The organism is Hymenobacter koreensis, assembly GCF_039541855.1.
GTDB classification, from domain to species: domain Bacteria; phylum Bacteroidota; class Bacteroidia; order Cytophagales; family Hymenobacteraceae; genus Solirubrum; species Solirubrum koreensis.
The window spans coordinates 113,561-228,070 of the sequence record NZ_BAABHA010000015.1 but is presented as its reverse complement, the minus strand read 5'-3'; the positions used below and the strand labels follow the sequence as shown (position 1 = coordinate 228,070).

The following is a 114,510-nucleotide window of genomic DNA, read 5'->3' as shown; positions in this document are numbered from 1 at the left end:
AACAACGTAAGCGTGCTGCGCAACACCAGCACCAGCGTTGGCGCCATTGCCTTTGCCTCACCGGTAAACTTTGCTACCGCCCTTACCTGCTACGGCGTGGTTTTAGGCGACATGAACAAGGACGGCAAACTGGACATTATAACGGCTAACGCAGGTAGCGCCAGCGTGAGCGTGCTGCGCAACGCCACGTCCGGTCCCGGCCCCATTTCCACGTCCAGCTTCGCAGCCAAGCAGGATTTCACAGTGGGCTCGTCCCCAGTGGTGGTAAACATCGGCGACCTTGACGGCGACGGTAAGCTGGACATCGTGACGTCTAACAACGGCACCAACAACGTGAGCGTGTTGCGCAATACCACCACCGGCACCGCTGCCGTGAGCTTCGCAACCAAGCTGGACTTTGGTGTAGGCGTGGGCCCGGCCGGGGTATCCATCGGCGACCTGGACAGCGACGGGAAACTAGATATCGTTGCGGCCGACTACGGTGACTCCGGTACGTCGGGCGGAGGCACTACGGTGAGCATCCTGCGCAGCACTTCCACCGGCGTGGAAAACATTGGCTTCGCTACGCGTACGACCGTTACTGTAGGTATTGGCCCGAACAACGTGCTGCTCGGCGACCTGGACGGCGATGGTGACTTGGACATCGTTACCGCTAACCAAGGCGGTGCGGGCAACACCACCAGCGTACGCATTAACGCAACCAGCGCCGCACCGCAGCCGCTGCCGGTTGAGCTGATTTTCTTCAGCGCGCAAGTCAACGGTGCTTCCGTGCGGCTGGACTGGGCTACGGCTTCTGAAAAAGCCAATGCCGGGTTTGTTGTGGAGCGCAGCGTAAACGGCTTCACCTTCGCGCAAATGAGCACTTTGGCCGGCCAGGGCACCAGCAGCACCCGCCATAACTACAGCTGGCTGGATGAGCAGTTGCCCACCACTGCCACCACCCTCTACTACCGCTTGCGTCAGGTAGACACCGATGGCACTGTTAGCTACTCGCCGGTGCGCACCGTAACCAAGGCCGAAACCACCGCCCGCTTCGATGTGGCCCCCACCGTGGTTGCTGATGGTCTGTTGCGCTATTCGTTTGCCGGAACAACGTCGGAAGCCTCCTACCTGGAAGTGTACGCACTTACCGGCCGCCACATGGGCCGCCACGCCGTAGGCGCCCAAGCCAGCGGTGCGGTACAGGTAAAAGGCCTGGCTGCCGGTTGGTACATTGTGCGCTACGTTACACCCGAGCGCAGCTATACCACCCGGATGTTCGTGCGCTAAACCCAGTGGCCGCGCAGTAATAAGGCGCGTTCCGGACACAAAAAGGCCGCCGGCTCAACTGAGCCGGCGGCCTTTTTGTGTCCGGAATAGCAGAATGGGCTACTACCGCAACACCACGCGGTGGCTGCTTACAGCCTGGCCGTTGCTGAGGCGCAGCAGGTACACGCCGGCTGCCTGTCCGCTTAAATCAAGCGAATAAGACGTTCGGCCAGCGGGCAAGAGGGCCTGTTGTACAGGCCGGCCCATAACGTCGAGCACGGTGAGGCGAAGTGGCTTGGTGGCACCGCTAACGTTGAGGGTAAGGATACCGGCCGTGGGGTTGGGGAACACCTGGGTCTGCCAGCTGGCTTTGGCGGCTTCTGCTGCCAAAATAATTTGAAACGAGCCTTCGTCGGCGCCGATATCGGGCGTGCTCACATTGCGGGCTTCGTTGTCGATGTCGGTGGGCACGCCGGTACCGCCAACCAAGCTCAGCCCGCGTCGTTCCACTACAGTGGGCACCGCGGCACTAATGTGCAGGTCGCCGGTGGCAGGGGCCACGAAAGGCGGGTTTTCCGTTACTGAGTTTTGCTCAGCTGGTGCGGCCAATTGCTTGTAGTCGGCCAGGGTAATGAGCGCAACGGGCGTAGCAGCTACCCCGTAAAAAATGGGGTGCTCAGCCGAGGGCGAGGCGCTGTAGTACAAGTTGTTGTTCGAGCCCGTGAGAGTAGCTACCGACGCCGTCGCCTTAAAAAAGGCGGCTCCTACACCGCCTGTGCCCAGACCAGTGACCCGATTCACAAAGATGTTGTTGACCACGTAGCCCGGCGTGTTAGCGCCCGACATGTAGAAAGCGCCGCTTTTGTTGGTGGCCACGGTAGCAGCGTATTCCACCAGTACCGTGTTGTGGAACACATTGTTGCTCGTGCCGCCGCGCAAACTCAACGCCCGCACCGCCGTACCGGCCGTGCTGGCCGGGGCCTGCACCCCACTCACAAAGTTGTTGACGACGTTGTTGGTGGTGCCGCCCGTTATGTCGATACCTACCGCGAAGGCTGCCGTGCCGGTGGCGTTGATGTTGTGGATGCGGTTGCGCAGGATGTTGTGCGTTACGCCGTTGTTCACGTACAGCACTTCCACGATACCGCTGCCGGTGGCGCGCGTGAGGAAGTTGCTGAGGCGGTTATCGGTCATGTCCACGCTGTTGGTAGTGCCGGTGGAGTAGATACCGTACACCGAGCCTGTGCCCTGTACATCGGTAATATCCTGCCCGAAAACCTTGGCCCGCTGCTGCACGCCCAAGTACACAGCATACACGATGGTAGTAGCGGGCGGGCCGCCCGTGGTGGGCATTCCAATTTGCGTTACGGCGCTACGCCCGCCCGGCAGTGTGCCTATTTCGTTGTCGGCATCGGGGTTGGTGGAGGTAGCGGCAAACTGGTAAGCGCCGGTGCAGTTGCGGACGCTGTTGTTGTAGAAGCGGTTGGCGTTGTTGCCGCCGTCGAGCAAGTGCACGCCGAAGGTTCGGTTGGCGTTGGTGCGGTTCAGCTCCACGGTACAGCCCTGCACCAGGTTGTTGGTGGCGCCGCCCTTCAGCCACACGCCGTATTCGGTTTGCTCAGCGGGGGTGGTGTTGGCGGGGTTGTCGCGCAGCATCAGACTGTCGAGGCGCACGTAATCGGCACCGTCCAGGGTCAGCACGGCGTCGGTTGCACCGGTGCCTACCTGCTGTAGAATGGGCATGGGGCCGGCTCCGCTCTTCACAAACTGAATGCCGGTGGTAGCCGTGCCCGATGCCGTAATGGCGGGAATGGTTTCGGTGAAAGTAACGCCGGCCCGCACCCGGAACGTGACGCCGCCGGCGCCCACGCCGGCGGCATTAAGTGCCGTAACGGCCGCGGTTACGGTGGGGTAGTTATTGGGCCCGGTGCCGGCGGGGTCAATGGTTTTGATGCCCGAAAGTTGGGCGGCCGCGGCGTGGCTTAGGGCCAGTGCCGCCAGTAGCAAGTAGGTGTGTCGCATGCGCGCAAATGGGTGGGTTCAAGCTCAAGTACCACAAATTCCGGCAGAGCTTCAACTCTTAAATAGCACAAGAAACTCAGGCACAGCGCTGGTTTGGGGCTGCAATCGGCTTCGCTGGGCGACCTTTTACCTACCTCGGCCGTAACCCCAGCGCGGGTTTTGAGGTTTGAAACCGCATTCCACATCTGCCCGCACGCCATGCCCGCTTCTGCCCGTCGTCCTTTTAAGCGCCCCCGCCACATTCCCCCCACCGATTATGAAGTGGTGGTAATAGGTGCCGGCTGCGCCGGCATGAGCGCCACGCTGGTGCTGGGCCGCTGCCGCCGCCGGGTACTGCTCTGCGACGGCGGCAAGACCCGAAACGCCCCTTCGCCGGCCGTGCACGGTTTCCTCTCGCGCGACGGCATTACCCCACAGGAATTATTACGCATCGGCCGGGAGCAGCTTCAGCCCTACCCCACCGTGGAGTACCGCGAAACGTGCGTGACTACCGCCGAACAGGACCCTGAAACCGGCTCCTTTCGCGTCACGCTTGATTCGGGCCGCTGCGTTACTACCCGCAAAATTCTGCTGGCCACCGGCATTGCCGATGTGCTACCCACCATTGAAGGCATGCGTGAGTTTTGGGGCACCGGCGTGTTGCACTGCCCCTACTGCCACGGCTACGAGGTAAGCGACGAAGCCCTGGCCGTATACGGCCGCGACAAATCGGCCGCGGGCTTTGCCCTGCTCGTTAGCCGCTGGTCCAAGGACGTGGTGGTATGCACCGACGGCTGGACCGGCCTTAGCGAACATGCCCGGCACCGCCTCAAGCGCCGCGGCATTTCGGTGTATGAACAACCCATTGAACGCCTTGCCGGCCGCCGCGACGGTACCCTGCGCCAGATAGAATTTGCCGACGGCTCCTCCTTGCCGCGCCGCGCCCTGTTTGTGCACCCCGAGCAGCAGCAACGGAGCGACCTGGCCGATCAATTGGGCTGCCGCCGTTTGAAGCGCAGCGGTGGCGTGTGGGTCGACAAAAAAATCATGACCAGCGTAACGGGCGTGTACGCCGCCGGCGACACTACACCGGCGGCACAACAGGCCTTGGTAGCCGCGGCCGAGGGTGCGCAGGCCGCCATTAGCATGAACGAGCAGCTTACCCGCGAGGAATGCGCTTAAATCCATAACGGCCTCACATCATCATGCGAGGCGGCCAATGCAGCCGCCGCAGCCGCTCCATGTCCATGAACCGGTTTCCCACTGGTTCTTCTCATGCGCACTTCTGTTGCTTCTCGTTTGCTGGCCCTGTTTTGGGTTTCGGTTACCTCTAGCTTGCTGGTGTTGCCCAGCTGCACCCGGCTACCGGCCTCAACATCAGCTGGTTTACCTCCCGATTTTGCCTCCCTCACGGCGGATGAAGCGGAATTGATAGGCGCGGGGACCCTATCCACCACGGCCAACGAATACAACCCCAGCCTCACGCCCGATGGCCGTACGCTGGTTTTTGCCCGCAGCCAACCCGACTTTAAGGATGCTCATATTTTGGTGGCGCAGCGCCAGCGAAACGGGGAATGGTCGGCGCCGCAGGCGCTGCCATTTACCAGCCCCCGCTACTCCGATTCCGACCCGACCTTTGCACCCGACGGCCGTACGCTGTATTTCACCTCCGACCGCCCCGCGCCTGGCCGCGACTCCACCCGCCACGACCTGGACTTGTGGCAGGTAAGCTGGAACGGTCGGCAGTGGGGCCAACCTGCCCACCTGGGCACTACTCTAAACGGCAAAGGCCCGGAGCTTGGCCCCTGTTTTCACGAAGGCTACCTGTACTTCAGTGCCGCCCGCCGCAGCGGCCACGGCGGGCTCGATGTGTACCGCGCCCGGCAGGAAGACGCGGGCTTCGGCGCGCCCGAAAACCTGGGCCCAAGTGTTAATACCGCCGCTTCCGAAAGCGACGCCGAGCTAACGCCCGACGGCCGCTGGCTGCTGCTGTGGAGCGACCGGGCCGGCGGCACCGGCTCCGCCGATTTATATGCGGCTCCCCGCACTGCTTCCGGCTGGGGCCCGGCCGTGCACTTGCCGGCCGGCCTAAACTCGCCGGAGTTCGATTTTACGCCTTCCCTATCGGCCGATGGGCAGTGGCTCTATTTTGCCAGCACCCGCGCCGTGGCTCCAAGTAGCGGACGCGCTGTAGTGGGTCAGTCCAATTTATACCGGGTGCGGTTGCGGCCAATTACCAGCAGCAGATAATTGAATTCGCTTGTATTTGATTTTTATCAAACTGTAACAGAGCGGATTATTCATAAATAAACAACGAACGATTAACCTTTTGTAAGGTATTTGGCTCCCTACCACGTCGTACCTTTGAGTCGATTAGGACGTGATGCATATGAAGGCTTTTTACGCGTGGCTGGGGCTAATGCTCTGGCTAACGATTGGAAATACTGCGCTGGCCCAGCGGATTGTTTTTTCGGGCCGCATTACCGAAGCCGCCACCGGCCAACCCGTGCCTTTCGCCTCGGTGTTCGTGAAGGGAACCACCTTCGGCACCACTGCCGACGACGACGGCCGCTACCAGCTAGCCGTAACGCGCGCCGTGGACTCGCTGTCGGCGTCGGCTATGGGCTTCCGTACCAAGAGCCGCGCCGTTACCACGCAGCCGGCCCAAACGCTAAACCTGGCCCTGGCCTCTGCGGCTGTGGCTTTGGGTGAGGTAACCATCCGGCCCACCGAAAACCCGGCCTACGCCATTTTGCGGCGGGTGCAGCAGCACAAAAAGCAGAACGACAAAGGCCGGCTCGAGGCTTTCGAGTTCGACAGCTACAACCGCATCGAAGTGTCGCTGTCGGATATTTCCGACCGGTTGGCGCGGCGCAAGGTTATTCGCGACATGACGGCTCTGGCCGATGGCGTGGGCCAGATGGAGCGCAACGCCAGCGGCAAACCCACCGTGCCGCTCTTTGCCTCCGAGGTGATGTCGCGCTACTACGTGCGGCACCGGCCCAACCGCGAGCGGGAGGAAATCAAGCACTCGAAGCTGCACGGCGTGGCCCCGCGCGACGGTACGTTGCTTTCGCAGGTGCTGGGCTCGTCGTTTCAGGACTACGATTTCTACCCCAACTGGCAGGTGGTGATGGGCAAGGACTTTATTTCCCCCATTGCCGACGGCTGGCGCATTACTTACGATTATGACCTGGAAGACTCGGTGATGATTGGGCAGGACCGCTGCTACCAGCTGAAGGTAATGCCGCGTCGCGCCCAGGACCTGGCCTTTACCGGCCGCATCTGGATTACCACCGAAGGCTACGCCCTGCGCCGCGTGGATCTGGAAGTAGACCCGCAAGCCAACATCAACTTCGTCGACCAAATTCGGGTGTACCAGGACCTAGCGCCTTCGGGAGCCGGGGCGTGGCTGCCGCAGCGCACCCGCGTGGTGGTGGGCATGAAACCCGCGCAAAAGCAAACCGGCCTGCTGGTGCGCTTTACCACCGTTAACTCGAAATTCGATGCGGGTCACCCGCGCGAGCTGCCGTTCTACGACCAGCCCTTTGCCGCCGCGCCTGATGCCCTGAAAACGCCCGCCAACTTCTGGAACGAGCAACGCCCCGATACCCTAACCGCACAGGAGCAGCGCACCCTCATGGTCCTCGATTCGGTGGGCAAGCTGCCTTCGGTGCGCACGTTCTTGGAAGTGGCCGATTTGGTGGTGAACGGCTACAAAGAGCTGGGCCCGCGCGGCCGGTTTGAGCTGGGTCCGATTTTCAGCAGCTACAACTACAACAACGTGGAGGGTCACCGCCTGCGCCTTGGCTTCCGCAGCACGCCCGAGCTCAGCCCCAACTGGCTGCTGCAAGGCTACACGGCCTACGGCACCCGCGACGGTGAATTCAAGTACAGCCTCTCGGCCGACCGCATTCTGAACCGCCCGAACTGGACGGTTTTCAGCGTGAAGCACAGCCACGAGCTGGACCTGGTAGCCCTGCTCGATAACGACCTGGCCCTGGAAAGTCCGCTGTTTGAGGCGGCGGCGCGCTTTGGTAACATCCGGCCGCTGCTGCCGCTGTGGCGCGACGTTACCAGCGTGTCGGCGCAGTCGGACCTGTTCCACAACTTCACCCAGAAGCTCACGCTGCGTCGCCAGCACTTTGACCCTATTTACAACTTTGCCTACTACACCACGCCCGACCACCAGGCCGGCGCCCCCACCGCCGACCAGCTCACGCTGACCGAAGTGGTGGTGGAGTCGCGCTACGCGCCGGGCGAGGTGCTGATTCAGAACCAAAACCGACGCTACGCCGTGGGCACGGCCAAGTGGCCCGTGTTTACCGGCCGCTACACTTTGGGCGTAGATGGGTTATTGGGCAGCGACCTGCGCTACCAGAAGTTCAACCTGATGATGACCCACAGCGTGCAGCTGGGCCAGCTGGGCCGCACCGAGTACGTGCTGGACGCGGGCTACATCCCGAGCACGGTGCCGTATTTGGTACTGAAAGCGCACCTCGGCAATGAGTCGTTTATCTACACCTCGAACGCCTACAACCTCATGAACTACTCCGAGTTCGTGAGCGACCGGTACGCCTCGTTGCACGCCGAGCACTATTTTGAAGGTTTGCTGATTAACGCCGTGCCGCTGCTCAAAAAGCTTGACTGGCGCCTGGTGGCCAGCGGCAACCTGCTGTACGGCGGCATTAGCACCGCCAACCGCGAAACCGCCCCCACCCAAGACGCCACGGGCGCGCCCATGCCCACCTTCCGCACTCTGGGCAGCACGCCTTACGCCGAAGCGGGCTACGGTGTGGAGAACATCTTCAAGTTTCTGCGCGTTGATTTCGTGCACCGCCTTACCTACCGCAGCCTGCCCGACGTGAAAACGTTTGGGGTGAAGGTGTGCGCGCAGTTTAAGCTGTAAACGACCGGAGGCAACTGGCAGCAGCTTTGCGCTACGCCAGCTTCAGCCACGAATCGGGCTGCTCCGCGAGGTGACGTGAGCGGCGCATTTGCGACGGGGCCACCCCAAACTTGCGCTTGAAGGCCGTGGCAAAGTGGGCCGGATTGGTGAAGCCCACCGATTCGGCTACTTCCTGCAGTGGCTGCTCGGTTAGGGCAATCAGTTGCTGGGCCACTGTTAAGCGTCGCTCAGCCACGTACCCAAACACGGTGGTGCCGAAGAGCTGCTTGAAGCCTTTCTTGAGCTTGAAGTCGTTGGTGCCGAACTGCCGGGCCAGTTGCAGCAAGCTGGGCGGCTCGGCGTAGTGGCAGTCGAGGAAGTCGCGGATGGCATAAAACAGGTCGCGCTCGGGAGTCGAAAGCCGCGTAATGGTCTTTGCCATTTGCTCGTGCTGCTCCACGAACAGGTCAAGAAAGCGGGCCTCCAGAAACATTTTCTTGAGCGCGCCCGAGTACGGGCATTCGGCAATTTGCTGAATAATGGCACGGGTAGCGGCCGAGGCGGGTGCACCGTCGGGCACCAGCACAAAGGGTTCGTTGCGGCTCAGCCGCCGCTCGTGCATGCGCAGCCACTCGGCGTTGCTCACCACCAGGTCGCGAAAGAACTCGGGCTTAAGGTGCACCGTGAACATGTGAAATTGCTGCCCGGTGCTTTGCTGGGGCCGGAAGGTGTAGTGGTTACGCGTGGTTTGGTCGCCCACAATGTTCTGCCGGCCTTCGCCCAGGTGCAAGGGCCGGTTAGCGCAGCTGCGCGAGTCGACGCCACCGGTAAACTGAAACAACATGCCCACCCAAGGCCCCAGCACTTCCAGCTCGGCTTGCAAGGGCTGGTGCAATTGCCCGGTCATGCTGGATAGCTGGTACCCGTCGAGGAAGTAATCGGTAATTATGGCGGAACTGCCCTGCTGGCCGCGCCAGGTGGTTTCGGCCTGCAGCACGCTGGCATGTTGTTGCAGCTCGGTTTGGCAGTTGTCGTTTATCTCGGCCGACAAAAATTCGAAAAAGGGGTCCATAGCGCGGTTTGGTGCGACAAAAGTAAGGATAAACAGGACTTTGCGGCAGCCGACCTGCGGTAGCAGTAAGTTGGAAAATCCGTTTGAGAAAAGGAAGACTCCGCCGCGCGAAAGCGTGGACGGGGGTTTGGGTCCGACTTTTGGGTCACAATTGCAACGCAGCCCGGGGCCAGCCGAAAAAGCAGTTTCGCCGTCACCCAGGTTTCCGAATTCTTGATCTGCATCAAGGTTCCCGGAGCTGAAAAGCAGCTGTTTTGCTCCCGTTACCAACCTTAGCCCCCGCCGTTATGACCACGCTTTTTTTCCTGCCAGTCCCACAAGCCACGTTATCGGTTGCCCGCCGGGCCAAACCGCTTCTGGACCACCTGAAAGCAAGCTGGAATGCCGAAGTGCCGGTGGAGCCCGGCACCTCGCCCCGCTGCCAGCTGCTTATTCGGCAGCAGCACCGCGCCACGCGGCTGTTCTGGCTGGGCACGGCCGGGGTGGGTGGCGCCGCGCTGTTCGCCGCCATTTGCTCCTAATTATCCAACGGCTTAGTCGAAACAGGACTCACCGCGACCCAGGGGCACCGCGCTCCATCCCCGATTCGGCCCGCAAGATTTCAGCGACCCTACTAATCGGTATTAATCAAAGTTTCCATTAAGTTTTTCTACCCAGGCAACCCTTACCTTGCTTTTTGCTTCTACTCGTTTGCGCACCTTCACCCTACCTTACTATGGAACAGAGTTTCGGCCCCCGCTACGTGTTGTTGGAGAAAAAATTGCAGCTGACCACCGTTCTGCTGCGGGTGTGGCTGGCCCTAGGAGCCGCCGCAACGGCCTCGGCCGCCGCGCTGCTTTAGTGCCGGGCCTGGCTGACCTACCGTAACCCCACGGCGCTGCTTGGGGTACACGGTAGCTTACCAGCGGCCCCGCATGGCCGCTTCAGCCCGGCCCCATGAGCACCCGACACACCTACGATATGGGCCTGGTAGGCAACTGCGCCTACCTCGCCCTCATCCGCCAGGACACCTCTTTGCAGTGGCTTTGCTGGCCGCGTTTCGATAGCGGCTTCGTTTTCGGCGGCCTGCTCGATCAGGCCAAAGGCGGTGCCTTCAGCCTGCAGCCTGCCGCTGGCGAGTTCAGCACCCACCAATATTACCTCGACAACACCAACGTGCTTTGCACCGAGGTAGAGTGCGCGGGCGGCCGCTACCGCGTTACCGATTTCGCGCCGCGCTTTCAGCAATACGAGCGGTACTACAAGCCGCTGATGTTCATTCGGAAGCTGGAGCCGCTGGCCGGTACGCCGCGGGTGCGGGCCGTGTGCCGCCCGGTGGGCAACTACGGCCAAACTCAGCTCACAGCGCGCCGCTCCTCTAACCACATTGCGTTTCTGGGCCTGGCCGAGGAAATTCGGCTGACCACGAACGTGCCGTTGAGTTACGTACTCGACGAAGAGGATTTCGCCCTCACCGAAACCAAGTACCTCGTACTGACTTACGGCGCGCCCCTGGAAGCCGCTCTGGAAACCACTTGCGAGCAGTTTCTGCAGCGCACCATTCAGTACTGGCGCACCTGGGTGAAGAGCACCAGCATCAGCAACTTCTACCAAACCGAAGTTATCCGCTCGGCCCTGGCCCTGAAACTGCACCAGTACGAAGACACCGGCGCCATCATTGCGGCCACTACCACGTCGTTACCGGAGGCACCTGGCTCGGGCCGCAACTGGGACTACCGCTACTGCTGGATGCGCGACACGTTCTACATTCTGAACGCATTCAACAACATCGGCCACTTCGAGGAAATGGAGCAGTATTTCCATTTCATTGCCAACATTTCCACCAAAATCGGCGACAAGTACCAGCCGCTGTATTCCATCAGCGGGGCATCGGAACTGATTGAGCAGGAACTGGACCTGGAGGGTTACCACGGCAACCAACCGGTGCGCATAGGCAACGATGCTTACACGCACATTCAGAACGACGTGTACGGGCAGGTGCTGGTGGCCCTGCTGCCGCTGTACGTGGACCGCCGCTTTGTAACGTCCGAACGTGCCCACTCCGAAAAGCTCATGCGCGAGGCGCTGTCGTTTATCGGGCGCACCATGAACCAGCCCGATGCCGGCCTGTGGGAGTTCCGCAACCTGGCCCAATACCACTGCTACACTTACCTATTCCACTGGGCGGGGGCGCATGCGGCGCACAAAGTGGCCAAGTATTTCGGCCTGCACGACATGGCCGCCGAAGCCGCCGACCTGATGCAGCAGGCCCAGGAGAAGATTGAGGCCTGCTACGACCCCGCCCGCGGGGTATATACCAACGCTATTGGCTCGCCCCACCTCGATGCCAGCGGCCTGCAGCTCATTCTGATGGGCTACCTCCCGCCTGACTCCGAGCGGGCCCGCACCCACTTAGCGGCCTTGGAGCAGGAGCTGAAAACGCCCGAAGGCTTGTTTTATCGCTACCGCCACGCCGACGATTTTGGCACGCCCGAAACGACCTTCCTCATCTGCTCTTTCTGGTACATTGAAGCCCTGGCCTGCGTGGGCCGGCTGGACGATGCCACCCGCGAGTTCGAGAAGCTGTTGCGCTACACCAACCACTTGGGGCTGCTGAGCGAAGACGTGGACGCGCGTACCGGCTCGCAGTGGGGCAACTTTCCGCAGGCGTACAGCCATGTGGGCTTGGTAAACGCTGCCTACCGCATTGCCAAGAAGCTCGACCGCCCCAACTTCCTCTGATTTGCCTGCTCTCCGTTTACGACGTCTGCATTACCCGTTGGTGGAGTTGCGGCTTGGCCTGGGTACGCACCCGTTTCCGGCGCCACCACAGCATAAAACCGGTTAAGCTGAGCAGTGCCGGTGAGAGGCCCAACACAGCCCAAAGCACCTTCACCAGCACTCCGCCAAACTGCCCGAAGTGCAGGGTAAAGGCCGTTAGCTCCAGCTTTTCGCCAACACTTGCGCGGCGTATATCATCGGCTTTCAACACGTGGCCGGTGCGGGCATGCAGTTCTATGGTTTGGCTAAAGTTACCGAGCAGCGTGGCATTGGGCAGCTTTCCATAAGCACTGACCACGGTATCGGCCGCGGTTTTGGGCAGCGCCAGGCCTTGCAACTGAAAACCGGGCAGCGCGCGGGCAGCCGTAGCGGCTAGCGAGTCTAGGGAAACGGGCACGATTGGCTGCGCCAGTAGCGCTTTTACTGTTTCGGGCTGGTATGTTTCGGGCCAGAACACGGCGCGCAGCATCCATACGCCGCTGCCGGCCATGAGCAGGTTAAATACCAAGCTCCAGACGCCTATCACGCGGTGCAGCCCCGAGGCCGCGGTGCGCCAGTTCTTCCAGTTCAGCTTCGGCCGAAACAACAGAACGGGCAACAGATGCTTCCGGTATACCACCACTCCTGTTAGTACGCTCAAAACCAGCAGCACGCCCAGCACGCCCGCTACCAACTCACCGGATTTGCCGCCCCACAGGCTGTAGTGTACCCCCAGCAGCCAGCCGAACACGTGCGCCCGGGCATCACGCTGGCCCAGGTAGCGGGCGGTGTAGGGGTCGAAATAGGCCAGCGTCCAGCGGTGGTCGGGTTGGTCTACGCTGACTTCCACGGCTTGCGTGGGCTCCTCGGGCAGTCGGCGCAAGCGCAGGTAAGCGGGCTGCGGAAACCGCTGCCGGGCGGCGGCCATTACATTATCCAGCGAAGCTTTGCCGCCGACGGGCGGCGCCGGCACGCGCAACAAGGTGGGGTTTAAAGCGTGGTCCAGTTCGGGCTCGAATACCAACGCCACGCCGCTTAAGCTAATCACCAGCAGCAGCAGGCCCGTGCCCAGGCCTAACCAACTGTGCAGCGCAAACAGACGACGGGTGAACGTGGAACGGGCCATTTGTTGGTTTTCAGTCTTGCGTTATTGGTTGTTCGTGAACGGCTTCAGCTTAAAAGAAATAACTCAAAACCAGTGCGCTATTAGAAGGAGTAACCGGCTGTGAGGCGGAAAGAACGGCCGTTACCCACCCACACAATATCGCGGAAGAACACGCCGGAGTAGTAGCGGGCATCCGTCAGGTTATAGGCATTCAGAGCCACCGACACGTTCTTGTATTGGTAGTTCACTACCGCATCGAAGGTTTGATAAGCCGGGATGGAGAAGCCCGAATCGAAGCTGTAGCGTTTGCCCACGTGATAGGCGCCGCCCCCAAAACCGAGACCCGACAAAGCGCCGCGCTGCACGGTGTACACCGCCCAAAGATTGGCTAGGTGGTTGGGCGCGTTTTCAAACCACGGCGAACCGTAGGGCAGGTCGGGGTTGCCGTTTTTGGTGATGCGCGTTTCGTTGTATGCGTAGTTACCTATCACGTTCAGGCCAGGCAGCACACGGCCCGTGAGGGACACTTCCACGCCCTTGCTGGTGGCTTCGTTGCCGGCAATCTGGCGCTGTCCGTCGGCGTCGGTGGGGTCGGTGGTCAGGATATTCACCTTTCGGATGCGGTACAAGGCCACCGAGCCGATGAGCCGGCGGTTCAGCAGCTCGGTTTTGGCGCCCACTTCCCACTGCTTGCCGGTTTCGGGGTCGAAGGGGCCGCCGGAACGGGGCAGGTTGGAGTATTGCGGTTCGAAGCTCTGGCTGTAAGAGCCGTACAAGCTTAGCTGCGGCAGCGGCTGGTACACCAGGCCAGCGCGCGGCACCAACGCCGAGGCCGTGGAAGTGTCGCGGGTTACCACAATGGCCTGGGCGGGGTCGGAAACGAATTCCGTGCGGTCTTCGTCGAGGCTGCTGGTGCGATAGTAATCGTAGCGCAAACCCAACACGGCTTTCAGTTGGGGCGTGAGGGTCAGTTGGTCCTGCACATACCCGCCCACAAAAGCGGTGGGGTTCTGGTAGCGGGCGTTGTAGCCTTCGCCGCGGTATGTGCCGCGGTCGAGGCCGCCGTATTGCGGGTTGAAAATGTTCAGGCCGGCTACGCCCTCGTAGCTCTGGGCATAAGTGTAGCGGCGCTGAGTGTTGCCGTAATCGAGGCCCGCCAGGATAGTGTGTTCCACGGGGCCGGTGGCGGGCTTCCAGGTCAGGTAGCCGTTCACGAACACGTCGTTGCTGTAGTCGTCGAAGTCGCGGAAGTGACGCCCGATGGTGCCCGTGGCCGGGTTGTAGCTGCGGCGGTTAACGTGGTGGTACTGCTGCAGCGAGTTATAGTAGCTGTAGCGGGCCAGCACGTTTACGCTAAGTTTTTCGCTGAAGCGGTGCTGACTCAGCAGCTGCACGTTGGCAATTCGGTCGTGGCCGCGGTCGTCGGCGTCGTGGTGGCTCCAATTACGGGGCAGCACGTTTAGGTCGCCTTCCACGGCCATAATGCCGCGGTTGTACCACGTGCCGCCATTTTCGTTCTGGTGAAAGTACGAGGCCGTGAGCGTTAGGTCGGTGCGCTCGGAGGGGCGGAACGTAAGCGAGGGGTTCACGAACACGTTGCGGGTTTTCCAGTCGCGCATCTGGTGGTCGGTGCGCTCGGCGCCCGCTACCACGCGGTAAAGCAGCTTGCCATCGGCAGAAAGCGGACCAGTAGCGTCCAGCACGCCGCGCAGCTGATTAAAGCTACCGTAGGTCAGGCGCACTTCGCGCCGGGCTTCGGCCTGGGGCAGCTTGGTGGTTTGGTTGATGATGCCGCCCGGCGCCGCAAACCCATACAGCACCGATGCCGGCCCCTTAATAGCCTCTACGCTTTCCAGATTGTAAGTAGGCTGCGGCGTGTACGAAGAACTGCCCAAACGCTGCCCGTTGAAGGCAAAGTTGCCGGTAGTCGACCGGAAGCCGCGCATGTTGAAGTCGTTGTAGCCGCCAAACTGGCTGATACCGGCCAGGTTGCGGATGCTTTCCTGCAGAAGCTGCACCTGCTGGTCGCGCAGCAAGGCCTCGGGCAGTACCTGCACACTCTGCGGAATGTCGCGTAGGGGCGTTTCCGAGCGAGTAGCAATGTTGGTGGCGTCGCGGCGGTAGGTGGTGTAGCTGCGGCCGGTCACGGTTACCTCGCTCAGGCTGTTGGCCGCAGGTATCAGTTCTAGTTGTACCTGCACCGTTTGGTTGGCCACCACGTTTACGGGTTGCTGCTGCGGCTCAAAACCCACTCCCTGCACTACCAGCACCTGCGCGCCGGCTGGTACGCGCTCCAACCGGTAGCGGCCTTGCTCGTCGGCAGTGGTGCCCAGCGTGGTGCCTTGCACGGCTATGCTCACAAATGCAGCGGGCTGGCCAGCCGCAGTGCGCACCGTACCGGCCACGCTGCCTCGGTCGGGGCCGTCGGCGTAGTTAGTAGCAGAAGAAAGAAGGGGAAGTGAGAGACTCCATAGCAGAGCCAAGAGGTGTAGTAAACGCGGCATTGTTTAGAACGATTTTAAACAGCGGCAAAATTTGCAAGTGAAACCTACTTTTGCAAGCGTTGTTTAAAATCGTTCTAAACAATTAACATTAACGAAAATCCTCGCTGTTTAGCCGGCGCATGTTTACGGCGCTGCCGGCACTGCCATCAGCCCAGCCAATAACTCCCGCACCTCCCGGCTCGACTCTACGTGGAAGCGCGCCAGCGAGCGGGGCCGCGTGCCCACCTTCACGGTATATGCATCGTTGGGCAAGGCGCGGAAGGTGTCCTCGTCGGTGCGGTCGTCGCCGAGGGCCAGGATGAAGTCGGGTTCGAACTCCTGCACCCAACGGGCCGCGGCCACGCCCTTATCAATACCGGCATTCTTGATTTCGATAACCTTGTTGCCTTCCAATACCTGTAAGCCGGTGCTGCCGGCCACAAAGCTCAGGTGGGTTACCAGCTCGCGGGCCCGCAACTCGCCCAACTCGTCGTCGGTCTTGCGGTAATGCCACACTAGCGAGTATTCTTTCTCCTCCACAAACGAGCCGGCCGTGCGCGACACGTGCAGCTCCAGCAGCGGCCGTATTTCGCGCTTCCAGTCGTTGCGCAGGGCCTGAATCATGCCCCAGTCCTCGCCGGCGCGCTTCAGCCACACGCCGTGCTCGGTAATGAAATCGAGCGGCAAGTCGCCCAGCCATTTCCAAAGCGTGTCCCGGTCGCGGCCGCTGATAATGACCACGCGGTTACGCGCATCGGCGCAGAGGTCCTGGAGTAGCTGCCGCAGCGCCGCGTCGGGCCGCACGTGCTGCGGGTTGTTGTCAAATTCCACTAGCGTGCCATCGTAATCGAGAAACAGCAGGCGGCGTTGGGCGGCGTGGTAGTCGGTTTGCAATTGCGCCAGCTCAGCGGCATCCAGGGTATCGGTGGCCATTACTTGTTGTTTGATTTTGATGTAGGCGAGGCGGTTCATGAACACCTCCACCCAGTTGTGCACGTCGTAGCGGCGCACCACGGCCTGCATGCTGGCCAAGTACTGCTGCTGCTCGCTTGGGGGCATGTGCAGCGCCCGGTGCAGGGTGCGGGCCACCTCTTCGGTATCGGTGGGGTTGATAACGAGGGCATCAGACAATTCGCGGGCGGCGCCGGCCCGCTCGCTCAGGATGAGCACGCCGCGGCCTTCGGTCTTGCTGGCTACAAACTCCTTGGCCACCAGATTCATGCCGTCGCGCATGGGCGTTATCAAAGCCACATCGGCCAGGCGGTAGAGTGCGGCCAACTCCTCGGGCGGAAACGAGCGGTAGAAATACTGAATAGGCGTCCAGTTAATGGTGCGGTAGTCGCCGTTAATTCGCCCTACCAGCTCGTCGATTTCCTCTTTCAGCTGCTTGTACTGCTCCACTTGGTCGCGCGAGGGTACTACCAGCATGAGCAAGGTAACCTTGCCCAGCAGCTCGGGCGAGGTTTGCAGCAGCAGTTCAAAGGCCCGCAGGCGCTCGGCAATGCCTTTAGTATAGTCGAGCCGGTCGATGCTGAGCACCACGTGTACGTCTTCGCCAATGGCTTGCCGGTATTCCTGCTCAAGGCGCCGGGCTTCGCCGGAGGCGGCCGTGGTAGCGTACTTGTCGTAATCGATGCCCATGGGGAAGGAATCGACCAGTACCGTGCGCTGGCCCACTTCCACCATACCGTTCTGGTTGGAGTGGCCGAGCAGGCGGTTAACGGAGCTGAGGAAGTGCCGCATGTACCCGTAGGTATGAAAGCCCAGCAAGTCGGCGCCCAGCATGCCGTGCAGCAGCTGGCGGTTCCAGGGCAGCACGCGCATTAGCTCGTAGGAGGGGAATGGAATGTGCAAAAAGAAGCCGATGGTGCTCTGCGGCAGGGCTTCGCGCAGGAGTTGGGGCAATAGCAGCAACTGGTAATCGTGTACCCAAATGGTGTCGTCGGGGCCGGCCACGTCCAGCACCGCTTGGCAAAACTTGCGGTTCACGGCCTGGTACGCGGCCCACAGCTGGGGCTGGTACACCGCGTATTGCGGGAAGTAGTGAAAAGTAGGCCACAAGGTTTCGTTGCTGAAGCCTTCGTAGTAGTCGCGGATTTCGTCTTCGGTCAGGAACACCGGCCGCATGTGGTCGTTCGCCAGCTGCTCTATTACCTGGTTTTGCTCGGCTTCATCGGCCAGAAACGTACCCGGCCAGCCCACCCACAGGTTGTCGCCCTGCTGGTACACGGCTCCTAGGCCCGTGGCCAGTCCCCCTTCGCTCGGCGCAAACGCCAGGCCCTCGTCGGTGCGGCGCACCTTGGTGGGCAAGCGGTTCGATACTATAATGGTTCGTGCCATACTGTGCGTTGGTTTCCTTTTCTTACGGAGGCAGGGCCGCTCGGGCCGAAAACGGGGTTCTTTTCCAGGGTGCACGTCCGGCATTTTGACCGCGGCGGACCGGATGCGTATCACATGATTATGTGGTAGCGCCACCGCATGCCAGCACCTATTTTTGTCGAGGTACCGCTTTGATTTATCGGGCGCTACCTCATAGAGTAATGGTGAAAACTCCGATTCTTTGGGTCGGAGCTTTTTGTTAAGTGAGTTGTAACTTTTTCCTTTTCCGCCAAGCCTTGCTGAACACCCGTTGGTTGTTTCGCCATCCGGCTTCTGGCTACTGAGCAGGCCGGCCCACTAGAGCCGGCCTGCTGCCTTTTTACCTCGCTCCAACCGGCCAACACACTTGCTTTTGGGGCCCGAAAAAATATTACGAAATAATTCGTACAAGTAAGCAACGCCGCCGATTTCCTTTTGTCCGTTGGCAACCGGCATTAATCGGCAGACTTGCTATGCGTCTATTCTACCCCCTCCTCTTACTGCGCCTGCGGGCCACCGTGCTGCTTTTCTTTGTGCTTAGCACGGCCGTAGCGCAAACCCTGCCCATCAGCAAAGGTACGGGTCGGCTTACGGGCACGGTGGTACACGCCACCACCGGCAAGGCGGTGGAATACGCCAACGTGGGCCTGCTGGAAACGGCTTCGGGCAAACTGATAAACGGCGGTTCCTGCGACGAGAAAGGGCAATTCGTGCTGGGCAATATTGGGGCCGGCAGTTACAAGCTGAACGTGAGTTTTGTGGGCTATCAGCCCAAAACCGTGGAAGGTGTCGTGTTTGCCACCGCCGATGCCAGCGTGACCCTAGGCAATATTGCCCTGACGCCCATTGCGCAGCAGCTAGGCGAGGTGAAGGTGGTAGGTGAGCGGGAGCTAATCGAGAACAAGGTCGACCGCATCGTATACAACGCCGACAAGGACATCAGCAACGCCGGCGGCACGGCCTCCGATGTGCTGCAGAAGGTGCCGTTGCTGAGCGTGGACCTGAACGGCAACCTGCAGCTGCGCGGCTCGGGCAACATTCGGGTACTGGTTAACAACAAGCCGTCAACGATTCTGGCTAATAATCTGGCCGATGCGCTGCGCCAGATCCCGGCCGATCAGATCAAGTCGGTGGAAGTCATTACCTCGCCCTCGGCCAAGTACGACGCCGAAGGCACGGCCGGCATTGTGAACATCAACTTGAAAAAGAACTCGTTAGAGGGCATGAACGGCTCAGTAAACGCGGCAGGGGGTAACCGGGGTGGCTTTTTGAACGGCAGTCTGAACAGCAAGCGCGGCAAAGTGGGCCTGAACACGAACGTGGGTACCAACGTGTTTTACAACGTAGCCCGCAGCCAGTCCGACCGTACCGAGTTCTTGTCGGACACCACGCAAAGCCAGCTGGGGCAGAGCGGCGACTTCACCAACCTGGGCGGTGGCGCCTTTGCCCAAGTGGGCCTCGATTACGACCTCACGCCCAAGGACGTATTCAACCTCAGCGCCCGCGGCAACCTCTTCGGCTATACCAACGACCGGTTTCAGGGCACCTCATACCAAATATTCCGGCCGCAGAACACCGGTGAGCGGCTGCTGTTTCAGGATGTGTTCGGCCGCGACATTATCACCAAGCAGCGCGACAACAACTTGGATCTGAACTTCGGCTATACCCGCACGCTGCCCAAGCCGCGGCAGGAGTTGAGCGTGCTGGCCCTCTACAGCATCAATCAAGGCAATACCGATTACACCCTTACCCAACGCCGCGCCGAAGTTCGCGACTACCTCGAGAACAGCTTCAACGACAGCCGCAACCAGGAACTCACCTTTCAGACCGACTACGTACACCCGCTAGATAGCACTACCACGCTGGAAACGGGCCTGAAAAGCATTCTACGCCGCGTAGATAGCAACTACCTCATTGAAGCCGACAGCCTCGACGGCCGCGGATTTGTGCCGGTGCCGGCGCGCTCCAACGCGTTTCGCTACGACCAGTTTGTGTACGCCGGCTACGCGTCGTACGGCTTTAGCGTGGGCAAAAGCCTCACGTTTAAAGCCGGCAGCCGCCTCGAGCACACCCGCATTAACGGCGACTTCCGGACCGAAGGCGTGAGCCTGCAAACCGACTTCACCAACCTGGCGCCCAACCTGCAGGCGGCCTGGGACGTGAACAAGGACCACAAGCTCAAGCTCAGCTACACCCGCCGCGTGCAGCGACCTAGCATTTTCTACCTGAACCCGTACATCAACCTCAGCGACCGGCGCAACATTTCATCCGGCAATCCGCGCATCGACCCCGAGCTGACCGACGCCTACGAACTGGGTTACAACACGTTCATCAAGAAAAGCTCCGTTACGTTTTCGGCTTACTGGCGGCAAACCAACAACGCCATCGAAAGCATTTCGCGCCTGGTGCCCAGCAACGAACTGCTGCCTACTACCGACACCACCCGGGTGCTGTACACCACCTACCAAAACCTAGCCCGCAACTCCACCTACGGGCTGAGCGCCTTTGGCTCGACGAAGCTTACGCCGAAGTGGAACCTGAGCGGCAACGTGAACTTCTACTACCGGCAAGTGAGCAGCGCCGCGCTGGGTCTCACCAACGGAGGCGGCATGTTTAACATGAACCTGAACTCGCAGTGGACCTTCGACAAGGGCTGGAGCGCGCAGTTCAACGGCTTTTTTAACTCGCGCCGCATCGAGCTGCAGGGCCGTTCCTCGGGCTACCGCACCTATAACCTGGCCGTGAAGAAGGAGTTGTTCGACAAGAAAGCCAGCATCACGGCATCAGTTATCAACCCCTTCAACCGTACCCTGGTGTTCCGCAACAACCTTGCGTCGGAACGCTTTGATTATCAAAACAACAGCTACTTCTATAACCGGCAGTTCCGCGTAAGCTTTAACTACCGCTTCGGCAAGCTGGATGCCGGCCCGGCCCGGCCCAAGAAAAGCATCCGCAACGACGACCAAAAATCCGGCGACGGCGGCAACGGCTAGCTGCCACCCCATCGCCTCCTAGGGGTCCTATTTCAACGGGGTTTTATTACACCAGCTTAGTTCTCTACATTCGTGCATGACCCACCGCTTGGTAGTCCTGCTCGTTGCGCTGCTTTTAACTGCTCCGGTGGGCGGGTTACGTGCGCAAAGCCCCCAAACCCCCGCTCTGCACCGTGCCCTAGCAGCGGCCCGGCACGACACCACCCGGGTGCTGCTCATGGCCGATTTAAGCGCCTCCTACCGCTATTCCCGCTTCGATTCGGTGCAGTGGTACGCCCGCAAAGGTTTGGAGCTGGCGCGGCGCATCGGCTACGTTAAGGGCGAAGGCCGCTGCATTTCGCGCCTCGGTATTCTCATGAGCGAGCGGGGCAACCTGCCCCAGGCCCTGCGCACCGATTTGCAGGCCCTGCAGCTAAACGAACAGTGCAACGACTACGAAGGCATGGCCCGCACGCTCAACCAGATTGGGCTGCTGTATTTCGCACTGGAAGATTACCGGCCGGCACTGTCGTATTTTTTCCGGGCCAAAGCGCTTTACGACGACCTCCACACCACCGACCACTCGCAGGTAGTGAGCGTACTGACCAACCTCGGCGCCAGCTACGAAGGCCGGGGCCAGCTTGATTCGGCAGCGCTGTACCTCAACCAGGCCTACCACCTAACCGACCCCGCCCGCGAAACCCGCTGGAGTTGCTGGGGTAACCCCACTCCTTACGTCTTGCGCGAGTTGGGCCTCCTCCAGGCCTCGCACGGGCACTCCGAAAAAGCCTTGGGCTTTTACCGCCGCAGCGTGAAGGCCGCGGCCCCTGAAAACGACCGCCGCAGCACCTGCCGGGCTTATCAGTACATGTCGGAGCTCTACCACGCCCAGCAGCAGCCTGATTCCAGCATTTACTACGCCCGCAAGGCTTTGGCGGTGGCGCGCTCGTTGCCGTTCGTCGTGGGCGTGGTGCGCACCAGCAGCCTGCTGGCCGAAACATTTGCCGCCCGCCAGCAAAACGACAGCACCCTGAAATACCTGCGCATTCGGCTCATGGCCGAAGACAGCCTCTACAACCCCAAGCGCATCAAGCAGCTTGATGCCATCGGTTTCGCCGAGCAGCAGCGCCTGCGCCGATTGGAGTACGAACAGAGCCGGTTTACGGCGCGCCTGCGGATGTATGGGCTGTTGGCCGGCGTTGCCGTTTTGTTGCTGATTGCGGGCCTGCTGTGGCGCAACAACCGCCAGCAGCACCGCGCCAATGCCCGCCTGCGCGTTTTGCACCAGGAAGTAACGGAGCAGAAGCAGGAAATAACCACCCAGCGCGACAGCCTGGCCCGCATGCTGCACGAGTTGAAGGTGGCGCAAAGTCAACTGGTGCTACACGAAAAAATGGCTTCCCTGGGCGAGCTGATGGCCGGTGTGGCCTACGAGATTCAACACCCGGTGAACCAGATTAAAACCTTTGCCGGCATCAATGCAAGCTTGGCGGAAGAGCTGCGCAAGGAGCTGGCCAAAGTGCCCATGAGCTTCGACGACCAGGAATACCTGGCCGAAATACTGTTGAATTTAAGTCAGAACTACGCCAAAATTGTGCAGTTCGGGCAACGGGCCGACTCGGTGGTACGCGGCATGGCCGAGTACTCCAATAGCGCCCCCGGTCCGCGGCAGGCCACCGAGCTGAACGCGTTTGTGGAGGATTACCTGCGCCTGACTTACCACGACGTGCGGGCCAAAAACCGCAACTTTCACGCGGCACTGCTGCCCCGCTTCGATCCGGAAGTAGGCAGCCTGCCCGTGGTGCGCCACGATTTGGGCCGCGTGCTCGTCAGCCTGTTTTCCAATGCCTTCTACGCGGTACAGCAGCGCCAGGCGCAAGCCGAAGAGGACTACGTGCCTCAGGTTATGGTTAGCACGCGCGCTATTGATGGGCACGTAGAAATTCGGGTGCGCGACAACGGCCCCGGCATTTCGGCCGAAGCCCTGCCCAACCTATTCAACCGGTTTTTTTCCACCAAGCCCCCCGAAGATGGCCCTGGTTTGGGCTTGGCCCTCAGCCACGACCTGATTACCAAAGGACAGGGCGGCACGCTTACCGTAGAAACTCAGGCAGGCGAATACACGGAATTCGTTATTTCCTTGCCCATCCACCAGCCGCAACCGGCCGGTTAACTATCTGCACCGCTCTGACCGCCTAGCTTACCGCGCACCCTTGGCATAAAACACAACGGACCGGCCGCCTGATTGGCAACCGGTCCGTTTTTAGGTAGCGGGGACAGGACTCGAACCTGTGACCTTTGGGTTATGAGCCCAACGAGCTACCAACTGCTCCACCCCGCACTGTTTGGTGATGCAAAAGTACTACGCTTTTTCGGATTTGCTAGTCATTGGTTACTATTCGAAGCCAATTACTCGTTTCCTAGCTGACTATCAGAGCAAAATACTTTCTCGTACGCCGCAGCCATTGGTGGAGCAAGCTCGTAAAGACAGGCAAACCTGTATTTGCTTCTATGCTCCGCTTTACCAACCGCCACCTCGGTCTCATCATCGTATTGTTTGCCCTAACGCTGGGTTCTTGCTCCACCGACCACGATACCGACCAGATATCGACCGAGTCGCCCACTACGCGCAACAGCACCGCCGAGCAACCCAACAGCAGCGGGTATGCCCCCGACACTACGGCGGTATCACAATAGAGTGTTCCTACGCTAGAAACGGCTGGTAATACCGAAATGTATTTTGGACGCACCGAATGCGAACGGCTGGCTGTTGGTACGCCCCAAGGAATACACAAACTGGAAAACGCCGGCACCGGTGCGGAAGCTCAGGCCCGCCCCGGCGCCCGTAGGCGCGTCTTCACCCGGCTGGTTGGGCAGTCCGCGCCGGAGGTAAGCCTGGTCGACGAACAGAAAAAAATAGGCCTCAGGCCCGGTGAACTGGCGCAGCTCCACGGTGCCCACGCCGTATTGGGCGGCGTAAAAATCCAGTTCGTTAAAGCCGCGCAGCGTGGCCAGTCCGCCCAGGCGAAACAAATCGTTCAGAAAAAGCCGGCGGTTAAGCAGTGCCTCGCCGCGCACCCGTGTGAGCAGTACGGTTTGCGGCCCGAAGCGGAAGTACCTCTCTATGCGGCTGCTCAGGCTGATTTGGGTGGAGCGCAGCGGCAGGCCCTCGTACAGCGCCTCGTTCAGGTCGGAGTTCTTGCGAATGATTTTGTTGCCCACGGCGCCCTGAGCGGTAAACAGCCAGCCGCTACGCGGGAAGTACGGGTCGTCGAGCAGGGTTAGCACGTAATCCAGGCCGTAGGCGGCGTAGCGCGAATCGATATTTTCGGGCAGTACAGTGAGCCTCCTGAGCGTAGTGTCGATTAAGCGGGAGTTGCGCTGCTCCACAAACAAGCTCAGCCGCCCGGCCCGGGCTGTGGCGTAGCCCACCTGCAGGCGGGGCCGCAAGGTCAGGAAGTCGTTGGCTTGCTTGAGCAGGTTGAAGGTGGCGCCCAGGTCGAGCGGGGAGCCGAGGAAGTTGGGGTGCTGGTAGCCCGCATCGAGCAGCTGCGAGGCGGCGTCTACCTTGCGCCACTGCACGCCCATCTGCTTGCCGCTGCCGCCCAGGTTACGCAGATTCAGGGTTACGTCGCCGGTTACCTGCACCCGTTTTTGGCCCACGCCGGCCACGGGATTTGGCAATACGCCCACAATGGCATCGAACTGATTGGAGTTCCGGTCGTTGAGGGCAATGTAAACCCGGGCTTTGCCTTTGGCGAAGCGCACTTCGGGTTCAGCCTGTAAAACCACGTAAGGCAGCTGGCGCAGCAGCCGCGCCACGGCATCCACGCGCTGCTGGCTGTAGGGCTGGTTGGGCTCGATTTGCAGGTAGCGCCCCAGGAAACGCTTCCGCGTTTTGGTTTTGCCCACAATCTGAATGGAGTCGAATACCACCATGGGTCCGCGGTCGACGAAGAGGGTGCCGGAAACTTCGTTACCGGTCAAACGGACCGAATCGAGGCGCACCTGCGCGAACGGGTAGCCTTCGTTTTCGGCGGCCGTTAGTATGCGCTGTTGCAGGCGGGCCAGGTCGGCGGGGCTGAACGGCTGCTGGGCATACAGCCGTTCGCGGAAGCCAGTGCGGCCCAGCAGGTCGTCGCCGAGGTTGCCGCGTTGCAGGCGGGCCCAGCGGAACGGTTCGCCCACGTACAGTTGCGCCACCAGGGTGTCGCCGCGCCAGCGCAATTCGTCGGCTGAGGCCGTGAGGTAGGCATCGGCTTGCAGGGCCAGCACCAGCTCGCGCACGGTACGCAGGGCCGCCAGCGTATCGGCGGCTACGGACCGCAGGCGGTAGCGGCGCAGCACGGGCTGGTCGGCGGCTTCGGTTTCGAGGCGAACGTACTTGGGCGGAGCGGCCGGCAAGCGGCGCTGGGCCGCCCGCAGCGAATCGGGGGCCGGGGTCCGCGGCGGCAGCGGTGGGGCCTGCGTGGGGGGCAGGTTGGGGGTGGCCACCGGCGAAGTGGTTTGCGCCCGCGCTGCGCCCGGCTGAAACCCGCTCAGCCAGCCTATCAATCCCCAGAAGAGCAGGATGCGGGTGTACATTTGCAGGCAGCTAACGCAAGGGCAGCGGTTTTCATTTCAGACGGTGGCCCCGCGCGTGCATTTTGCGGCCGGCAAGGCTTGGTGAAAGCAACTACGGACCATACGAACTCCCGCCGCCGCCCGGCTGTTGCGCAATTTTACGACTTCTCCCCGCGTGGCCGGACTCTACCTTCATATTCCCTTCTGCAAGCAAGCCTGCCACTACTGCGACTTCCACTTCAGCACCGCGCTGGGGCGCAAGCAGCAGGTGGTGCAGGCGCTGGTGCGCGAAATGGAGCTCCGCCGCGACTACCTCGGCGGTGAGGAGCTGCAGACGATTTATTTCGGGGGTGGCACTCCGTCTCTGCTCACGGCCGCGGAGCTGACCACGTTATTCGAGGCTATTTACCGGAATTTCTCGGTAGCGCCCGAAGCCGAAGTAACCCTGGAAGCCAACCCCGACGACCTTACCCCGGCCAAGCTGCACGAGTTAGCCGCTTCGCCGGTTAATCGTCTGAGCATTGGCCTGCAGAGTTTTCACGAGCCGCATTTGCGCCGCATGAACCGCGCCCACTCGGCCGAGGAGTCGCGCCGTTCGGTGCTAACGGCGCAGGACGCGGGCTTCGAAAACATCAGCATCGACTTGATTTACGGCGTGCCCGCCGACGGGGACCACACCATTTGGCAGCAGGATTTGCGCGCGGCCGTAGCGCTGCAGGTGCCGCACCTTTCGTGTTACGCTCTTACCATTGAGCCGCAAACGGTGTTTGGCCGTCAGCAGCGCAAGGGCTTGTTCCGATCTGCGCCCGACGAGTTTGTGGCCCGGCAGTTTGAGCTGCTGCTGGAAACTGCGGTCGAGCACGGTTACGAGCAGTACGAAATCAGCAATTTTGCGCAGCCGGGCCGCCATTCACGCCACAATTCCAGCTACTGGCAGGGCGTGCCCTACCTCGGCCTCGGTCCCAGCGCCCACTCCTTCGATGGGCAGAGCCGGCAGTATACCGTGGCCAGCAACACCCAGTACGTGCAAGCCGTTTTGGAGCGCAACGAGCTGCCCGCCACCCACGAAGCCCTAAGCCCCATCGACCGCGCCAACGAATACCTGATGACCAGCCTGCGCACCTCGGCCGGCTGCAACTTGGCTTACTTGCGTCAGCACTTAGGCGTGGATCTGGTGGCTCAGCATCCGGCTTACCTACAACAATTGCAGCACGACGGCTGGGCCACGCTCACCGACGACACACTGCGCCTCACCGACCGCGGCAAGCTGCTGGCCGACCAGATTACGCTGGAGCTGTTTCTGGCGCCGCAAGTCGCTAAATAGCGCCGAGCTCGTCCCATAAGCTGGCAGCACGGCGCAAAATTCACGGGGCATTGCTGCTTGTGACGCTCAGTTCAACAAGCAGTTAACTAGCAGGAGTAGGCTGAAGACGCTTTTACGACCGCCCAAGGGTTTACTCCTTGGCGGCAACCGCGTACATTCCTTCCACAAACTCCCTCACCGCGTACCCCTTCCCGCATGCAACGCCTGATTGACGCCGTCGAATACGGAGCCGACTTTTTCGTGGAGGAAATCACCATTCGAGCCATTGTGTTCGATAACTCCGACGACGTGACCGTGTGGGCTACCACCATTTTCGACCAGCAGCTTTACTTTTTCCACCTGGGCCTGCCCTTCGCCAGCCTCGATGTAATGTTGCGCCAGGCCGGCGAGCGGGCCGGCGAACTGCAGGAAGAAGTTGCCGAAGCCCTGGCCGAAGCGCCGCGGCCTTGCCTGATTGAGTACACCAGCGAAGAGCGCGTGCCCGTAGAGTTGCCCGGCCTGGCCCTGAAGTTGTCGTTTACCTACCCCGCCGACGAAGACGAATTCCTGGAAGAGGACGACGAGGATAGCCCCGAAGACAGCGAAGAGCGCGCCGCCGCCGATAACGTGTTTTACCTCGAAGGCATTTACCGCCGCCTTGATGCCTAGCGAAGCCGCGGAACCCGTTTTCTACCTCATTCCTGGCCTTGGGGCCGACGAGCGGATTTTCACCCGGCTCACCCTGCGCGGTACCGTACACGTGCTGCACTGGCTGCAACCCACCGACCCCGACGAGCCCCTGCCGGCCTACGCGGCCCGCATGGCCGAGGCCATTCCCCTCGACCAACGGTGCTGGCTGGTGGGCGTGTCGTTTGGTGGTACGGTGGCGCTGGAAATGGCGCGGCTGCGGCCGCTGGCCCTGGTGGCGCTGGTATCCAGTATTCCCGAAGCCGGCGCGCTGCCGCCCTTGCTGCGCCTGATTCGGGCCACGGGCGTGCAGAATTGGGTGCCGCCGCAGGTGCTGCGCTGGTTTCCGCGCGTGGGCAAGTGGTACTTCGGTGTGAACGACGGCGAGGAGTACGAGCTGTTCAAACACATCCTCAACGAACAAGAACCGCGCTATACCCGCTGGGCCATTCGCAGCCTGTTTCGTTGGGACAGCCGCGACGTAGGCTCCGCCGTGCAAATTCTGGGAACCAAAGACCGGATTTTTCCGCCTGGCCCGCGCAAAGTGGAGTACCTTATTGAAGGCGGCACCCACTTCATGGTGTACAGCCACGCCGCCGAAGTCAGCCGCATTCTAAACCTGCTGGCTTCCGACTTCGCCACCGAGCCGCCCATCGTATAATTCCGAAGCGCGGCCGCCGGGACTAGCCTCGCAACTGCTTTTCCCATTTGCCCCTCTGCTTCGTCCGATTCCTTTCGCCATGCTCACCGCCATTATCACCTTCCACGGCCGCGACTACCGTTTTAACCCTGCTACCCCGCTCGACATTGCCTTGCCCCTAGCCCCTGGTCCCGATCAGGTTAACTGCTTCTGGGCCGAGCCGGTGGAAATTGATATTATCCGGGTCGGCGACTTCGTGGGCTCGGTGGCCGAGGGCGGCAGTACCAACTACAAGCGCGTGCACCTTACGCCCCACGGCAACGGCACGCACACCGAGTGCTACGGCCATATTAGTCCCGACCCCGCGGCTACGCTGCCGCGCTGCCTCACGCGCTTCCTTTTCGTGGCCCAGCTGATTTCGGTGGCCCCGCGCCAGCGCCCCAATGGCGACTACGTGGTGGAGCTGGCCGATGTGCACCCACTACTGGAAGCCCTACCCGCCTCGCCCGAAGCCTTGGTGCTACGCACGCTGCCCAACAACGAGGCCAAGCGGAGCCGGCAGTATTCTGGCACCAACCCTCCTTACATTGCCGCCGAGCTGGCGGAATACTTAGTAGCGCAAGGCATCGAGCACCTGTTACTCGACCTGCCCAGCGTGGACCGGGAACTGGACAACGGCGAACTGGCCGCTCACCACGCGTTCTGGCAATACCCCGCGCCGCTACGCCCGCAAGCCACTATTACGGAACTCATCTTTGTGCCAGATGCCATTCCCGACGGCCTGTACCTGTTGAACCTGCAGGTGACCATGCTGGAATTAGATGCCAGCCCCAGCCGCCCGGTGCTCTATGCCTTGGAGCCGGCTACCGACGATACCTGGGCCGGACATTAGACTTACCAGCACCTGAGTCTGGCCGAACGCAAAAAAGCCCGCCAAGGCGGGCTTTTGTATTGCTAGCGAAAAGCAGCTACTTAAGCAGCAGCGGCTTCTACAGCTTCCGTAGCTGGAACTACCACTACGAACGAGCGGTCTTTGCGGCCCTTGCGGAACTGCACCGTGCCGTCGATCAGAGCGAACAGGGTGTGGTCTTTGCCGATGCCTACGTTCTGGCCGGGGTGGTGCTTAGTGCCACGCTGACGCACGATGATGTTGCCGGAAATAACCGACTGACCACCGTAAATTTTAACGCCCAAGCGCTTGGAATGCGACTCGCGGCCGTTGTTGGAAGAGCCTACGCCTTTCTTGTGTGCCATGGTATTTGGAGAGTTGCCGGTTGATAGTTGTCGGTTGTCGGTTGTCAGTTTATTTTATCATCACCTAGCGGCCCTGACAACTGACAACTCAATACAGACAACTAATTAGCCGATGCTGTTGATCATTACTTTGGTGAAGTCCTGACGATGCGTGTTGAGCTTCTTGTAGCCCTTACGACGCTTCTTCTTGAACACGATAACCTTGTCGCCACGCACGTGGCCAAGGATGGTGCCCGTTACTTTAACGCCGGACAAGAATGGGGCGCCTACGCTCAGGGTGCCATTGTTGTCGGTCAGCAGTACATTGCCCAACTCTACTGAGTCGCCGACGTTGCCGGCCAGCTTGTGGGCGTACACAAATTTATTGGCTTCGACTTTCGTCTGCTTGCCGGCTATGTCTACGATTGCGTACATCGGTTCTCCGCGGGGTTTCTGAAAATGGAAGGCAAAAGTACGAGTACATTTTTACATACGCAAGCCTAACGCGCTAATCATCATATACTCCCCTCGGAAAAGCCCCCCAAACCTACCAGCAGGAACGCGCAGTGCGTGTACACGCATAGCAAATTTGTGGACAACTTCCATTTTCCACACACCGAATGTGGACAACTTTTCTCGTAAATAATATTTTCCCGTGTTTTGTAGACTTATTAAGGGAAACAAGAACCTACTCGGCCTTAAAGGGCATAGCAAAAACTTAACTCATAAAAAAGCCTTTTTGGTCGGGTTTCGTTCGGGCAGTGGGGCTATCTTTGGTCTTCGGGCCACCGCATTTGCTGCTGGGCGCCGGCCAAACAATTGCTGCTTCGCCAGAGTTGACAGCCGAATCCTACGGTTTTTGACCCCGGCCTTTTTTACCTACGTTTTCTCTTTTGTTGCTCGCCTATGGAACCGCTTCTTGTAGAAAATCCCAACCGCTTCGTGCTGTTCCCCATCCAGAACAACGACGTGTGGCAGATGTACAAAAAGGCCGAAGCCTCGTTCTGGACCGCGGAGGAAATTGACCTCTCCCAGGACCAGAAAGACTGGGAAAGCCTCAACGACAACGAGCGGCACTTCATTTCGCACGTACTGGCCTTCTTCGCAGCCTCGGACGGCATTGTGAACGAGAACCTGGCGGTGAACTTCATGCAGGAAGTGCAGATGCCCGAAGCCCGTTGCTTCTACGGTTTCCAGATCATGATGGAAAACATCCACTCGGAAACCTACTCCCTGCTGATTGACACTTACATCAAGAACCCGCAGGAGAAAGACCGTCTCTTTAACGCGCTGGAGACTGTTCCCTGCGTGAAGAAGAAAGGCGAGTGGGCCCTGAAGTGGATCAACTCCGAAAATTTCGCCGAGCGCATCATTGCCTTCGCCGCCGTAGAAGGCATTTTCTTCTCGGGCTCGTTCTGCAGCATTTTCTGGCTGAAAAAGCGCGGCCTGATGCCCGGCCTCACGTTCTCGAACGAGCTCATTAGCCGCGACGAGGGCCTGCACTGCGACTTCGCCTGCCTGCTCTACAGCTACCTGCAAAGCAAGCTGAGCGAGGAGCGCGTACACGCCATTATCCGCGACGCGGTAACCATTGAGCAGGAGTTCGTGACCGACGCCCTGCCCGTGAACCTGATTGGCATGAACGCCAAATCGATGAGCCAGTACATCGAGTTTGTGGCCGACCGCCTGCTGCAAAGCCTGGGCTACAGCAAGATCTACAACGCCTCGAACCCCTTCGACTTCATGGAAATGATTTCGCTGCAGGGCAAAACCAACTTCTTCGAGAAGCGCGTGGCCGAGTACCAGAAAGCCGGCGTAATGAGCGAGCGGACCGAAAACGCCTTCTCCCTGGACGAGGATTTTTAAGCCTCACCCCCGGCCCCTCTCCCGTAGAGAGGGGTGCGTTCAACTACATTGGGAAAAGCCCGCGGCTCCGGCTGCGGGCTTTTTTGCGTTACAATCGTCCGTCATCCTGAGGCGCAGCCGAAGGATGACGGGTAGGTATGGCGAGTTTAGCTCTTGCTCAGATGATGCAGCTTACCAAATCCTGCCCACTCTGCCAACCTAAAAAACGCGCGGCTTGCCGAACTATATAGCGGGTCCCAGATTGCGAAAAAGCGGCTGAATTGCACTGCTTTAAGCATATGTGGAAAACTTCTAGACAGAAGGTTTGTCCCACACATCGGATCCAAATATCTTCCGGAATCAATGGACGCGTGAAGGCTCGGTGCTGGCGTCTGGCTTACCCAATTCTGAATGCTTACCTGCCTCCTTGCCCGGAGCGGGTGTACCCATACACTAACACACCACTACACGCCCATGCTGGTAATTAAACGCGATGGTCGGCGCGAGTCCGTGAAATTCGACAAGGTCACGGCCCGTATCGAGAAGCTGTGCTACGGCCTGAACACGTTGTTCGTCTCGCCTATTGAGGTGGCCAAGAAGGTCATCGACGGCATTTACGACGGCGTGACGACGGTGGAGCTGGACAACCTGGCGGCCGAAACCGCCGCCTCGCTCACCACCAAGCACCCCGACTACGCCATTCTGGCCGCTCGCATTGCGGTGAGCAACCTGCACAAGGTTACCTCCAAGTCGTTCAGCAGCACGGTGAAGCGGCTGTACACCTACGAGGACCCCAAGACCGGCGAAAATGCTTCGCTGATTGCCCGCGACGTGTGGGAAATTGTGCACAAGCACGCCGCCCAACTCGACTCGGCCATCATTTACGACCGCGACTACAACTACGACTACTTCGGCTTCAAGACGCTGGAGCGCTCTTACCTGCTGCGCCTCGACGGCAAGGTGGTGGAACGCCCCCAGCACATGCTGATGCGCGTGGCCGTGGGCATTCACAAGGACGACATCGAGCAGGCCATCGAGACCTACAACCTGATGTCGGAGCGTTGGTTTACCCACGCCACACCTACCCTCTTCAACGCCGGAACGCCCAAGCCCCAGCTGAGCTCGTGCTTCCTGCTGACGATGAAGGACGACTCCATCGAGGGCATTTACGACACGCTCAAGAACTGCGCGCTCATCTCGCAGAGCGCCGGCGGTATTGGGTTGGCCGTGCACAACGTGCGCGCCACCGGTAGCTACATCAAGGGCACCAACGGCACCTCGAACGGCCTCGTGCCCATGCTGAAGGTGTTCAACGACACGGCCCGCTACGTGGACCAGGGCGGCGGCAAGCGCAAAGGCGCCTTCGCCATCTACATCGAGCCCTGGCATGCCGACATGTTTGAGTGGCTGGAGCTGAAGAAAAACCACGGCAAGGAGGAGATGCGCGCCCGCGACCTGTTCTACGCCCTGTGGGTGAACGACCTGTTCATGAAGCGCGTGGAGGCCAACGGCGACTGGACGCTGATGTGCCCCAACGAGTGCCCGGGCCTGGACGAGTGCTGGGGCGAGGAGTTCGAGAAGCTCTACCAGAAGTACGAGCGGGAAGGCCGCGGCCGCAAAACCATTAAAGCCCAAGAGCTGTGGTTTGCCATTCTGGAAAGCCAGACCGAGACCGGCACGCCCTACATGCTGTTCAAGGACGCCGCCAACCGCAAGAGCAACCAGCAGAACCTGGGCACCATCAAGAGCTCCAACCTCTGCACCGAAATCATTGAGTACACCGACGCCAACGAGGTAGCGGTGTGCAACCTGGCTTCGCTGGCCCTGCCGCGCTACATCCGCGAGGAAAACGGCAAGGTGTTCTTCGACCACCAGAAGCTGTACGAGGTAACCTACCACGCCACCAAGAACCTGAACAAGGTTATCGACATCAACTACTACCCCGTGGTGGAAGCGGAGCGCAGCAACCTGCGTCACCGCCCCATTGGCCTGGGGGTACAGGGCCTGGCCGATACCTTTATTGCGCTGCGCATGCCCTTCGAGAGCGACGAGGCAGCGGGCCTGAACAAAGACATCTTCGAGACCATTTACTTCGCGGCCGTAACGGCCTCCAAGGACCTGGCCAAGAAGCACGGCCCGTACGAAACGTACGCCGGCTCACCCATCAGCCAGGGCAAGTTCCAATTCGATTTGTGGGGCGTAACGCCCAACTCGGGCCGCTGGGATTGGGATGCGCTGCGTGCCGAGGTAATGGAGCACGGCGTGCGCAACTCGCTGCTGGTAGCGCCCATGCCTACCGCCAGCACCGCCCAGATTCTGGGCAACAACGAGTCGTTTGAGCCTTACACCTCCAACATCTACGTGCGCCGCGTGCTGAGCGGCGAGTTTATGGTGGTGAACAAGCACCTGCTGAAGGACCTGGTGAAGCTGGGCCTGTGGAACGAGCAGATGAAGAACGACATCATTGCCCAGAACGGGTCGGTGCAGAACATTCCGAGCATTCCGCAGCACATTAAGGACCTCTACAAAACGGTGTGGGAAATTTCCCAACGCCGCATCATTGACATGTCGGCCGACCGCGGCGCGTACATCTGCCAGAGCCAGAGCCTGAACCTGCACGTGCTGAACGTGAACTTCGGCAAGCTCACCAGCATGCACTTCCACAGCTGGAAGAGCGGCCTGAAAACCGGCATGTACTACCTGCGCACCAAAGCCGCCGTCGACGCCATCAAGTTCACGGTGCAGAAGCAAGCCGCCGAGACGCTGGAGCCGCTCAACGTATCGGCCCAGAACGCCGCCGACATGGCTTGCTCGCTGGATAATCCGGACGCCTGCGAGGCTTGCGGCTCGTAAGTATCAGAACATTTCAGAAAGGGCTAGCTAGTATTTCTATACTGGCTAGCCCTTTCTATATGAATTAATTACTATTTTTTCAGCGAACGGAATGAAACCTGTTGTTCAAGCAGAAGCAGTAACTAGCGAAATAGACACTCACGTGGACGCAACAAGGGTTACAACATACAGCCTCTTAGCTCATATAAATGAAAATTCAGGTTCTGGAATCCAGGACCTAAGTGACATTTTCATTCCTCTGGTTAAAAGCGCCTTAGCTAAGATGAACAAAGACTTTGTCACCAAAGGCGAGTCTTTGGTTGAAATAAAAGATTTTGTCGACAAGGAATATAGACTAGATATACCTATACCATTTTTAAATAAACTATTAAAAAAGGTATCTGATGAAATTAATTCAGATGGGAAAGAGCATATTAAAATATATAATGATGGCGCATTCGTTATAAAAAACTTTGTGTTTTCAGATATAGAAGAAACTGTTTCTAGACAAGAGACAGAAGTAGAAGTATTAAACCAAGCTTTTTCTAATTTTTTGCTAGTCAGAGGTGAGGAATCCGACAAATGCATTTCAATCTTTGATTTTTTAGATTCCAACAGAGCCTCACTTTCTTGCTATTTTGCATACAATGGCGAGAAAAATCCTGAAATAACAAGTTCTGTACATGCTGATTTTATTGAAAGCATTAAAAATGAACATGCTTTATTCAGCACTCTAAAAAAAATCTACCTTGGATCTATTATTTCAGGATATTTGGAAATAAGTGTTGGAAAAATAAAATCAGATGTAGAATTTGTATTAGACACAAATTTTATCATTAGCCTTCTTGATCTTACATCACCCGAGTCGCATCATACATGCCACAAAATAATACAGATATGCAAAAGACTGGGTTACAGAATTACAGTATTAGATGACACAATAAATGAAACTACAAATTTATTGAAAATAGTAGCAAGTAAAATCGAGGACGCTATTCTTGTAAGAAAAATTGACAAAGAAACTATTGAGTCAGCGTGCGACAGAAGAAAACTTACGAAAACAGATTTACAAAGATTTGCCGCAAATTTAATACAAGAAATATCGGACCTTGGAATAATAATTATTGCACATACCAAACCGTATAGAAATGAGGCGAAGTTTTCGCCTATATATGAAACATTCAAAAAAATTCGCAATAATCCGCAAGCAGCGCTCCACGATGCTACGGCAGTAACATATGTAAGAAAAAAACGCGAAAGATTCGTAACTGATTTCTATGAGGCGAAATGCTGGTTTGTAACTCATACACAAAGGTCTCTTGAGTATACAAGTCATAAGGGCAACGTACCCGAAATTATTAAAGCCGAGGACCTAATCAATATTCTCTGGTTGACCAGTCCTAATGTTTCTAATACGGAAATGTTAGAAGTGGGATTAACACGATTGATTTCTTCTGCTTATAGCAACAATCTTCCTAGCAATAGACTTCTAAGACATCTAGACGAAAAAATAAGCCGTTACGCCAAGGGCAAAGTTGACCCTAGGGACATTGTACTCCTGGCAAATTCTGTTGCTGATCAAACAGTTAAAAATCTTGACTTGTTAGAAAAAGCTACAGGAGACGACTTCATAACAGAAATTCAACTTGAAGCTAGACGAGAAGAAGCCAAGCAGAGAAGAAGGGATGAGCTAACTCAAGCTTTGATATCCGATAAAAGTCACGAGGCAGAGAAAAGAATTGAACAAATCAAGAGTGATTTGTTCCAACGCAATCAAAACGACCTAGAAGAAGCTACAACTCGCCTCACTTCCGAACATACACGAGAACTGCTTAACCAAAAGCTGTCAACGGATCAAGAGAGAATCAAGGACTTGAACAGAGAGAAACAGCTACTTATTACTTTTAGAGACAGGTACGAAAAAGAAAGCCACGAATTTGCCACAAAAATAGTTGGAGCCACAACAATATTATTGCCTTTAATATTCATTGGGCTTATATACAAATTTGGCTGGGATATTATGGAGCCAATCACGTATATATTCGGCTTGGTTTTGATTCCGATTTCTTATTTAATATTTGCAATCAAAAACAAGGACTTTTCTTACAATGCTCTACATGAATATATTACAGAACGCAGAAGAAAAAAATTATATTTTCTATATCGGTTTGACGAAAACAGAGTAAGCGCATTGGAAAAACTATTAAACCGAGCAGAAGCAGAGGTCAAAGAAACCAAGCGTTTACTAGACATTGAAGATGAAGCTATTACGCTACTGTAATTTGGGTTAACTACCGCTCAAGCGGGATGCGAGCTAAAATTCGTAACCCGCTTGAGCGGTAGTTATATCTACACTTTGCCTTCATACCCTTTCCCAATACCTCACACTTCTCCTGCTCCTGAGCATCAGCACCTTCGGCCAAGCCAAGAAATCGGCGAAGCAGGCGCCGCCCACGCCGCAGCAGCTGATTCAGGGCATATGGGCCGCCAGCGAAGCGGAAAACGCCGCGTATTGGGTGTGGGGCACCAAGCTCTACTACACCGACTTTTTGGAAACGCCGGTGCGCTACACCCTTACGCCTACCACCTTCACGATGTACGACGAGGGCCTGCCACGGGCCCACCGGCTCCTGAAGCTCACCAAGGACAGCCTGGTGTATGTGAACCAAGAGGGCTACGTGGCGCGGCTGTACAAACGCCGCAAGTAAGCCGCTGCCCCACCGCCCCGGCGCATCCGCGCCACGGCCCGGTAGACATCGACCCGGCCCGCAAACCATCGTTTGGGTGCTGGGTCGATATCTACCGGGCCCTCCCACGATGGTTGCTGGGCCCGGTAGATTCTTCCGGGCCTTCCCCCGATTGTTTTTGCCCAGGGTGAACGTTGACCCGGCCTTCGTGCGATGGTTTCTGCCCTCGGAAGATTCTTCCCGGCTCGAAAACCATCGGGGGAAGGCCGGGTGAGGTTGTATTGCCTAGCGGTATTCCTATATTCCAGCAACAGTACAACCTCTTACTATCTTATTCATGTCAACTTCTATTACCGGCACGGCCGCCGCAGCGGCGCCGGCCTCCCCCAAAGCGGTGCAGCGCGCCGCTCAGCTTCCGAACAAAGCCGTGGCCCTGGGCACGCTGGCCACCACGGTAGCCACCAAATGGCAGACCTCGGCCCTGCCCGCGCTGCTCTGGCTCAGCAAAGCCGACTTTGCCCAGCAAGTCGCCGATTTTGTGGCCAGCCACGCCGCCGCCGACGATGCCGGCGACCAGCGCAGCCCGCAGGTCAAGCGCCTCAAAGCCCTCGACCAGCTGCTCGACAAGGGCTTGTCGTTTGTAAAAGGCTACCTGCACGAAGCCTATGACGACGACGAGGCCTACTACGGCGAGTTCGGCATTGAGAAGCGCAACGGCACTTACCTGCTGCCCAAGGCTCGTCCCGAGCGGGTGAAGGCCCTCGAAAAGCTGCAGGCGGCCTTGCTGAAGCACAAATTCGACAAGAAGAAGTACGGCACGGCCCACTGGGCGCCGCTGGCCACCGAGTACACCGCGCTGGTGCAGGACACCCTGGAGGCCAGCGGCGAGCGGAGCCAGAAAGTAAACACCAAGGACCGGGGCGAGGCGCAGGTGCGCAAGGCGCTGCGGGCCCTTATTCACCACGTAAAGGCCAACTACCCCGATGCCTGGGAGGCCGAGCTGCGCGGCTTCGGCTTCCAGAAGGAGTCGTTTGGCGGCTGATGGGTGGCGGAGGCTTCCGTTTACAGCTCCGGCCCGGTTGCCCCAGCGGCAGCCGGGCCGTTTTGTGTTTGGCGCAGCACCCCAGCGCACACCGGCCCGGCGCGGGTGTGTTTGCTGAAAAGGCACACCAATTATATTTGGCCCGATGACGGCCTGCGTGCCGGCCAGCCCGGCTTCCCATTGATGTTGGCCCGCTGCCTACGCCCCTTCTTCCTGCCCTGCCCGTTCCTAAAGCACCCTAACCTTCTTTCTATGAAGCAACTCTTTACCCTGCTAACCCTGTGGTTGCTAACGCCGCTGGCCCTGTACGCCCAAACGGGCGGCAGCGTGGGCATCGGCACCACGTCGCCCAACCCCTCGGCCGCCCTCGACGTGCAGGCCACCAACAAGGGCCTGCTTCCTCCGCGCCTGACCACGGCCCAGCGCGACGCCATTCCGAGCCCGGCGCCGGGCCTTACCATTTTCAACAGCACCACCACCACCCTTAACGTGTGGAACGGCACCAGCTGGGTGGTGTACCTGCCCGACGTGGCGGCGTCGGGGGCGGCGGGCATTACGTTTGGCTTCACCGGCAGCGTGCAAACCTACGTGGTGCCCGCCGGCGTCACCTCGCTGCAGATTGACATGGCCGGCGCGGCCGGCACCGACTACGCATCGCGCACCATAGGCGGGCGCGGTGGCCGGGTGCAGGCCACCATTGGCGTAACGCCCGGCGAAACCCTGCACCTGTACGTGGGCGGCCGCAACCGCTACAACGGCGGCGGCACGGGCTCGTTCGTGGGCGTGGGCGGCGGCGCTACCGATATCCGGCGCGGCGGCACCGCCCTTGCCAACCGGGTACTGGTGGCCGGCGGCGGGGGCGGCGGCGGCTTTAACCTGAGCGGCGCCTGCGGCGGCGGTCTGGTGGCCTGCGGAGTAGACGGGGGCGGCCAGGGCGGCAGCCAGACGGCCGGTGGCGTGGGCGGCTCGCGCGGCGGCCCGGCGGGGGGCACCGGCAGCCTCGGCCAGGGCGGCGACGGCAACACCGGCGGCGGCGGGGGCGGCGGCGGCTACTACGGCGGCGGCGGGGGCGGCGGCGGCTCGGGCGGCGGCGGCGGCTCGTCGTACGCCGACCCCGGCGCCACCAACGTGGTGCATACCCAGGGCTACCAGGCCAGCAACGGCTACGTCACCATTACCCCGCCCCCGCCCGCGCCTGTTCTCGACGGCTCGAACTTTGTGAACGTGCCCGGCGACAACCTGGGCAACCACACCGCCACCCGAAACCTGAACCTGACCGACAAGCTGCTGGTGGGCAACGGGGGCAGCACCGGCCTGGCCATTGGCAGTACCGGCACCGTAACGGTGGGCGGTTTTACCAGGCTGGGCAGCAACGCGCCGGCCATTAGAACCCTGGAGCTGAGCGGCACGCTGCCCGCCAACCAGGGCCAGGCCTTTGTAGCCCACGGCCTCACCGATGCCAAAATCCTAAGCGTAACGGCCCTGGTGCCCGTGAACAACGACCAGGTGCCGCCCGGCTTCACTCTGAACGCGGGCGTACTCTACGGCGTGTACATCTTTAACGGCAACGTGGTGCTGCAAACCGGCAACACCAGCAATTCCAGCACTATTTACGGCCGGCCGGCCCGCATTCTGATTGTGTACAAGGAGTAGGCCGGCAGCCGGGCCCCACAGCCCGGCTGCGGGTAAAGCCAGCCCCTGTGTGGATTTCGCTGAAACCCTCCTTAGAACATTCTGCTGCGTTCAGACGAAGCCTCTCTACTGCTTCGTCTGAACGCAGCAGGACCTCAGGCCAACATGCCTGATACGGTATTGCAGTGCTCTTTTATAGGTGTATGCGAAGCATAAAAGCCGCGTTATTGCTATTGATCCTGGTGTGCCTGGGAAGCCTCTTGCCGGCCTGGGCCCAGGCGCCGCTCCCCGCGGCCTCCGGTTTCCAGCCCCTGCCTACCTCCGTCGATACGGTGCGGGCCCTGCGCGAGCTGTTCGACGAAAAGCGCAGCCGCGCCGCCATTGCCTTGGTGGGCTTACCCGTTGGCCTGGCCGCGACCATGACTTTTTCGGCGGTGGCGGCGCTCGAAGGCTTGTCGGGCAGCACCCCCAACACCACGCTGCCGGTTACGGGCATCGTGGCGGGGTTGGTGGGCACCACCGCGTCCATTAGTCGCCTCATGCGGTACTCCAGGCGGGGTGAGCAGGAAGTGATGCTGCGCTACGAACGCACCCGTAAACTCCCCCGGTGGGTACAGCGCAATCTTCGCCGGCACGTAAAGCGCGGGACGTAGGTTTTTGCCCCGAGCTACGCGGCTCGGGCCTCTGTAGTGGCGTGGGCGGCAGCTCGTGGCCCCAGGCTACGCAGAGCTGTTGCTGGGTTGCTGTGCTAGGTGCACCGCCGGGGCTTGTTTACGGAATGGTAATGGTGGGTTCAAGTAGGCTACACAGTGGGGGCCGACCTTTGCCCCGGTAAATGTTCGACGGGCCAATGGGCTCGTTTCCACATCCTAACCCCCACCCTACTATGACAACATTCTGGCAAGAATCCGCTCGGTTTGGCCTGCTGATGGGCCTGTTGGTTTTGGGCAAGGGCCAGCTGGCCACGGCGCAGCAAGCACCCGCCCAGCCGGTAACGGTGGCCCAAACCGCCGACTTCGTGTACACCGTGCGCGTGAGCAACCCCGCCCGGCAGCTGGGCCGCCTGCAGCTCGTGCGCACCACCGACGGCGCCGTGCTCTACCAAAAAAGCAGTTCCGATGGGTCGTTCGGGGAGAAGCTCAACGTGCGCAACCTCGCCGACGGCCGCTACGCCCTGGTGGTGAAGCTGGGCACCGACACCCACCGCTTCGGCCTGGATTTGCAAACCACTCAAACGCGTAGCGCCAGCCTGCTTAGCCTGGCTACGGCTCAGCGGTAAAGCAGTTTTGCTCTGATTCCCTCAGCCGGCTCTGCGTCTGCCGGCAGCGCCTCCCAGTCGGGAGGCGTTTGTGTAAGGGGCCGTGGTGGCCGGGCCGGGAGCGGGCAATGCCTGTAGGCACGATGCATACCGGCGCCCAGCGCTTCGGGCTTTCCGAGGTAGCCCTTGTATTCGTTGTTTTTCTCGCCGCCCGCGAAGGCGGAAGGTGCTTTCTTTGGCCTACGAACCCCGCCTCGGTTTTCTATGCGCAATTGGGAAGACATCGGCTACTTGCAAATCGGCACGTCGCGCCAGCGGCAGGCGCATGCCGCTTTCGAACGCCTGGGCATCCTGGCCACCCTGAATGCTTTCGGACCCGTGCTGGCCGGTACCATCCCGCTGAACATTGACCTGCCCAGCAGCGACCTGGACCTGATTTGCGAAGTGCCGCAACTAGCTTTGGCTGATTTCCAATTGCTACTGCGCCAGCACTACGGGCACTTGCCCCGTTTTTCGTTGCAGGAAACCATGGTGCGCGGCTGCCCCAGCGTGGTGGGCGGTTTTGAGGCCGAAGGCTTCGCCTGGGAGGTGTTTGGTCAGCCGCAACCCACGCGGGCGCAACATGCCGTGCGCCACCTGCTGGTGGAGTACGCCGTGCTGGAGGCCGGCGGCGAAGCCTGGCGCCAGGCAGTGCTAACCTTAAAACGGCAGGGCCTGAAAACGGAACCCGCCTTTGCCCAGCTGCTGCAGCTTCCCGGCGACCCATACGCGGCGCTGCTCACGCTGGAAAACCTAACGTCCGCCGAGCTTCGGCAGCGCCTACCTCCTTTGCGCCCCTAGCCAGTTACTGTGCAAGAGCACGCCACTATTCACGGGCACACTCCCGGGCTATGGAGTATAGGGAAGAAAGCTGACAACAGTATTAACGACTGGTCAGCTCGTCGAGCCAAGCGGCTTACCGAACGTGCCATAAAGCGGTAACGCAATAGGTGGATACGGACCACTACAACCTGGGCTCGGCGGTTATTGCACCAGACGTTGGACGTCGGCAAAAGTCAATATAGCGTAGCCGGCATGCGTGGTTACTCCCGGCCAGCCCTTCGCCTCGCGTGCGGCAAGCCGGACAGTTGGCAATCAGTATTCGTGGACGCGTGGTTCGGTCCCAGACGAGGTTTGGCCGGTGGCAAGAACAAGGGCCTTAACCACTGCATCGGAGCGACTTAATAGCACGCTACGCAGAACGGTTTTTTCACCGAATGGAAGAAATCCATGGGTGCCTTTTGAGGCGCCACGGCCGTGTTGTGGCGCTTTGCTTACAGACCCGATTCAACTATCTATATCATATTACTAATATTTATTAAACTTTCTAACAATCAGGAAATTAACTACTAAAACGCATGCAACTTTTCGCAAAAAAAGGCTACCTATACATACATTTTTCAGTACCTGCCCCGCCGCAAAGCTGGCAGATTTTCAACCCCAACCCGTTTACCTACTACGCAATGAAAACGCTTATCAAACCCGCCCCCAGCCTCCTGCTCCTGGCCACCTGTCTTGGCCTGGGCTTTACCACTCCGGCCCTGGCCCAATCGGCTGGTCGGCCGCAGCCGGTTAACGTCGATCAGGTATCCGATTTTACCTACCTGCTGCGCGTGAGCAACCCCGCACTGGAGCGCAGCGAGGTTAAAGTGGTACGCCTGAGCAACAACGCCGTACTCTTCCACAACGCTAGCTACGCCCACACCCTGGGCCATAAGCTTAACGTGCGGGAGCTGCCCGATGGTGAGTATGCCTTTGTGGTGAAAGTGGGCAAGAAAACCCACCGCTACACCCTCGATATTCACACCCAGATGCAGCGCTCGGCCCGCCTTGGCTCGGTTTCCATGCCCTCCATGGCTGTTCGGTAGCAAAATGCGTGGCGGCCCTGCCTGGCCGGTATTTGGGCGCCCCTGCCACTGGCGGGGGCGCTTTTTTGTGCGCAGGGCATCAGCTGCGGCTACCGATGTGGGCGCACCACCACTGCGTTGGGTGCCGGGTGCCGGGTGCTCATGCTTAAAAGCGCGGGTTGCCTAATGGGCAATTAAACATCAGAAAATTGAGCCTTCGCACTCGTAACCACATGATTATGTGAGTATATCAAAGCAACGCCCAGCCCCTCGAAAGCACCTATAGGCTAACCGCTTGCACCCCGCATACCGGCTTTCCTTCGGACACTTTCACTTTCCAACCTCTTTTTCTGTACCGCTATGAAAACGCTCGCCCAACAAGCTTCCCGCTTCCTGTTTCTGGCCGCCTTTGCCGCGCTTGGCTTGGCTCCGGCTGCCCAGGCCACCACGCCCGACCAGCCCCGCCCCCAACCCATTAGCGTGCAGCAAGTAGCCGATTACACATACGTGGTGCGCGTAAGCAACCCTACGCTGGAACGCAGCCAGGTGCAGCTGGTGCGCCTGAGCAACAACACCGTGCTGTTCCGCAAGTCGCACAACGGCCCCGCGTTCGGTCACAAGCTGAATGTAGAGCAGCTGCCCGACGGGGAGTACGCTTTCGAAGTGAAGGTGGGCAAGCAAACCCACCGCTACACGCTGGATATTCACACCCAAATGCAGCGTTCGGCTCGTCTCGGCTCGGTTTCGCTCACGGCCATGGCCGCCGAATAGCAGCCTCTAACGGCTCCTCCCAACTGATTTTTCTGTTCGGCGCCCCTGCCCGTTGGTGGGGGCGCTTTTGTGTGCGTCAGGCTCCCGTGCAAACCAGCCGGCAAGCTTTGCTTCGGAGGTGGTTTTAGCGGCTGGCTTCTACCTTGCGCCTCTCGCCCTTCCACCTGTGCTATGAACCAACTTGCTCCTTTGCCCCTCGCCATACCCGTGCTGGAAACGCCCCGGTTGCGGCTGCGCGGCTACCGCCCCACCGATTTTGTGCCCTACCTGGCCATGTGGCAGGAGCAGCCGTTTTACCGGTTTCTAACGCCGGGGCCGCCCTCCGAAGAAGACGTGTGGACGATTCTGCTGCGCAGCACCGGGCATTGGGCGTTGCAGGGTTTTGGGTTTTGGGCCATCGAAGAAAAAGCCACCGGCGAGTTCATCGGGGCCGTGGGTTTCGCCGACGGCAAGCGGCTGATCGAGCCCTCCATTAAGGGCGTGCCGGAAATAGGCTGGGTGCTGGCTGCCCACACCCACGGCCGCGGCTTCGCCACCGAGGCCGTAACGGCCGCCCTGGCTTGGGCCGACACGCATTTCGGGCCCGTGCGCACGGTGTGCATCATGCATCCCGATAACCGGGCTTCGCGCCGGGTGGCCGAGAAGTTTGGCTACCGGGAATACCACCGCACCTCGTACAAAGGCCAGCCCACCGTTATGCTGGAGCGCACCGCGGGCACGTAGCCTGCTCTGCAAAAACCAAGCGGGCGGCCCGTGTAGGCCGCCCGCTTGGTTTTTGCACCTGGGGCGGGTTGGCCGCCCGCAGCGCTTAGGATTTGGTGTACGGGAAGTTGCGCGACACCTTGCGCATCATCCGCTCCACCAGGTCGTCGGTGGAAGAGGTAATGCCTTCGTCCATGGTTTTGGTGAAGCGCCACAGCAGTTCGCCGTCAGAACCCTGGTTAATGGTCATGAACAGGCTGCCGGTACCGGTTTTGCCGCCCAAACCGCCGAACATTACGGCCGAAGCAATGGCCGCGCCTTCGGACTTGGTTTGCTCGGTTTCGAAACGGCCGCCGATAACGGCATCCACGCCCAGAATCTTAGCCAGCTCGTCGCGGGTCATTTCGTCCAGCTTGTCGTACACGCCAGCCTTCTTCAGCAGCACGTTGGTGCGGTCTACGTCCTGGAACGTCACGGTGTAGTCGTTGGCCTTGCGCAGCAGGTAAGTGTACATGCTGGCCTGAATGGACTTCGACATGGCCTTTTCCTGGTCGCGGTTGGCTTCGGCGCTGAAGTTTTTCGGCTGCTTCTTATAGCTGATCTTCGTTTCGAAGGGCAGAATAGCAACGGTTTTGTGCTTCACAATTTCCGTCTTCAGCTTCGGGCTTTCGAAAATCTGCTTGGCGCTTTCGAAACCTTGGGCGTGAGCGAGGCTGATGCTAAGGGCAAGCAGAGTGGAAAGGTAAATTTTTCTCATTTTTTCAAAAAGGGGGTTTATACCGCCTCGAAATTATATATAAAATTCGTTGTACTCCTGTTCTTTATTAAAATAATTATGCTTGACGCTTTACTACTTTTCTGACGGGGTTGCGGCGCGTATCCTTACTTGGCAGCGCACCACAAAAACCGCCCGGCGTAAACACGCTCGTGTGGGCCCGCCTCAAGCTGCTGCCCGGCATCCGGCCGTTTACCTTCGCTCCCACCCTTAACTCCGCCCCATGCAAGCCCGCCCGTACATACTAGCCGAAACTACCTGGCAGCACGTGAAAGATGCCGCCTACGAGGTAGTAATACTGCCTTGGGGCGCTACCGAAGCCCACAACTACCACCTGCCTTACGCCACCGACAACTACCAGTGCGACTACGTGGCCGCTGAGGCCGCCCGCCAAGCCTGGGAAGCCGGCGCCAAAGTGGTTGTGCTGCCCACCATTCCCTTCGGCGTAAACACCGGCCAGCTCGATATTACCCTCGATGTCAACCTGAATCCGAGTACTCAGCTGGCAATTTTGCGCGACGTGGTGCAGGTGCTGGCCCGCCAAGGCATTCCCAAACTGGTGGTGCTGAACGGGCACGGCGGCAACGATTTTCGCCAGCACCTGCGCGAGCTGCAAGCCGAGTTTCCACAGGTGTTCCTAAGTACGCTGAACTGGTTTAAGGCCCTCGACCGCAACCAGTTTTTTACAGCCCCCGGCGACCACGCCGACGCCCTCGAAACCAGCGCCATGCTGCACATTGCGCCTGCTCTGGTGCGCCCCTTGTCGGAAGCCGGGCCCGGCCACGCCAAGCAGTTTCGCATTCAGGCCCTGCGGCAGGGCTGGGCCTGGGCGCAGCGCGAGTGGAGCCAGGTAACTGCCGACACCGGCGTGGGCGACCCAGCCGAAGCCACCGCCGAAAAAGGCGCCGCCCTGCTGGCCGCTGCCACCGCTGCCATTGGGCAATTCCTGGCGGAGCTAGCCGCTGCCAACCCCCAGGACCTCTACGAATAACGCGGGTTCAGTTTGCTGCCTTGCCTCTTCTTCCGCCATGCTTCACATTCAACTCACCCCTTTCCCTTCGTTGCACACGCCGCGTCTTACGTTGCGCCAGCTCCAACCTTCCGATGCGGAGGCCATCCTGTTTTCGCGCTCTAACGAAGACATGATGCGCTACATTCCCCGGGAAAAGGACCACAGCCTGGACCAGGCACATCGGCACTTGGCCTTACTCAGCGACTTGCAGGCCCGGAACGAAGGCATTACTTGGGGCCTGAGCCAACCGCCTTCGGTGGAGTTGCTGGGCACCATTTGCCTCTGGAACCTGCAGCCCGCTCACCACCGGGCCGAAATCGGGTATGGTTTGCATCCCGACCACTGGGGCCAGGGCCTGATGAGCGAGGCCGTAGCGGCGGTGCTGCGCTTCGGTTTCGAGGACTTACAGCTGCACACCATCGAGGCCAAGCTCGACCCCGCCAACACGGCTTCGATTAAGCTGCTGGAGCGCCACGGTTTTGTGCGCGAAGGATACTTCCGGGAAGATTACCGGTTTCAGGACCGGTTTCTCGATACTGCGGTGTACACTTGCCACGCGTCGTCGGGCTCCTAGAATCGTCGGCGCTCCTTCTTTCTGCTTTTCTTTCAGTAGCCCGCATGCACGACGCCGTTCTTCAACTCGCCCGCCAGGCTCACGCCCTTACCGAAGCAGCCGCGCTGTCGGCTCCCGATGCCGTACAACGCAAGCAGTTCATCCTCGCCGATTTGTCGCTGCACCTGGTGCAAGCCGCCTTGCGCCAGCCCCAACCCGACTCCGATGAGCTCCGGCGCTACCTGTTCTCCATTCTCACCCTCTCCGACGGATTTGTAGCCGACCTCGACCTGAAAGTCATGGCCGATGCGCTCCTGCCCGCTTCGCCCGCTGCTTCGCAACCCGCTACCACATGAGTCAGCGCATTGCTCAGTTTACCCTGTTGGTTGCCGACTACGACGCGGCCATTGCCTTTTATACCCACAAGCTGGGCTTCACCCTGCTCGAGGATACTCCGCTAAGCCCTACCAAACGCTGGGTACTGGTGGCTCCGTCGGGCGGTACCGGTAGTGCACTGCTGCTGGCCCTGGCCGACAACGACGCCCAGCACCGTTGCATCGGTAACCAGGCCGGCGGCCGGGTGCTGCTGTTTCTGTATACCAACGACTTCTGGCGCGACTACCAGCGGATGCTGGCTCGGCACGTAGAATTCAAGGAAAAGCCACGGGAAGAAGCATATGGCACCGTGGCTGTGTTCTCCGACCTTTACGGCAATTTGTGGGACTTGCTGGAGCCGAAATAGTAATGTTTGCTTGCTCGGCACAGGGTGCAGCATGCAGAATGCTTTTCCTCTGCCAATCTTGCTGCTCTAGCACTGTGGTTTAAACGCAAATCGGGCGCGCATTCACGTTGGAATGCGCGCCCGAATTGCGTTTACCAGGTGGCCGGAGCCACGCTTGACTTACTTGTTGCGGATGGGGCGGTCTACTTTGATTACCCCTTTACGCGGTGTAGAGCGGTGCAAGGCTTTGATGTGACGGCGAGTTTTGCGGCGGGCTCCCCAGCGCTTGATGGATGCGATAGGTCCGCGCTTGCGGCGGCTGTTTCCGCGGTAACGCTTGTAGCGCGGGCGCGGCTCGGGCATGCCAACGGCTGCTTCGGTGGAAGCAGGTCCGGCCGCCACCGAGGGAGCAGCCATAATCATTTCAGGGTCTACCAGCACCAGCAAAGCGCAAAGCAGCAAGAGTAGAAATTTTGCCATGTGAATGTGAAATAAAAAGGGTTCGAATCAAATCAACGCCAGAAGCACCTGTGTATAGTACAACGACTACCCTTGCTTCTGATGAAATATAGGCGGTTTATCTGAGAAATGTCTGAAAATCTAAATTTTTTAAAAATATAATATTGCAAGCACAGCCAAATATGCCATTTAGGCTATTCAATACATTGCAGGGCCTGTGCCGTTCCGCTTTTGCCCCAATGCCCCAACCGCAGCAGGCCGGCAACCGCACTGGAATAAGTGCGGTTGCCGGCCTGCTGCGGTTGGCTCGTAAAGCCCTTACTGAATGAAGTGCGGCCGAATCAGGTTTTCAAACGTGAAAACTTCTTCCCATTTGGCCTGCGTAAGCAAGCGACGCTCTACCACCGCTATGTCATAAACCGATTTGCCGGTTCGCAGGGCTTCTTTGGCAATTTCGGCGGTGGCTTCATAGCCCAGAATGGGGTTCAGCTGGGTTACGATGCCCACGCTGTTGCGCACCAGCTGCTCGGCACGCTCGGCGTTGGCGGTAATGCCCACCACGCACTTGTCGCAAAGGGTGTGGCAGGCGCGCGTGAGGTAGGAAATGGAGGTAAAGAGGGCGAAGGAAATAACCGGCTCCATCACGTTCAGCTGCAATTGCCCGGCCTCGGCGGCCATGGTCACGGTGAGGTCGGCACCGATGACGTAGAAGGCCGTTTGGTTGACTACTTCCGGCACTACGGGATTTACTTTGCCCGGCATGATGCTGGACCCGGGCTGCAGCGGCGGCAGGTTTATCTCGAAGAAGCCCGCCCGCGGCCCCGACGAGAGCAGGCGCAGGTCGTTACAGATTTTGGAAAGCTTCACGGCCGTGCGCTTCAGCACCCCCGAGAGTTGCACGTAGGCGCCGGTGTCGTAAGTGGCCTCAATCAAGTCGCCGGCCAGCACCAGGTCCAGGCCGGTAATGGTGCGCAGGTGTTCGGTTACTAACTCCGCATAGCCCGTGGGCGCGTTTACGCGGGTGCCAATGGCGGTGGCGCCCATGTTAATTTCCCGAATGAGGGTGCGGCTGTCGTCGATGCGCAGCAGCTCCTCGCGCAGGTTGGTGGCAAAGGCGTGAAACTCGTCGCCCATGCTCATGGGCACGGCGTCCTGGAGCTGGGTACGGCCCATTTTCAGCACGTTCCGAAACTCTTCGCCTTTCTGGGCAAAAGCATCGGCCAGCAGTTCCAAGGCTTTGCGGTACCCCACCAGCTTTTTGTTGAGCGCAATGCGGAACGCCGTGGGGTAGGCATCGTTGGTCGACTGCGAGCAGTTGACGTGGTTGTTGGGGTGGCAGAAATCGTAGTCGCCTTTACGCTTGCCCATGAGCTCCAGGGCCACGTTGGCAATAACCTCGTTGGCGTTCATGTTCACCGAGGTGCCGGCCCCGCCCTGAATCATGTCGGTGGGAAAGTGCGTGTTCAGCGTACCCGCCGCTACCCGGTCGCAAGCTCGCGCAATGTAATCGGCTAATGCGGGGTCGAGTACGCCCAGGTCTCGGTTGGCCAGCGCCGCGGCTTTTTTCACGTGGGCCAGGGCCTCTACAAACAGCGGCTCGGCGTGCAGCGGAATTCCGGTGATGTTGAAATTTTCCAGGGCCCGCAGGGTCTGAATACCGTAGTAAACATCATCGGGGATGGCGCGTTCACCAAGAAAGTCATGCTCAAGCCGGGTCGATTGCATAGGGTTGCGGTGGAGGTTGTGCTCTTTCTACGCAAAGTAGCGGGTGGGGGCGAGAAGCTGATTGGGCCAGGCAGAAAGGCGATTGTACGCTACTGCCTGGAAGGAGAACAACTGATATCCCGGCACCACGAATAACAGGTATAGTGGCCTAAAATAAATAGGCGTTCCAATGTCACAACTCCGCCCCATGTCGAGCCTTTCACCAGCCTTACTGCTCTCACCAGCTATGCTTTAAACCGAATAAAAAGGAATAGTACATATTTTAATCATAATTATTTAAGTCACACTTGCAAGACGCACTTCCTGGCATCGTTTTCAGGGAATGCCGAAGTTTGAGCACCCATACAAGTGTACCTTTTACCCTCATGAGTACCAACCCCTATATTGCCAGTGGTCTTTCAGCCAAGCGTTACCACATGGCAGAAGATTTCCGCGCGGCAATGCGCGGGGTTTTATCCGACGAGCAGATAGATGCCGCCGTGCATACTATGCTTACTACTACTACCACCTACCCGGCCAAAGGCAATGTGGTGAGCATGGCCTTTTATCTGCAGTTTCAGGTGAGTGTATTGGCTGGGCAGACCTTCGAAGGCAAAGGCGGCGGCATATCTCCGCCCGGTGCCAGCGCCTTGTACGGAGAAATTTTCACCAACGACCTAGAGCTACTCTACCGCCATACCGCCGGCATGCAGTTTCACGTTGCCTCTTCGTACGCAACCGTTAATTTCTTCGACCGCCACAGCAACCTGCTGGGCAGCTTTTGCTCCAGCTCCGTTTCCATGGTTCAGGGTACGGGCGGCGGTTACGGGAAGTGGAAACAACCCGGCAGCAGCACCCGGTTCAGCTAAGCCTGACCGTACCCACAAGCCCAACGCCACACGGCCGCCCGTTTCAGCTGAAACGGGCGGCCGTGTGGCGTTGGGCAAAACCTGCGTGAAACTTATTAGTTGCGCACGGGCGGCTCTACCGTAATTACTCCTCGGCGGCGCGGCGCGGCTTGGGTTTTCTGCTTGGCTTGGCGCTTGGCCGCTGCCCTCCGGAATATGTTGCGGCGGTACTTGCGGCGGCTGTTGCCGCGGTATTTTTTGTAGCGCGGCCGCGGTATACCGACAGTGCTTTCGAGGGCGAGTTCGGTGCTGGTGGCCGCGCTGCTGGCCGGAGCAGCCAGTGCCGCTGCGGGGTCCAGGAACGCCAGCGCTGCTAACAGCAGCAAGAGGAGTAGTTTGGGCATGAGCAGAAAAGGTTAGTGAATAGCAGGGAATGACCTGGCCAGTAACGCGTAACCACCACGGTGGCGTTGCGCCAACGGTGTGTACGAAACCGGCGGCAAACAGTCTGATAGCATAAATAGTGCCTTAATGGAATTTTGGTTTTTTTCGGCCCTGCTGCTACACGCAGCAGGCCCTTTCCCGCAGCTATTCCAGCACCGCGAAAAAGGGCCTGCGAATTAACGTGGCCTCGAAAAGTCATTATTAACCGTCAAGCGCCTTTACTTCCAGGTCGGCTTCAATGCTGGCCACGGCCGGGTTATTTTCCAGGGATTGTAGCTGCTGCCGGGTAAGCAGGCCCTTGTAAATGCCATCTAACCCTTGAATGGGTTGCAGCAGGTTGGTTAGGGCCGCATCCTGCAGCGGATGGGCAGTGGTTACCACCACGGGCACCGGCTGGGTGGGGTTGGCGGCGCATTGGCGCTTCACCTCTTCGCTTATTACAGCCATTTTAGTTGGGAACGAGGGTAAAAAACCAAGCAGGCAGTTGGGAGGCGGCTCCCAACTGCCGGTTTTTGGTGAGGTATAAATAAACGCGGCCGTGGCCTTACATGGTGGCAGCGTCGCAGTTTAACAGACCGGCTCCGTAGGTGGTGTCGTTACCAGGGAAACCCAGGTCGGAGGCGGTGGTTACCAGGCGCCGGGTAATTTGGGCGGGCGTCCAGGTGGGGTAGCGCATACGCACCAGCGCCGCGGCACCGGCTACGTGCGGGCACGCCATGCTGGTGCCCGACATGCTGCGGTAGCCGTTGCTGAGGTGGGTGGAATTCACCGATACCCCCGGCGCCGAAATGGTGACTTGGTTGCCGGTTCCCCCGCGGGAGGAGAACGGCGCAATTACCCGGTGCTGATCGACGGCGCCCACCGCAATTACGCCGGGACTGTTGGCTGGCGCGCCTACCGTGCCCGCCGGCCCGTTGTTGCCGGCGGCAGCTACCACCACGCAGCCCATGGCCAGCAGTTGCTGCACCGCAATGGTGTAGGCCACCACCGGACCCGAGTTCGAGCCCAAGCTCATGGACACTACCTGCATGCCGTTTTGCCGAGCCCAGGCCATGCCGGCCAAAATCCAGCTGAGCTGGCCGCTGCCCGCGTCGTTAAGCACCTTAACGGCGTACACGTTGCACTGTGGAGCCACGCCCACCACGCCCAGGAAATTATTACGGGCCCCAATAATGCCCGCGCAGTGGGTACCGTGGCCGTGGCCGTCGTGGTAGCTGGTTACGCCGGGCACGAACGATGCCCCGCCCGAAATAATAAGATCGGGGTGGCTGGCAATGCCGGTATCGAGCACGGCTACCTTAATGCCGCGGCCGCGGGTGCGTGGCCAAGCCTGCGGCGCTTTTACCATAGCAATGTTCCAGGGAATGGGCTGCTGAAAAATAGGCGGGGTGAGGGGAGGCAGGATGGGGCGCACCGGGATGATAGGCCGAACGGGCACGGGCGAGGGCACCGGGCCGGCCGCAGCGGGGGCTACCCCAAAAATGGCGTTCAGCTGGCCCAGCATCCGGGAATAGGTATCGGTTAAAGCTTGCTGATAACCGGCCTGAAAACCCTGATCGGGTGCATTGGTAACGGGCTGGGGCGTGGGGCCGTCTAGGCCCAGCTGGCCGTCGTAAACGTTGCTGTCGTTTAGGTCGTAGTACTGCGTGCCTCCGTTCGAGGCGGGTGCCGAGGGTACGCTTAGCAGGTCTTCCACGCCCAGCGCATGTACTTCCAGGTCTTCCTCCACAGCCAGCACTTGGTCGTCGCGGCGGAGGTTTTTGGCTTCGGTTTCCGATAACACCACCGACGAGGAGCCCAGCCCGTCGAAGTGCAGCACATCTTTTGCCGTTAACGGTTTGTCTGATTCCAGCAGACTTACTCCATCCTTAATAGTACCGGGCTGCACGTGCAAAATCTGCTCGGCACGGGCGAAATCCGCGTTTTGGTCGACATAGGTAACGATGTACCGCTTGCGCGACGTGTTGTTAGTTGTTTCCATACAAGTAAATAGATTGGATTGGGAAAGGAAAGAAGTACCCCCGAAGGCTGTGCCGGAGGAGTGCACACGTATTGCTGGTTTACCGCCGGCCCCCGGTTGAGTAATTCTTCCGCGCCGGCTGCTACAGCGACCCAATTATAGAAGCAACCCAACCCATAGTCAATATAAATATATTCAGTTTATGTAATGCTTTGAAAAATTTAATGTTGACCACACCACCGATGACAACCTATTATAAGTCAAGCCTAATTGTATTAAAAACCACAAATCAAGCTAGCCCTCAAATCAACAGAGCCGAGCTGCACTTTTAATGGATAGCATCACAATTCTAATTCACGCTCCATTCTCCTACTGCGGGTTTGCTTAGGACCGGCCTTGCGTTTAATCGAGGGAGCGTAATCGAGGTTCCGCGGTCGGGGAACAGCATTATCGGCCGTCCTGCGCATTGGTCTTGCAAAGCGGACTCCTTAGAATTGGCAGTTGTATGCGCCGATGCTTTCTACCACGCAAGCGGCATGGCGGAGCAACATATTATCATGCGCCTCAAGCGTGAATAACAAGCCCCCCAATGGGCCCCCGCTTCCAACTGGTGCAGCCAAGCAAATGAGATGAGTACGATACTGAGGCGAAAGGCTATAACCTTAACTGTACCAGCCACCTGCGGACCGTTATTTTCTTTTTTTTATCTAATATCTTTCCGGTTTTTGCCTACGCTATTCTCTGAAATATCTAATAAACTTGTAGTAGCAGTCAAAGTACTGTGGCGGCCTCGCAGGGCTGGTTTAGCGTGTCTTTTGTCTGGTTGGATTCGTGAAGAAAATATTGGCCCTGTTTCTGGGGCTGCTAGCCGTTCCGGCACTTGCCCAAACAGGTGTTTCCGTACCAGAGCTTGAGCGCTGCGACGCCATGGTGACGAAGTTTATGCAGCGCTGGAAGATTCCCGGCGCCACGGTAGCCATTAGCCGAGACGGCCGCTTGGTGTACTCGCGCGGCTTTGGCTACGCCGACCTCGCCCGCACCGTGCCCATGCAGCCGCACCACCAAATGCGGGTAGCCAGCGTGTCGAAGCCGGTAACGGCCGTGGCCATTATGAAGCTGGCCGAAGAAGGCCGCCTGGCCCTCGACCACAAAGTATTCGGCCCCGCGGGCTACCTGCCCGACGCCTACTACACCGAAGTAATTACCGACGCCCGCATCTACGACATAACCGTGCAGCAGCTGTTGGAACACGCCGGCGGCTGGAACCGCAACGCCGGCGTCGACGGCTTCTCCAGCTCCGACCCCATTGAGTTTCCGCTGCACGTAGCCGAAACCCTGCACGTACCCAATCCCGTGGGCGACTCCACGCTGGTGCGCTTCCTGCTGGGCAAAGGCCTCGACTTTACGCCCGGCAGCCGCTTCGCGTATTCTAACATCGGCTACCTGGTGCTGGGCAAAGTGCTGGAACGCGTTACCGGGCAGCGGTACGAAGCCTGGGTTCAGCAAAACATCCTGGCTCCCAGTGGCGTGCGCGAAGCACATCTTGGAAGAAACCTGCGGGCCGATAAGCTCACCTACGAGGCCGAGTACTTCAGCAGCGAGGAAACGGCTTCGTGCTACGGCACCGGCCAGAAAGTGCCTTACCCGTACGGTGGCCGTAACCTGGAAGCCATGAATGCGCACGGCGGCTGGGTTTTCTCGGCCCGCGACTTAGTTCGCTTGCTGTTGGCCGTCGACGGCGCCTCTACCCGCCCCGATATACTCATGCCCGCTACGGTGGCCGATATGCTGCAGCCCTCCGAGCAAAACCGCCGCTACGCCAAAGGCTGGATGGTAACCAAAGGCCGGGTACGCTGGCACACCGGCTCCCTCGATGGCACCGCCACTTGCGTAGCCACGAACTCAGAAGGCTATACCTGGGCCATTCTGTTGAACGGCCACCCCGAGCCAAACCGTTTCTGGAACGACCTCGAAGATCTGGGTTGGGACTGCATCAACAGTTCCAACGACTGGCCCACCCTCGACCTACTGCCGCCCACCGAACAAGCTACCAAGCCTAGCGCCACCACTACCACCGCTGGCACAGCCCGCCTTAGCTGGGCAAACGGCGACGGTACGCACCGCTTGGTGCTACTGCGCGAAGGCAAGCCCGTGGATGCCCTGCCACAGGAAGGCGTGGCTTACGCAGCCAGTAGCACGTTCGGGTACGGCACGGCCTTAACCAACGGCACCTTTGCCATTGCTGCCGGAACCGATAGCACCGTGAACGTTCAGCAGCTCACGCCCGGCAAAACCTATTACGCCCGCATCATCGAGTACAACCAAAGTGCGGATACCAACGAGCAACCGGTGTACGCCCTGGAAGGCAGCCCTACGTTGCAGTTCCGCGTGCCGGTGCCGCCGGCCGTATTGGCGCAGGCCAAAGCTGTACCGGCTAAACCTGCTACCGGCAAGCACCGCCGCGGAAAGATCCGAACGCAGCCCACGCAAGTGGCCGAAAAGCCCACCCGCACTGTGCCCGGCTACCTCAGCTGGCTGTTAGGTTGGGGTCGCGCTCAGCCGTAGGACGCCCCCGGAGCCAGAAGGCTCCGATTGGCGGGCAGGAAGCAGGTGGAAATACTGCGGGCCAGCGTTTACGCGTTCTGGCTGAGCCGGAAGACGCACCGGCATTTGTTTCTACCTTCAGGCCCTTCTGTGCTATCTTCTTCCTATGCGCTACCGCTACGCTGCTGCCTTTTTTCTCTGGGGCCTGCTGGTCGGATGCACCCGCGACGCCTCCCGCACCGAACCCGCCGCGGCGGGGGCGCCCCAGGCAGCGCGGGCGTATGCGGCCGCTCCCACCAAGCCGGCGGAGGCCGCCCCGGCGGTAGTTCCGCCAGTCTCGAAAACCGCCCGGGCCAAACAGCGCTATGCCTCACGGGCGGCCCGGCACTGGGCAACGGCTGAACGAAAAGAGCGTTTGCCCACCCCAGCCGGTGCCTTGCCCAACGCCCTGCCCGAGTCCCCCGCCACTGCGGCCGGTCGATTTGCCGAATACGAAAAGCCGGCCGAGCGTTTTTGGGTGCAGCCCGGCCGCGACACAGTGCTGCGCTGCGCCGAGGGCACGGCGATACTGCTCCCAGCGGGCAGCTTGGTTCCGCTCGACTCGGCGGCGATGCGCGGCCCCATTGAGCTGCAGGTGCAGGAGTTCTATCAAATAGCCGATATTCTGCTGGCCAACTTAACGACCACCTCGGGGCCCAACTTGCTCGAGACGGGTGGCATGCTGCACCTGCGGGCCCAAACAGCCGACGGACGCGCCTGCGGCGTGCGCTCCGGCACCGAAATTCTGATTCAGATGCCGGCGGCGGCACCCAGGCCCGGTATGCAGCTTTACAGCGGCGTGACCACCGCACACGGGCTCGACTGGCAGCGCCCCCGCCCTGCGCGTAAGCGCACCGACTTTATTGAGCATGACCCGTATTCTGCTGAGAAGAGCGGTGCCCTGACCCGGCGGTTCCGCAGGGCTATTCCGTATTCCAGCGCCACGCGCAAACGACTGAAAGACAACCAAACCTTTTCTGATAAGCGCAGCCTGCGCCACGCCAGAGTAAACATGAGCGGGCCTCTGCTGAAATACGCTCGGGTTTACCTCGCCATCGATGCTGTGGGCAAGGTGCAGCGGGTACGGGTGCAAATGCAGGGGGCCAACGACCCTGAGCTGACCAAATCAATTGAGCAAGCTGCTATGCAGCTTCCTGCGTTCCGGCCGGCGGTTCTCCAGGGCCCGGTTCGGCGAAGCAGCCAGCCAGCGCCCTACGTGGCTCCGCGCCGGCTGCGCTTTAAGCCCCGTACCCGCCTACCGGCACTGCCCGTTGAGGGCAGGGTAGTTCTTGAGGTGGGTTTTGCTCGCAACGGCCGGCTGTACGCGAGGGAGGGATTTTCCTCCCTGGGAAAAGAGCCCACAGTCAGTGGTGTAGACTCGCTGGGAAGTTATGTTTTTAGTGCCGCCAACTTGGGCTGGATCAACTGCGACCGGCTGTTCCCAAACAACGCGCAACCGATGCTCTTCGCCGTAACTACCGAGCCCGGAAACCATACAAGAGCGTACTTGGTGTTTCACCGCTTCAAAGCAGTATTGCCCGGACAAGCAACTGCAACTGGTTATGTATTTCCCCAAGTGCCTGCCCAAGAGCGGGTAACCGTAGTGGCCCTGAAACAAGCCCAGGGACAAACCCACTTGGCGCTGCACACCACCACGCTGGGCGCCGCCGCCGTAGCGCCGCTGTTGTACCTCAAGCCCGTAAGCTCCGCCGAGCTTCGCGCGGCGTTGGCAGCATTGGAAAACCCCGCTCCGTAACCAAACACCAAAGCCGGTCTGCAAGGTGCAAACCGGCTTTGGGGCATGGGCAACGATGAACTTACCAGATACGGGCACGCTCGTTTTGCTTGCGCACCATCTTGCCTTGCTCTTTGCAGCCGAAGGCGTCGAAGAACTCAGGCATGTTCATCAGCGGGCCGTTCGTACGGAACTGCGCGGGGCTGTGCGGGTCGGTAAGCACTTGCTGGCGCAGGTACTCGGGGCGGGCATTCGTGCGCCATACCTGCGCCCAGGCGAGGAAGAAGCGCTGCTCGGGTGAGAAGCCGTCGTACTGCGGACGCGGGTTGCTGCCGTACTGCTTCTGCAGCTGCTTTTGCAGCGCCGAGTAAGCCAGGGCCAGGCCACCGAAGTCAGCGAGGTTTTCGCCCATGGTGAGCTTACCGTTCACGAAAACCGAATCGAGCGGCTGGAAGGCCGAGTACTGCGCGCCCACCATGTCGGCGCGCTTCGTGAATTCGGCGGCATCTTCCTTGGTCCACCAGTCGCGCAGGTTGCCCTCGGCGTCGGATTGGCGGCCGCGGTCGTCGAAACCGTGGGTGATTTCGTGGCCGATTACCGCGCCCATGCCGCCGTAGTTCACGGCGTCGTCGGCGTTGGGGTCGAAGAAGGGCGGCTGCATGATGCCGGCCGGGAACACAATCTCGTTGAGCGAAGAGTTGTAGTAGGCGTTAACCGTGGGCGGCGTCATGCCCCACACCGACCGGTCAATGGGCTTGCCGTAGCGGCTTACGTTGTCCTTAAACTCCCACTCGCGGGCGGCCAGCATGTTCTTCAGGTACGACTCGCGCGAAATGTTCAGAGCCGAATAGTCCTTCCACTTATCCGGGTAGCCGATTTTCACCGTGAAGGCATTTAGCTTCTTCATGGCCTCCGTCTTGGTGGCTGGGCTCATCCATTCCAAGTTCTGGATATGTTCGCCCATGGCCTCCTTGATGTTTTGCACCATCTCCATGGCCTTCTGCTTGGTTTCGGGCTTGAAGGCCTTGTCCACGTAGAGTTGGCCGAAGGCTTCGCCCAACGAGCCATCGGTAGCCCGGAGCATACGCTTCCAGCGTGGCTGCTGCTGCTTGGCGCCCGTCAGCACTTGCTGGAACCGGAACGACTCGTCGACAAACGCCTTGGGCAGCGCCGACGCCACCGAATTCACCAAGTGGGCGCGCAGGTAGGTTTTCCAGTCGGAAAGCGGCTCCTGCTTGAGGGCGGCGCTGGCTTCTTTCAGAAACTCCGGCTGGCCCACAATAACTTCCTTGGCCGAGCCCAGGCCCATAGCGGGCAGCATGGTGGTCAGGCCCAGGTTCGGGAACTGCGCGTTAGCCTCGGCCACCGTCATCTTGTTGTAGTTGGCGTACGGGTCGCGCAGGGCCACGCGGTCCTTGCTGGCTTTGGCTAGGCGCGTTTCAATGCGCAGCACCGTAGCTGCGTTTTTAGCCGCCGTCGCTTCCTTGTCGCCCAACATCTTAAACATGTTGGTCAGGTAGGTAGTGTAGGCCGAGCGGATGGTTTTCGAGCGGGCGTCGTCCTTCAGGTAGTAGTCGCGGTCGGGCAGGGTGAGGCCGCCTTGGCTGAGGTACAGGGCGTACTCGGTGCTCTTTTTGCGGTCCTGGTTCACGCCCAATCCGAATACGGAGCGGGTTTGCATGCGCTGGGCGCGCACCAATTCGCTCTGCAAGCCCTTCAGGTCTTTCACGGCGTTTATGCGGGCCAGCTCGGGCTGCAGGTACTTCAGGCCGGCTTTTTCAATGGCCATCGAGTCCATAGCCGTGGCGTAAAAGTCGCCCACCTTTTGCAGGTTCGAGCCTTTTTGGGCCGAGGTATTGGCGGCCGACGTTTCCAGAATCTGGCGCATCACGGCCTCGTTCTGGTTGATCAGGCCGTTCCAGGAGCTCCAGCGCGACTCGGCGGCCGGCACGGGGTTGTTCTTCAGCCAGGTACCGGAGGCGTACTGGAAGAAGTCGTCGCAGGGCGACACCGACTTGTCAACGTTGTTAGGATCCAGACCTACGCCCGGCAAAATCGGGCCGGCCGATGCGGTAGCCGTGGTCGTTGTTTCGGTGGTGGACGCCGCGGTGGTAGCCGGCGCGGTGGCTGGCGTGCTGGAAGCGCAGCCGCCCAAAGCCAGGCCGGCAGCCGTGCCTAGGGTCAGCAAAAAGAAACGGTGGGAAAGCATAGAGTAATGGGAAAAGTGAAGGGGTGTGAAGTAAAAACTATTCGCGTTAACGCAAGTTCCCCACCTCGACCGAGGTGGGGAACTTGCGTTGAGTTACCAAATAACGGCGCGCTCGGCGTCGGGGCGCACCATTTTCTGGCCGGGCTGGCAGCCGAAAGCCTGATAGAACTGCGGCATGTTCATGAGCGGCCCCAGCGTACGGTACTGGTCGGGGGAGTGCGGATCGGTGAGGATCTGCTGGCGCAGGGCCTCGGGCCGAATGTTAGAGCGGCGCAGCTGGGCCCACGAGAGGAAAAAGCGCTGCTCGGGCGTGAGGCCGTCGATTTTGGGCCGTGGGGCGTCGCCGTACTTTTCCTGTAGGCGCTTTTGCAGGGCGCCGTAGGTCACCGTCAGGCCGGCAAAGTCGGCCAGGTTTTCACCCATGGTCAGCTTGCCGTTCACGTACACCGAGTCGAGCGGCTGGAAGGCTGAATACTGATTGCCAACCACGGCGGCGCGGCGCGTAAACTCCTCGCCGTCGGCCTTGGTCCACCAGTCGCGCAGGTTGCCCTCCGAGTCGTACTGGCGGCCCTGGTCGTCGAAACCGTGGGTGATTTCGTGGCCGATTACGCCGCCGATAGCGCCATAGTTCACCGCGTCGTCGGCTTCGGGGTCGAAGAACGGCGGCTGCAGGTACCCGGCCGGAAACACGATTTCGTTCATTGGCGGGTTGTAGTACGCGTTAATGGTGGAGGGCGTCATGCCCCACTCATTGCGGTCAATAGGCCCGCCGAACTTCTTCACGTTCTGGCGGTAATTCCACTGTCGCACGGCCAGCAGGTTTTTCAGGTACGACTCGCGCGAGATGCTCAGCGTGGAGTAGTCCTTCCACTGGTCGGGGTAGCCAATTTTCACGCGCAAGGCGTTCAGCTTTTTTAAGGCTTCCTGCTTGGTTGCGTCGCTCATCCAGGTGTTGCTCTGAATGTGCGAGGCCATCGACGCTTTGATGTCGTTGACCATCGTCAGGGCCTTCTGCTTGGCTTCGGGCGAAAAAGCTTTGTCGACGTAGAGCTGGCCGAAGGCTTCTCCAAGGGCGCCGTCGGTGGCAGCCAACATGCGTTTCCAGCGCACCGGCTGCTGCTTGGCCCCGCTCATTACCTGCTGAAAGCGGAAGGCTTCGTCGCTGAAAGCTTTGGGCAAGGCCGAGGGCAGGGAGCTAACCAGCTGCCACGCCATGTAGGTTTTGAGGTCGGCCAGCGGCTCGGTTTTCATCACCGCGCTCAGCTCCTTGAAGAAGTCGGGCTGACCTACAATTACCTCTTTGGCGGCGCCGAGGCCATTCTGAGCCAGCATGGCGGGCAGGCCCAGGTTCGGGAACTGCGCGTTGGCTTCGGCCACCGTCATCTTGTTGTAGCTGGCCTGCGGGTTGCGCAGGGCCACGCGGTCTTTGGAAGCCTGCGCCAAACGGGTTTCCACGCGCACCACGGCGGCCGCCTTCTTGCTGGCCGTGGCGTCGTCGTCGCCCAGCAGCTTGAAGGTATTCGTCATGTAATTGGTGTAGGCCGAGCGAATGGCCTTGGAGCGGGCGTCGTCCTTCAGGTAGTAGTCGCGGTCGGGCATTCCCAAACCGCCCTGCGACAGATTCACGGCGTACACCGTGCTCTGTTTGCGGTCGGGGCCCACGCCGGCGCGGAAGAAGGCGCCCGTGCCCAGGGTGAGCTGCCGCGCTGCTTCGGTTTGCAGGCTTTTCAGGTCCTTCACGGCGTTAATGCGCGCCAGCTCGGGCTTCAGGTATTTCAGGCCGGCTGTTTCCAGCGCGGTGGAGTCCATGCCGGAGGCGTAAAAGTCCCCCACCTTTTGCTGGTTCGAGCCCTTGGGCGCCGACGTACGAGCGGATTCCTCCAGAATCTGGCGCAGCAGGGTTTGGGTACGGTCGCCGAGCAAGTTGCGCGGGCCCCACCGCGTGGTGTACGAGGGCACCGGGTTGTTCTTGAGCCAGTTTCCGCCCGAGAAGCGAAAGAAGTCGTCGCAGGGCGAAACGCTGCGGTCCATGTCGGCCACGTTAATGCTGCGGCCTTCGCTGGTAGCCGGAATGCCGGCCAGGAAGTCGTTAGGCGCGGGAGTAGCGGCCGGAGCGGGCGTGGCCGCAGCAGTGGTGGGGGCGGGCTTGCTGGAAGCACAACCGGCCAAAGCCAGGGCGCTGGCCAGCACCAAGGCGCTTGGTATAGGGTAACGGGGGGTTTGCATGGAGCGGTGCGAAAAGGACAAACAGGGGAAAGACTCGCTCAGGCAAGTTAAGCTGCGTGGGGAGTTTTGCGTTGGAAAAGGTTTTTGCGGCGCTACTCCTGCCATTTAGCGCTGCAAATGGCTGATTGTTTGCAAATCAAGCCAATACCGGAGTCGGCAATAAGCTACGCGGCTTGGCTTCCCGCTCGGGGCGTGCCGCCCCAAAGCCAGTTCAAACCACCTTTAACGCTTGCTACACTGCAAAACCAAACCGGCCCCGCTGCTACTTGCAGCGGGGCCGGTTTATGGTTAAAAGAAAGCGAAACAGGCCTACTTTTTAGCCTTGGGCAGCTTGCCCACGAAAGCCGTAACGGCCTGCTTAAACTCGGCGGGCGTTTCCTGGAAGGCATTGTGGCGGCCGGGCAGCACCACTACCTGCTGCTTCGGAAACTTAAAGGCTTTGTGATGCTCGGGGCCGGTGGTGTGGTCTTCGCGGCCAGCAATTACCAGCACGGGCATGGTAAGCTGGGCCGAGGCGGGCGTGAGGTCCTGCACAAACTCGGGGTAGCGAAACACCTGGCCCGACAGCTCGCGGTTGGTTTCCACGCTGCGGGCTACCTGGTTGGCGCGGGCCGCGGCCGAATCGGTGGAGTACTGCAGCTTGCCCATGAGTTTTTGCTGGTTTAGCATGCCCACGACCATGCCCCATCGCTGGGGCAGTGGGGCGGCGGGGTCCAGGGGCGGACGGCCTTCGGCGGGCAGCAGCGTGTAGCCGTAGCTGGCCATGCTTTCCATGGAGGCCGGCAGGTTCAGGATGCTGTTCACCAGAATAAGCGCCTCCACGCGGGTGGGGTGCTGGCGCGCATATTCCGTGGCAATAATGCCGCCGAAAGAGTGGGCCATCAGCGTCCATTTTTCGAGGCCGAGCTGCTGGCGGGTATCTTCCAGATCCTGCACGAGGCGCGTGAGGGCGTAGTTTTTCTGCGGATCGGAGGGCGACCGGCCGCTGCCGCGCTGGTCGAGGTAAATCATTTGCAGCTGGTCTTCCAGCGCCCGGCCACCCAGGGCCTCGTAGCTGTAGCTGCCGGCGCCGGGCCCGCCGTGCACGAACACGCACGGGCGGCCCTGGCCCGATACTTTCACGAAGAGCTTTACGCCGTCGGAGGTGGTAACGGTGGGAGTGCCGTTGGTGAGCTTAGCCGGTTTCTGCTGGGCAGTGGCGGCCGTAAAGCTCAGGCTGGCCAGGAGCAGCAATGCCCCCAGGCGGCGGGTAAAAGAAACAGTAGTACGCATAAAGAGGGAATGAGTGGAGGGGATATTTGGGGCTCAAGATAGGGATTTGGCCCGTTCATGCGGCGCTTAAAAAGCCTTGCCAGTGTCTTGGCTAAACTTATTCGCCGCCTTGGGGTATGGTTTCAGGAGCAAGCGCCCCAGAGCCGGGCGTTCGGCTCCGCAAAGTCCTCATCTACCAGCCTATGTTGCGTCCCGTCACCCGCCAGCACCGCGCCGTAAGCGCGCCCATTGCCGATTTGGTTACCTACCGGGCCCTGCCCACGCAGGCTATCGACCACATCGACCCGTTCCTGTTCCTTAACCACCACGGCCCGCAGGTATACCGCCCCAACAACCGCGGCCTGCCCTTCGGCCCGCACCCGCACCGGGGCTTCGAAACCGTGACCTTCATTTTGGCCGGCGACATTATGCACCAGGACAGCGGTGGCCACCAAAGCGTAATTGAGGCCGGCGGCATACAATGGATGACGGCCGGCAGCGGCCTTATTCACTCCGAAATTTCTTCCGACCAGTTCAAACAGCGCGGCGGCGACCTGGAAATTCTGCAGCTCTGGGTGAACCTGCCCGCCAAGCATAAAATGGTGCAGCCGAAATACATCGGCCTGCAAAAGCCCGACATTCCAGAAGTAAAGCTCGACGAAGGCCGCGTAACGCTGCACGCTGTATCGGGTGAGTGGGCCGGCACGCCGGGTGCCGTGCAGCCGCTGGCGCCCATTCACTTGGCTACGGTGGAGTTTCAGGCCGGCAGCCAGGTTACGCTACCCGTTCCCACCGGAAACACCGTTTTCTTCTACACTATTCGGGGTAAGCTGCGCGTGAACGGCCAGGAAACCGAAGCCCGTTACCTCACCGAGTTCGGCCCGGAAGGCGACGAGCTGCACATAGAGGCCCTAACCGATGCGGTGCTGCTGCTCGGCCACGCCCAGCCGTTTAACGAGCCCATTGTGGCCTACGGACCGTTCGTGATGAACACCGAAGCTGAAATCAAGCAGGCCTACCAGGATTACCAGGCTGGGAAATTCGGTACCTGGCACGAGTAAAAAGTAGCTTTAACCGCCCGTCATCCTGAGCGCAGCGAAGGACCTTATCACCGCTGAACGACCATCGTAACAACGACTCGTTTCCGCGTGGCAAGGTCCTTCCTGCGTCAGGACGACAGATTTTTACTCAGTCCTCTCTATCCGCTACTACTGCCGGAGACGCGGCTTGGCGCGCAGGTACTGGTCGGGCCACTGTACATCTACACCCAACTCGTGCGCGGCGTGCAGCGGGAAATACGGGTCGCGTAGTAGCTCGCGGGCCAGCAGCACCATGTCGGCCTGGCCCTGGCTGACGATAGTTTCGGCTTCTTGCGCGGTGGTAATCAGACCCACGGCGCCGGTGGGCATACCGGTTTCCTTTTTCACGCGCTCGGCAAACGGCACTTGGTAGCCGGGCCCAACTGGAATTTGGGCCGCGGGCACGTTGCCACCGGTAGAGCAGTCGATTAAGTCTACGCCGCGGGTTTTGAGCACGGCCGCCAGGGCTACGGAGTCCTCCACGGTCCAGCCGCCTTCGGTCCAGTCGGTAGCGGAAATGCGCACTAGCAGCGGGTATTCGGCGGGCCATACTTCGCGGGTGGCTGCGGTTACCTCCAGCAACAGCCGAATGCGGTTTTCAAATGAGCCGCCGTACTCGTCGGTGCGCTGGTTGCTAAGCGGCGACATGAACTCGTGCAGCAAGTAGCCATGCGCCGCGTGCAGCTCAATCACCTTGAACCCGGCTTCGAGCGAACGAACGGCTGCGGCGCGGAAATCGGCAATGACTTTCCCGATACCGGCTGCATCCAAAGCCAACGGCGCGGTTTCGCCGGTGGTAAACGGCACGGCGCTGGGAGCTACGGTTTGCCAGCCACCGGCGGCCGGTGGAACTTCGGCACCGCCTTTCCACGGGCTGGCGTGGCTGGCTTTGCGGCCGGCGTGGGCCAACTGAATGCCCGCCACGGAACCCTGCGACTCTATGAAAGCCGTGATGCGCTGCAAAAACGGCACGTGCTCCGCTTTCCAGATACCCAGGTCGTCGGGCGTGATGCGGCCTTCCGGCGACACGGCCGCGGCTTCGGAAATGATGAGGCCGGCGCCGCCCACGGCGCGGCTGCCCAAGTGCACCAGGTGCCAGTCGTTGGCGAAGCCATCCTCGCTGCTGTATTCGCACATCGGCGACACGGCAATGCGGTTTTTAAACGTGATGCCGCGCAGGGTAAGCGGCGTAAACAGAGTTGCTGACATAAGAGGAGCCGAAGGGCTTCGGGGTGAAGTACGGTTAACAGCCGGAGCGCGGGTGGGGTTTCGGATGGGTTCAGCCCCGAGAAGCACTCTAACTTACGATTCCAGCAAAAGCAGCTGATTCCGAGCGCAACTAGCTGTGCTCAGCCCTGGAGTAGCGCAAGTGGCGTAACGCCTTTCAAGACTACCTGCCGAACTTGCGGGCATGAGCTTCATTGATAAACTCGCGTGGCTGCACCTGGAAAACGGCCAGCTACTGAGCACCCGCAGCCGCGGCAAAGACCGGTACTACATTCCCGGCGGCAAGCGCGAAGCCGGCGAAACCGATGCCCAGACGCTGCTGCGCGAAATCAAGGAGGAGCTAACCGTGGACCTACTGCCCGAGTCGCTGCACTATGTGGGCACGTTTGAGGCCCAGGCGCACGGCCACGCCGCGGGTATTGTGGTGCGTATGACCTGCTACACGGCCCGCTACCAGGGTACGCTGCAACCCGCCGCCGAAATCGAAGAAGTGGTGTGGCTCCGCTACCGTGACCGGCCCACGGTGTCGCCCGTCGATCAGCTTATCTTCGACTGGCTGCACGCGCAAAACCTGCTGACCTAGCTCACAGCCCGATTAATGGCTGACTGTTTATACCCTTATCTGTATTTCCTGCCAGCATAATTCCCGGCTCAAGGGCTAGAAAAGACGTTTTCTCAGTACATCACATGATTATGTGAGCCACCAAAAATGGGGCTTGGCACCGTGTTGGCAAATCCGGCTGGCAGAATTACTTCTCTCCGCAAACCCTGCCCCCATGCTTTACCAACGCTTACTATTGCCCCTCGTTGCCCTGACAGCCATTTCCCTTTCGGCCTGTAACGATACCGAAACCCCCACGCCTAAAACGGAACCAGCTCCCGAGGCAGAGGCTACCCTGAACCGCTCTTTTCACTTTGCGGCGCTGTCGCAAACGGTTATGGCCCTGCACCCCGCTTCTACCGTGCAAACCGAAGCCCGGCTAACGCCTTCGGCCCTAACGCTGTCGATTGGCGTGCGACCCACCGAGGACCACATCCACTTTACCCTCGACCGCAGCACGCTTACGGCTGCCTATGCGGGCACGTACTCGCTACGCAGCACAGCTAGCACTGCAGGAGCACAGGTGCGCTACACCTACTCCCGCCAGGAAGGCACTGGCACCCGCTATACTTTCTACGATGCGGCTGACCACGCAACCCAGGGCGAACTTACCATCAGTAGCTACGACAGCGGCCGCAAACTCATTAGCGGCACGTACCAAGTGAGCATGCCCGGTGCCGCCGACCCTTTCCGTCCGCTGGGCAGCCTCAGCACGTGCAACGTCACAGTGTCCGGTCGCTTTCAGAACGTGGCGGTGCAAGAGTAACGTCTTCAATAACTTGCTAATAACCGAAAGCCGGTTGCCGCATCTGCGGTAACCGGCTTTCGGTTTATACTTCTATATGCACAGGGTTCGTGGCGCTACGTGGGCAGTTGCTTTTCGTAGCAGTAAAAGCGCAGGCCCGGCCGAAATGCCAAGGTGATTTCGCCAGCAAAGCGGTAGCCTAGTTTCGGAAACAGGCGCTGGGTGGCCAGATTCTCAGAGTTGGTATCCACGCGCAGCAGGTTCAGGCCGGTTTCGCGCGCCAGTACTTCGGCTTGCTGCAGCAACGCGGCCGCTACGCCTTGGCCCTGCACATTGGGGTCGACGGCAAGGCGGTGAGTTACGATGGCCTGGGCGGTGGGGTCCCAGTCGGCTTGGGCGTATTCGGGGTCCTGGTCGGTGGTGAGGGCAGCCACGCCGGCTACCTGACCTTCAAATTCAGCTACCCAAAGCTGCTGTTTGTCTATGTCTTGCCGAAACACCTCTTCGTTAGGGTAGCTGGCTTCCCACTGGAAATTGCCCGCTGCCTGCATGAGCGGCACCACGCGGCGCACAATAGCCATTATGGCGGGCAGATCAGAAATAACAGCGCGGCGAAGGTGTAGCATAACGGACGGAACAGAAACCACGAATCAGCCAGCGAAGCTAATGCGCAACCACCGTTTCTGCCTCTTTCTCAACCGCTGCCGGGGTGTAATTAGCCAATGAGCGCATGGCCAGCAGCACGCTCACGACTGTCAGCACGGCCCCCATCAGGAACGGGGCACCAGGGAAGTAAATCGGTGCTTCTTTACCCGTAAAGTAGGCAAACAGATTGGTCATCAGCGGCGGCCCAATGATGGACGTAGCGCTGATGAGGCTAGTAAGCGCGCCTTGCAGCTCGCCTTGTTCGTTGGCCGGCACTTGCCCCGACATAATGCCTTGAAGCGCCGGTCCGGCAATGCCGCCCAGGCAGTACGGCACTAAAAACGCAAACATCATCCAGCCCTTCGAGGCAAAAGCAAACAGCGCGAAACCCAACGCATACAGCGCCAAACCTATATACACCGAGCGGCTTGGACCAAGCTTGGGGTTGATAACCCGAATCAACCCGCCTTGTACGATGGCCACCATTAGTCCCACGGCCCCGAGCGAATAACCCACCCAGGCCTCGTTCCACCCGAATTTTTCCATGGTGTAGTACGACCACGTGCTTTGCGTGGCATGGGCCGCTATGTACACCGTCACCAACGAGCCCACCAGCCCCAAGATGACCGGATACCGCCGCAACTGCAGCAGTGAGCCGACCGGATTGGCACGTTTCAGGTCGAAGGGCCGACGATGCGCCAAATCCAGAGACTCGGGCAGCACAAAGTAGCCGTAAAGCCAGTTGAGCAGGGCCAAGCCCGCAGCGGCCAAAAACGGTACCCGCGCCCCATACTGACCGAGTAAGCCCCCGATAACAGGCCCGATGATAAAGCCTAAGCCAAACGCGGCGCCAATCAGCCCGAAGTTTTGGGCCCGCTTTTCCGGCGTGCTGATATCGGCAATGTAGGCCGAAGCAGTCGTCATGCTGGCACCCGTAATGCCCGCAATCAGCCGACCCACGAATAGCCAGCCGATGGTGGGTGCAAAGGCCAGAAACAGGTAATCGAGGCCGAAACCAAACAACGAAAACAGCAGCACCGGCCGCCGGCCGTACCGGTCGGAGAGGTTACCGAGCACGGGCGAAAACAGGAACTGCATGATAGCAAAGGCAAACAGCAGCCAGCCACCGTACCGGGAAGCATCACTCAGGTTACCCCCAATAAGCTGCCCGATGAGCTTAGGCAGTACCGGAATGATGATACCGAACCCAATAACATCGATGAGCAGGGTTACGAAAATGAAGCCGAGAGCAGCGGGTCGTTTATCAGCCATGCTGTACAGGATAAGAACACAAAACTACGCTAGCCCCGGCCTCTGCCGGAGGTGTTTAGCCACTAATTTGTGGCCGATGCTTTTTGCTGCGAATTCGCTGTCAGCTGCTTAGCTTCTGAGTTGCCTTCTACCACTTGCTGCAGGTTGCGCAAACCCCGCTCGTAGTCTTGCCCTACCCAGCCCTCAATGAACAGGCCCACGTAGCGGCCGACGGGGTTCAGGCCTAAATCGGTGTCCATGGTCCAGGTGACTTTGGTGCCCTGGGGCGTGGACGTGAAAAAGTAGCTTGCTTGCCCCTTCCCGTTGTCATCAAAAACCATTTCGGTGTCGATGCGCGAATGAGGTATGGCGTGCAGAATGCGCAGGGTACCGTTGCCCACTTCTGACATTTGGCTGAGCCAGCTGTAGCTGGCGCCCGCACCGGCCGCGGGCCCGGCGTACGTCAGCTGCATGTTGGGGTCTAGCTTGTGCCACGGCGACCAAGCTTCCCAGTTTTGCAGGGTATTAACCTGTTCAAAAACCACGGCCGGCGGGGCTTGCATGGTTAACGACCGTTCTACGTGCACGTGCCGCGGCAACAACATGCCTACCACAGCCAACACCACAACAAGGCCCAATAAGCCGAGGCCGATTTTCTTCAGGGTTTTCATTTGATTGACGCTGCGTTGGTTCAGACGCCAATGTATCATATATTTTAGTATATTGCTATTGTATTTAGCATTTCATTTCGAGCCAAATCATGTTTCAAGGCCTACGCACCACCGTGTACCCCGTCGGGGATTTAAACCGCGCCAAAGCTTGGTATAGCGCCGTGCTGGGCCAGAAACCGTACTTCGACGAGCCATTTTACGTTGGCTTTAACGTAGCTGGCTATGAGCTTGGCCTTGACCCAAACGCCCCGGTAGCGGGCCAGTGCGGCCCTATTCCCTTGTGGGGAGTGCCGGATGCCCACGCCGCGTATGCTCGGCTGCTAAGCCTTGGCGCCCACGAGCACGAAGCCGTGCGCGACGTAGGCGAAGGTATTTTGGTAGCTACCGTGCAGGACCCGTTCGGTAACTTGCTGGGCATCATCCAGAACCCTCACTTCAAGCTGCCAGCGGCGGAATAGCAGAGCGCCGTTTGCTGCGAGGCTTTGCACTTATGCTGTCGGGTTTGGAGCCGATTGATGCGTAGCGCCCGTAGGTTCCACGGGGCTGAGGGCGGCTAACGTAATGCGGCCGGGCGTAACGTGCCGCAGCCCAGCGGGCAGGCCTACATCAAGCAAATCCTGCAGCAAACCCTCGCCGGCAGCTTCCGGAGTAAGCGTGTCCACGGTGGTGGCCACCACTGTTACCGGGCGTTCGGGCAGTGAAACCAGCGTGGCGCGGCGGTCAAAATCGGGTGGAAACACGGCGGCGTAAAGCACCAGCCGCTCGTAGTTTACGCGGTTACCTGAGAGCCAACGGCACGCGGCGGCGGCACCCTGTCCGCAGCCCAGCACGGTAACGGGCGTGTTGGGTGGGCAGTGGGCCAGCACTTCTTCGGCTAGGGCATCGAGGTACGCCGTGAGGTCGGTAAGGTCGGGCAGTAGGTCGCCGCTGCCAGGTGCCAGCCAAGCGGCAGCCACACGCGGGGCTTCGTGGGGAGTAAGGGGCGGCAGGGTGTAGCGCGAAAGAGCCTCGGGCAGCACCAGCAGCAGGTCCGAATTCTCAGCCAGCGGGGCCAACTGCTCAGCCAAGTCTTCTACCGATTCATCGGCGCCGTGGAGGCAGAACCACACGGCGCGCACGTTTGCGGAGGGCTGCCCAAGCAGCAGGTAGCGCGCTGTGCGCGGCGTAGTAAGGGTGTGGAAAGGCGGCATAGCACGGCAATGAATGGGGAGACTAGGGGCTATACGCAAGCCACCACGGCCGGGCTGCCAAGCTGGCGCTGCCTGGCAGTAAACCAGGGCCTATAGACGCCATTTTGACGCCCCAACTGCTCGGCACGCCTACTATTCGGCAACATTCAATGTTGGTACACTGTTTGTCTATAAGCTCCTGACTCACAGAACGAGGACCTTGACTATGAACCTGATCAGCCGAAATACCATCCGCAATTTCTTGCCCCAGCTCGACTTGCTTAACACCTTGGGCGGTGGGGTAGCTCAGCCACGCCTGAAGCTCGACAAGCAGGCGAAAGGCGTGGTGATTAGCGTGGCCGCGCCGTCGGTTCGCCCCGAAACTTTTCACGTGGTGCTCGATAACAACCGCCTGACGGTGTACGCCGAGTACCGCCACGAACCCGAGGCCAAACTGGCCGCCCCGTTGTTCGTGCACACCTTCGAGTTGCCCCCGTCCCTCGACCTGGACCGCATTGATGCGGTGCACGAAGACGGTGAGCTACGTGTGCGCATTCCGTTCGAAAACCCCGCCGACCGCCACCGCGAAATCGACATTAAGCGGCGCTAACCTGCCCGCTGGCCGAACGCTTCTCTCACTTGCCTATATATAACGCCGGGACCGACCGGCACCTCATGGTTTCACAGCCGCTGCCTCGCCGCAGCGGCTTTTTTGTGGCCTAACGTTCCGGTTGAGCTTTGCCAGATGCTACTCAAACAGCGGCCACAGCAGCAGAAACATGGTAACCAACGCCAGGTAAAACCAGCCCATTATTTGGCCCCGGAACCGGCGCGGCAGCGCGTTGCTGATGGTGAGTACGGCTACCACCAGCAAAATCAGGTGCAGCAGCAAAAATACGCTGGTTTTTACCCAGTTGGCGGTAATCGTGTTTTCGGGCTGGTATTGGTTGCTCTCGCCCAAGCCCGATACCAGCCAGCGCAGCAGAAAAAACACCACCGTTTCAAACACTACAAAGCAGCCGAAACCGATGAGTAAAGCCAGTGGCCCGGAGCGTTCGGTGCGGACATCAGCCATGGTTGCGGTGGTTAGGAGGAGGCTAAAAGTACGGCTTCCCCGGCATCCTTTGCCACGCCAAGGCACGCGCAGCCGGGTAAGCAGCGTTATCTTTGCTCTTGGCCTGTGCTTGCATGACTCGTTCCCGACGTACGTCCGCTGTCCGCTCTTCGCGTCGCCCTAAGGGTGCGCCGTGGCGCCGTGTGCTGCTGTACGTGCTGCTGCTGGGTACGCTGGCTTCGGGGCTGGTGTACTGGCACTACCGGCGGCAGTTGCACCGCTACGCCCGCCGCGCCTGGGCCTCGTTTACCGCGCATACGCTTACAGGCCGCGAAAAAACGCCGCTGCTAACCGGCTACTCGGTACACGGCATCGACGTTTCCTCCTACCAGGGCCGCATCGATTGGCCGGAGGTGGCGCAGCAACGGGTTCGGTTCGCCTTCATTAAAGCTACCGAAGGCGTGAGCTTGCGCGACAAGCGCTTCGCCCGGAACTGGCGCGAGGCCCGGGCGGCCGGCGTGTATTGCGGCGCCTACCACTTTTTTCAGCCGAATTACGACGGCACCGAGCAAGCCAATCTGTTCGTGAAAACCGTGCCGCTGGCCCCCGGCGACCTGCCGCCCGTGCTCGATGTAGAGGCCATGGAGTTTCACGACGTGGCCGTTATGCGCCGCAACATTGCCACGTGGCTGCGGCTGGTGGAGCGCCATTACGGCGTGCGGCCCATCTTGTACTCCAACCACAGTTTCTACCAACGCTACCTCGCCGGGCATTTCGATAAGTACCCGCTGTGGCTGGCGCACTACGAGGTGGAGAAGCCCGCCCTGAACCCCAACCGCTGGATTATCTGGCAGCATTCCGACGAAGCCCACGTGCCCGGGATTCGCGGGCCGGTGGACTTTAACGTGTACCAGGGTTCGTTTGAGCAGCTGCTGGCCATGCGCATTCCGCCCCCGGCGAAGTCGGGCGCGGGCAAGGCTACCCGCTGAGGCCACACCGGCCGGTGCCGGCTCCGAATTTCCGATCTTAAGTTTGCTTATGACTTGTTTTACCTCGCTTCCGCTTTCCACCATCACTGTTGCTCGCCGCCTGGGGCTGTTGCTGGCCGGCACTGCCTTACTGGCCAGCTGCGCCGGTAGCAAGGGCTTTACCGAGTCGGGCAAGGCCTCGTTTTACGCCGATAAGTTCAACGGACGCAAAACCGCCAGCGGCGTACCGTACCGCCCCGGTAAGATGACGGCCGCGCACAAAACCCTGCCTTTTGGCACCGTGGTGCGCGTAACCAACCCCCGCAATAACCGCTCGGTGAAAGTAACCGTGAACGACCGCGGCCCGCACGTGCCCGGCCGCATCATCGACCTCTCCAAGAAAGCCGCTCGTAAAATCGATATCATCGACAACGGCGTGGCCCCCGTAACGCTGCGGGTGATAAAGCCCGCCCGCGGTAAATAACCTCGCTCTTTTCGCCGTAGCTCCTTCTTATGCGCATCCGCAAAAAAGTAATCTGGACGCCTCCGTCCGCCGAAACCGACCGGTTTCAGGCCCTCAGCCAGTTTGTAAAAGCGGCCGAGCAGCAGGGCTGGAACGAGGCCGAAGTGCAATTCGTCATCGACGAAATAGTGGAGGCTAAGGACGAGGCCGAAGTGCGTTTGATTTTGACTGATTACACGAAGTAGCCGAGCTTGACTACAATAGAAAAAGCCCGTGGCATGGTGCCACGGGCTTTTTTACTAAGCAAAAAGGCGTACCGGCCTTGGCAACGCGCCGGCCGGAAACACATTAGTTTTTGCCCTTCTTCTTGATTTTCATTTTGCCTTTGGGGTCCAGCTTGGCCGCCTGAATAAGGCTGTCCTGCTCGGCCTTCATGGCGGCGGTGGTCAGGCGGCCGCTGAGCGACATGTAGTCGCCGTTTACCAGCGTCACGGTGCGGCCGTCGGTCATGGTCACGGTGCCATCGACGTTAATCTTGGTGCCGTTAACCAGCGTTAAGGGCTCTGAGAGGGCAGCGGTGTGGCCGTTTTGGGTGTGCATAACCTTGCCCTCGGTCATCGTCACGCCGTCGCGTACGCCGGCGTTTTTCAGTACCGGACGCGGCGGCGGGGTGCGGCGCGCGGCGGGTTTGGTTTGGGCTTGCGTCGACAGGCCCAGGGCCAGCAGAGCCAGCGTTAGAAAGGTCGAAAACAACTTCATAAGGGTAGAAAAAGGGAGGGAAATGAGGAGAGGTAAGTTACGAAGCAGCCGCGACTTATTGGAGTTGATTTTTCTCCTGATAACCCACTAGGCGCCGGGTGCGTTTTGCAACAAACGGGCCAACGCCACCTACTGCCTTTTTCATCCTTGTTTTTTCCGTATGTCACTCGCCGCCAACCCTTACGAACAGTTCAAACACGACGTAAACATGAGCGCCTCCGAATTAGAAAAGTGGCTGCAAACCGACGAGTCGAAGGCGGTTGGGCAGGACAGCGGCGACGGGGAAAGCATCGGCCGTCATTCGGGCCGGCGCATCGTGGAAATTCTGCACAAGAACAAGGCCGACCTCACCGCCGACGACGAGCAGCACATGCACAAGGTGCACAGCTATATTAGCCGCCATTTGGCCCAGGGCCCGCAGCACGCCGAGGACGTGAAGGATTCCCGCTGGCGCCACTCGCTCATGAACTGGGGCCACGATCCGCTCAAGAAGTAATTGGGTTAGCGGCAACTGCATGTGGGCAGACTTGCCAACGCTTCGTTGCCTTCTTCCTTCAGCACCCGATCATCGTTTTCCGCCATGGACTACAAAGACTATTACAAGGTTTTGGGAGTCGATAAAAACGCGACCAAAGACCAGATCAAAAAGGCCTACCGCAAGCTGGCCCGCCAATACCACCCCGATGTAAACCCCAACGACGCCGAATCCGAACGCAAGTTCAAGGAGGTGAACGAGGCCAACGAGGTGCTCAGCGACGACGAAAAGCGCCGCAAGTACGACCAGCTGGGCGCCGACTGGCAGCGCTACCAGCAGGCCGGTGCCGGCCGCGGCGGCCAGGCCGGCGGCTTTGATTGGTCGCAGTACGCGGGCCAGGGCTACGGCGGAGGTGGCGGTTTTGGCGGGGGCTTTGGGGCCGACGACGGCGACTTTTCCGATTTTTTCAGCTCCATTTTTGGCAACATGGGCGGCGGCCGTGCCGGTGGCCCCCGCGCCGCGGCCGGGCACGATTACCGCGCCGACATGGAGCTAACCCTGGAAGAAGCGTACGAAGGCGGCCCGCGCACCGTAACCGTGGGCGACAAAAAGCTGCGCATCACCATTCAGCCCGGCGTGGACGACGGCCAAACCATTCGGCTGCGCGACCAGGGTGCGCCCGGCCGCAACGGCGGGCCTAACGGCTCCTTGTTCATCACCTTCCGCATTCGGCCCGACGCCCGCTACGTACGCACCGGCGCCGACCTCACCATGGACGTACCCGTGAGCCTGTACAAGGCCCTGCTCGGCGGCGAGCAGGTGGTGGAAACGCTGTCGGGGCCGGTTAAAATCAGGCTCAAGCCCGAAACGGCCAACGGCACCAAGCTGCGCCTGCGCGGCAAAGGCTTTCCCGTGTACCGCCAGAACGGGCAGTTCGGCGACTTGTACCTGCGCCTGCAAGTGCAGCTGCCGCAACAGCTCTCGGAGCCGGAAAAAACCCTGATTCGGCAGCTGGCCCAGCTGCGGGGCGAAACCGTGGACCATCCCACTCAGTAGCCTGGTTATTAGTGTCGTTCGAAATTATTCATCGGATATGTAACCGCTTCCGGCCATGCCTACCACGCACTTCATTACCCTCACGTTTCACGAATGCGCCACCGTATATGGCCTTTCTGAAGACAGCCTACGCGAGCTGGCCGAGCTGGGCTTGGTTCGGCTGAACGAGGCACCCGAGCCGCTTATTGAAGACGAAGCCGAACACCTGGCCCGCCTCGCCCGCCTCCACCACGACCTCCACCTGAACCCCGAAGGCATGGACCTGGTGCTGGCCATGCGCCGACGGCTGGAGCAGCTGCAGTACGAGCTAACCCGCCAACGGGCCCGCACCGCCCAGCTGGAAGCCTGGGTGCAGCGCCACCCCACCACCGATGCCGACTGGCAATAACGCCTTCATTGATTTACTTTTTTGCGGCTGGTGCGGGCAGGTGTAATACGCACGGTGGCCGGGAAAAGAAATGCTGTTCTGATTACCGCCGGGCTGGCTTAACCCGCTGCTAGCAGTTGCTCAGCCACCTGCCGACCCGTGGCCATGGCCGCATTCAGCGAGGGATACGATGCCCAGTCGCCGCAGCGGTACAGGCCCTCGGCCAGCTGCAAGGGCAACTGCACCGGCTGGCCGGCTTCGTATACCGGCAGCGCGTGCTCGATGTGGTAGGTACCCAGTCGCCGCCAACCGGCCACGCCGTGCCCAAACCACGCCGTTAGTTCCTGCCGCAGGCGCTCGGCCAGCTCGTCGTCGCTTAAGCCGTAGTGGCCGTGGGTGCTTACCGATACCAGCGCTTGTCCGGCGGGCGCGTACTCCGGCGCCACATCGGAAGGAAAAGCTACGTTGTGGGCCAGGGAGCCGGGCGCCGCGTTCAGGCGCAGCAGGCCGTCGCCACGACCGGGCGAGCGGTCGGCGGCGAAATAGGTGCAGGTGGTTTGGCGGGCTGCCGTGGGCTCGGGCGCGGTTAGCTGGGGCAGGAGCTTCTGGGCGGCGGGGCCGTCGGTGGCCAGCACCACGGCGCGGCCTTGCAGGGTGCGGCCATCGGCAAGATGCACGGTGTGGCCTTCGATGGCGGTTACGCGGGCATGCAGCTCTACGGTACCGGCGGGCAGGCGGGCCGCCAGCTGCTCGGGAATGGCTTGCAGGCCGCGGGCGGGCACGGCGGCGTCGCCTTCCACAAACTGCTTGAACACGAACTCGAAGAAGTTGCTGGCCGTGCTCAGCTCCCGATCCAGATAAATGCCGCCGAAAAAAGGACGGAAGAAGGTGTCAATCATCTGCTCGCTCCAGCCGTAGCGGCGCAGGAAGGTGAGGGTATCGGTGGCTTCGCGGGCCAGCAACTCCTCGCTGCTGTGCTGGCGCACGTGCTGGGCCAGGCTCACGATTCGCAATTTGTCGGCTAGGGTGCCAATGGGTGCCGTTACGGCCGAAAGCGCCCGAAGCGGCTGTTTCAGTGGGTTGCGCAGGGTGGTTTCGCGGCCGTTGGGTAGGCGAATAACGGCGCCCGAGGTAAAGGCTTTTAGCTCCAGGGCGCCGTAGTCGATGAGGCGCTGCACCTCGGGGTACCGGGTGAGCAGCACCTGAAAGCCGCGGTCGAGGCGGAAGCCGTCGGGCGTTACATCGGTGCGCACGCGCCCGCCCACGGCATCGGCAGCATCAAGCACGCGCACCGGGTGCCCGGCACGATGCAGGTAGCATGCGCAGGTGAGGCCGGCCATGCCGGCGCCAATGATGATAACGGGCAGTTGGGCAGATTCAGCGGGAGGAGTCATACCCCCGGCAAACTGCGAAACCGGGCCGAAGGTTGGGATTTTAGTACAGCGTGATGCCGTAGCGCTGTTTCAGTGCCTGCGTTTCCTCATACGTGCGGTTAAGCCCAAGCAGAATGGTGCGCTGCCCACAGTAAACTTCGCGCACTGGTATGCGCCGCTCGTACCAGCTTTCTAGTAAACGAATTAATACTTGCTCTTGGTGCGGGTGCCGCACCAGCACTGGGAACTGGGGCCAGGTGCCTATCTGCAGGTGGCTTTCGACGGCAAGTGGTTCGGAGCCAAACAAGCTTAACTCCCACGCGGCCGATGCGGGCCCGGCATAGTCCAGCCGGATGGGTGTAGCGGCCGATAGCGGTTGTTGCTGCATCTGCCCATTCATGTCCAGGTAAGCTACTTCCGACGTCAGAATTACTACGCCCGCAACTTTGGGGTCTGGTCGCGTGGCCACGGACATACCCAGGACAGACACTCCTCCCACCCGAACCTGCGACGGTGGCGCAGCGGGCAGTACAACAGGGAGGGCCAGCAGCAACTCGGCTGGCCGGAAAAACTCCCCGCGGCGCGCGGCGCGGCTGGCACGCGCCAGAATTTCGGGAGAAAGCACACTCATAAAAGGAATGACCGAAGGATTGGAAACGCTGGTAGATAGCAGCACGTCAAACCACAACTGACTCGTATAAAACAGGGCCGTTTTTGGCACGAAAGGGCGCAGGGAAACAGGCACCGAAACGCTATCGGTCAAACCGCAGGGCCAGCACCACGTTGCGGCCCGGCGCGCTAATACCCGAGGCAAACTGCCGGTAGCTTTGGTCGAGAATATTCTCCACAGCGGCCTGCACGGCCCAGCGCGGTGTGAGCCGGTATTCGGTGCGCAAATTGAGCGTGTACCAGCCCAGCGAACCGACGGGCGTGGCCTGATCGAGGTTGTCTTCGCCCGACGGGCTAAACTCGCCCACCCACTTGCGGCCGTTGAACAGTACCGAGGCCTCGGCCGTGAGGGAACGACGCCGGTAGCTGACGGCGCCGCGGCCGTAGAGCGGCGGAATGTGGTCGAGAGGAACGGCGCGGGTAAGGTCGCGGCCCTTGGTGTAGCTGATGCTGCCCTGGGCCGAGAAGCCGGCTCCGAACTCAGCCAGGGCGCGGGCGCTGAAGCCGTAGATGCGGGCGCGGCCGGTGTTGGTGCTGGCCACAGTGGTGTAAGTCTGGCCGTTGAAAGTAATGGTGCTGCCACCGTCGGGGGCGGCAAAGGGCTGCACCACCAAGGCATTGCGCAGCTGGGTGTAAAAGCCGGTAATGGCCACTTGCAACCGGTTTTCCACTGTTTTCGACAGCTCTACTTCGGCGGTGCGCAGGCGTTCGGGTTTCAGACCGGCGTTCGGGATAATGAGCGTGCCGTTGTTTTGCTCGAAGGTTTTGCTGGCGTCGTCTACGTTGGGGTTGCGGAAGGCCGTAGCCACCAAACCACTTGCCCGGAAGCCCGCCGGTAGCTGCGCTACCAGGCCCAAGTTGCCGTCGAGTGAGGCCGAGGACTGCCGGATGCGGGTGGCAGTGGTGTTAAAGAAGCGCGGGTCGAAGTCGCCGCGCAGGCGCACCGTGCTCAGGCGCAAGCCGTCGGAAAGGGTTAGCGCGGGCGTAAGCTGCCAGCGGTGCGCTGCGTACAGTCCGGTAGTGGCATAAGTGGCCCCGTTGGGGTAGCGGGTGGCAATGTCTTGCTGCACGCCGGTGCGCACGTTCACGCCGGTGCCGGTGCTGCGCACGCGGTTGTGAGTGACTTCGGCACCGTAGCGCAGCTCGTGACGGCCCAAGCTTTTATTCAAGTCGAGGTTAGCCGATAGCACCCGAACCTGCTCGCGGTTCTCTTGGCGCACGTCGCGGCGAAAGTCCCGTACGAGCCGGCTTTCGTCCAGCCGCTGAACGGCGGGCGTAAGGCGCAGGGCATCGAACAGGCGCTTGGGGCGGGTGTACTGGTACTGGTAACTGGCCATTAGGCGACGCTGCGGGCCATAATTCCACTCGGCAAAGCGTGGCAAGCCGTTGCGGAGCGCCTGCAATCGGTCGTAGCGAGGCACGTCGGTGGTGGTGGAATACTGCAAGTTCAGCAGGTGCTGCTGGTGCGCCACGGGACGAAAAAGCAGCTTTTGCAGTACATCCATTTGGCCGTAGCCGGAGTCGCGCTGCACGTTGGGGTCGGGGTTTACCAGCACGCTGTCGCGCAGGCCGAAGCGGCGCACGTAGAACGGTTTTTCGCCAAACCCGGGGTAAGATCTGTAGTCCCGGTTGCCCTTGCGCAGGTCGTCGAAATCGGTGACGGTTACGCTTGTGAGCGAGGCCACGCGGCGCCAGCCCAGGCTTACATCGGTGTGCAGGGTTTTCTCGTGGGCGGCGCTGGCGTAGCGCAGTAGGTTGCTGGTGTGTACGCGCGGAGTGGTGGAGCCGCTGTCGGCCAGCAGCGGCGGCTTGGTGTACACGCTAATAACGCCGCCCAGGGCATCGGAGCCGTAGGGTACGGCGCCGGCCCCGCTGAGGACTTCAATGCGCCCGAGCACGTTGGCATCGATACCCAACACGTTTTGCAGGTGGCCGCCGCGGAATATGGCGTTGTTCAGCCGCACGCCATCTACCACCAGCAGCACCTTGTTGGCCTCAAAACCGCGCAGCACCGGGCTGCCGCCGCCCAGCTGCGACTTCTGCACGTACACCCAGCCGCTTTGCTGCAAGGCATCGGCCGTGGTGGCCGGGTTCAGCAGCCGAATGGTGCGGGCCGATAGTACTTCTATTTGCTGCGGTACTGCGGCGCGGAGTTCGGGAGTACGGCTCGCCGATACGATTACTTCACCCAGACTTATGACCCGGGCGCTATCGGGTGCCGGCGTTTGAGCGACGGCCGTAACGTTGGCGCCTGCGGCAACCACCACTATCGTAAGCGTCCTGCTTATCATCTGGCCTGGTTTGCCTTTGGGTTGGTTAAAAATTATGCTTCAAACGACTTTTTGTCCTGTTTGAACTATATGTATTAGCGGGTTTCGTTAGCTGAGGTTGCTGAACAAGTAGCTCCGAGCACCAGTCGGATATGATGATTAAGCTCTGTTGCCCGGAAGGTAATTGTAACTCGGCAGTTAACCGGCCGCTGAGGTGGACAGGTTGCGGGTAAGGATAGTACCTACTTTACATCAAATCAGGCACCGGCAACGGAGGCACTTGTTCGGGTTGCAAGCGGGCGGCCGGGCGCACGGTGAACATCCGCGTGGCTTTGTTAAATTCTACATCAACGTACCCCGGCACCGGCACTCCACGAAATTCGGCTGGTTTCCACAGCGGCATGAGTTGGGTAAGCATGCGCTTAAGCATTTGCTTCAGGGCCTCGTTCTCCGACTCAAAGGCAATGAATTGTCCGGCAGCATCCAAACTGGCGCGGACGCGCACTCGGTCTGGCAGCACTTGGTACCATTGGGTGTCGCTGTAACGCAACATGCGCTGGGTGAGCCGCTCGGCGTACCGCCGCGTACCCAAAGCCACGCTGGGTACACGCAAATGCTCTTGCATCATGGCAAACTGCTGCCGTCGGGCTTGGTCGTTGCAACTGTAGCCTAGTCTCAGTGCACTCGCCAGCTCAATGGTGCTGTGCGTTAAGGGCTGTACAACTGGCTGAAAATACGGCACGCGCCGCTGCCCGTTTCCCTGCCAGTTGCCCTTCCGAAAGCGCCCCCCTTCATAAAGCTCCACTGCCGTTAAGCCTTGCTTGCCTTCCGACTGATAGCTTCGCCACTGGCCATCGGGCAGCCCCAAGCGCACTTTGCCAACGCTGTGCAGCCCGCGTTCGGTTTGGCCCTGCCATACGCCTTGCCCATTGGTAACCATAGCCTTACCAGTGGTATCCCAATAAGCAATGATGCGCGTCGTACCGTCCGTAGGAAAGCGAAAAACTTGCAAAGGCTGCCCGTTAGCATACCAGTACTCCCAGTTGCCGTACCGTATTCCTTGCTCATACTGCCCGCGCACGGCCAGTTGCCCGCTGGAGTAAAACAGCTCATACAGGCCGTACAACCTACCCTCCTTGTACGTGGCCCGAGCCAGCAGCTGTCCATTACCCACCCGAAAGTCGCTTACTGATCCGTACATATCGCCGTCGGCAGTCAGTCGTATGTGCCGCCGGATAGCGGCGCAGGCCACCGGCGTTAGTTCGTAGCGTGCGTTAAAGAACAGAATAACGCTATCGGCTGTAACGACTTGGCTGCACTCGGCCAGCGAGGCCAGCTGGGCTTTAACCCGCTCCTGGGCCTGAACCGGGACTACCTGAGCCCAGACACATAGCAGCACTAAATAATACCAGGGTTGCGTCTTTCGCGGCATAGGAACGATAATCGATGGGTTAGCTGAGCAATTTATCGTTAATTCTGCTCCACGCGGCCATAAATCCTAGAACCGGCGCTTAAACACCTTGCGGGTTTTCATGGTGTAGTGCGCGGCCACGCCGCGGCGCGTGAGGGAAATTTTCCAGAAGCCAATCAGCTGGCCGGGCTGGTAGCCGGTGAGCTTTTTGCTGGGGTACGTGGTAGTCAGCAACTGCGCGTCGGCCGCGCTGATATCGGTTCCCACTTGGCCGTGGCACTTCAGGCACACGTCGTTGGGTAAAATCACCAGGGGTTGCTGAAACACGTATTCGTCGGCGGTGGGGCGCAGCACCTGCACGGTATCGGCTTCGGTAATAAAGCGCGGGGCCAGCAGCTGGCGGGTGGTGGTAGCATCTAGCTCGCGGGCCAGGCCCACCACCTGGGGCAGCTTTTCGGGCTGGCAGAAAGGGTGAGCAGCCTCCACGCCGCCGGCGCGGAGGCGCTCGGTTAGCTGGGCACGCCAGGCCCGGTCGGCGGTGCGGGTGAGCGAGTCGCCGGCCCAGTGGGCGGCGGCCAGCAGCTGGTTGGGCAAAATGCGTTTGGGTTTCCAGTTTTCGGCCTCCCGGTCGATGGCCTGGCCGTTTTCCAGGTGCTCAACCTGATCGGGGCGGCAAGCGGCAGTAAGGAACACCAGGGCCAGCGAAGGCAGCAGTAGCAGAGAAAAACGCATAAGGAAGTGGCAAACCCTTGGGCGGAACCAACCTACGGCCCCGGCGGGTTTTGTACCTTTGCAAAGGTACCGCCCAATTGCGGACCGCCCGATGACCAATGCTCGACAAACTAGAGGCCATTAATCAGCGCTTTAACGACGTGAGCCAGCAGTTGCTGGACCAAGACGTGATGAGCGACATGAAGCGTTACAAGGCCCTGAACAAGGAATACAAAGACCTCAACAAGATTGTGGTGGAGTACCGTGCCTACCAGCAGGTACTTAGCAACATCGAAAACGCCCGCGAGGTTATTGCCACTGAAAAGGACCAGGAGTTCCGCGAAATGGCCAAGGAGGAGCTCGACATGCTTCTGCCCGAGCAGGAACGCCTGGAGGCCCACATCAAGGACCTGCTGCTGCCCCGCGACCCGAACGATTCCAAGGACATCATCATGGAAATTCGGGCTGGTGCCGGCGGCGACGAAGCGGCCCTGTTTGCCGGTGACCTGCAGCGCATGTACATGCGCTACGCCGAAAAGCACAACCTGAAAATGGAGCTCATCGACGCCATGGAAGGCACGGCGGGCGGCTACAAGGAAATTATCCTGGCCCTGCGCGGCGAAGACGTGTACGGCAAGCTCAAGTTCGAGTCGGGTGTGCACCGCGTGCAGCGCGTGCCGGCCACCGAAACCCAGGGCCGCATTCACACCTCAGTAGCCTCGGTGGTGGTAATGCCCGAAGCCGAAGAGCTGGACGTGGAAATCGACATGAACGAGGTGCGCAAGGACTTGTTTATGTCGTCGGGTCCCGGCGGGCAGTCGGTAAACACTACCTACTCGGCGGTGCGCCTCACCCACTTGCCCACCGGCATTGTGGCCCAGTGCCAGGACCAAAAGTCGCAGCTCAAGAACTTCGATAAAGCCCTGCAGGTACTCCGTTCGCGCATCTACGAGATTGAGCTGGCCAAGAAAAACGAAGCCGAAGGTGCTACCCGCAAGAGCATGATTGGCGGCGGCGACCGTTCCGATAAAATCCGGACCTACAACTACCCCCAGGGCCGCGTGACCGACCACCGCATCGGCTACACGGTGTACAACCTGAGCTCGGTAATGGACGGCAACATCGACGATTTCGTGGAGCAGCTGCGCCTGGCCGAAAGCGCCGAGCGTTTGAAGGAAGGCACCACGGCGTAATTGTAGTTGTCAATTGTCAGTTGAAAAACGGACCTTGCTTCGGCAGGGTCCGTTTTTTCTTGCCGAAGCGTCGTTCCTTTGCAGCCGGAACCCTCTCAATTGGTAGTCGTAGCGTCTTTTTTCTGACAACTGACCGCCAACAACTGACAAGTGAATGGACTGTTCGCGTTGTATTACGCTGGAAAATAGCCGCGTGCGCCTGCGCCCCCTCGAAGCCTCCGACTTCGAGGCCCTCAAGCAAATAGCCTTCGACGCAGCCGTTTGGCGCTACACCACCACGCCGCTGCCCAAAGACAACGTGGCCTTGGCCGCCTACCTGGCCCAAGCCATTCAGGACCGCGAAGCCGGCCGGCGCTACGCCTTTGCTATTGTAGACTTGGAAACGGGCCGCTTGGCGGGAAGCACCAGTTACGGCAGCTTTGCCCTGGACGAACGCCGCATTGAGATTGGCTGGACGTGGCTGGGCCGCGAGTTTCAGCGCTCCGGCGTGAACCGGGCCGCCAAGCATTTGCTGCTGAAATACGCGTTTGGCGAATTGGGCTGCGAGCGGGTGGAGCTAAAAACCGACGCCCGCAACCAACAGTCGCGGGAAGCCATGCGCCGCATGGGCGCTGTAGAGGAAGGCACCTTACGCAGCCACTGCTTCACACAGGGCGGCCAGCGCCGCGACTCGGTGTACTTCAGCATTCTGAAGCCCGAGTGGGACAAGCTGCGCCAGTCCGTGTTCCGTGAATACGACAGCCGTGGCTGAGCCGCCCGTTCCGCGCCCACCCCGGCCCTGGCGCCGTGAAGTAGCCAGCTTCGGCTATGCCCTGAAAGGAATTCGCACGGCCTTGGCCTCGGAGCCGCACCTGCGCTTTCACGCTGTGGCTGCGGTGCTGGTGGTAACGCTGGGCCTGTGGTTGCGCCTACCGCGCCACGATTGGGCGCTGCTGCTGCTGGCCATTGGTGCGGTCTGGACGGCCGAGCTGATCAATACGGCCCTCGAAACGCTGGTGAACTTGGTGTCGCCGGAGTACCACCCATTGGCCGGCCGTACAAAAGACGTAGCCGCCGGTGCGGTGCTGGTGGCAGCACTGGTTGCGGGCGTGGTTGGGCTGTTGATTCTGGGCCCGCCGCTGTGGGCACGCTTGCAGCTGTGGCTAACCTGAAAATCACTCGGCAGGAAACCCGATGAACTGTGGCGGTACGGCTTCGGTGAGCCACACGCCGTTTTCGGAAAGGAAAAACGCGTAGCCAGTGCGGGCCATATCGGCGGCGGCAATGCGCAACACCACCGGGCGGCCGTGGCGCTGGCCCACGCGGTGGGCAGTGTCGACATCGGCCGAGAGGTGCACGTGGTGGCGCTGCTGGCGCAGCAGGCCAGCGCTGCGGATGGCGGGCAGGTTGCGTTCGGCGGTACCGTGGTAAAGTGCCTCGGGCGGCGTTTGAGGCGTGTAGCCGAGGTCAACGGTTACGGAGTGGCCTTGGTTGGCCCGAATGCGCTGCCCATCAGGGCTGAAGGCAAAGCGTTGTTTGTCGCTGCCGGCTACTACTGCTTCCAGAGTTTCACGAGTAACAGCGTGGCCGTGCTGGTTGAGGCGGGTCAGCAGGTGGTTTACTTCGGCCCAGCCGGCTTCATCGAGGCTTAGGCCGATGGTTCCGGGTTGGTGGCGCAGCACCAATGACAGGAACTTGCTGAGTTGGCGGTGCGCATCGGGAAGAGGAGAAGTAGCCATTGCTGAGTGGTTTGCGTATGCAAAAAAGCCGCTTTGCGGGTTCCGTCCGGCTTCGGACGGGCAAGTTGTACATTTGCCGCCTTCTGTTCCGAAAACCGATGCATCGCGTATTCTCCCTCGCCATTGGAGCCCTGCTGCTGTCCGGCGCCTGTGCCCGCCACGTCGACCTGACCACGCCCACCGACACCTCGGAGCCGCGCGCCACTTCCAGTGCCTCCACGCCCACGGTTACCACCGCGCCCACGCCCACCAGCCGGCCCGATGACCAGCAAGTGGCTTTTGATAAGCGCAACCGTCCGCAGTGGCTCGACGAGAAAATTAGCCAGCACTTGGCCGCTAAGGCCGAGAACCCGCCCATCACCATTCTCAGCTACCAATACAACGGCCAAACCGTTTACTACGAAACCGCTCCGTGCTGCGATAATTTCAGCACCCTGTATGATGCCAAAGGCGTGGTGCTTTGCCGCCCCGACGGCGGCATAACCGGCCGCGGCGACGGCAACTGCGCCGACTTCGAAAAGAAACGCAGCGCCGAACAACTTGTATGGCGCGACCCGCGTCGCTAACCCAGAAAGTAGGGCTACGGGGCACTCCGCAAGCTAAAACCGCGTTCTGCCGACCTGCTTCCGCCCACTTCCTAATTCGCAATACTCCATTTTCTTTTCTCATGATTGACACGCTCGAAAAGCTGGGGGCTTACAACGTGTGGGCCAATACCAAGCTGCTGGCGCATTTCGATGGCATTGCGGCCGCAGGCCAACAATTGCCCGAACGCACCTTACGCCTGTTCAGCCACGTACTGAACGCCCAAGCCATTTGGCTGGCTCGCCTTACCTCTACCGAAAGCCCTGTGAAAGTGTGGCAGGAGCATGATTTGGCCGGTTTGCACAAGCTCCACCACCAAACCTCGCCCTCCTTGCACCAATACGTGCAGCAAGCCGACGACCAGGAGCTGCACCGCGTGATCAGCTACACCAACTCGCTCGGCGACTCGTACGAAAGCCAGGTATCGGATATTCTCACCCACGCCAGCGTACACGCCAATTACCACCGGGCGCAGGTAGCCGCCGACCTGCGCCAGAACGGCCTAGAGCCCATTAATACCGACTTTATAACGTATTGCCGCGAGCTGTCGGTGCAAGCCAAAAAGGCTGTGCCTAGCCTGTAAGCCTTGCTTTTAATAGCAACCGAAAACCCTTCCGTATACGGAAGGGTTTTTTAATACTTCCCACGCTCACTCGCCCTCTTATGGCTGACACCACCCCTGCGCCGGTTGTTACCCCTGAACGCCTGGCCGCCGCTTACTCTTACGCCTCTTACCGCCAGCTTCTCGATGAGCTGATGGCCCAACGCCATACCACCGGCCCCAACCAGGAGGAATGGTTGGTACAGTATGCGCATCTGAACATTCAGCGGATGCAGCGCATCGATAAAACCGTGCACGTGTTGCCAGAGCTGCAAGCGGCTTTGGCGCGTTTGGAAAAGCCATACATCTGGCTGGTGCTAACTGAGGGCTGGTGCGGCGACGCCGCCCAAATCGTTCCCACCCTGGAAGCCGTAGCGCGGGCCAGCCACGGCAAGCTAAGCACGCGTTACCTGCTGCGCGACGAAAACCTGGATCTGATGGACCGCTACTTGACCAACGGCGGCCGCTCTATTCCCAAGCTCATCGTTCTCGATGCCGCTTCCCTCACCGAAGTAGCTAATTGGGGCCCGCGGCCGGCGCCTGCGCAGGAGCTTTTTCTGCAGTTAAAAGCCGCCGGTGCCACCCACGAGGAATACGCCGAAAAAGTGCATTCCTGGTACGCCAAAGACAAAACCCAGAACACTCAACAAGAGCTGCTGGCCTTGGTTCAGCGGTTAAGCTAACCGACGCCTCAAGCTATAAATAGATAATTCATCACTATTAAAAAAGCCCGTTGACAGCGTAGTCAACGGGCTTTTTTAATGCGTGTAGGCGGCTGCTTAATTCAGCGGCACGTTCTGCACTTGGGTTACATTGTTGTTAGTAACCACCACGCCGCTTACGGTTTTCTGCTGGTAAGCCGGTTGGTTAGCCGGGGCCGTGGCGGAAGGGAAGTACTTCAGGGTATAAGTGCCCGAAGGAATGCCAAAGAACTGGTAAGCGCCCGAACCATCGGCACGGGTGCTGAAGGTATCGGCGGGTACGATGGACGAACGAATGGCCAGCACCTCGGGCAGAGCGGCGGCGGGCGTTACGGTGCCGCGCAAACCGCCGTTAATGGCTTGGGCAATTACCCGAATAACGGGCTTGAGCAGGTAGCGCTCCTTTTTATCGTTGCCGGGGCGCCAGTTGCCGCGCTCCACAATGGAACGAGCCACGTCGAAATCGAGCAGCAGCTGGAAGGTCTCGTTTTCGCGCAGATTGGCCTGGTCGAGCTTCAGCTTCACGCCCGACGTTTGGCCGCTGGGCGTTTTCAGGTCGTACTGCTGACCATCGGTGCCGATAACATAGCTGTCGGGGCCCAACACGAGGCGAATTTCCTTTAGGTCACCGGGGGCAAAATCGGTGCTAACGAGCAGGGCCGAGCGGCCGTTCACGTACTCCAGCACGTTAATGGCTTGGGCCGTGAAGGGCAGGGTTTGCCAACCGTCGGGGTTGCTTTCCTCCTTCAAGTGCACTTCAATCTGGCGCACATCGAGCACCACGCGCTGGAAGTCACCGGGAGCATCCATCAGCCGGATTTCCAGCTTCGAGCTTTTGTCGTTGTCGTTGCCGCAGCTACCCAAGCTCAGAGCGGCTCCGAGGGCCAAGGCGTAGAGAGAGAATTTTTGAATCATGGTCGGTGGAGGAAAGTTAATCAGGGAAAAGTTCAAGCAACAAATGGCCTGTAGGCAGCCTAACGAAAGCAGTGGCAATAAATATACCATTTTGCTTGCAGCCTAAGTGATGCTCAAACGCAGGTGCTTCAGAAAAGGATACAGCCGAAAACAAAAACCGGCCCACACGCCAAACAAGGCGGGTGAGCCGGCTATGCAGCAGCAACTAGATAAGCTTAGTTGCTGGCTTTGGTGGTATCGGTGGGGGTTTCCTTGGGCGTTTCCGCAGGCGGATCAGCGGGCGGAGTGGCGGGCTTCTTGGGCTTACCAAACAGCGAGTTCAGCCCCTGCGAAGCTTTCTGCTTGAGCTTAGCCTCAGCCTCTAAGCGCTTCTTCTCGATTTCCTGCTGCGCCTTGGCTTGCAGCTCCAATTGCTTGCGTTCCAACTCACGGCGGGCACTGTCCTGCGCTACTTGGCTTTTGGCGGCCAGTTTCAGCTTGGCATCGTCTACTTTGCTTTGCACCACACTTTGCACGAGGCTTTTGGCTACGTCCTTGGCCTGGCCTTTCACGCTGCCGGTAGTCAGGTTAACGGTGGGGTTGGTAATGGTGCCGCCAATTTTCAGGCCCAGCGTTACGCGCTCGGTACCCTTGATGTCCTGCACGCCGGTAAGCTGGGTGAGTTTGGCGTTCAAGGCGTTGCCTACTCTGCCGGTGGGCACATCCAGCGCCATGATGTACTCCATGGTTCCGCCCACGTTCGAGGAGCCACCCACGGTGCTCTTGATCTGGCCGACGGTAAAATCGAAGGGCTTCACGATGAAGTTGCCGTTGAGCATTTCGGCGGCCACGTCCTTGTTGTTCACCACAAAGCTTTTCAGCTCCTGCAATTGGGTGAGGTTGCTGATCTTAGTCAGAGCCGGCGAAGCACCCACGGCGGCGCGTACCACTTCAAACACACCTTTGCCGGTGAGCGAGCTGTAAACGGGCATCATGTCGGGGCCCATTTCGCCGCTCACGCTAAAGTTGGTACCAAAGATGCCTTCAACCTGCGAAGCCAGCGGCAGCAGCTTTTTCACCGAGTTAAAGGCGCTGAAGGCGTTCTGAAAGTCGAGGTTCTGGATGTTCAGGCCCAAAGCGAACTTGGGGTGTGCCAGATCCTTGCTGTTGTAGCTGCCGGTGGTGGCAAAGTTGCCGCCAAGGGTGTTGAACGTCAGTCCGTTCAGGTTCACAGCTTGGTCGCGCACGGCCAAGGTGCCTTTCAGGTTGTCGAGCTTCAGGTTGTCGTACACCACCTGGCCCACGTTGGCGTTCAGGTTCAGGTCGAAGAACTTGGGAATTTCCAGCACGCCCTGGGCGCCGGTAGCGGCCGGCGTGGCGGAGGTGCCTTTGGCCGTTGCGGCCGTAGCGCCGGGCGTAGGCTGTCCGGTAGCTTCGTCTACCATCCACTCGTTCACGTTAAAGCGGCGTGAGTTTACGTTCACGGTGCCGCGCAGGCTTTGGCCGGGCGTGAACATGTAGCCCATGTAGTTCGAGATGGTACCCGAAGCCGCAATGTCCGACGAGCCCACGAAGCCCGTCATGTTCTGCAGCTCAATCTGGTCGTTGTTGAAGTTGGCCGTGGCCTGCGTTACGCGCACGCCCTGGGGCAAGTCGCGGCTCTTATAGGTTACGTTTTGGGCGTTAACCGTGCCCGAGGCCACTACTCTTTGGTAACGCTCGGCCTCGATGTCGGCCATGCTGCCTTTGGCGGCAATGTTGCCGTTCAGGCGGCCCGTTACGGTCATGCCTTCCAGCGGGAAGATTTTGGTGAGCTTGGTCAAATCCACCACGCCTTTCACGTTGGCATCGAACACCGGCTTGTCGATGTTTTGCACCGCCACGCGGCCTTCCAGCGGCTCGCCGTCGAGTAGCATCCGAAACTGCGGAATGTCCACGCGGGTATCGTTCACCTGACCGGTGGCGTTGGTCACGGTACCATTCAGCGTCAGGTTTTCGATGGGGGCCGGGAACTGCTTGCTCTTCACGTAGCCGTTGGTCAGGCGCAGGGCGGCCTGCGTTACCGGCATTTGGGTTTTAGAATAAGTACCGCGGGCCGTGGCATCCACGAACAACTGGCCGCGCATCAACAAGTCCTGCACGGGGTATACCTTCAGCATTTCGGCCAGGTCCACGTTGGCCTTCACGCGGCCGTCCACCTTCATCGGCTCCAGCCCGTCAATGGCCACGTTGCCGTCGATGGGGTTTTTGCCAAGGTCGAGGTGAAACTTCTTCACGTTCACCTTCACGTTGTTGGTGAAGCCCGATGGGTTGTCCACCTCCATGTCCACGTTGATGTTGCGGGCCGCCTGGGGCAACTCGGGGTAGTGGAACATGCCGTTGGTAATCTGCAGCTTCACGCCGTAACCCGGCATCTGCACTTCGTTCTGCACGCCCTTGGCGTAACCGGTGAAGGCCACCTTGCCGCTGGTTTCTATGCTCTTGAACTTCTCGGTAAACACGCCGGGCACCAGGCTCAGGATGTTCTTAAAGTCGGTTTCTAGGGCTTTGAAGGTTAGGTCATACGTTATGTCGGTAGCGTTCGGCAAGCCGATGTCGCCCTGAAAGCTGAACGGAAAGTCGTTCAGCCGCACCTGGTTGTCCTTGAACGAGAACAGCATCTTGTCCAGGTTCATGCCCATGGTCACGTCGGCGGTCAGCTGCTTTTTGTCGAGGTAGGTCGTGCCGTCGTAGCTCATGGTCAGCGCCTGGGCCGTGGTCTTCGAGGTCATGTCGAAGATGTTCTGGGCAAAGTCGCCGGAACCTTCGTGCTGAATGCCCTGCAGCTGCATGGCAAACGGAATGCTCTGGTCGTTGTAGCGCAGGCGGCCGTTCTCAATCTGCCAGCCTTTAATGGTAAGCTTAATGGCCGTGGTATCCTTGCCCTGCTCGGCCAAGGCGGAGTCGGGAATCACGATGTCCCAGTTGGCCCGGCCGCTCTTAAGCACGTGTACGCTGATATCGGGCCGCTCCAGCGTCACGGAGTTGATCTTGATTTGGTCGCCGCGCACCACGCTCATCAGGTCTAGCCCAATATCGATGCGGGGCAAGTAGGCCAACGTGTCGCGGGCAAACGAGTCCTGCCCGATAACGCGCAGCTGTTCGATGCTCAGGTCCAGATCGGGGAAGGTGCGCAACAAGCTCAGACCTACGTTTTCTGGCTGATACACCACCTTCGCCGACAGCTTCTGGGCCAGTTGCTGGTCGAGCGCGGCTTTTATCTTGTCTTTAAACAGAATAGGAGTGAGGGCCACGGCTGCCACGAGTACCACGAGGAAAATCAGCAGGCCCAGAAAAAATTTTCGCATGACGTAAAAAGTTGACGGCGAAGCGTAAGCAAGATGTTTGCCACTGGCGCACCGCCGGGGCGGCACGATAAAGAGGAGCTAAGTTGCAATTTTAGTTCCGAGGCAAGTTGCGGTACACCAAACCGAGGCTTCACCGCGTTACATTCGTTGCGTATGCCACCCACCTATTTCCTGCGCCGCCTGTTGCGCCACCTGCCCGCTCGGGCCGGTCGGCACCCGCGCCTGCTCACGGTGTTGGTGAGTGTGGGTACGCTCGGCAGTTGGTCGGCCCAGGCACAGGATGTGTACTTCTCGCAGCCCTACGCTACGCGTCTGCATCTAAATCCGGCCTATACCGGTTTATTTGACGATGCCAGCGTAACGCTGGCCTACCGAAATCAGTATCCCACGCTCATCGGGGCGCTGCAAACCAGTCAGTTGGCCGCCGATTACCGCCTCCGTAACCAGCGCAGCGCCGTGGGCCTGCTCATTAACGCCGACCGCGGCGGCGGCCTGAACCTCACCCGCCTCGAAGCCGGCTTCACCTACGCCTACCACGCCCGCCTCGCCCAAAACCTGTACCTGAGCGGCGGGGCTCGTGCTGCTTATGGTTCCCAGCGCATCAGCTACGGCAACCTGCTCTTTGGCGACCAACTCTCCGACGACGGCCAGCAGGTCGGTCCCTCAGCCGAGCCCTTGGCCTACGACCCCGTGCACTACCTCACGCTGGGCGTAGGCGGCCTGTTTTACACCTCAAACACGTGGGGCGGCCTCGCCCTCGACCACGTGAACCAGCCCCGCGTCGGCGTAGCCGACGATGCCAAACTACCTTTTAGGCTGGCTGCTCATGGGGGCTACAAGCATTATTTCGTGAAAACGACGGTCAAGCGAGAGTACCGCGAGGTGAGCTTAGCACCCACGGGCAGCTACACCTACCAAGGCGGTTCGCAACGCTTGGAGTTGGGCTTGTACGGCACCACCACTCCGCTTACTGCCGGTTTGCTCTGGCGCGGCGCCATTCCCGGTCCCGGAAACGCTCAACAAACCCTCGTAGCGCTGCTGGGACTAACCTGGAACGGTTTCAGGTTCGGTTACAGTTACGACGTGAGCCTCAACCAGTTCAGCCGGGAAACAGGCGGTGCGCATGAAATAACATTGAGCTTAACCAAGTTTGATTTGATCGAAGCCGCGAAACGGCGCTTACGACGTAAAAATTACGCTCCACCACCTTGCCCCACCTTTTGAAAATCAGTAATATTGCAACCACTTTGCCCTAGTCAAGCCTTTTCCGCTCAAGGAGTTCCACATAAACAAGTATGAATCTTTCCAAGTACATAGGCTTAGCCATTATTGGCGCCTGCTCCCTGTCGGCTTGCAAAAGCGGGCCGCCTTCGGCTCAGAAACCCGGTAAATACTCGTCCACCACAGGCATCGAGTACAACACCGAGGAAGGCATGAAGGTAGCTGACTACCAAGGCATTCCGGAAGGCCCCGGCCTCGTGTTTATCGAAGGTGGCCGCACGGTTCTGGGTTCGGGCGAAGAAGACGTGGCCATGACCCACGACAACCTCGAGCGCACCGTAACCGTGGCCTCGTTCTATATGGACGAAGCCGAAGTAGCCAACATTCACTGGCTCGAGTACCTCCACTACGTGCGCAAAGACTCCTCCGAGGAGTTTTACCAGTCGGCCCTGCCCGACACCGCCGTGTGGGCCCGCGACCTGTCGTTTAACGACCCCTACGTTGATTACTACCTGCGTTACCCCGGTTTCCGCTACTTCCCCGTGGTGGGTGTAAGCTGGCTGCAGGCTAACGACTTCTGCACCTGGCGTACCGCCAAGGTGAACGAAAACCTCGCTGGCTATGCCACCGAAGGCGACGGCGGCGGCAGCAAGAAGAAAAAAGGCGGCCTGTTCGGTAAGAAAAACAAAGGCGGCGACGAAGGTGCCGACGAGGGCGCTGAAGGCACGACCGAAGATGGCGAAGGCAAAACCCGTATTGCCATCGAGAACGGCAACACGCTGCCGAACTACCGCCTGCCCACCGAGGCAGAGTGGGAGTACGCTGCGCAGGCCATGATCGGTACGCAGGAAACCGGCAACGAAAACCAGGAAAACAAGCGCGTATACCCGTGGGATGGTCGCCAGGTACGTAACCCCTACGGTAAGAAGATGGGTCAGTTCTTGGCCAACTTCAAGCGTGGCCGCGGTGACTACGCCGGTATTGCCGGTAGCCTGAACGACGGCGCCATGATTACCGAGTACATCTACGCTTACCCGCCTAACGACTACGGCCTCTACAACATGGCCGGCAACGTGAACGAGTGGGTGCAGGACGTGTACCGTCCGCTCTCGTACGAAGACATGGAAGACCTGAACCCCTTCCGCCGCAACGGTGTACTGGACGAAGCCGACCGTTACGACAAGAAGGGTTACCAGTCGCTGATCGACGACCACGTTCGCGTATACAAAGGCGGTTCGTGGAAAGACGTAGCTTACTGGTTGTCGCCCGGCACGCGCCGCTTCATGGGCGAAGACTCGGCCACGGCTACCATCGGTTTCCGTTGCGCCATGATTAACCCCGGCTCGAACAAATAAGACTTGCGTTCAGCAACGAACCGAAACAAAAAAGCCGCCCCGTGAGGAGTGGCTTTTTTGTTTAACTATGTTTTTTAAAACGGTGCCACAACGCCCACGCGAATATCCGCAGGGGTCTGTTCTTCCGTTATGACTTTACGGCTGTACCAGTAGCCGCAACGGTGCGTAATCTGGATTGGTGGGCTGCAGAACGTACAGCCCAGCCGTAAGTCCTTGCAGGTTCAAAGATTGGTTAGGTTGCCGGGAGGCAAACGTGCGGATTCGCCGCCCTAAACCGTCAACCAAGTGTATTGTAATGCTGGTTGGGATTCCGGTAACCCGCACCTCGCCAAACGCTGGGTTTGGGTAGGCAGACCACGCGGCCGTGGTTTGCCGGGCCCGGGTGGGCAGCACGGTCTGATCGAGCTTGGCTACAAAGCCCTCGGCGCGGGCGGAGGTGGGCGTGGTGAGCGTGTGGGCGCCAAACCGGGCGGTGCCAACAAAATTACCGACTACGTATACGTTCCCGTTGGCGTCGGCTATGGCATCCGTAAGCCTGGCTTCGTTGGTGGTTGAGCTTAGGGGTGAACCGGCTGTACGCACCCAGTCAAAGGTGTCGGTGGTTCTATCATATTTGAGCGCTAGGATCAGCCCGTTGCTGCTGTCTAATGGACCATAGCCTTCCAATGTTATCGGGCCGCCTCCCGTGTTGCCTGCCATTACGAGTTGGTTCGCTCCGACGGAATGAATGCTGACCAGTCGTATTGCAAACCTTTGCTGCCCGGCATCGACACCGACTAGTTTGGCCCAGGTTACCCGTCCACTTGTGTCAGCACGAACTAGTATTGTACTTAAGGTATTCGCCGGAGTAGTGATTGACGGCACGTTACCTGCAAAGGTTATGGTCCCAGCATTGCTCAGAGCCTGAAAGTACAAGGACCCCGAAGCCGGATCGTCGCCAATCAACTGTTCGCCGCCGAAACTAGCCGTCGTGCTAATAAAGTTGCGCTTCAGCCATAACACCCGGTTGGCAGCCGTGAGCTTGACCAGTGTGGGATTTCCTCTGCGGGTGGGCGCTGGCCCGGTTAACCCGTCCAGGTTCAACACGTCGTTGTGACTCACCGACCAGTACACGGCTCCGGCGGCGTCAATCTGTAGTCCGGCGGGTTGCACGCTTTCGCCCGGAATACCCGCTTGCCGCACCCACCTTAGGGTGCCATCGGAGGCGTAGCTGGTCAGGAAGCCGTCAAAGGAAGAGGCAGCACCAATTTTGGGGTAAGCCGTTCCTTCAATAAACAAGTCCCTAGAGGTATGGCAGCTCCAGTAACAGTTGCCTTGTGCATCAAGAGCCAATCCCCAGGTGAATACCCCGTAGGTAGGCGAAAACCGTTTGGCCCAGCGCAGGTCGCCTTGCCCGTTGAAGGAAGCAATGAAGGAGAAGCTGCCGTAATTGCTGCCGGTAGGGGGTGCACCAGCGGCCCGCGGCCCCTGCAGCATCTGCCCGCCGGGCAGTACCAGGTCGCCACCGGTGAGGCTACCGTAGGTGCCGGTGAAAGTGGCGTTGCCCGCGGCATCCACCACCATGTGCCCGGCCTCCTCAATGCTCAGTCCTTGCAGGGTGCGCAGCCAGAGCACCGTGCCGGCGGGGCTGTATTTGGCCAACACGATATCCGATTCGCCCGCGCTGAACAGCTGCTGAATGCCGCCGATGGTGGCAAAGCCCACAAAATCGCCCAGCACGTACACGTTACCGGCCGCGTCGCGGCCCACGGCTGTATTATTGTTGGGCTGGCCGGTGGTAACGCTGAAACCGCCCTGACGGTCGGCCCAGCCCCATCCGGGGGCCGTTTGGGCAGCGGCTAGACCCGCGCTCAGGCTCAGGCCAACCGACAGGGCTCTGGTGAGTAGTTTTTGTATTGCTTTCATGGTGGTATCGTGAAAAGAGATACGAGACAACCAGCCGCGTTAGAAGCCTGTGCCGATGCTGGTGTAGTCGATCTGCTCGGCTACCGGCCCGCCGCAGGAGGCGGCCCCCGTTACCCGAATGCGGTAGCGGTTGCCCGCCAAGAAGGGGTATTGGCTGCTGAGGTTTTCAACGGCCATAGCGCGCCAATGGCTCACCTCGAAATGCGTACCGGCAATAATCTGGTTCTGGCTATCCACGCGGTCAACCTCCATCTTAAACCACTGCTCGGCAAAGCTGGCGCGGCCGTCGAGCACGATGTTGGTGGTGGTACGCACTTTGGGGTGGGGAAGCGAATACCGGATGAGCGCCGGCATGCAATTGCTGCAGGAGTGCACGAAGTTGGCCAGGCAGCCTTCCAGGTTGCGGTATAACTTGTTGAGCTGGCACGGCGACAGGGACTTTTGCTGGGCGTTGTAGTCCATCATGTTGTTGGATACCTTGGCGGCAGCATCGCACCGCGGTACGCCGGTTCTGTCTACCGGCGGCTCGTTCAAGTTCCAGCAGTTGGCATTGGCGGGCGCGTCGGCGCAGCCGCTGGCACCGTACCACGTATGTTCCAGCCCCAGCAAATGCCCTACTTCGTGATTGAGTACGCTGGCGTATTCCCAAGCTTGTCTACGGACCGGGGCAACCCAGCCGGTCCACGGGCTTACAATGCAAGTCCAGAGGTTGCTGTTGCCCGTCATGCCGCAGTAGCTTACCTGTTTGGCTACGCCACCCTTGCGCGGGCCCACCAATGGGTATCCTTGGTTATCCAGTGGAACCTCCGTAATGAACACGTTAATGGTGTTGTGCCCGTCTATTATGTAGGCAGACGGGTTCATTAAGTCATCGTAATTTCGCAGAGCGTCGTTGCGATGGAAATACACGCCGTTTAGCAGCAGGCGTATGCGCTTGGGCAGCGGCGTGAGGGAGCTGCCGGGCGCAACGGTCAACGGCGGGTTGATGTCCATCTGACCGTTGGCGGCCCACACCAGCGCTTCGGCATAGTCGTAACCGGTTACGCCGGGGTCCGGATTATCAGGATGCCCGTCGTTAAACTGATCAAAGTTACCGGTGCCGTCGGCCGTTTGCATGAAGTGAATGTTCACCCGCACGTTGTAAGTCTGCGAGCAGATAAGCGGCGGCGCAATTGCCGGCTCGCTGGGAATAAGGTCGGCTGGGGTGGGTGGTGTACTGCACGTAATCTCCTGAGCTGCGGCCGCCAAGCTGCCGCAAGCCAGCAACACCAAGGCCGCTAGCTTTTTTATGCGAAAATAGGGGGGGGTAAAAAGGGTCATGAGGTATGATAGATGGAAAATGAAACAGGTCAGCAATATCTACAATCTGTCTATATCACTGATAAGCAATCCTAATTTTTACTCAAAATCAAGGGTTTACTTCTTCTTTGAGTATTGTATTACTGTTATTCCGAAGACAAGAAAGTGTAACGACGAAACATTTTTCCTTCCTATAAACTAGTGCTCGGCGTAAGCAATGGTAGCCACGTTTACCTTGGCGGCACCGGCCGCGAGCAGCTTTACAGCGCAGGCTTCCAGGGTGGCGCCGGTTGTCAGAACGTCATCCACAATGAGCACGTGTTGCCCTTGCACTGCCGTTGGGTTGGGCACCACAAATACGTCGGCTACGTTTTGCCAGCGTTGCGAGCGGGTCATGCGGGTTTGGGAGGCGGTGTAATCGGTGCGCTGCAGGGTGCTGGGGCTCCACGGCAGTTCCAGGCTTTGCGCTAATCCTTCGGCAAAGCTGTCGGACTGGTTGTAGCCGCGCTTAGCCAGTTTGCGCGGGTGCAGCGGCACGGGGGCAATGAGTTGCACGTCGGTTCCCAGTCCAATTTCGGCCAGTTCCTGTCCGTACATCAGTCCCAGGGCAGAACCTACTTCGCGCTGGCCTTTATACTTAAGCTGGTGCAGAAGGTGCTGTACCCGGCCGCGGCGCAAAAAGCGCAGGTAGCTCAGCACATGTTCCACCGGCACGCGGCCCCAAAACAGCCGCGCCAGCGGGTTAGCGGCAGGGGAAAGGCGGTGGAAGTCAGTGTACGGGAGTTGGGCGCGGCAATCGGTGCACAAATGCGTTTCGCCGCGGGCCAAGGGCTGCAGGCAAGCCAGGCAGGTGTGCGGAAAGGCCAACGCAATGAAATCGGATAGAGCACCGCGTAACATAAGCCGATAAGTAAGTAATGGAAGTAGTTGTAAGCCCGGCGTTGCTATAATCCGCAGCTAGCCGGGCGTAATTGCGGCTGAATGTAAACCTTTGCGACTGGAAAGCCATTTACTTGGCCGGGTCACTGGCACCTTACTCACAACATACGATTTACCATGAGCCTCGTCACGGAATTCAACGATTACCGCTCGCGCATGAACGAAAAGATCATGGCGGCGGATAACAAGGTCATCAAGCGCTTTTTCAACCTCGACACGAACACCTACCAAGCCGGTGCTCTGGACGTGAAGACCAAGGAAATTGTGGGCCTGGCCTGCTCCATGGTATTGCGTTGCGACGACTGCATCAAATACCACCTTGGCAAGTGCTACGAAGAAGGCATCAACGACTCGGAGATTTACGAAGTGTTTGCCATTGCCAACCTCATCGGCGGCAGCATTGTCATTCCCCACTTCCGCCGCGCCGTGGAGTACTGGGAAGCCCTGAAGGAAGAATCGGCGCAGCCGGCGCCGGCCCACGCCGAGCACAGCGCCTAAGCCATGCTCAACCCCCAGGAAACCGAGGCCCAGTTTGAGCACCGCTGGTGGCTGCTGATGACGGAAATGCGCGAGCGGTTCGGCAAAAAGCCCGACCTGAACGCGCTGCTGCTGCTCATTGGCGTGCAGGAGCTGGGCCAGGGCGCCGGGCCGTTCTCCAAAGAGCAAAAGCAGGACCTGATGCACATTGCTACCTGCCGGCTTTTCAGCATCTCGGGTTACTACGAACTGGAGCGCGTGGACGAAGAAGGCTGGCCCCACTACCGCCTGCTGCAGCCCGTGCCGTTTGCCAGCCTGAAAGAGCAGGAGCGCATGCTTAAGTGGCACATTCTGGAATACTTCGCCCAGCAGGAAGATTTGAATGCCTAACCCTACCTCAACGTCCTGCTGAGTTTATCGAACCGAAGGAAGCTCTAAGCCAAACTTCGGTTCGATAAACTCAGCAGGACGTCCTATTTGATTAATAACGCTTTGAAAATCATCAGCTACAACGTCAACGGCCTGCGTTCGGCCCTCAGCAAAGGCCTGATTGAATGGATACGCGAGGCCAACCCCGACGTGCTGTGCGTGCAGGAAATTAAGGCCGGCCGCGAGGCGCTGGACGTAGCCGCCTTCGAGGCGCTGGGCTACTATGCCTACTTGTATCCGGCCCAAAAACCCGGGTACAGCGGCGTGGCCACCTTCAGCAAGCAGCAGCCGAAAAACGTGACCATGGGCTGCGGCCGCGACCTGTACGACCACGAAGGCCGGGTGCTGCGCCTGGATTTCGATGACTTTTCGGTGCTGAACGTGTACATGCCCTCGGGCACCAGCGGCCCAGAGCGGCAGCAGTTCAAGCTGGAATGGCTGGCGTGGTTTTCTACCTACGTGAAGGCGCTGCGCCACAGCGTGCCGCCGCTCGTTATTGCCGGCGACTTCAATTGCTGCCCCACGCCCATTGACCTGCACAACCCCAAGGCCAACCAGAACAGCCCCGGCTACACGCCCGAGGAACGCGCTTGGTTTGCCCAATTGCTGTCGGATGGGTTCACCGACACTTTCCGCCACCACCGCGGCGACGAGCCGCACCACTACTCCTGGTGGAGCTACCGCGCCGGTAGCCGTTCCCGCAACGTAGGCTGGCGCCTGGATTACCTGCTGGCTGACAATGCCCTGCAACCCCGGCTGCAGTCGGCTGGTCTGTTACCCGATGCGGTGCACTCCGACCACTGCCCGGCCTTCGTGGAGTTGAGCTAGCGTGGCGGTAAGGCCGGTGACGTAACGGGTCCGGCAATTTTTTTGGCTGCGACGTGGTTACAAGCTCAACGGCTTGGCCACCGACCATCTGCGGGGCCGGTTTCGCCGTATCTTTCCTGTCTCTGAATTTCTCTTTCGACGAGCCCTGTTCGCCATGCCGGCAACGCCAGTTTTACCCACTTCCGCCGCTGCCGCACCCTCGGGCTGGCAAGCCGTGCGTCAACACCTGGAAGGCTTCAAACGGAAGTTTTACCTCAGCCTGCTCGTACGCGGCGCCTTGGTGGCCGGCGGCTTGCTGTTGACGCTGTTTGTCGTTTTCAACCTGCTCGAATACTTTCTGTACCTACCTACTTGGGTGCGCGGCGGCCTTCTGTTCGGGTTTCTGGGCCTAACCGTGTGGGCTTTTGTACGCTGGATCTGGCAGCCCTTGGCCGCGCTTACCAACCTGCGCCGCCTCTTATCCGATGAGCAGGCCGCGCAACGCGTAGGTCAACTGTTCCCGGAAGTGCAGGACAAGCTCCTGAACGCCCTGCAGCTGCAGGGCCAAGCCCGCGACAACGCCCTGATTGCGGCCAGCCTGGAGCAGCGCGCTGGGCAGCTCTCGGGTCTGGAGTTTGCCGAGCGCATCCGCATCAAGGAAGAAACCCGGCCGCTGTGGAAGTATGCTGCCGTGCCCGCCGCCGTGGCGGCACTGCTGCTACTGGTGTGGCCCGCACTGTTCGTGCAGGGTACCGAGCGCATTTTCCACTACAACCGTGCTTACTCGCGCCCCATGCCCTTCCGGTTTGTGGTGGGAAATAAGCAGCTGAAGACTTTCAAAAACGAGGATTTCAAGCTGGAAGTAACCGTTGAGGGCGAGGCCATGCCCAACGAGGTAAATCTGGTTATCGATGGCACCGAGCGGCGCCTGACTAAAGTAGCGCCCGGCCGCTTCGCCTACACCTTCCGCCAGCCCCAGCGCGACGTAGCGTTTCAACTGGCCGCCGCCGGCTTCACTTCCGATGATTACGAGCTGCGCGTGCTCGAACGCCCCAACCTACGCGAGTTTACCGTGCGTGCCGAGTACCCTGCGTACCTGCGCCGCGCCGCCGAAACACTGCCTAACGAAGGCAACCTGACGGTGCCCGAAGGCACGCGCCTCACCTGGCAGTTCAGCACCGCCGCTACCGACGAAGTGAAGCTGCAATTCCTTGACCCCGCCGAAACCTTAGCCGCCACCGAAGCCGGCGACGAGCAATTCACGTTCACGCGCCCGGCTGTACGCAGCCAGGTGTACCGCGTGCAGCTGCGCAACGCCACCGCCGGCCCCAACCGTGAGCCAATTGAGTACCAGCTCACCGTAGTACCCGACCAAGCACCCAGCGTTACGGTAGAAGCATTTTCCGACACCGTTACGCAGCGTTTTCTGGCCCTGGCCGGCACCTTGCAGGATGATTACGGCCTCACGCGTTTGGCCTTGCACTACCGCACCGGCACGGCCCAGCAGCCCGGCGCGTGGCGCACTACCGCGCTCCGCTTGGCTAATAACGGCCCGTCGCAGACGTACACGCACCAATGGGACCTGGCGCCGCTGCGCCTGCAGCCGGGCCAGCAGTTGGAGTACACTGTAGAAGTGTGGGACAACGACGGCCTGCGCGGAGCTAAAAGCACCCGCACCCGTCCGCTCACCTACCGCCTGCCCAGCCGCGCCGAGCTGCGAGAGCAGCTGAATGCCACATCGAAATCGATGCAGAGCCAGTTGAGCAGCGCCCAGAAGCAGTCGGAGAAGATGCAGCGGGAACTGGCCAAGGTAGAAGACAAGCTGAAGACCAAGCGCGAGCTGAGTTTTTCGGATAAGAAAGAGCTTAAGGAGCTGCTCGACCAAAAGCTGCAGATGGACCAGCAGCTGCAGGACATGAAGCAGATGTTTGAGCAGCTCAGCCAGAAGCAAAACCAGCTGGACCCGCGCAACGAACAGCTGGCCGAGAAGGCCCAGGAGCTGCAAAAGCTGATGGATTCCTTGCTCGACGAGAAAACCAAGAAGCTTTACGAGGAGCTGCAGAAGATGCTGGAGCAGCAGAAAACGCCCAATAACATGGACATGCAGAAGCTCCTCGACCAGCTCGAAAACAAGGAGCAAACCCTGCAGAAGGAGTTGGAGCGCGCCCTTGATATGTTCAAGCAACTGCAGCTGGAGCAGAAGATGGAAAGCGCCACCGAGCAATTGGAAAAGCTAGCCGAGCAGGAGCAGAAACTGGCCGAGCAAACCGAAAAAGCCGCCGAGAAGCCCAACGACCAGCGCAAGCAGGAAAACGAGCAGCTCAAAAAACAGCAGCAGGAAGCCCAAAAGGCTTTCGAAGAGGTGAAGAAGGAACTGCAGGAGGCCCAGAAGCTCGACCAGCAGCTCGACCACCAGAACAATCTTGACCCCCTGCAGCAGGAGCAGCAGGAGGTGGACCAGCAGATGCAGGACAGCCAGGAGCAGCTCGGCAAAAACCAGAACCAGAAAGCCGCCCAAAATCAGAAAGAGGCCGCTCAGAACATGAAGGAGATGGCGCAGAAAATGCGTCAGAACATGGAGGAAGAGGAGTCGGACCAGCAGCAGCAGAACATCGACGGCCTGCGCGACATTCTGGAAAACCTGCTTAAGTTGAGCTTTGACCAAGAAAGCCTGATGAAGGATTTCCGGCAGGTAGATCAGAGCGACCCGCGCTTCGTGCAACTGGGCCAAACCCAGCGCAAGCTCCGCGACGATGCCGTGGTGATTCAGGATTCTTTGTACGCCCTGGCCAAGAAGGTATTCCAGCTCCAGAGCTTCGTAACCCGCGAAGTGGGCGAGATGAACGGCCAAATGGACCAGGCCATGGAGCAGCTGCGCCAGCGCAATGTGGGTCGGGCAACCGGCAACCAGCAGCTGGCCATGACCAGCATGAACAACCTGGCCCTGATGCTCAACGACGCGCTTAAGCAAATGCAGGAGCAGCAGCGCCAAGCCCAGCAGGCCAAAGGCAGCGGCGGCAAACCCGGCAAAAAGAAAAAAGGCCAGAAACCCGGCTCCAGCCCCGGCCAGATGGGCAAGCTGCAGGAGCAGCTTAACCAGCAGATTCAGCAGCTCCAGCAGAGTGGCAAAAGCGGCCGGCAGCTTTCGGAGGAATTAGCCAAAATGGCTGCCCAACAGCAGATGCTTCGCCAGGCCCTGCAGGAGCTGGAAAAGATGCAGCAGGCCGCCAAAGAAGGCAAGAATGGCCAGAAGGATGGCAAAGGCGACCAAGGCATGGGCGGCCTTGGGGAGCTGAAAAAAATGATGGAACAAACGGAAACGGACCTCGTAAACAAGCGCTTGACGGAGCAAACCGTTATGCGCCAGCGTCAGATCCTGAGCCGCCTCTTGGAAGCCGAGAAATCGGCCCGGGAGCGGGACCTCGACAACAAGCGCGAAGCCGAAACGGCACGAGTAGTGCCGCCGGGTTTCCCGCCTGCTTTCGAGAAATACAAGCAGGAACGCCAACGCCAAACGGAGTTGCTACGTACGGTTCCCCCGGCCCTCACTCCGTATTATCAGCGGGAGGTGAGCGAGTATTTTCAGAAAATGAAATAACGCTGCCTACTTTTACGCCCCGCCGCCTTTTTTCACTCCATGAAGCAGGTCAGAATCCAGATACCTTCCCTCGTCGAAAATATCCGCGTGGTTGAGAGTTTCATCGATAACTCGAAGGAAACCTTCCACATCGAAGACGACATCTACGGCAACATCATGGTGGCCGTCACGGAGGCCGTGAACAACGCCATCCGCCACGGCAACAAGTTCGACAAGGACAAAAACGTCCAGTTGGCCCTGACTGTCGCCGATAACCGCGTGACCTTCGAGGTAGAAGATCAGGGTACGGGCTTCGACTACACCAATTTGCTCGACCCTACCGCGCCCGAAAACCTGGAAAATCCTGGTGGCCGCGGTATTTTCCTCATTCGCCACCTCGCCGACGAAGTTGAGTTTACCAACGACGGCCGCAAGGTGGAGCTAACGTTTTTCCTGCCGCCTGCTGGCTCGAACGGCGTTAACGACCACGCCGTAGCCTCTTAACTTTCTAGCTCCGCAGTTCCCTTGACTTCAGCCGACGACGCCCAGCTGCCGCCTCCCCGCGAGGACGACGACTATAATCCCCTGCACGACGCGCCGGGCATCGAGTTCGTGGTCGAGGACGTGGATTTTGAACTGTCCGACGCCACCCAGCTCACCGAGTGGATTGAACGTGTGGCCAGCGTGCACGAGCACAAAATTGTGCAGCTGACTTACATCTTCTGCTCCGACGAGTTCCTGCACAAGGTGAACGTGGAGTACCTGAACCACGACACCTACACCGACGTCATCACGTTTGATAACGCCGACGACGCCGACATCATCGAAGGCGACGTGTTCATTTCCGTAGACCGCATCCGCGAAAACGCCGAAACCCACCACGTTTCCTTCCGCGACGAGCTGCACCGTGTGATGATTCACGGCGTGCTGCACCTGCTTGGCTACAAAGACAAAGACCTGCTGAGCCAAACGGCCATGCGCAAAAAGGAAGACGACTGCCTGTCGCTGCGCACGTTCTAGCCGCAGCTTGCGTTTCCTGAATGCCCGACAACGCCCGCCTAACCGCGGGCGTTTTCTGTACCGGTACCCGCCAACTATGTCCGCTACTCCCGCCTCTTTTACCGCTATACCGGGCGACGTGCTCGATTATTACCTGGGCCAGGGTTACTACCGCATGCACCAGGACCTGTTTACCTGCCGTTTCCTGCCCATCGACGACACGCTGTACACCGCCCACTGGTTACGCCTGATCCTGCCTAACGTATCGTTCGGCCGCAACCAGCGGCGTTTGCTGCGGCTCAACCAGCAGTTCAACGTTCTTATCCAGCCTTTTCAGCTTACTGCCGAGTACGAGAACCTCTACGCCCGCTACCGCTGTTCCATCGACTTCGATGCTCCCGAAACCGTGGAGTCCTTTATTCTGGCCGGGGCCAAGCACAATGTGTTTCCCACACAGGTAATGGAAGTGCGCGACGGGCAACAGCTGATTGCGGCCGGTATTTTCGACAGCGGCACCCGCACCTTGTCGGGCATCATGAATTTCTACGACCCGGCTTACAGCAAGCGGAGCTTGGGCAAATACCTGATGCTGCTCACCATTATTCATGCCCTGCAGCAGCGCAAAGTGTATTACTATCCCGGCTACGTGGTTCACAACTATCCCAAGTTCGATTACAAGCTGTTTGCCTGCCCGGCCGCTACCGAGGTATTCGACTACGCGTCGGGCCGTTGGATGCCTTTCTCGTGGGATACTGTAGCGACACATTCAGCGGAGCTTCTGAAGGATTTACCGCTGAGCTATGCCGAAGAGGATGAGGCCGATTAGAGTAGTTAACCCCGCCCGTTTGGGCGCAATGACGCGTTGAGCCGTGGCGTGAGGTTTAGGTCTCGCTGCTAGAAAACCCAACCGTGGCGTATCTTTGCGCACGTTCTGAGCAGGTTACGCGGCTTTCTTAAGTTGATTTTCAAACCGTCTCTGCCATCCCAGAAACGGTTTTTTGCTTTCCGGCACAAAACGCAGCCCCTGGCTGTTACCCCCTTCCGAAACAACTCCCAGCTATGCTGACACAGGAATACGATGTTATTGTGGTAGGAGCCGGCCACGCCGGCTGCGAAGCCGCCGCCGCCGCCGCCAACCTCGGCTCGAGCGTGCTGCTCATTACCATGAACATGAACACCATCGCGCAGATGTCGTGCAACCCGGCCATGGGCGGGGTGGCAAAGGGGCAGATTGTGCGCGAGGTGGATGCGCTGGGTGGGCAGTCGGGCATCATTACCGACAAAACCATGATTCAGTTCCGGATGCTCAACCGCTCGAAAGGTCCCGCCATGTGGAGCCCGCGCGCCCAGAGCGACCGGATGCGCTTTGCCGAAGAATGGCGCCTCACGCTGGAAGGCATTTCGAACGTGGACTTCTGGCAGGAAGCCGTAACCGGCCTCTTGGTGGAAGACGGCACCTGCGTGGGCGTACGCACCCAGCTCGGCATCGAGTTCCGCTCGAAAACGGTGGTGCTGACCAACGGCACCTTCCTGAACGGTCTTATCCACATCGGCGAAAAGCAGTTTGGTGGGGGCCGTGCTGCCGAGAAAATGAGCACCGGCATTACCGAGCAGCTGCGCGAGTTGGGTTTTGAAACGGGCCGTATGAAAACCGGCACGCCGCCCCGCGTTGACGGCCGTTCGCTCGACTACAGTAAAATGGAAGAGCAGCCCGGCGACGAAAATCCCAGCCGCTTCTCCTACCTAGATACGCCGCAGCTCACCAAGCAACGGCCGTGCTACATCACGTACACCAACGAAAAGGTGCACGAGATTCTGCGCACCGGCTTCGAGAAGTCGCCCATGTTCCAGGGCCGCATCAAGGGCCTGGGGCCGCGCTACTGCCCGAGTGTAGAGGACAAAATCAACCGCTTCGCCGACAAGGACCGCCACCAGATTTTTGTGGAGCCGGAAGGCTGGAGCACTGTGGAAGTGTACGTGAACGGCTTCAGCAGCTCTTTGCCCGAAGACGTGCAGTACAATGCCCTGCGTCAGATTGCGGGCTTCGAAAACGCGAAGATGTTCCGGCCGGGCTACGCCATCGAGTACGACTTTTTCCCGCCCACACAGCTCAACCTCACGCTGGAAACCAAGCCGGTGCGCAACCTCTATTTCGCGGGCCAGATTAACGGCACCACCGGCTACGAGGAAGCCGCCTGCCAGGGCCTCATGGCCGGCATTAACGCCCACCAGCGCGTGCGGGACTTGGAGCCCTTCGTGCTGCGCCGCTCGGAGGCTTACATCGGCGTGCTCATCGACGACCTCGTAAACAAAGGCACCGACGAGCCCTACCGCATGTTCACGAGCCGCGCCGAGCACCGCATTTTGCTGCGCCAGGACAACGCCGATTTGCGCCTCACACCGCTGGGTCACAAGCTGGGCCTGGCTTCAGATGAGCGCATGCAGCGCGTGGAGCAAAAGCGCCGCGCCACCGCCGACGTGCTGGAATATCTGAATAAAAAGCCTGTAGAGCCGGGTGAAATCAACGGCTTGCTGGTGGAGTTAGGCTCGGCCCCGATTCACGAGAAAACCCGCGCCGTAAACCTGCTGCGCCGCCCGCAGGTGGAGTTGGCCGATTTGCAGCGCGCTTTGCCGGAGCTCGATCAGTACCTGCAAACCTACGGCGCCGATGCCCTAGAGCAGGCCGGCATCAGCGTGAAGTACGAAACCTACATCGAGAAGGAGCACCTGCAGGCCCAGCGCATGGGCGAACTGGAAGACCTGCGCATTGTAGGCCGTTTGGACTATAAAGCTATGCCGGCCCTCTCGCACGAAGCCCGCGAAAAGCTGCTGCGCGTGCAGCCCGAAACCATTGGGCAGGCCTCGCGCATCAGCGGTATTTCGCCGGCCGATATTTCGGTGCTGATGGTGTATTTGGGCAAGTAAACGTTAGATCTAAGAACAAAAAAGGAGCGTCCTTCACCGGTAGCTCCTTTTTTGTTTGTGGCTCGTGCGTGGTAGCTTGCAGGTCTATTATCCGGTATTCTCTGCCAGGAAGCTTACTTTTGATTGGTTGAGTATTGACGGGGCGGTTGCCCTGTTGTTTTTCAGAGTTTGAAGTCCCTGCTTGGTGTCGTACGAACGCGTGGAACAGTGCCCGGTGTGCGGGAAAAGTGAGTTTCGGCCGAAAATGGTGGTCGAAGACTACTCGGTAAGCCACGAGAGCTTTGCCATTGTGCAATGCGCCGCGTGCAGTTTGTTGCTGACCAACCCTCGCCCCGACGTCGCCAGCATCGGCCGCTATTACGAGAGCGAAGACTACGTGTCGCACTCCGATACGAACAAGGGCTTGGTGAACAAAGTCTACCAGGTGGCTCGGGTGTACACCATGCGCCGCAAGGTGAGTTTGGTGAACAAAGCGGCCCCGCGCCGTGGCCGCTTGCTCGATTACGGTTGTGGTACCGGCCATTTTCTGGCTGCTTGCCAAAAAGCCGGTTGGCAGGTTTCGGGCGTTGAGCCCAGCGACGTAGCCCGCGCCCAAGCCCAGGAGCGCACCGGTCAGCCCATCAGCTCCGGCGACCTGACGCAGTTTCCCAGCGAGTCGTTCGACGCCATTACGCTGTGGCACGTGCTGGAACACGTGCACGACCTCACCGGCACCATGCAGCAGTTGGTGCGGCTGCTCAAGCCCGACGGCGTCATCATCATAGCCGTGCCGAACGCCGAAAGCCCCGACGCGCAGTATTACCGCGAGCAATGGGCGGCGTACGACGTGCCACGTCATTTGTACCATTTCACGCCTAAAACGCTCACCAAGCTGCTGCGCAAGCATCACCTGCACCTGCGCCAAACCTTGCCACTGGTGCTCGACGCGTATTACGTGAGCATGCTGAGTGAGCGGTACCGCGCCGAACGCAACGCCGGTTTACTGGCCGCGTTCAAAGCCGGGTACAAGTCGAACCAGCAGGCGGTGCAGCACGGCGGCCAGTATTCCAGCCTGATTTACGTAGGCAGCAAAACGCCCGCCGAAAAGCGCTAGGGCAGGGGCGAGGCGGCTTCTGTTATTTTTGCCGTTGTTGCCCCGTGCTTATGTCGTTGTTTTCCTCTGCTTCGTTGTCAGCACGCCGGCTTACAGGGATTTTGCTGCTGGCATGTACGTTGTCGGCGGAAGCGCAGACGGTACCGGTTCGTATCGATTCGGCGGCGGTAAAAACCCCTGTGACGCAGCCCGACACGGTGAAAACGGCGCCGGTAGGCCTTACGCCCGATGCGCCGGTAGCACCGTTGCAACCGCGCAGCCGTTGGGTTATTCTGGGTGCTTGTGCCCTTATCACGCTTTCCACTTTACTGCTTTATAATGTCCGTTCGCGTTAATCTGCTGTGGTGTTTGCCGGCCGGCTTGTGGTTGGCGGGCTGCGCGGCCATCAGCGCACCCGAAGGCGGTGCCCGCGACACTATTGCGCCCGAACTGGTGCGTAGCAGCCCACGCAACGGCGCTACCTCGGTTACGCAGCAAAGCGTGCGGCTGGAGTTTTCGGAGCAGGTACAGCTGAAGGAACTCAGCAAAAACCTGCTGGTTACGCCCAGCTTGGCGGAAGACAACCCGTACAAGGTGCGGCAGGAACGCAACTCCGTGGAGCTTCGGTTCGAAAAGCCCTTGGCGGCCAATACCACGTACGTGTTCAACTTCCGCGACGCGGTTACCGACATTACCGAGAGCAACGTAGCGGCCAATACCATCCTCACGTTCAGTACCGGCGCAGCCCTGGACTCTGGCTCGGTGGCCGGCACGGTTACGCAGCTGCTCACGGGCTTGCCCGCCGCCGAAGCGCTAATTGCGCTTTACCCCGCCGGCGACACCGCCGACGTGCGCCGCCAGCGCCCGTTTTACGCCGGCCGCACCGATAAAAGCGGCGCGTTTGTGCTACGTAACCTGCGCGAAGGTCCGTACCGCGTGTACGCCTTGTTCGATAAAAACCAGAACAGCCGCTTCGACGAGCCCGAAGCCATTGCCTACCTGCCCCAACCCGTGCAGATACGTGCCGGTCTCGACTCGGTGCAGCTGGTGATGGTGCGGCCCGATTCGCGCCGCCCGCTTGTTTTGAGCCAGAAGTCCACGTCGGCCCAGTTTCAGGTGGGGTATAACGAAGGCCTGCGGCAGGTGGCCATTGCTCCGTTAGGCCAGCCCGCCACGCCGGCAATTTCGGCAGCCGTGTTCCTCACCGAAAAAGGGCGCACGGCGGCGGTGCAGCGTACGCCGGCGTTGGCGGCGGGCCGCTATCTTCTGTCAGCCACCGATAGCGCCGGCAATACGGGCGTGGATACGGTGAACGTGAAATTCGACGGCCAGCAGCCGAACCGCCGGGGCCCGCAGTACACAGTGGTGGACAATGCCCGCGAGGTGTACCGCAACGGGCAATTGCGTTTTCAGTTTAACGAGCCGGTACAACTGCTGCCCAACCGCCCGTTTGGGGTGTTGGTGGAAGATTCCACCACGCGGCGCCCGTTGCGCAGCCCTGCCGATGGCCTGCTCAGCCCCGACCGCACGCTGCTCACCGTAAACCTGAACACCAAAGCCCGTGGCCGCATCACCTTCATTCCCGATTCGGCCGCCATACTGCCCGTTAGCGGGCAGGCCCTGGGCTTGCGCCCGTTGCGCCTGGCAGTAACTGACCAGGCCTCTACGGGCAGTTTAGCGGGTACGGTAAAAACCACGGCTAAACGCTTCGAGCTGCAGTTGCTCGATCAGAACTACCAGATCATTACTTCGCTCATTAGCCCGCGCACGTTCAAGTTCGATAACCTGGCGCCGGGTACGTACCGCCTGCGGGTGCTGGTAGATGCCGATAACGACGGCCGTTGGCGGGGCGGCGACCCTAAACTCCGTTTACCGGCTGAGCCGGTTTTCAACTTCCCACAGCCGCAGCAAGTGCGGGCCAATTGGGACATCGAGAACTTACAATTGGCCTTTTGACCGTGTCGTTTTGCTGAAAGCCCCGGTACCGCTGGTACCGGGGCTTTTTACTGTTTCTTCCCCGCCGCTGGAAGTAGCTTCTCCCTGATTATCAGCACTGTTTTAAGTTGTCCACAGGCTATTCACGGCCCCTTTTTCGGCTTTTCCCCTAACCTGCGGATAACCTGTGGATAATCCACGGATAACGTGTGGATGGCCGTGGAGAAATAGCTGATAAGTTTTTTTGCTTGTTCCCGCCCGCTAACAGTGCCGAAGCGGTGTGAATAAGCGTGGACAACTTCCCCCAGGTTTAAGCCTTATCCACGAGCCTGGCTTATGTGCATTACCGCCTCTGTGCACAAGCATGTGGATTGTGAAAAAACCTGTTAATTCACTGGTTATCATATTAATAAAATACACATGCCCTGTTGATAGCCGGTGCATAAACCCTTTCTTGTACACATGTTATCAAGCCGTGTGCATAACCCCAATTCTTATCCACTTATACACCGCCTCTACGACTGAGGACAAAAAAGAATTTCTTAAAATTTTATTTAATGAAAAGTTATTAGGCAGGTGGATAACTCGGCCGGCCGAAAAATCAGCCGGCTGAAAGCTCGTCGTGTAAAGCCAAGAGCAGAGTGGCCAAGGGCTTGTTCTTTGGGAAAAGCCGGAGCCGGTTGAAAAAGCAGTGCCGGCTGCCAAAAACCTGCGTTTAATGAGCTCTAGGGGCCGTTTTCCACTTTTCCACCGTATGGTATGTGGAAAAGCATAGCTGTGGGCTGGCCCGCTTGCGTATAAGCCGGCTGCAAGTGTCCGCTATGCCGTTTGACTACAACCTCGATTTCCGCCACGTCGATTTTCGGCAGCAGCCCGAGCTTTACCGCGTAGGCAAAGGCGAACAGGGCGTGCTGTTGGTGGAACCGTATAAGGGCGAAATTCTGCCCCATTGGCGCTTCCGAACGCCCGAGCTGGCCCGCGAATCCTCGGAAACGATTTACGGGCTGTTTCTCGATTATTTGAAGCGCGAAGATTTCGTGGGTGCCGACATGGCCCGGAAGTTCCTGCAGATGGGCTTCACGCGGGCCAGGCGCTACGCAAACCACCGCGGCGGCAAGAAGTACGACGGACCCGTTCCCGACGACAAGAAGGGGCAAAGCGGTGCCCACGGTCGGGCCGAGCTGCCGCGTAGCCCCGAAGACCCCCAAAAGGCCGAAGCCGCCGCCATCTTCAAGGCGAAATGGGACGAGGCCCAGCACCACCCCGAGTACGTTGCCCAGAAAGCCCGTTTCATGGAACGCTACGGAAAGTGAGCAGTCGGTTTTGGTTATCAGTTGGTGGTTACGAGGTATTGGCTCGTTTTCATACCCTGCCAACTGCAACCGACAACTCGCAACCCACACTTGCTACCTTTACTGCGCTACCAACCTTCCAAAGACACCACAACATGAATACGCCCCAACGCAGCACGGAAGAAAACGAAATCGTTTTGGGCCAGGGAATGGGCCCGCTCAAGTTCGGCGCCAAAATGGACGAAGTGCGTGCCCTGATGGGCGAGCCGGAGGAAATTGAGGAATCCGAGGACGAAGACGAATTCGAGCACCAGGCCTGGAATTACCTCGAAGAAGGCTACTCCCTGTACTTCGACCGCGAAGACGACTACCGCCTCAGCTGCATCGAAACCGACCACCCGGGCATGAGCCTCTACGGCGAGCCTATTCAGGGCAAGTCGGTGGAGGAAATTCAGGCCCTTATGAAACGTCACGGTCACCAGGAACCGGAAATCGAGAAAGTCGATACCGGCGAGGTGCGCCTGTCCTACGAAAAGGAAATGATAGACCTCTACTTCGACGAAGACGAGCTGCAATTCGTCAACTTCGGAGTGTTCATAAACGACGACTTGGAGGTGCAGTGGCCCGCATAACGGCTGAGTTATCCACAAAACAGCGGTTTTTCTCTGTTGATAAGTGGATAACTACCTGAATACAACGATTTATAAGTGCAATTGCAACTGAATAAGTCAACTCTGCGTAGGGCGCAATTCCCGGTGGATTAGGCCCGCTTCAATAAAAAAGCCGCCCTGCTGAGGGCGGCTTTTTTGTGTCTAATTCAGGCGTTAGGCAGGCTACATCAACGCACGGAACAGCAGGAACAAACAACCCGACAAGGTCATGGTAACCGGTAGCGTGAGTACCCAGGCCAAGGCAATGTTGCGCACCATGCTGGGGTTCAGGTTCCGGATACCGCGGTTGGCCACCATAGAGCCGGCAATGGCCGACGACAGCACGTGGGTGGTGGAGGAGGGCAGCCCAATGGAGGTAGAAACGCCAATCATGCTGGCGGCAACAAGCTCGGCCGAGGCGCCCTGCGCGTAGGTGAGGTGTTCCTTGCCAATTCGCTCCCCAATGGTTACCACAATGCGCTTCCAGCCAATCATGGTGCCTAGGCCCAGGGAAAGAGACACGATGAGAATAACCCATTTAGGCGCGTAGTCGGTGAAGTCGCGCATGTTCTGGATGCTGCTGTCGTAGAGCTTCCGGTCGGAGGGGCTGAGGCTGACCCGCTCGCTGCTCATAAGCTTTTTGGCGCGGCTGTAAACCAACAGAATGGCCTTGCGGATCTGGAAACGCTCCGACTCCGGTACTTCTTTAACGTTGGTTTTGGCGGCAAAAATGCGGTCGAGGTTCGCCGTTTGCTGGTTGATTTCAGTTAACGCTACTTGCTCGTCGGGCGCCAGCTCGGCCGGATTTATTTTGCGCATCACCTGCTCTACCTTCACCAAAGAGCCGCGCATGTCCAGCGGGTTTTTGGTTTCGTCGAGGGCAAACTTGAAGGGCACGATACCGATGAGGATGAGCATGATCAGGCCCACGCCTTTTTGGCCATCGTTCGAGCCGTGAAAAAAGCTCACGCCGGTGCAGGTAGCAATCAGAATCAGGCGGATCCAGAGGGGTGGGGGCTTGCGCTTGTGTGGCTCTTTAAAAATGGCCTTGTTGCGCACGAAACGCTTCAGCACAAACATGATGACGATGGTGAGCGTGAAGCCAGCCAGCGGACCGATGAGCAGCGCCAGGCCGGTTTCGGTGGCTTTGCTCCAGTTAACGGCCGCGCCGCCCGAGTCGGGTAGCAGCGAAAAAGCAATACCCACACCCAGAATAGAGCCGATAAGGGCGTGCGACGACGATGCCGGAATGCCGTAGTACCAAGTGCCCACGTTCCAGAGAATGGCTGACAGCAGCAGCGCGCCCACCATGGCAATGCCGTGGTAAATATTTTGGTCGACGAGGCTTTCGACGGGCAGCAGGTACACTATGCCCATGGCCACCGTGATACCGCCGGCAAACACGCCGATAAAATTCCAGAACGCCGACCACACCACTGCTACCCAAGGGCGCAGGGTGTTGGTGTAAATCACGGTAGCTACCGCGTTAGCGGTGTCGTGGAAGCCGTTGACGAACTCAAACGCACAGGCGGCAACCAAACACAGCAGCAGTAGCAGGAGCACTTGAGGCTCTAAGCCAAGCATATAGGGGAAATTAGGTGAGCAAAAGTTAGGCCGGCCAAAAGTAGTGCCGTGCCAAGGGGGCGCAAGATTATGAAATTGTTACCCGAAGCGAAGCCCGACTATGTTCCCGGTACAGGCCTTGTACCATTGCTTCTACAAAAAGTTTAGTGGCAAGCCTTTTACCGGAAGCCTTACTTTTGCCTCATTATGAGCAAGCCCGCAGATAAAAACGCCGCAACGGCTGAAAATACCCTCGCCGACATCGTGTCGCACGCCAAGGAATACGGTTTTGTATTCCCGTCTTCGGAAATCTACGACGGCTTAGCGGCCGTGTACGACTACGGCCCCTACGGCGTAGAGCTGAAGAACAACCTCAAGCAGCTCTGGTGGAAAGCCATGACGCAGCTTAACCAGAACGTGGTGGGCATCGACGCCGCCATTTTCATGCACCCGCTCACCTGGAAAGCTTCCGGCCACGTGGACGGCTTCTCCGACCCGCTCATCGACAACCTCGACAGCAAGAAGCGCTACCGCGCCGACGTGCTGCTGGAAGAGAAAGCCGCCGAGTATGAAAACGCCGGCGACCAAGCCCGCGCCGATGCGCTACTGGCCGAAATGGGCCGCCTGCTGACGGCCGAAGACCTGGCCGGTGTGAAGCAGCTAATCCTCGACGAGAAGATTCTCTGCCCTATTTCCAAAACGGCCAACTGGACCGACGTGCGCCAGTTCAACCTGATGTTCTCGACGCAGGTGGGCGCCGTAGCCGGTGACTCCTCGCAGATTTACCTGCGTCCCGAAACGGCCCAGGGCATTTTCGTGAACTTCCTGAACGTGCAGAAATCGGCCCGCCAGAAGGTGCCGTTTGGCATTGCGCAAATTGGCAAGGCCTTCCGCAACGAGATTGTGGCGCGCCAGTTCATCTTCCGCATGCGGGAGTTCGAGCAAATGGAAATGCAATTCTTCGTGCGCCCTGGCACCGAGGGCGAGTGGTACGAGCATTGGAAGGAAACCCGCCGCCGCTGGCACGAGGTATTGGGCCTGCCCGCCGACAAGCTCCGTTTCCACGACCACGACAAACTGGCCCACTACGCCAAGGCCGCCGTGGACATTGAGTACGAATTCCCCTTTGGCTTCAAGGAAATTGAGGGCATCCACTCGCGTTCCGATTTCGACCTGACCCAGCACCAGAACCTGAGCCGCAAAAAGCAGCAGTACTTCGATAACGACGTAAACCCCGAAACCGGCAAGCCCTACGGTAACTACGTGCCCTACGTGGTGGAAACCTCGGTAGGAGCCGACCGCCTGTTCCTGGCCACGCTTTGCCAGGCGTACCAGGAAGAAACCATTACCGAAGGCGAAGGCGACAAGCAGCAGACCAAAACCCGCAAGCTGTTGCGCCTGCACCCGGCCGTGGCGCCCATTAAAGCCGCCATTTTCCCGCTGGTGAAAAAGGACGGCCTGCCCGACAAAGCCAACGAAATTTACAACGCCCTGCGCCACGACTTCCGCCTGGTAGTGGAGGAGAAGGACAGCATCGGTACGCGCTACACCCGTCAGGACCTCATCGGCACGCCTTTCTGCATTGCCGTTGACCACCAAACGCTGGAGGACGACACCGTAACGGTGCGCCACCGC

At 59.5% G+C, this 114,510-nt stretch carries 101 protein-coding genes and 1 tRNA gene (2 of these 102 only partly in view); 65 read left to right on the top strand and 37 right to left on the bottom strand.

All coding sequences use genetic code 11. The features are described from left to right. Positions 1–1,269 carry the 3' portion of an FG-GAP-like repeat-containing protein gene (locus tag ABD903_RS19760; RefSeq protein ID WP_345227036.1) on the top strand. It extends 1,749 nt beyond the left edge of the window, so 1,269 of the gene's 3,018 nt are visible here — the last part of the coding sequence; its start codon lies off the left edge, out of view; its stop codon occupies positions 1,267–1,269. 102 nt (positions 1,270–1,371) lie between these two features. Here ABD903_RS19760 and ABD903_RS19755 read toward each other — a convergent pair whose 3' ends face one another. Continuing rightward, entirely contained in the window at positions 1,372–3,270 is a 1,899-nt protein-coding gene (locus ABD903_RS19755; RefSeq protein WP_345227035.1) for a T9SS type A sorting domain-containing protein, read from the bottom strand. A 198-nt stretch (positions 3,271–3,468) separates the two neighbouring features. Here ABD903_RS19755 and ABD903_RS19750 point away from each other — a divergent pair, with 198 nt between their 5' ends. From ABD903_RS19750 to ABD903_RS19740, 3 genes are all read left to right on the top strand, one after another. Next, positions 3,469–4,431, top strand: coding sequence for an NAD(P)/FAD-dependent oxidoreductase (locus ABD903_RS19750; RefSeq protein ID WP_345227034.1), 963 nt, complete (start codon positions 3,469–3,471; stop codon positions 4,429–4,431). 93 nt (positions 4,432–4,524) lie between these two features. Next, on the top strand, positions 4,525–5,499 hold the full coding sequence (locus tag ABD903_RS19745) for a hypothetical protein (protein ID WP_345227033.1): 975 nt from the start codon (positions 4,525–4,527) through the stop codon (positions 5,497–5,499). A gap of 139 nt (positions 5,500–5,638) precedes the next feature. Further along, on the top strand, positions 5,639–8,158 hold the full coding sequence (locus tag ABD903_RS19740; protein ID WP_345227032.1) for a DUF5686 and carboxypeptidase-like regulatory domain-containing protein: 2,520 nt from the start codon (positions 5,639–5,641) through the stop codon (positions 8,156–8,158). Between the two features lie 31 nt (positions 8,159–8,189). Here the strand turns inward: ABD903_RS19740 and ABD903_RS19735 are convergent, their stop codons facing one another. After that, entirely contained in the window at positions 8,190–9,209 is a 1,020-nt protein-coding gene (locus ABD903_RS19735; protein WP_345227031.1) for a helix-turn-helix transcriptional regulator, read from the bottom strand. Positions 9,210–9,496: 287 nt separating this feature from the next. Here ABD903_RS19735 and ABD903_RS19730 point away from each other — a divergent pair, with 287 nt between their 5' ends. The 3 genes from ABD903_RS19730 to ABD903_RS19720 all read left to right on the top strand — a co-directional run bounded on the left by ABD903_RS19730 (position 9,497) and on the right by ABD903_RS19720 (position 11,930). After that, positions 9,497–9,730 (top strand): hypothetical protein, encoded by a 234-nt coding sequence (locus ABD903_RS19730; RefSeq protein ID WP_345227030.1) that lies wholly within the window; start codon positions 9,497–9,499, stop codon positions 9,728–9,730. A 194-nt stretch (positions 9,731–9,924) separates the two neighbouring features. Further along, complete coding sequence (locus ABD903_RS19725; RefSeq protein WP_345227029.1) at positions 9,925–10,050, top strand: hypothetical protein; 126 nt, start codon at positions 9,925–9,927, stop codon at positions 10,048–10,050. Positions 10,051–10,145: 95 nt separating this feature from the next. Further along, the gene (locus tag ABD903_RS19720; RefSeq protein WP_345227028.1) at positions 10,146–11,930 is read left to right on the top strand and encodes a glycoside hydrolase family 15 protein; all 1,785 of its coding nucleotides are present in this window, start codon (positions 10,146–10,148) and stop codon (positions 11,928–11,930) included. 16 nt (positions 11,931–11,946) lie between these two features. On the opposite strand, the gene ABD903_RS19715 is transcribed toward ABD903_RS19720, so the two are convergent. The 3 genes from ABD903_RS19715 to ABD903_RS19705 form a co-directional block, all read right to left on the bottom strand. Beyond that, positions 11,947–13,074 (bottom strand): PepSY-associated TM helix domain-containing protein, encoded by a 1,128-nt coding sequence (locus ABD903_RS19715; RefSeq protein ID WP_345227027.1) that lies wholly within the window; start codon positions 13,072–13,074, stop codon positions 11,947–11,949. Positions 13,075–13,154: 80 nt separating this feature from the next. Then, complete coding sequence (locus tag ABD903_RS19710; RefSeq protein ID WP_345227026.1) at positions 13,155–15,557, bottom strand: TonB-dependent siderophore receptor; 2,403 nt, start codon at positions 15,555–15,557, stop codon at positions 13,155–13,157. A 123-nt stretch (positions 15,558–15,680) separates the two neighbouring features. Then, positions 15,681–17,876, bottom strand: a complete 2,196-nt coding sequence (locus ABD903_RS19705) for a bifunctional alpha,alpha-trehalose-phosphate synthase (UDP-forming)/trehalose-phosphatase (protein WP_345227025.1) — start codon at positions 17,874–17,876, stop codon at positions 15,681–15,683. Positions 17,877–18,367: 491 nt separating this feature from the next. On the opposite strand from ABD903_RS19705, the gene ABD903_RS19700 reads away from it, so the two are divergent. Together ABD903_RS19700 and ABD903_RS19695 are read left to right on the top strand one after the other, a co-directional pair. Continuing rightward, on the top strand, positions 18,368–20,887 hold the full coding sequence (locus tag ABD903_RS19700; protein ID WP_345227024.1) for a TonB-dependent receptor: 2,520 nt from the start codon (positions 18,368–18,370) through the stop codon (positions 20,885–20,887). 76 nt (positions 20,888–20,963) lie between these two features. After that, positions 20,964–23,039 (top strand): tetratricopeptide repeat-containing sensor histidine kinase, encoded by a 2,076-nt coding sequence (locus ABD903_RS19695; RefSeq protein WP_345227023.1) that lies wholly within the window; start codon positions 20,964–20,966, stop codon positions 23,037–23,039. 95 nt (positions 23,040–23,134) lie between these two features. On the opposite strand, the gene ABD903_RS19690 is transcribed toward ABD903_RS19695, so the two are convergent. Beyond that, a tRNA-Met gene (locus tag ABD903_RS19690) sits at positions 23,135–23,207 on the bottom strand. A 170-nt stretch (positions 23,208–23,377) separates the two neighbouring features. Between ABD903_RS19690 and ABD903_RS19685 the strand changes: the two genes are divergently transcribed. Continuing rightward, positions 23,378–23,563: a hypothetical protein gene (locus tag ABD903_RS19685; protein WP_345227022.1), complete on the top strand. Its 186-nt coding sequence runs from the start codon at positions 23,378–23,380 to the stop codon at positions 23,561–23,563. 12 nt (positions 23,564–23,575) lie between these two features. Here the strand turns inward: ABD903_RS19685 and ABD903_RS19680 are convergent, their stop codons facing one another. Beyond that, positions 23,576–25,450: a BamA/TamA family outer membrane protein gene (locus tag ABD903_RS19680; protein ID WP_345227021.1), complete on the bottom strand. Its 1,875-nt coding sequence runs from the start codon at positions 25,448–25,450 to the stop codon at positions 23,576–23,578. A 154-nt stretch (positions 25,451–25,604) separates the two neighbouring features. Here ABD903_RS19680 and hemW point away from each other — a divergent pair, with 154 nt between their 5' ends. From hemW to ABD903_RS19660, 4 genes are all read left to right on the top strand, one after another. Then, entirely contained in the window at positions 25,605–26,753 is a 1,149-nt protein-coding gene (gene hemW / locus ABD903_RS19675) for a radical SAM family heme chaperone HemW (RefSeq protein ID WP_345227020.1), read from the top strand. Positions 26,754–26,948: 195 nt separating this feature from the next. Then, positions 26,949–27,401, top strand: a complete 453-nt coding sequence (locus tag ABD903_RS19670; RefSeq protein WP_345227019.1) for a hypothetical protein — start codon at positions 26,949–26,951, stop codon at positions 27,399–27,401. Further along, on the top strand, positions 27,394–28,080 hold the full coding sequence (locus ABD903_RS19665; protein WP_345227018.1) for an alpha/beta fold hydrolase: 687 nt from the start codon (positions 27,394–27,396) through the stop codon (positions 28,078–28,080). The genes ABD903_RS19670 and ABD903_RS19665 overlap by 8 nt, the downstream gene beginning before the upstream one ends. Before the next feature lie 79 nt (positions 28,081–28,159). Next, complete coding sequence (locus ABD903_RS19660; protein WP_345227017.1) at positions 28,160–28,951, top strand: cyclase family protein; 792 nt, start codon at positions 28,160–28,162, stop codon at positions 28,949–28,951. Between the two features lie 80 nt (positions 28,952–29,031). Here the strand turns inward: ABD903_RS19660 and rpmA are convergent, their stop codons facing one another. Next, entirely contained in the window at positions 29,032–29,313 is a 282-nt protein-coding gene (gene rpmA, locus ABD903_RS19655) for a 50S ribosomal protein L27 (protein WP_345227016.1), read from the bottom strand. 105 nt (positions 29,314–29,418) lie between these two features. Next, positions 29,419–29,727, bottom strand: coding sequence for a 50S ribosomal protein L21 (gene rplU / locus ABD903_RS19650; protein ID WP_345227015.1), 309 nt, complete (start codon positions 29,725–29,727; stop codon positions 29,419–29,421). Positions 29,728–30,198: 471 nt separating this feature from the next. Here rplU and ABD903_RS19645 point away from each other — a divergent pair, with 471 nt between their 5' ends. The 12 genes from ABD903_RS19645 (at position 30,199) to ABD903_RS19590 (ending at position 43,968) form a co-directional block, all read left to right on the top strand. Then, on the top strand, positions 30,199–31,158 hold the full coding sequence (locus tag ABD903_RS19645) for a ribonucleoside-diphosphate reductase small subunit (RefSeq protein ID WP_345227014.1): 960 nt from the start codon (positions 30,199–30,201) through the stop codon (positions 31,156–31,158). Positions 31,159–31,611: 453 nt separating this feature from the next. Continuing rightward, positions 31,612–33,990: a ribonucleoside-diphosphate reductase subunit alpha gene (locus ABD903_RS19640; RefSeq protein WP_345227013.1), complete on the top strand. Its 2,379-nt coding sequence runs from the start codon at positions 31,612–31,614 to the stop codon at positions 33,988–33,990. 91 nt (positions 33,991–34,081) lie between these two features. Next, positions 34,082–36,250, top strand: coding sequence for a hypothetical protein (locus tag ABD903_RS19635; protein WP_345227012.1), 2,169 nt, complete (start codon positions 34,082–34,084; stop codon positions 36,248–36,250). A gap of 235 nt (positions 36,251–36,485) precedes the next feature. Beyond that, positions 36,486–36,677, top strand: a complete 192-nt coding sequence (locus tag ABD903_RS19630) for a hypothetical protein (RefSeq protein ID WP_345227011.1) — start codon at positions 36,486–36,488, stop codon at positions 36,675–36,677. A 316-nt stretch (positions 36,678–36,993) separates the two neighbouring features. Continuing rightward, positions 36,994–37,698, top strand: coding sequence for a hypothetical protein (locus tag ABD903_RS19625; protein ID WP_345227010.1), 705 nt, complete (start codon positions 36,994–36,996; stop codon positions 37,696–37,698). A 252-nt stretch (positions 37,699–37,950) separates the two neighbouring features. Further along, positions 37,951–39,351: a glycine-rich protein gene (locus tag ABD903_RS19620; RefSeq protein WP_345227009.1), complete on the top strand. Its 1,401-nt coding sequence runs from the start codon at positions 37,951–37,953 to the stop codon at positions 39,349–39,351. 182 nt (positions 39,352–39,533) lie between these two features. Continuing rightward, the gene (locus ABD903_RS19615; protein WP_345227008.1) at positions 39,534–39,983 is read left to right on the top strand and encodes a hypothetical protein; all 450 of its coding nucleotides are present in this window, start codon (positions 39,534–39,536) and stop codon (positions 39,981–39,983) included. Between the two features lie 233 nt (positions 39,984–40,216). After that, on the top strand, positions 40,217–40,609 hold the full coding sequence (locus ABD903_RS19610; protein ID WP_345227007.1) for a hypothetical protein: 393 nt from the start codon (positions 40,217–40,219) through the stop codon (positions 40,607–40,609). A gap of 243 nt (positions 40,610–40,852) precedes the next feature. Beyond that, positions 40,853–41,428, top strand: a complete 576-nt coding sequence (locus ABD903_RS19605; RefSeq protein WP_345227006.1) for a DUF4269 domain-containing protein — start codon at positions 40,853–40,855, stop codon at positions 41,426–41,428. 662 nt (positions 41,429–42,090) lie between these two features. Then, a complete protein-coding gene (locus ABD903_RS19600; RefSeq protein ID WP_345227005.1) occupies positions 42,091–42,495 on the top strand; it encodes a hypothetical protein in 405 nt (134 codons plus the stop codon). Positions 42,496–42,834: 339 nt separating this feature from the next. Then, positions 42,835–43,245 carry a hypothetical protein gene (locus ABD903_RS19595; RefSeq protein WP_345227004.1) on the top strand — a complete coding sequence of 137 codons (411 nt, stop codon included), beginning with the start codon at positions 42,835–42,837 and terminating at the stop codon, positions 43,243–43,245. 171 nt (positions 43,246–43,416) lie between these two features. Then, the gene (locus ABD903_RS19590) at positions 43,417–43,968 is read left to right on the top strand and encodes a GNAT family N-acetyltransferase (RefSeq protein ID WP_345227003.1); all 552 of its coding nucleotides are present in this window, start codon (positions 43,417–43,419) and stop codon (positions 43,966–43,968) included. An 85-nt stretch (positions 43,969–44,053) separates the two neighbouring features. Here the strand turns inward: ABD903_RS19590 and ABD903_RS19585 are convergent, their stop codons facing one another. After that, positions 44,054–44,704, bottom strand: a complete 651-nt coding sequence (locus ABD903_RS19585) for a hypothetical protein (RefSeq protein ID WP_345227002.1) — start codon at positions 44,702–44,704, stop codon at positions 44,054–44,056. Between the two features lie 241 nt (positions 44,705–44,945). Between ABD903_RS19585 and ABD903_RS19580 the strand changes: the two genes are divergently transcribed. From ABD903_RS19580 to ABD903_RS19565, 4 genes are read left to right on the top strand one after another with little or no spacing between them, the layout of a single operon-like run. Next, on the top strand, positions 44,946–45,713 hold the full coding sequence (locus tag ABD903_RS19580; protein ID WP_345227001.1) for a creatininase family protein: 768 nt from the start codon (positions 44,946–44,948) through the stop codon (positions 45,711–45,713). 37 nt (positions 45,714–45,750) lie between these two features. After that, the gene (locus ABD903_RS19575; RefSeq protein WP_345227000.1) at positions 45,751–46,308 is read left to right on the top strand and encodes a GNAT family N-acetyltransferase; all 558 of its coding nucleotides are present in this window, start codon (positions 45,751–45,753) and stop codon (positions 46,306–46,308) included. A gap of 44 nt (positions 46,309–46,352) precedes the next feature. After that, a complete protein-coding gene (locus ABD903_RS19570) occupies positions 46,353–46,643 on the top strand; it encodes a hypothetical protein (RefSeq protein ID WP_345226999.1) in 291 nt (96 codons plus the stop codon). Further along, entirely contained in the window at positions 46,640–47,029 is a 390-nt protein-coding gene (locus tag ABD903_RS19565; RefSeq protein WP_345226998.1) for a VOC family protein, read from the top strand. Before ABD903_RS19570 ends, ABD903_RS19565 begins: the two co-directional genes overlap by 4 nt. 159 nt (positions 47,030–47,188) lie before the next feature. Here the strand turns inward: ABD903_RS19565 and ABD903_RS19560 are convergent, their stop codons facing one another. Together ABD903_RS19560 and aspA are read right to left on the bottom strand one after the other, a co-directional pair. Beyond that, the gene (locus ABD903_RS19560; protein WP_345226997.1) at positions 47,189–47,488 is read right to left on the bottom strand and encodes a hypothetical protein; all 300 of its coding nucleotides are present in this window, start codon (positions 47,486–47,488) and stop codon (positions 47,189–47,191) included. A 297-nt stretch (positions 47,489–47,785) separates the two neighbouring features. Continuing rightward, positions 47,786–49,192 (bottom strand): aspartate ammonia-lyase, encoded by a 1,407-nt coding sequence (gene aspA, locus ABD903_RS19555; RefSeq protein WP_345226996.1) that lies wholly within the window; start codon positions 49,190–49,192, stop codon positions 47,786–47,788. A gap of 365 nt (positions 49,193–49,557) precedes the next feature. On the opposite strand from aspA, the gene ABD903_RS19550 reads away from it, so the two are divergent. Continuing rightward, positions 49,558–50,040: a VapA/VapB family virulence-associated protein gene (locus ABD903_RS19550; RefSeq protein ID WP_345226995.1), complete on the top strand. Its 483-nt coding sequence runs from the start codon at positions 49,558–49,560 to the stop codon at positions 50,038–50,040. A gap of 95 nt (positions 50,041–50,135) precedes the next feature. On the opposite strand, the gene ABD903_RS19545 is transcribed toward ABD903_RS19550, so the two are convergent. The 3 genes from ABD903_RS19545 to ABD903_RS19535 all read right to left on the bottom strand — a co-directional run bounded on the left by ABD903_RS19545 (position 50,136) and on the right by ABD903_RS19535 (position 52,444). Beyond that, a complete protein-coding gene (locus ABD903_RS19545) occupies positions 50,136–50,423 on the bottom strand; it encodes a hypothetical protein (RefSeq protein ID WP_345226994.1) in 288 nt (95 codons plus the stop codon). A gap of 241 nt (positions 50,424–50,664) precedes the next feature. Further along, on the bottom strand, positions 50,665–50,910 hold the full coding sequence (locus ABD903_RS19540) for a hypothetical protein (protein WP_345226993.1): 246 nt from the start codon (positions 50,908–50,910) through the stop codon (positions 50,665–50,667). 97 nt (positions 50,911–51,007) lie between these two features. Then, complete coding sequence (locus ABD903_RS19535) at positions 51,008–52,444, bottom strand: S8 family peptidase (protein WP_345226992.1); 1,437 nt, start codon at positions 52,442–52,444, stop codon at positions 51,008–51,010. Between the two features lie 810 nt (positions 52,445–53,254). Here ABD903_RS19535 and ABD903_RS19530 point away from each other — a divergent pair. Together ABD903_RS19530 and ABD903_RS19525 are read left to right on the top strand one after the other, a co-directional pair. Next, on the top strand, positions 53,255–54,988 hold the full coding sequence (locus ABD903_RS19530) for a serine hydrolase domain-containing protein (RefSeq protein WP_345226991.1): 1,734 nt from the start codon (positions 53,255–53,257) through the stop codon (positions 54,986–54,988). Between the two features lie 145 nt (positions 54,989–55,133). Then, positions 55,134–56,762, top strand: a complete 1,629-nt coding sequence (locus ABD903_RS19525) for a hypothetical protein (protein WP_345226990.1) — start codon at positions 55,134–55,136, stop codon at positions 56,760–56,762. Positions 56,763–56,823: 61 nt separating this feature from the next. On the opposite strand, the gene ABD903_RS19520 is transcribed toward ABD903_RS19525, so the two are convergent. The 3 genes from ABD903_RS19520 to ABD903_RS19510 form a co-directional block, all read right to left on the bottom strand. Then, complete coding sequence (locus ABD903_RS19520; protein WP_345226989.1) at positions 56,824–58,950, bottom strand: M13 family metallopeptidase; 2,127 nt, start codon at positions 58,948–58,950, stop codon at positions 56,824–56,826. Positions 58,951–59,043: 93 nt separating this feature from the next. Next, positions 59,044–61,176, bottom strand: coding sequence for a M13 family metallopeptidase (locus ABD903_RS19515; RefSeq protein ID WP_345226988.1), 2,133 nt, complete (start codon positions 61,174–61,176; stop codon positions 59,044–59,046). A gap of 309 nt (positions 61,177–61,485) precedes the next feature. Then, positions 61,486–62,448 carry an alpha/beta fold hydrolase gene (locus ABD903_RS19510; protein ID WP_345226987.1) on the bottom strand — a complete coding sequence of 321 codons (963 nt, stop codon included), beginning with the start codon at positions 62,446–62,448 and terminating at the stop codon, positions 61,486–61,488. 185 nt (positions 62,449–62,633) lie between these two features. On the opposite strand from ABD903_RS19510, the gene ABD903_RS19505 reads away from it, so the two are divergent. Continuing rightward, positions 62,634–63,488, top strand: coding sequence for a pirin family protein (locus ABD903_RS19505; RefSeq protein ID WP_486334024.1), 855 nt, complete (start codon positions 62,634–62,636; stop codon positions 63,486–63,488). A 147-nt stretch (positions 63,489–63,635) separates the two neighbouring features. Here ABD903_RS19505 and ABD903_RS19500 read toward each other — a convergent pair whose 3' ends face one another. After that, entirely contained in the window at positions 63,636–64,715 is a 1,080-nt protein-coding gene (locus ABD903_RS19500) for an NADH:flavin oxidoreductase/NADH oxidase (protein ID WP_345226985.1), read from the bottom strand. 202 nt (positions 64,716–64,917) lie between these two features. On the opposite strand from ABD903_RS19500, the gene ABD903_RS19495 reads away from it, so the two are divergent. Beyond that, complete coding sequence (locus tag ABD903_RS19495) at positions 64,918–65,316, top strand: NUDIX hydrolase (protein ID WP_345226984.1); 399 nt, start codon at positions 64,918–64,920, stop codon at positions 65,314–65,316. Positions 65,317–65,509: 193 nt separating this feature from the next. Beyond that, a complete protein-coding gene (locus ABD903_RS19490; protein ID WP_345226983.1) occupies positions 65,510–66,100 on the top strand; it encodes a hypothetical protein in 591 nt (196 codons plus the stop codon). A gap of 95 nt (positions 66,101–66,195) precedes the next feature. On the opposite strand, the gene ABD903_RS19485 is transcribed toward ABD903_RS19490, so the two are convergent. From ABD903_RS19485 to ABD903_RS19475, 3 genes are all read right to left on the bottom strand, one after another. Next, on the bottom strand, positions 66,196–66,705 hold the full coding sequence (locus ABD903_RS19485; RefSeq protein ID WP_345226982.1) for a GNAT family N-acetyltransferase: 510 nt from the start codon (positions 66,703–66,705) through the stop codon (positions 66,196–66,198). A gap of 37 nt (positions 66,706–66,742) precedes the next feature. Continuing rightward, complete coding sequence (locus tag ABD903_RS19480; RefSeq protein WP_345226981.1) at positions 66,743–67,996, bottom strand: TCR/Tet family MFS transporter; 1,254 nt, start codon at positions 67,994–67,996, stop codon at positions 66,743–66,745. A gap of 62 nt (positions 67,997–68,058) precedes the next feature. Beyond that, complete coding sequence (locus tag ABD903_RS19475) at positions 68,059–68,685, bottom strand: SRPBCC family protein (protein ID WP_345226980.1); 627 nt, start codon at positions 68,683–68,685, stop codon at positions 68,059–68,061. A gap of 50 nt (positions 68,686–68,735) precedes the next feature. Here ABD903_RS19475 and ABD903_RS19470 point away from each other — a divergent pair, with 50 nt between their 5' ends. Continuing rightward, positions 68,736–69,104, top strand: a complete 369-nt coding sequence (locus ABD903_RS19470; protein ID WP_345226979.1) for a VOC family protein — start codon at positions 68,736–68,738, stop codon at positions 69,102–69,104. Positions 69,105–69,134: 30 nt separating this feature from the next. Here ABD903_RS19470 and ABD903_RS19465 read toward each other — a convergent pair whose 3' ends face one another. Further along, positions 69,135–69,836, bottom strand: coding sequence for an alpha/beta hydrolase (locus tag ABD903_RS19465; protein WP_345226978.1), 702 nt, complete (start codon positions 69,834–69,836; stop codon positions 69,135–69,137). 205 nt (positions 69,837–70,041) lie between these two features. Between ABD903_RS19465 and ABD903_RS19460 the strand changes: the two genes are divergently transcribed. Beyond that, positions 70,042–70,425 carry an Hsp20/alpha crystallin family protein gene (locus ABD903_RS19460; RefSeq protein WP_345226977.1) on the top strand — a complete coding sequence of 128 codons (384 nt, stop codon included), beginning with the start codon at positions 70,042–70,044 and terminating at the stop codon, positions 70,423–70,425. Between the two features lie 138 nt (positions 70,426–70,563). Here the strand turns inward: ABD903_RS19460 and ABD903_RS19455 are convergent, their stop codons facing one another. After that, positions 70,564–70,890, bottom strand: a complete 327-nt coding sequence (locus tag ABD903_RS19455; protein ID WP_345226976.1) for a hypothetical protein — start codon at positions 70,888–70,890, stop codon at positions 70,564–70,566. 113 nt (positions 70,891–71,003) lie between these two features. Between ABD903_RS19455 and ABD903_RS19450 the strand changes: the two genes are divergently transcribed. From ABD903_RS19450 to ABD903_RS19440, 3 genes are read left to right on the top strand one after another with little or no spacing between them, the layout of a single operon-like run. Further along, on the top strand, positions 71,004–71,858 hold the full coding sequence (locus ABD903_RS19450) for a glycoside hydrolase family 25 protein (protein ID WP_345226975.1): 855 nt from the start codon (positions 71,004–71,006) through the stop codon (positions 71,856–71,858). Between the two features lie 49 nt (positions 71,859–71,907). Beyond that, positions 71,908–72,321, top strand: coding sequence for a septal ring lytic transglycosylase RlpA family protein (locus ABD903_RS19445; protein ID WP_345226974.1), 414 nt, complete (start codon positions 71,908–71,910; stop codon positions 72,319–72,321). 29 nt (positions 72,322–72,350) lie between these two features. After that, a complete protein-coding gene (locus tag ABD903_RS19440; RefSeq protein ID WP_345226973.1) occupies positions 72,351–72,545 on the top strand; it encodes a hypothetical protein in 195 nt (64 codons plus the stop codon). 103 nt (positions 72,546–72,648) lie between these two features. Here ABD903_RS19440 and ABD903_RS19435 read toward each other — a convergent pair whose 3' ends face one another. Continuing rightward, positions 72,649–73,059, bottom strand: a complete 411-nt coding sequence (locus ABD903_RS19435) for a DUF6799 domain-containing protein (RefSeq protein WP_345226972.1) — start codon at positions 73,057–73,059, stop codon at positions 72,649–72,651. A 160-nt stretch (positions 73,060–73,219) separates the two neighbouring features. Here ABD903_RS19435 and ABD903_RS19430 point away from each other — a divergent pair, with 160 nt between their 5' ends. The 3 genes from ABD903_RS19430 (at position 73,220) to ABD903_RS19420 (ending at position 74,978) form a co-directional block, all read left to right on the top strand. Then, the gene (locus ABD903_RS19430) at positions 73,220–73,555 is read left to right on the top strand and encodes a DUF3140 domain-containing protein (protein WP_345226971.1); all 336 of its coding nucleotides are present in this window, start codon (positions 73,220–73,222) and stop codon (positions 73,553–73,555) included. An 84-nt stretch (positions 73,556–73,639) separates the two neighbouring features. Continuing rightward, positions 73,640–74,590 (top strand): DnaJ C-terminal domain-containing protein, encoded by a 951-nt coding sequence (locus ABD903_RS19425; protein WP_345226970.1) that lies wholly within the window; start codon positions 73,640–73,642, stop codon positions 74,588–74,590. Positions 74,591–74,645: 55 nt separating this feature from the next. Beyond that, positions 74,646–74,978 carry a chaperone modulator CbpM gene (locus tag ABD903_RS19420; protein ID WP_345226969.1) on the top strand — a complete coding sequence of 111 codons (333 nt, stop codon included), beginning with the start codon at positions 74,646–74,648 and terminating at the stop codon, positions 74,976–74,978. A 98-nt stretch (positions 74,979–75,076) separates the two neighbouring features. Here the strand turns inward: ABD903_RS19420 and ABD903_RS19415 are convergent, their stop codons facing one another. The 5 genes from ABD903_RS19415 to ABD903_RS19395 form a co-directional block, all read right to left on the bottom strand. Then, on the bottom strand, positions 75,077–76,351 hold the full coding sequence (locus ABD903_RS19415) for a protoporphyrinogen/coproporphyrinogen oxidase (protein ID WP_345226968.1): 1,275 nt from the start codon (positions 76,349–76,351) through the stop codon (positions 75,077–75,079). A 40-nt stretch (positions 76,352–76,391) separates the two neighbouring features. Beyond that, entirely contained in the window at positions 76,392–76,961 is a 570-nt protein-coding gene (locus tag ABD903_RS19410) for a hypothetical protein (RefSeq protein WP_345226967.1), read from the bottom strand. 121 nt (positions 76,962–77,082) lie between these two features. Beyond that, entirely contained in the window at positions 77,083–79,266 is a 2,184-nt protein-coding gene (locus ABD903_RS19405; protein ID WP_345226966.1) for a TonB-dependent receptor plug domain-containing protein, read from the bottom strand. A 250-nt stretch (positions 79,267–79,516) separates the two neighbouring features. After that, positions 79,517–80,701, bottom strand: coding sequence for a toxin-antitoxin system YwqK family antitoxin (locus ABD903_RS19400; RefSeq protein ID WP_345226965.1), 1,185 nt, complete (start codon positions 80,699–80,701; stop codon positions 79,517–79,519). Between the two features lie 66 nt (positions 80,702–80,767). Continuing rightward, positions 80,768–81,412 carry a c-type heme family protein gene (locus ABD903_RS19395; RefSeq protein WP_345226964.1) on the bottom strand — a complete coding sequence of 215 codons (645 nt, stop codon included), beginning with the start codon at positions 81,410–81,412 and terminating at the stop codon, positions 80,768–80,770. Positions 81,413–81,510: 98 nt separating this feature from the next. On the opposite strand from ABD903_RS19395, the gene prfA reads away from it, so the two are divergent. The 3 genes from prfA to ABD903_RS19380 all read left to right on the top strand — a co-directional run bounded on the left by prfA (position 81,511) and on the right by ABD903_RS19380 (position 83,735). Then, the gene (prfA, locus tag ABD903_RS19390) at positions 81,511–82,584 is read left to right on the top strand and encodes a peptide chain release factor 1 (protein WP_345226963.1); all 1,074 of its coding nucleotides are present in this window, start codon (positions 81,511–81,513) and stop codon (positions 82,582–82,584) included. A 154-nt stretch (positions 82,585–82,738) separates the two neighbouring features. Continuing rightward, positions 82,739–83,335, top strand: a complete 597-nt coding sequence (locus ABD903_RS19385) for a GNAT family N-acetyltransferase (RefSeq protein ID WP_345226962.1) — start codon at positions 82,739–82,741, stop codon at positions 83,333–83,335. After that, entirely contained in the window at positions 83,313–83,735 is a 423-nt protein-coding gene (locus ABD903_RS19380; RefSeq protein WP_345226961.1) for a diacylglycerol kinase family protein, read from the top strand. Before ABD903_RS19385 ends, ABD903_RS19380 begins: the two co-directional genes overlap by 23 nt. Before the next feature lie 3 nt (positions 83,736–83,738). Here ABD903_RS19380 and ABD903_RS19375 read toward each other — a convergent pair whose 3' ends face one another. Next, positions 83,739–84,302 carry an RNA 2'-phosphotransferase gene (locus ABD903_RS19375; protein WP_345226960.1) on the bottom strand — a complete coding sequence of 188 codons (564 nt, stop codon included), beginning with the start codon at positions 84,300–84,302 and terminating at the stop codon, positions 83,739–83,741. 98 nt (positions 84,303–84,400) lie between these two features. Between ABD903_RS19375 and ABD903_RS19370 the strand changes: the two genes are divergently transcribed. From ABD903_RS19370 to ABD903_RS19360, 3 genes are all read left to right on the top strand, one after another. Beyond that, positions 84,401–84,868: a DUF6970 domain-containing protein gene (locus ABD903_RS19370; protein WP_345226959.1), complete on the top strand. Its 468-nt coding sequence runs from the start codon at positions 84,401–84,403 to the stop codon at positions 84,866–84,868. Between the two features lie 101 nt (positions 84,869–84,969). Beyond that, positions 84,970–85,470 (top strand): DinB family protein, encoded by a 501-nt coding sequence (locus ABD903_RS19365; protein WP_345226958.1) that lies wholly within the window; start codon positions 84,970–84,972, stop codon positions 85,468–85,470. An 80-nt stretch (positions 85,471–85,550) separates the two neighbouring features. Beyond that, entirely contained in the window at positions 85,551–86,171 is a 621-nt protein-coding gene (locus ABD903_RS19360) for a thioredoxin family protein (RefSeq protein WP_345226957.1), read from the top strand. A 96-nt stretch (positions 86,172–86,267) separates the two neighbouring features. On the opposite strand, the gene ABD903_RS19355 is transcribed toward ABD903_RS19360, so the two are convergent. Then, positions 86,268–87,104, bottom strand: coding sequence for a DUF4382 domain-containing protein (locus tag ABD903_RS19355; RefSeq protein ID WP_345226956.1), 837 nt, complete (start codon positions 87,102–87,104; stop codon positions 86,268–86,270). A gap of 215 nt (positions 87,105–87,319) precedes the next feature. Continuing rightward, entirely contained in the window at positions 87,320–90,430 is a 3,111-nt protein-coding gene (locus ABD903_RS19350; protein WP_345226955.1) for an AsmA family protein, read from the bottom strand. Between the two features lie 153 nt (positions 90,431–90,583). Between ABD903_RS19350 and ABD903_RS19345 the strand changes: the two genes are divergently transcribed. Both ABD903_RS19345 and ABD903_RS19340 read left to right on the top strand, forming a co-directional pair. Beyond that, on the top strand, positions 90,584–91,654 hold the full coding sequence (locus ABD903_RS19345; protein WP_345226954.1) for a PorP/SprF family type IX secretion system membrane protein: 1,071 nt from the start codon (positions 90,584–90,586) through the stop codon (positions 91,652–91,654). A gap of 71 nt (positions 91,655–91,725) precedes the next feature. Next, entirely contained in the window at positions 91,726–93,006 is a 1,281-nt protein-coding gene (locus tag ABD903_RS19340) for an SUMF1/EgtB/PvdO family nonheme iron enzyme (RefSeq protein WP_345226953.1), read from the top strand. Between the two features lie 135 nt (positions 93,007–93,141). Here ABD903_RS19340 and ABD903_RS19335 read toward each other — a convergent pair whose 3' ends face one another. The 3 genes from ABD903_RS19335 to ABD903_RS19325 form a co-directional block, all read right to left on the bottom strand. Continuing rightward, the gene (locus ABD903_RS19335; protein WP_345226952.1) at positions 93,142–94,911 is read right to left on the bottom strand and encodes a T9SS type A sorting domain-containing protein; all 1,770 of its coding nucleotides are present in this window, start codon (positions 94,909–94,911) and stop codon (positions 93,142–93,144) included. A 39-nt stretch (positions 94,912–94,950) separates the two neighbouring features. Further along, entirely contained in the window at positions 94,951–96,231 is a 1,281-nt protein-coding gene (locus ABD903_RS19330) for a M43 family zinc metalloprotease (RefSeq protein ID WP_345226951.1), read from the bottom strand. A 177-nt stretch (positions 96,232–96,408) separates the two neighbouring features. After that, positions 96,409–97,110: a ComF family protein gene (locus ABD903_RS19325; protein WP_345226950.1), complete on the bottom strand. Its 702-nt coding sequence runs from the start codon at positions 97,108–97,110 to the stop codon at positions 96,409–96,411. A gap of 156 nt (positions 97,111–97,266) precedes the next feature. Here ABD903_RS19325 and ABD903_RS19320 point away from each other — a divergent pair, with 156 nt between their 5' ends. From ABD903_RS19320 to ABD903_RS19265, 12 genes are all read left to right on the top strand, one after another. Next, positions 97,267–97,647: a carboxymuconolactone decarboxylase family protein gene (locus ABD903_RS19320; RefSeq protein ID WP_345226949.1), complete on the top strand. Its 381-nt coding sequence runs from the start codon at positions 97,267–97,269 to the stop codon at positions 97,645–97,647. Between the two features lie 3 nt (positions 97,648–97,650). After that, positions 97,651–98,016 carry a hypothetical protein gene (locus ABD903_RS19315; RefSeq protein WP_345226948.1) on the top strand — a complete coding sequence of 122 codons (366 nt, stop codon included), beginning with the start codon at positions 97,651–97,653 and terminating at the stop codon, positions 98,014–98,016. 87 nt (positions 98,017–98,103) lie between these two features. Next, positions 98,104–98,883, top strand: a complete 780-nt coding sequence (locus ABD903_RS19310; RefSeq protein ID WP_345226947.1) for an exodeoxyribonuclease III — start codon at positions 98,104–98,106, stop codon at positions 98,881–98,883. Between the two features lie 154 nt (positions 98,884–99,037). Beyond that, a complete protein-coding gene (locus ABD903_RS19305; RefSeq protein WP_345226946.1) occupies positions 99,038–102,460 on the top strand; it encodes a DUF4175 family protein in 3,423 nt (1,140 codons plus the stop codon). A gap of 39 nt (positions 102,461–102,499) precedes the next feature. Next, entirely contained in the window at positions 102,500–102,943 is a 444-nt protein-coding gene (locus ABD903_RS19300) for an ATP-binding protein (protein ID WP_345226945.1), read from the top strand. A 21-nt stretch (positions 102,944–102,964) separates the two neighbouring features. Further along, positions 102,965–103,459, top strand: a complete 495-nt coding sequence (gene ybeY / locus ABD903_RS19295; protein ID WP_345226944.1) for an rRNA maturation RNase YbeY — start codon at positions 102,965–102,967, stop codon at positions 103,457–103,459. Between the two features lie 76 nt (positions 103,460–103,535). Beyond that, positions 103,536–104,264, top strand: a complete 729-nt coding sequence (locus ABD903_RS19290) for a GNAT family N-acetyltransferase (protein WP_345226943.1) — start codon at positions 103,536–103,538, stop codon at positions 104,262–104,264. Between the two features lie 236 nt (positions 104,265–104,500). Continuing rightward, positions 104,501–106,363, top strand: a complete 1,863-nt coding sequence (gene mnmG / locus ABD903_RS19285; protein WP_345228107.1) for a tRNA uridine-5-carboxymethylaminomethyl(34) synthesis enzyme MnmG — start codon at positions 104,501–104,503, stop codon at positions 106,361–106,363. 184 nt (positions 106,364–106,547) lie between these two features. Beyond that, positions 106,548–107,456: a class I SAM-dependent methyltransferase gene (locus tag ABD903_RS19280; protein WP_345226942.1), complete on the top strand. Its 909-nt coding sequence runs from the start codon at positions 106,548–106,550 to the stop codon at positions 107,454–107,456. 318 nt (positions 107,457–107,774) lie between these two features. Next, on the top strand, positions 107,775–109,391 hold the full coding sequence (locus ABD903_RS19275; protein WP_345226941.1) for an Ig-like domain-containing domain: 1,617 nt from the start codon (positions 107,775–107,777) through the stop codon (positions 109,389–109,391). A gap of 800 nt (positions 109,392–110,191) precedes the next feature. Next, entirely contained in the window at positions 110,192–110,683 is a 492-nt protein-coding gene (locus ABD903_RS19270; protein WP_345226940.1) for a DUF4385 domain-containing protein, read from the top strand. Positions 110,684–110,817: 134 nt separating this feature from the next. Beyond that, positions 110,818–111,294, top strand: a complete 477-nt coding sequence (locus ABD903_RS19265) for a hypothetical protein (RefSeq protein WP_345226939.1) — start codon at positions 110,818–110,820, stop codon at positions 111,292–111,294. A gap of 201 nt (positions 111,295–111,495) precedes the next feature. Here the strand turns inward: ABD903_RS19265 and ABD903_RS19260 are convergent, their stop codons facing one another. Next, on the bottom strand, positions 111,496–112,896 hold the full coding sequence (locus tag ABD903_RS19260) for an inorganic phosphate transporter (RefSeq protein ID WP_345226938.1): 1,401 nt from the start codon (positions 112,894–112,896) through the stop codon (positions 111,496–111,498). Between the two features lie 186 nt (positions 112,897–113,082). Here ABD903_RS19260 and ABD903_RS19255 point away from each other — a divergent pair, with 186 nt between their 5' ends. Beyond that, positions 113,083–114,510, top strand: the 5' portion of a protein-coding gene (locus tag ABD903_RS19255; protein ID WP_345226937.1) for a glycine--tRNA ligase. The gene runs 93 nt beyond the window's last position; 1,428 of the gene's 1,521 nt are visible here — the first part of the coding sequence; it begins with the start codon at positions 113,083–113,085; its stop codon lies beyond the right edge, outside the window.

What these genes read in the sequence shown, in the direction of transcription:
- ABD903_RS19755 (WP_345227035.1), bottom strand. Translation starts at nt 3,270, where the DNA reads ATGCGACACACCTACTTGCTACTGGCGGCACTGGCCCTAAGCCACGCC.
- ABD903_RS19750 (WP_345227034.1), top strand. Translation starts at nt 3,469, where the DNA reads ATGCCCGCTTCTGCCCGTCGTCCTTTTAAGCGCCCCCGCCACATTCCC.
- ABD903_RS19745 (WP_345227033.1), top strand. Translation starts at nt 4,525, where the DNA reads ATGCGCACTTCTGTTGCTTCTCGTTTGCTGGCCCTGTTTTGGGTTTCG.
- ABD903_RS19740 (WP_345227032.1), top strand. Translation starts at nt 5,639, where the DNA reads ATGAAGGCTTTTTACGCGTGGCTGGGGCTAATGCTCTGGCTAACGATT.
- ABD903_RS19735 (WP_345227031.1), bottom strand. Translation starts at nt 9,209, where the DNA reads ATGGACCCCTTTTTCGAATTTTTGTCGGCCGAGATAAACGACAACTGC.
- ABD903_RS19730 (WP_345227030.1), top strand. Translation starts at nt 9,497, where the DNA reads ATGACCACGCTTTTTTTCCTGCCAGTCCCACAAGCCACGTTATCGGTT.
- ABD903_RS19725 (WP_345227029.1), top strand. Translation starts at nt 9,925, where the DNA reads ATGGAACAGAGTTTCGGCCCCCGCTACGTGTTGTTGGAGAAAAAATTG.
- ABD903_RS19720 (WP_345227028.1), top strand. Translation starts at nt 10,146, where the DNA reads ATGAGCACCCGACACACCTACGATATGGGCCTGGTAGGCAACTGCGCC.
- ABD903_RS19715 (WP_345227027.1), bottom strand. Translation starts at nt 13,074, where the DNA reads ATGGCCCGTTCCACGTTCACCCGTCGTCTGTTTGCGCTGCACAGTTGG.
- ABD903_RS19710 (WP_345227026.1), bottom strand. Translation starts at nt 15,557, where the DNA reads ATGCCGCGTTTACTACACCTCTTGGCTCTGCTATGGAGTCTCTCACTT.
- ABD903_RS19705 (WP_345227025.1), bottom strand. Translation starts at nt 17,876, where the DNA reads ATGGCACGAACCATTATAGTATCGAACCGCTTGCCCACCAAGGTGCGC.
- ABD903_RS19700 (WP_345227024.1), top strand. Translation starts at nt 18,368, where the DNA reads ATGCGTCTATTCTACCCCCTCCTCTTACTGCGCCTGCGGGCCACCGTG.
- ABD903_RS19695 (WP_345227023.1), top strand. Translation starts at nt 20,964, where the DNA reads ATGACCCACCGCTTGGTAGTCCTGCTCGTTGCGCTGCTTTTAACTGCT.
- ABD903_RS19685 (WP_345227022.1), top strand. Translation starts at nt 23,378, where the DNA reads ATGCTCCGCTTTACCAACCGCCACCTCGGTCTCATCATCGTATTGTTT.
- ABD903_RS19680 (WP_345227021.1), bottom strand. Translation starts at nt 25,450, where the DNA reads ATGTACACCCGCATCCTGCTCTTCTGGGGATTGATAGGCTGGCTGAGC.
- ABD903_RS19670 (WP_345227019.1), top strand. Translation starts at nt 26,949, where the DNA reads ATGCAACGCCTGATTGACGCCGTCGAATACGGAGCCGACTTTTTCGTG.
- ABD903_RS19665 (WP_345227018.1), top strand. Translation starts at nt 27,394, where the DNA reads ATGCCTAGCGAAGCCGCGGAACCCGTTTTCTACCTCATTCCTGGCCTT.
- ABD903_RS19660 (WP_345227017.1), top strand. Translation starts at nt 28,160, where the DNA reads ATGCTCACCGCCATTATCACCTTCCACGGCCGCGACTACCGTTTTAAC.
- rpmA (WP_345227016.1), bottom strand. Translation starts at nt 29,313, where the DNA reads ATGGCACACAAGAAAGGCGTAGGCTCTTCCAACAACGGCCGCGAGTCG.
- rplU (WP_345227015.1), bottom strand. Translation starts at nt 29,727, where the DNA reads ATGTACGCAATCGTAGACATAGCCGGCAAGCAGACGAAAGTCGAAGCC.
- ABD903_RS19645 (WP_345227014.1), top strand. Translation starts at nt 30,199, where the DNA reads ATGGAACCGCTTCTTGTAGAAAATCCCAACCGCTTCGTGCTGTTCCCC.
- ABD903_RS19640 (WP_345227013.1), top strand. Translation starts at nt 31,612, where the DNA reads ATGCTGGTAATTAAACGCGATGGTCGGCGCGAGTCCGTGAAATTCGAC.
- ABD903_RS19635 (WP_345227012.1), top strand. Translation starts at nt 34,082, where the DNA reads ATGAAACCTGTTGTTCAAGCAGAAGCAGTAACTAGCGAAATAGACACT.
- ABD903_RS19625 (WP_345227010.1), top strand. Translation starts at nt 36,994, where the DNA reads ATGTCAACTTCTATTACCGGCACGGCCGCCGCAGCGGCGCCGGCCTCC.
- ABD903_RS19620 (WP_345227009.1), top strand. Translation starts at nt 37,951, where the DNA reads ATGAAGCAACTCTTTACCCTGCTAACCCTGTGGTTGCTAACGCCGCTG.
- ABD903_RS19615 (WP_345227008.1), top strand. Translation starts at nt 39,534, where the DNA reads ATGCGAAGCATAAAAGCCGCGTTATTGCTATTGATCCTGGTGTGCCTG.
- ABD903_RS19610 (WP_345227007.1), top strand. Translation starts at nt 40,217, where the DNA reads ATGACAACATTCTGGCAAGAATCCGCTCGGTTTGGCCTGCTGATGGGC.
- ABD903_RS19605 (WP_345227006.1), top strand. Translation starts at nt 40,853, where the DNA reads ATGCGCAATTGGGAAGACATCGGCTACTTGCAAATCGGCACGTCGCGC.
- ABD903_RS19600 (WP_345227005.1), top strand. Translation starts at nt 42,091, where the DNA reads ATGAAAACGCTTATCAAACCCGCCCCCAGCCTCCTGCTCCTGGCCACC.
- ABD903_RS19595 (WP_345227004.1), top strand. Translation starts at nt 42,835, where the DNA reads ATGAAAACGCTCGCCCAACAAGCTTCCCGCTTCCTGTTTCTGGCCGCC.
- ABD903_RS19590 (WP_345227003.1), top strand. Translation starts at nt 43,417, where the DNA reads ATGAACCAACTTGCTCCTTTGCCCCTCGCCATACCCGTGCTGGAAACG.
- ABD903_RS19585 (WP_345227002.1), bottom strand. Translation starts at nt 44,704, where the DNA reads ATGAGAAAAATTTACCTTTCCACTCTGCTTGCCCTTAGCATCAGCCTC.
- ABD903_RS19580 (WP_345227001.1), top strand. Translation starts at nt 44,946, where the DNA reads ATGCAAGCCCGCCCGTACATACTAGCCGAAACTACCTGGCAGCACGTG.
- ABD903_RS19575 (WP_345227000.1), top strand. Translation starts at nt 45,751, where the DNA reads ATGCTTCACATTCAACTCACCCCTTTCCCTTCGTTGCACACGCCGCGT.
- ABD903_RS19570 (WP_345226999.1), top strand. Translation starts at nt 46,353, where the DNA reads ATGCACGACGCCGTTCTTCAACTCGCCCGCCAGGCTCACGCCCTTACC.
- ABD903_RS19565 (WP_345226998.1), top strand. Translation starts at nt 46,640, where the DNA reads ATGAGTCAGCGCATTGCTCAGTTTACCCTGTTGGTTGCCGACTACGAC.
- ABD903_RS19560 (WP_345226997.1), bottom strand. Translation starts at nt 47,488, where the DNA reads ATGGCAAAATTTCTACTCTTGCTGCTTTGCGCTTTGCTGGTGCTGGTA.
- aspA (WP_345226996.1), bottom strand. Translation starts at nt 49,192, where the DNA reads ATGCAATCGACCCGGCTTGAGCATGACTTTCTTGGTGAACGCGCCATC.
- ABD903_RS19550 (WP_345226995.1), top strand. Translation starts at nt 49,558, where the DNA reads ATGAGTACCAACCCCTATATTGCCAGTGGTCTTTCAGCCAAGCGTTAC.
- ABD903_RS19545 (WP_345226994.1), bottom strand. Translation starts at nt 50,423, where the DNA reads ATGCCCAAACTACTCCTCTTGCTGCTGTTAGCAGCGCTGGCGTTCCTG.
- ABD903_RS19540 (WP_345226993.1), bottom strand. Translation starts at nt 50,910, where the DNA reads ATGGCTGTAATAAGCGAAGAGGTGAAGCGCCAATGCGCCGCCAACCCC.
- ABD903_RS19535 (WP_345226992.1), bottom strand. Translation starts at nt 52,444, where the DNA reads ATGGAAACAACTAACAACACGTCGCGCAAGCGGTACATCGTTACCTAT.
- ABD903_RS19525 (WP_345226990.1), top strand. Translation starts at nt 55,134, where the DNA reads ATGCGCTACCGCTACGCTGCTGCCTTTTTTCTCTGGGGCCTGCTGGTC.
- ABD903_RS19520 (WP_345226989.1), bottom strand. Translation starts at nt 58,950, where the DNA reads ATGCTTTCCCACCGTTTCTTTTTGCTGACCCTAGGCACGGCTGCCGGC.
- ABD903_RS19515 (WP_345226988.1), bottom strand. Translation starts at nt 61,176, where the DNA reads ATGCAAACCCCCCGTTACCCTATACCAAGCGCCTTGGTGCTGGCCAGC.
- ABD903_RS19510 (WP_345226987.1), bottom strand. Translation starts at nt 62,448, where the DNA reads ATGCGTACTACTGTTTCTTTTACCCGCCGCCTGGGGGCATTGCTGCTC.
- ABD903_RS19500 (WP_345226985.1), bottom strand. Translation starts at nt 64,715, where the DNA reads ATGTCAGCAACTCTGTTTACGCCGCTTACCCTGCGCGGCATCACGTTT.
- ABD903_RS19495 (WP_345226984.1), top strand. Translation starts at nt 64,918, where the DNA reads ATGAGCTTCATTGATAAACTCGCGTGGCTGCACCTGGAAAACGGCCAG.
- ABD903_RS19490 (WP_345226983.1), top strand. Translation starts at nt 65,510, where the DNA reads ATGCTTTACCAACGCTTACTATTGCCCCTCGTTGCCCTGACAGCCATT.
- ABD903_RS19485 (WP_345226982.1), bottom strand. Translation starts at nt 66,705, where the DNA reads ATGCTACACCTTCGCCGCGCTGTTATTTCTGATCTGCCCGCCATAATG.
- ABD903_RS19480 (WP_345226981.1), bottom strand. Translation starts at nt 67,996, where the DNA reads ATGGCTGATAAACGACCCGCTGCTCTCGGCTTCATTTTCGTAACCCTG.
- ABD903_RS19475 (WP_345226980.1), bottom strand. Translation starts at nt 68,685, where the DNA reads ATGATACATTGGCGTCTGAACCAACGCAGCGTCAATCAAATGAAAACC.
- ABD903_RS19470 (WP_345226979.1), top strand. Translation starts at nt 68,736, where the DNA reads ATGTTTCAAGGCCTACGCACCACCGTGTACCCCGTCGGGGATTTAAAC.
- ABD903_RS19465 (WP_345226978.1), bottom strand. Translation starts at nt 69,836, where the DNA reads ATGCCGCCTTTCCACACCCTTACTACGCCGCGCACAGCGCGCTACCTG.
- ABD903_RS19460 (WP_345226977.1), top strand. Translation starts at nt 70,042, where the DNA reads ATGAACCTGATCAGCCGAAATACCATCCGCAATTTCTTGCCCCAGCTC.
- ABD903_RS19455 (WP_345226976.1), bottom strand. Translation starts at nt 70,890, where the DNA reads ATGGCTGATGTCCGCACCGAACGCTCCGGGCCACTGGCTTTACTCATC.
- ABD903_RS19450 (WP_345226975.1), top strand. Translation starts at nt 71,004, where the DNA reads ATGACTCGTTCCCGACGTACGTCCGCTGTCCGCTCTTCGCGTCGCCCT.
- ABD903_RS19445 (WP_345226974.1), top strand. Translation starts at nt 71,908, where the DNA reads ATGACTTGTTTTACCTCGCTTCCGCTTTCCACCATCACTGTTGCTCGC.
- ABD903_RS19440 (WP_345226973.1), top strand. Translation starts at nt 72,351, where the DNA reads ATGCGCATCCGCAAAAAAGTAATCTGGACGCCTCCGTCCGCCGAAACC.
- ABD903_RS19435 (WP_345226972.1), bottom strand. Translation starts at nt 73,059, where the DNA reads ATGAAGTTGTTTTCGACCTTTCTAACGCTGGCTCTGCTGGCCCTGGGC.
- ABD903_RS19430 (WP_345226971.1), top strand. Translation starts at nt 73,220, where the DNA reads ATGTCACTCGCCGCCAACCCTTACGAACAGTTCAAACACGACGTAAAC.
- ABD903_RS19425 (WP_345226970.1), top strand. Translation starts at nt 73,640, where the DNA reads ATGGACTACAAAGACTATTACAAGGTTTTGGGAGTCGATAAAAACGCG.
- ABD903_RS19420 (WP_345226969.1), top strand. Translation starts at nt 74,646, where the DNA reads ATGCCTACCACGCACTTCATTACCCTCACGTTTCACGAATGCGCCACC.
- ABD903_RS19415 (WP_345226968.1), bottom strand. Translation starts at nt 76,351, where the DNA reads ATGACTCCTCCCGCTGAATCTGCCCAACTGCCCGTTATCATCATTGGC.
- ABD903_RS19410 (WP_345226967.1), bottom strand. Translation starts at nt 76,961, where the DNA reads ATGAGTGTGCTTTCTCCCGAAATTCTGGCGCGTGCCAGCCGCGCCGCG.
- ABD903_RS19400 (WP_345226965.1), bottom strand. Translation starts at nt 80,701, where the DNA reads ATGCCGCGAAAGACGCAACCCTGGTATTATTTAGTGCTGCTATGTGTC.
- ABD903_RS19395 (WP_345226964.1), bottom strand. Translation starts at nt 81,412, where the DNA reads ATGCGTTTTTCTCTGCTACTGCTGCCTTCGCTGGCCCTGGTGTTCCTT.
- prfA (WP_345226963.1), top strand. Translation starts at nt 81,511, where the DNA reads ATGCTCGACAAACTAGAGGCCATTAATCAGCGCTTTAACGACGTGAGC.
- ABD903_RS19385 (WP_345226962.1), top strand. Translation starts at nt 82,739, where the DNA reads ATGGACTGTTCGCGTTGTATTACGCTGGAAAATAGCCGCGTGCGCCTG.
- ABD903_RS19375 (WP_345226960.1), bottom strand. Translation starts at nt 84,302, where the DNA reads ATGGCTACTTCTCCTCTTCCCGATGCGCACCGCCAACTCAGCAAGTTC.
- ABD903_RS19370 (WP_345226959.1), top strand. Translation starts at nt 84,401, where the DNA reads ATGCATCGCGTATTCTCCCTCGCCATTGGAGCCCTGCTGCTGTCCGGC.
- ABD903_RS19365 (WP_345226958.1), top strand. Translation starts at nt 84,970, where the DNA reads ATGATTGACACGCTCGAAAAGCTGGGGGCTTACAACGTGTGGGCCAAT.
- ABD903_RS19360 (WP_345226957.1), top strand. Translation starts at nt 85,551, where the DNA reads ATGGCTGACACCACCCCTGCGCCGGTTGTTACCCCTGAACGCCTGGCC.
- ABD903_RS19355 (WP_345226956.1), bottom strand. Translation starts at nt 87,104, where the DNA reads ATGATTCAAAAATTCTCTCTCTACGCCTTGGCCCTCGGAGCCGCTCTG.
- ABD903_RS19350 (WP_345226955.1), bottom strand. Translation starts at nt 90,430, where the DNA reads ATGCGAAAATTTTTTCTGGGCCTGCTGATTTTCCTCGTGGTACTCGTG.
- ABD903_RS19345 (WP_345226954.1), top strand. Translation starts at nt 90,584, where the DNA reads ATGCCACCCACCTATTTCCTGCGCCGCCTGTTGCGCCACCTGCCCGCT.
- ABD903_RS19340 (WP_345226953.1), top strand. Translation starts at nt 91,726, where the DNA reads ATGAATCTTTCCAAGTACATAGGCTTAGCCATTATTGGCGCCTGCTCC.
- ABD903_RS19335 (WP_345226952.1), bottom strand. Translation starts at nt 94,911, where the DNA reads ATGAAAGCAATACAAAAACTACTCACCAGAGCCCTGTCGGTTGGCCTG.
- ABD903_RS19330 (WP_345226951.1), bottom strand. Translation starts at nt 96,231, where the DNA reads ATGACCCTTTTTACCCCCCCCTATTTTCGCATAAAAAAGCTAGCGGCC.
- ABD903_RS19325 (WP_345226950.1), bottom strand. Translation starts at nt 97,110, where the DNA reads ATGTTACGCGGTGCTCTATCCGATTTCATTGCGTTGGCCTTTCCGCAC.
- ABD903_RS19320 (WP_345226949.1), top strand. Translation starts at nt 97,267, where the DNA reads ATGAGCCTCGTCACGGAATTCAACGATTACCGCTCGCGCATGAACGAA.
- ABD903_RS19315 (WP_345226948.1), top strand. Translation starts at nt 97,651, where the DNA reads ATGCTCAACCCCCAGGAAACCGAGGCCCAGTTTGAGCACCGCTGGTGG.
- ABD903_RS19305 (WP_345226946.1), top strand. Translation starts at nt 99,038, where the DNA reads ATGCCGGCAACGCCAGTTTTACCCACTTCCGCCGCTGCCGCACCCTCG.
- ABD903_RS19300 (WP_345226945.1), top strand. Translation starts at nt 102,500, where the DNA reads ATGAAGCAGGTCAGAATCCAGATACCTTCCCTCGTCGAAAATATCCGC.
- ABD903_RS19290 (WP_345226943.1), top strand. Translation starts at nt 103,536, where the DNA reads ATGTCCGCTACTCCCGCCTCTTTTACCGCTATACCGGGCGACGTGCTC.
- ABD903_RS19275 (WP_345226941.1), top strand. Translation starts at nt 107,775, where the DNA reads ATGTCCGTTCGCGTTAATCTGCTGTGGTGTTTGCCGGCCGGCTTGTGG.
- ABD903_RS19270 (WP_345226940.1), top strand. Translation starts at nt 110,192, where the DNA reads ATGCCGTTTGACTACAACCTCGATTTCCGCCACGTCGATTTTCGGCAG.
- ABD903_RS19265 (WP_345226939.1), top strand. Translation starts at nt 110,818, where the DNA reads ATGAATACGCCCCAACGCAGCACGGAAGAAAACGAAATCGTTTTGGGC.
- ABD903_RS19260 (WP_345226938.1), bottom strand. Translation starts at nt 112,896, where the DNA reads ATGCTTGGCTTAGAGCCTCAAGTGCTCCTGCTACTGCTGCTGTGTTTG.